113 protein-coding genes, 2 tRNA genes, 1 other RNA gene, 3 pseudogenes and 3 riboswitches (2 of these 122 cut by a window edge) are annotated in these 115,343 nt (G+C 31.4%); of the genes and pseudogenes, 103 read left to right on the forward strand and 16 right to left on the reverse strand.

What is annotated here, in order from left to right; all coding sequences use genetic code 11:
• Both ACWJJ7_RS17615 and ACWJJ7_RS17620 read right to left on the reverse strand, forming a co-directional pair.
• Nucleotides 1-287 carry the 5' portion of an SLAP domain-containing protein gene (locus ACWJJ7_RS17615; protein ID WP_462963244.1) on the reverse strand. Its footprint begins 88 nt before the window's first position, so only the first 287 of its 375 coding nucleotides appear in the window; its start codon is at nucleotides 285-287; its stop codon lies beyond the left edge, outside the window.
• A 283-nt stretch (nucleotides 288-570) separates the two neighbouring features.
• Complete coding sequence (locus tag ACWJJ7_RS17620; RefSeq protein WP_462963245.1) at nucleotides 571-975, reverse strand: lysozyme; 405 nt, start codon at nucleotides 973-975, stop codon at nucleotides 571-573.
• 125 nt (nucleotides 976-1,100) lie between these two features.
• On the opposite strand from ACWJJ7_RS17620, the gene ACWJJ7_RS17625 reads away from it, so the two are divergent.
• Entirely contained in the window at nucleotides 1,101-1,589 is a 489-nt protein-coding gene (locus ACWJJ7_RS17625; protein ID WP_462963246.1) for a spore coat protein, read from the forward strand.
• A 451-nt stretch (nucleotides 1,590-2,040) separates the two neighbouring features.
• Nucleotides 2,041-2,172, forward strand: a complete 132-nt coding sequence (locus ACWJJ7_RS17630; protein WP_462963247.1) for a hypothetical protein — start codon at nucleotides 2,041-2,043, stop codon at nucleotides 2,170-2,172.
• Nucleotides 2,173-2,364: 192 nt separating this feature from the next.
• Here the strand turns inward: ACWJJ7_RS17630 and adc are convergent, their stop codons facing one another.
• The 3 genes and pseudogenes from adc to ACWJJ7_RS17645 form a co-directional block, all read right to left on the reverse strand.
• A complete protein-coding gene (gene adc / locus ACWJJ7_RS17635) occupies nucleotides 2,365-3,108 on the reverse strand; it encodes an acetoacetate decarboxylase (RefSeq protein WP_462963248.1) in 744 nt (247 codons plus the stop codon).
• 218 nt (nucleotides 3,109-3,326) lie between these two features.
• Nucleotides 3,327-3,632, reverse strand: a pseudogene (locus ACWJJ7_RS17640) (aldehyde dehydrogenase EutE); the annotation flags it as partial.
• A complete protein-coding gene (locus ACWJJ7_RS17645) occupies nucleotides 3,623-3,967 on the reverse strand; it encodes a hypothetical protein (protein ID WP_462963249.1) in 345 nt (114 codons plus the stop codon). The gene ACWJJ7_RS17645 and the pseudogene ACWJJ7_RS17640, both read right to left, overlap by 10 nt.
• 563 nt (nucleotides 3,968-4,530) lie before the next feature.
• Here ACWJJ7_RS17645 and ACWJJ7_RS17650 point away from each other — a divergent pair.
• Both ACWJJ7_RS17650 and ACWJJ7_RS17655 read left to right on the forward strand, forming a co-directional pair.
• Complete coding sequence (locus ACWJJ7_RS17650) at nucleotides 4,531-4,677, forward strand: hypothetical protein (protein WP_462963250.1); 147 nt, start codon at nucleotides 4,531-4,533, stop codon at nucleotides 4,675-4,677.
• Between the two features lie 8 nt (nucleotides 4,678-4,685).
• Nucleotides 4,686-4,781, forward strand: coding sequence for a helix-turn-helix domain-containing protein (locus ACWJJ7_RS17655; RefSeq protein WP_462963251.1), 96 nt, complete (start codon nucleotides 4,686-4,688; stop codon nucleotides 4,779-4,781).
• A 320-nt stretch (nucleotides 4,782-5,101) separates the two neighbouring features.
• Here the strand turns inward: ACWJJ7_RS17655 and ACWJJ7_RS17660 are convergent, their stop codons facing one another.
• Nucleotides 5,102-5,302 (reverse strand): hypothetical protein, encoded by a 201-nt coding sequence (locus ACWJJ7_RS17660; protein ID WP_462963252.1) that lies wholly within the window; start codon nucleotides 5,300-5,302, stop codon nucleotides 5,102-5,104.
• A gap of 612 nt (nucleotides 5,303-5,914) precedes the next feature.
• Nucleotides 5,915-6,001: transfer RNA gene (locus ACWJJ7_RS17665), tRNA-Leu, on the reverse strand.
• Nucleotides 6,002-6,281: 280 nt separating this feature from the next.
• On the opposite strand from ACWJJ7_RS17665, the gene ACWJJ7_RS17670 reads away from it, so the two are divergent.
• From ACWJJ7_RS17670 to ACWJJ7_RS17855, 38 genes are all read left to right on the forward strand, one after another.
• Complete coding sequence (locus ACWJJ7_RS17670; RefSeq protein ID WP_462963253.1) at nucleotides 6,282-10,211, forward strand: 5'-nucleotidase C-terminal domain-containing protein; 3,930 nt, start codon at nucleotides 6,282-6,284, stop codon at nucleotides 10,209-10,211.
• A gap of 273 nt (nucleotides 10,212-10,484) precedes the next feature.
• Nucleotides 10,485-13,100 carry a DNA polymerase I gene (polA, locus tag ACWJJ7_RS17675; protein WP_462963254.1) on the forward strand — a complete coding sequence of 872 codons (2,616 nt, stop codon included), beginning with the start codon at nucleotides 10,485-10,487 and terminating at the stop codon, nucleotides 13,098-13,100.
• A gap of 6 nt (nucleotides 13,101-13,106) precedes the next feature.
• Entirely contained in the window at nucleotides 13,107-13,715 is a 609-nt protein-coding gene (gene coaE / locus ACWJJ7_RS17680) for a dephospho-CoA kinase (RefSeq protein WP_462965038.1), read from the forward strand.
• Nucleotides 13,712-14,272, forward strand: a complete 561-nt coding sequence (locus ACWJJ7_RS17685) for a lytic transglycosylase domain-containing protein (RefSeq protein WP_462963255.1) — start codon at nucleotides 13,712-13,714, stop codon at nucleotides 14,270-14,272. The genes coaE and ACWJJ7_RS17685 overlap by 4 nt, the downstream gene beginning before the upstream one ends.
• A gap of 120 nt (nucleotides 14,273-14,392) precedes the next feature.
• A tRNA-Leu gene (locus ACWJJ7_RS17690) sits at nucleotides 14,393-14,474 on the forward strand.
• 128 nt (nucleotides 14,475-14,602) lie between these two features.
• Nucleotides 14,603-14,725: a hypothetical protein gene (locus ACWJJ7_RS17695; protein WP_258280648.1), complete on the forward strand. Its 123-nt coding sequence runs from the start codon at nucleotides 14,603-14,605 to the stop codon at nucleotides 14,723-14,725.
• Between the two features lie 156 nt (nucleotides 14,726-14,881).
• Nucleotides 14,882-15,385: a hypothetical protein gene (locus ACWJJ7_RS17700; protein WP_462963256.1), complete on the forward strand. Its 504-nt coding sequence runs from the start codon at nucleotides 14,882-14,884 to the stop codon at nucleotides 15,383-15,385.
• A 213-nt stretch (nucleotides 15,386-15,598) separates the two neighbouring features.
• Nucleotides 15,599-16,114: a GNAT family N-acetyltransferase gene (locus tag ACWJJ7_RS17705; protein ID WP_462963257.1), complete on the forward strand. Its 516-nt coding sequence runs from the start codon at nucleotides 15,599-15,601 to the stop codon at nucleotides 16,112-16,114.
• A 256-nt stretch (nucleotides 16,115-16,370) separates the two neighbouring features.
• Complete coding sequence (locus ACWJJ7_RS17710; protein ID WP_462963258.1) at nucleotides 16,371-17,105, forward strand: SPOR domain-containing protein; 735 nt, start codon at nucleotides 16,371-16,373, stop codon at nucleotides 17,103-17,105.
• 196 nt (nucleotides 17,106-17,301) lie between these two features.
• Entirely contained in the window at nucleotides 17,302-17,562 is a 261-nt protein-coding gene (locus ACWJJ7_RS17715; protein ID WP_462963259.1) for a DUF4321 domain-containing protein, read from the forward strand.
• Nucleotides 17,563-17,572: 10 nt separating this feature from the next.
• Nucleotides 17,573-18,148, forward strand: coding sequence for a Maf-like protein (locus tag ACWJJ7_RS17720; RefSeq protein WP_462963260.1), 576 nt, complete (start codon nucleotides 17,573-17,575; stop codon nucleotides 18,146-18,148).
• Between the two features lie 11 nt (nucleotides 18,149-18,159).
• Nucleotides 18,160-18,846 carry a RadC family protein gene (gene radC / locus ACWJJ7_RS17725; RefSeq protein WP_462963261.1) on the forward strand — a complete coding sequence of 229 codons (687 nt, stop codon included), beginning with the start codon at nucleotides 18,160-18,162 and terminating at the stop codon, nucleotides 18,844-18,846.
• 20 nt (nucleotides 18,847-18,866) lie between these two features.
• Entirely contained in the window at nucleotides 18,867-19,874 is a 1,008-nt protein-coding gene (locus ACWJJ7_RS17730; protein WP_462963262.1) for a rod shape-determining protein, read from the forward strand.
• A gap of 2 nt (nucleotides 19,875-19,876) precedes the next feature.
• Nucleotides 19,877-20,725: a rod shape-determining protein MreC gene (gene mreC / locus ACWJJ7_RS17735; RefSeq protein WP_462963263.1), complete on the forward strand. Its 849-nt coding sequence runs from the start codon at nucleotides 19,877-19,879 to the stop codon at nucleotides 20,723-20,725.
• 10 nt (nucleotides 20,726-20,735) lie between these two features.
• On the forward strand, nucleotides 20,736-21,227 hold the full coding sequence (gene mreD, locus ACWJJ7_RS17740; RefSeq protein WP_462963264.1) for a rod shape-determining protein MreD: 492 nt from the start codon (nucleotides 20,736-20,738) through the stop codon (nucleotides 21,225-21,227).
• Between the two features lie 40 nt (nucleotides 21,228-21,267).
• Entirely contained in the window at nucleotides 21,268-24,126 is a 2,859-nt protein-coding gene (locus tag ACWJJ7_RS17745) for a penicillin-binding transpeptidase domain-containing protein (RefSeq protein ID WP_462963265.1), read from the forward strand.
• A gap of 236 nt (nucleotides 24,127-24,362) precedes the next feature.
• Nucleotides 24,363-24,995 (forward strand): septum site-determining protein MinC, encoded by a 633-nt coding sequence (gene minC, locus ACWJJ7_RS17750; RefSeq protein ID WP_462963266.1) that lies wholly within the window; start codon nucleotides 24,363-24,365, stop codon nucleotides 24,993-24,995.
• Nucleotides 24,996-25,009: 14 nt separating this feature from the next.
• Entirely contained in the window at nucleotides 25,010-25,816 is an 807-nt protein-coding gene (gene minD / locus ACWJJ7_RS17755; RefSeq protein ID WP_462963267.1) for a septum site-determining protein MinD, read from the forward strand.
• Nucleotides 25,817-25,830: 14 nt separating this feature from the next.
• Nucleotides 25,831-26,094 carry a cell division topological specificity factor MinE gene (minE, locus tag ACWJJ7_RS17760; protein ID WP_462963268.1) on the forward strand — a complete coding sequence of 88 codons (264 nt, stop codon included), beginning with the start codon at nucleotides 25,831-25,833 and terminating at the stop codon, nucleotides 26,092-26,094.
• 97 nt (nucleotides 26,095-26,191) lie between these two features.
• Entirely contained in the window at nucleotides 26,192-27,301 is a 1,110-nt protein-coding gene (gene rodA, locus ACWJJ7_RS17765) for a rod shape-determining protein RodA (protein ID WP_462965039.1), read from the forward strand.
• Between the two features lie 104 nt (nucleotides 27,302-27,405).
• Entirely contained in the window at nucleotides 27,406-27,777 is a 372-nt protein-coding gene (gene mgsA, locus ACWJJ7_RS17770; RefSeq protein ID WP_462963269.1) for a methylglyoxal synthase, read from the forward strand.
• 149 nt (nucleotides 27,778-27,926) lie between these two features.
• Nucleotides 27,927-28,313, forward strand: a complete 387-nt coding sequence (locus ACWJJ7_RS17775; protein ID WP_462963270.1) for an endopeptidase — start codon at nucleotides 27,927-27,929, stop codon at nucleotides 28,311-28,313.
• 188 nt (nucleotides 28,314-28,501) lie between these two features.
• A complete protein-coding gene (locus tag ACWJJ7_RS17780) occupies nucleotides 28,502-29,362 on the forward strand; it encodes a M50 family metallopeptidase (protein ID WP_462963271.1) in 861 nt (286 codons plus the stop codon).
• A gap of 225 nt (nucleotides 29,363-29,587) precedes the next feature.
• A protein-coding gene (locus ACWJJ7_RS17785) for an IS3 family transposase (protein WP_462962368.1) occupies nucleotides 29,588-30,924 on the forward strand; the annotation gives its coding sequence in 2 pieces (ribosomal slippage) (nucleotides 29,588-29,969 and nucleotides 29,969-30,924; 1,338 coding nt in all).
• A 243-nt stretch (nucleotides 30,925-31,167) separates the two neighbouring features.
• On the forward strand, nucleotides 31,168-33,015 hold the full coding sequence (locus tag ACWJJ7_RS17790; protein ID WP_462963272.1) for a TIGR03960 family B12-binding radical SAM protein: 1,848 nt from the start codon (nucleotides 31,168-31,170) through the stop codon (nucleotides 33,013-33,015).
• Nucleotides 32,966-33,706 carry a TIGR03936 family radical SAM-associated protein gene (locus tag ACWJJ7_RS17795; protein ID WP_462963273.1) on the forward strand — a complete coding sequence of 247 codons (741 nt, stop codon included), beginning with the start codon at nucleotides 32,966-32,968 and terminating at the stop codon, nucleotides 33,704-33,706. Before ACWJJ7_RS17790 ends, ACWJJ7_RS17795 begins: the two co-directional genes overlap by 50 nt.
• 17 nt (nucleotides 33,707-33,723) lie before the next feature.
• Nucleotides 33,724-35,166: a ribonuclease E/G gene (locus ACWJJ7_RS17800; RefSeq protein WP_462963274.1), complete on the forward strand. Its 1,443-nt coding sequence runs from the start codon at nucleotides 33,724-33,726 to the stop codon at nucleotides 35,164-35,166.
• 148 nt (nucleotides 35,167-35,314) lie between these two features.
• Nucleotides 35,315-35,626 (forward strand): 50S ribosomal protein L21, encoded by a 312-nt coding sequence (gene rplU / locus ACWJJ7_RS17805; RefSeq protein ID WP_462963275.1) that lies wholly within the window; start codon nucleotides 35,315-35,317, stop codon nucleotides 35,624-35,626.
• Between the two features lie 2 nt (nucleotides 35,627-35,628).
• A complete protein-coding gene (locus ACWJJ7_RS17810; RefSeq protein ID WP_462963276.1) occupies nucleotides 35,629-35,961 on the forward strand; it encodes a ribosomal-processing cysteine protease Prp in 333 nt (110 codons plus the stop codon).
• A gap of 4 nt (nucleotides 35,962-35,965) precedes the next feature.
• Nucleotides 35,966-36,268, forward strand: coding sequence for a 50S ribosomal protein L27 (rpmA, locus tag ACWJJ7_RS17815; RefSeq protein WP_462963277.1), 303 nt, complete (start codon nucleotides 35,966-35,968; stop codon nucleotides 36,266-36,268).
• A gap of 53 nt (nucleotides 36,269-36,321) precedes the next feature.
• Nucleotides 36,322-36,921 carry a Spo0B domain-containing protein gene (locus tag ACWJJ7_RS17820; protein ID WP_462963278.1) on the forward strand — a complete coding sequence of 200 codons (600 nt, stop codon included), beginning with the start codon at nucleotides 36,322-36,324 and terminating at the stop codon, nucleotides 36,919-36,921.
• A 42-nt stretch (nucleotides 36,922-36,963) separates the two neighbouring features.
• Nucleotides 36,964-38,247: a GTPase ObgE gene (gene obgE, locus ACWJJ7_RS17825; protein WP_462963279.1), complete on the forward strand. Its 1,284-nt coding sequence runs from the start codon at nucleotides 36,964-36,966 to the stop codon at nucleotides 38,245-38,247.
• Between the two features lie 51 nt (nucleotides 38,248-38,298).
• Nucleotides 38,299-38,589, forward strand: a complete 291-nt coding sequence (yhbY, locus tag ACWJJ7_RS17830) for a ribosome assembly RNA-binding protein YhbY (RefSeq protein WP_462963280.1) — start codon at nucleotides 38,299-38,301, stop codon at nucleotides 38,587-38,589.
• Nucleotides 38,590-38,687: 98 nt separating this feature from the next.
• Nucleotides 38,688-39,287, forward strand: coding sequence for a nicotinate-nucleotide adenylyltransferase (gene nadD, locus ACWJJ7_RS17835; RefSeq protein ID WP_462963281.1), 600 nt, complete (start codon nucleotides 38,688-38,690; stop codon nucleotides 39,285-39,287).
• 10 nt (nucleotides 39,288-39,297) lie between these two features.
• Nucleotides 39,298-39,870: a bis(5'-nucleosyl)-tetraphosphatase (symmetrical) YqeK gene (yqeK, locus tag ACWJJ7_RS17840; RefSeq protein ID WP_462963282.1), complete on the forward strand. Its 573-nt coding sequence runs from the start codon at nucleotides 39,298-39,300 to the stop codon at nucleotides 39,868-39,870.
• 4 nt (nucleotides 39,871-39,874) lie between these two features.
• Entirely contained in the window at nucleotides 39,875-41,149 is a 1,275-nt protein-coding gene (locus tag ACWJJ7_RS17845) for an LCP family protein (RefSeq protein WP_462963283.1), read from the forward strand.
• 214 nt (nucleotides 41,150-41,363) lie between these two features.
• Entirely contained in the window at nucleotides 41,364-42,317 is a 954-nt protein-coding gene (locus tag ACWJJ7_RS17850) for an RluA family pseudouridine synthase (RefSeq protein WP_462965040.1), read from the forward strand.
• 122 nt (nucleotides 42,318-42,439) lie between these two features.
• Nucleotides 42,440-43,762 (forward strand): IS3 family transposase, encoded by a 1,323-nt coding sequence (locus ACWJJ7_RS17855; protein ID WP_462961899.1) that lies wholly within the window; start codon nucleotides 42,440-42,442, stop codon nucleotides 43,760-43,762.
• Between the two features lie 66 nt (nucleotides 43,763-43,828).
• On the opposite strand, the gene ACWJJ7_RS17860 is transcribed toward ACWJJ7_RS17855, so the two are convergent.
• On the reverse strand, nucleotides 43,829-45,079 hold the full coding sequence (locus ACWJJ7_RS17860; protein WP_462963284.1) for a serine hydrolase: 1,251 nt from the start codon (nucleotides 45,077-45,079) through the stop codon (nucleotides 43,829-43,831).
• 150 nt (nucleotides 45,080-45,229) lie between these two features.
• On the opposite strand from ACWJJ7_RS17860, the gene ACWJJ7_RS17865 reads away from it, so the two are divergent.
• Nucleotides 45,230-45,970 carry a helix-hairpin-helix domain-containing protein gene (locus ACWJJ7_RS17865; RefSeq protein WP_462963285.1) on the forward strand — a complete coding sequence of 247 codons (741 nt, stop codon included), beginning with the start codon at nucleotides 45,230-45,232 and terminating at the stop codon, nucleotides 45,968-45,970.
• Nucleotides 45,971-46,336: 366 nt separating this feature from the next.
• On the opposite strand, the gene ACWJJ7_RS17870 is transcribed toward ACWJJ7_RS17865, so the two are convergent.
• Nucleotides 46,337-46,597, reverse strand: a complete 261-nt coding sequence (locus ACWJJ7_RS17870; protein WP_216301781.1) for a hypothetical protein — start codon at nucleotides 46,595-46,597, stop codon at nucleotides 46,337-46,339.
• Between the two features lie 262 nt (nucleotides 46,598-46,859).
• On the opposite strand from ACWJJ7_RS17870, the gene ACWJJ7_RS17875 reads away from it, so the two are divergent.
• The 15 genes from ACWJJ7_RS17875 (at nucleotide 46,860) to holA (ending at nucleotide 60,631) form a co-directional block, all read left to right on the forward strand.
• The gene (locus ACWJJ7_RS17875) at nucleotides 46,860-47,240 is read left to right on the forward strand and encodes a hypothetical protein (RefSeq protein WP_462963286.1); all 381 of its coding nucleotides are present in this window, start codon (nucleotides 46,860-46,862) and stop codon (nucleotides 47,238-47,240) included.
• On the forward strand, nucleotides 47,224-48,264 hold the full coding sequence (locus tag ACWJJ7_RS17880; RefSeq protein WP_462963287.1) for a V-type ATPase subunit: 1,041 nt from the start codon (nucleotides 47,224-47,226) through the stop codon (nucleotides 48,262-48,264). The genes ACWJJ7_RS17875 and ACWJJ7_RS17880 overlap by 17 nt, the downstream gene beginning before the upstream one ends.
• Before the next feature lie 38 nt (nucleotides 48,265-48,302).
• Entirely contained in the window at nucleotides 48,303-50,270 is a 1,968-nt protein-coding gene (locus ACWJJ7_RS17885) for a V-type ATP synthase subunit I (RefSeq protein ID WP_462963288.1), read from the forward strand.
• 92 nt (nucleotides 50,271-50,362) lie between these two features.
• On the forward strand, nucleotides 50,363-50,788 hold the full coding sequence (locus ACWJJ7_RS17890) for an ATP synthase subunit C (RefSeq protein ID WP_462963289.1): 426 nt from the start codon (nucleotides 50,363-50,365) through the stop codon (nucleotides 50,786-50,788).
• Between the two features lie 19 nt (nucleotides 50,789-50,807).
• On the forward strand, nucleotides 50,808-51,116 hold the full coding sequence (locus tag ACWJJ7_RS17895; RefSeq protein WP_462963290.1) for a V-type ATP synthase subunit F: 309 nt from the start codon (nucleotides 50,808-50,810) through the stop codon (nucleotides 51,114-51,116).
• A 58-nt stretch (nucleotides 51,117-51,174) separates the two neighbouring features.
• Nucleotides 51,175-51,786, forward strand: a complete 612-nt coding sequence (locus tag ACWJJ7_RS17900) for a V-type ATP synthase subunit E (protein WP_462963291.1) — start codon at nucleotides 51,175-51,177, stop codon at nucleotides 51,784-51,786.
• Between the two features lie 16 nt (nucleotides 51,787-51,802).
• On the forward strand, nucleotides 51,803-53,560 hold the full coding sequence (locus ACWJJ7_RS17905) for a V-type ATP synthase subunit A (RefSeq protein ID WP_462963292.1): 1,758 nt from the start codon (nucleotides 51,803-51,805) through the stop codon (nucleotides 53,558-53,560).
• 42 nt (nucleotides 53,561-53,602) lie between these two features.
• Nucleotides 53,603-54,985, forward strand: coding sequence for a V-type ATP synthase subunit B (locus ACWJJ7_RS17910; protein ID WP_462963293.1), 1,383 nt, complete (start codon nucleotides 53,603-53,605; stop codon nucleotides 54,983-54,985).
• A gap of 1 nt (nucleotide 54,986) precedes the next feature.
• Nucleotides 54,987-55,607 (forward strand): V-type ATP synthase subunit D, encoded by a 621-nt coding sequence (locus tag ACWJJ7_RS17915; protein ID WP_462963294.1) that lies wholly within the window; start codon nucleotides 54,987-54,989, stop codon nucleotides 55,605-55,607.
• A gap of 256 nt (nucleotides 55,608-55,863) precedes the next feature.
• Nucleotides 55,864-56,046, forward strand: a complete 183-nt coding sequence (locus ACWJJ7_RS17920) for a hypothetical protein (protein ID WP_165413720.1) — start codon at nucleotides 55,864-55,866, stop codon at nucleotides 56,044-56,046.
• 188 nt (nucleotides 56,047-56,234) lie between these two features.
• Nucleotides 56,235-56,399: a zinc-ribbon domain-containing protein gene (locus tag ACWJJ7_RS17925; RefSeq protein ID WP_165413721.1), complete on the forward strand. Its 165-nt coding sequence runs from the start codon at nucleotides 56,235-56,237 to the stop codon at nucleotides 56,397-56,399.
• A gap of 163 nt (nucleotides 56,400-56,562) precedes the next feature.
• Entirely contained in the window at nucleotides 56,563-57,108 is a 546-nt protein-coding gene (locus ACWJJ7_RS17930) for an MORN repeat-containing protein (protein ID WP_462963295.1), read from the forward strand.
• Between the two features lie 220 nt (nucleotides 57,109-57,328).
• Nucleotides 57,329-57,496, forward strand: coding sequence for a hypothetical protein (locus tag ACWJJ7_RS17935; protein WP_462963296.1), 168 nt, complete (start codon nucleotides 57,329-57,331; stop codon nucleotides 57,494-57,496).
• Nucleotides 57,497-57,812: 316 nt separating this feature from the next.
• Nucleotides 57,813-59,600, forward strand: a complete 1,788-nt coding sequence (locus ACWJJ7_RS17940) for a ComEC/Rec2 family competence protein (RefSeq protein ID WP_462963297.1) — start codon at nucleotides 57,813-57,815, stop codon at nucleotides 59,598-59,600.
• The gene (gene holA, locus ACWJJ7_RS17945) at nucleotides 59,597-60,631 is read left to right on the forward strand and encodes a DNA polymerase III subunit delta (RefSeq protein ID WP_462963298.1); all 1,035 of its coding nucleotides are present in this window, start codon (nucleotides 59,597-59,599) and stop codon (nucleotides 60,629-60,631) included. The genes ACWJJ7_RS17940 and holA overlap by 4 nt, the downstream gene beginning before the upstream one ends.
• A gap of 122 nt (nucleotides 60,632-60,753) precedes the next feature.
• On the opposite strand, the gene rpsT is transcribed toward holA, so the two are convergent.
• Nucleotides 60,754-61,026 (reverse strand): 30S ribosomal protein S20, encoded by a 273-nt coding sequence (gene rpsT, locus ACWJJ7_RS17950; RefSeq protein WP_462963299.1) that lies wholly within the window; start codon nucleotides 61,024-61,026, stop codon nucleotides 60,754-60,756.
• 261 nt (nucleotides 61,027-61,287) lie between these two features.
• Between rpsT and gpr the strand changes: the two genes are divergently transcribed.
• The 24 genes from gpr to ppdK all read left to right on the forward strand — a co-directional run bounded on the left by gpr (nucleotide 61,288) and on the right by ppdK (nucleotide 87,478).
• The gene (gene gpr, locus ACWJJ7_RS17955; protein WP_462963300.1) at nucleotides 61,288-62,262 is read left to right on the forward strand and encodes a GPR endopeptidase; all 975 of its coding nucleotides are present in this window, start codon (nucleotides 61,288-61,290) and stop codon (nucleotides 62,260-62,262) included.
• Nucleotides 62,263-62,314: 52 nt separating this feature from the next.
• Nucleotides 62,315-63,463 carry a stage II sporulation protein P gene (locus tag ACWJJ7_RS17960; RefSeq protein ID WP_462963301.1) on the forward strand — a complete coding sequence of 383 codons (1,149 nt, stop codon included), beginning with the start codon at nucleotides 62,315-62,317 and terminating at the stop codon, nucleotides 63,461-63,463.
• 92 nt (nucleotides 63,464-63,555) lie between these two features.
• Nucleotides 63,556-63,813: a hypothetical protein gene (locus ACWJJ7_RS17965; protein ID WP_462963302.1), complete on the forward strand. Its 258-nt coding sequence runs from the start codon at nucleotides 63,556-63,558 to the stop codon at nucleotides 63,811-63,813.
• Between the two features lie 179 nt (nucleotides 63,814-63,992).
• Nucleotides 63,993-65,798: a translation elongation factor 4 gene (gene lepA / locus ACWJJ7_RS17970; protein WP_462963303.1), complete on the forward strand. Its 1,806-nt coding sequence runs from the start codon at nucleotides 63,993-63,995 to the stop codon at nucleotides 65,796-65,798.
• Nucleotides 65,799-65,819: 21 nt separating this feature from the next.
• The gene (gene hemW / locus ACWJJ7_RS17975) at nucleotides 65,820-66,941 is read left to right on the forward strand and encodes a radical SAM family heme chaperone HemW (RefSeq protein ID WP_462963304.1); all 1,122 of its coding nucleotides are present in this window, start codon (nucleotides 65,820-65,822) and stop codon (nucleotides 66,939-66,941) included.
• Between the two features lie 216 nt (nucleotides 66,942-67,157).
• Nucleotides 67,158-68,204, forward strand: coding sequence for a heat-inducible transcriptional repressor HrcA (gene hrcA, locus ACWJJ7_RS17980; RefSeq protein ID WP_462963305.1), 1,047 nt, complete (start codon nucleotides 67,158-67,160; stop codon nucleotides 68,202-68,204).
• A gap of 107 nt (nucleotides 68,205-68,311) precedes the next feature.
• Nucleotides 68,312-68,944, forward strand: coding sequence for a nucleotide exchange factor GrpE (gene grpE / locus ACWJJ7_RS17985; protein WP_462965041.1), 633 nt, complete (start codon nucleotides 68,312-68,314; stop codon nucleotides 68,942-68,944).
• A 93-nt stretch (nucleotides 68,945-69,037) separates the two neighbouring features.
• On the forward strand, nucleotides 69,038-70,891 hold the full coding sequence (gene dnaK / locus ACWJJ7_RS17990; protein WP_462963306.1) for a molecular chaperone DnaK: 1,854 nt from the start codon (nucleotides 69,038-69,040) through the stop codon (nucleotides 70,889-70,891).
• Between the two features lie 130 nt (nucleotides 70,892-71,021).
• Nucleotides 71,022-72,146: a molecular chaperone DnaJ gene (gene dnaJ, locus ACWJJ7_RS17995; RefSeq protein ID WP_462963307.1), complete on the forward strand. Its 1,125-nt coding sequence runs from the start codon at nucleotides 71,022-71,024 to the stop codon at nucleotides 72,144-72,146.
• Nucleotides 72,147-72,204: 58 nt separating this feature from the next.
• Complete coding sequence (gene prmA / locus ACWJJ7_RS18000) at nucleotides 72,205-73,140, forward strand: 50S ribosomal protein L11 methyltransferase (protein ID WP_462963308.1); 936 nt, start codon at nucleotides 72,205-72,207, stop codon at nucleotides 73,138-73,140.
• A gap of 69 nt (nucleotides 73,141-73,209) precedes the next feature.
• On the forward strand, nucleotides 73,210-73,962 hold the full coding sequence (locus ACWJJ7_RS18005) for a 16S rRNA (uracil(1498)-N(3))-methyltransferase (RefSeq protein WP_462963309.1): 753 nt from the start codon (nucleotides 73,210-73,212) through the stop codon (nucleotides 73,960-73,962).
• Nucleotides 73,962-75,272: a tRNA (N(6)-L-threonylcarbamoyladenosine(37)-C(2))-methylthiotransferase MtaB gene (gene mtaB, locus ACWJJ7_RS18010; RefSeq protein WP_462963310.1), complete on the forward strand. Its 1,311-nt coding sequence runs from the start codon at nucleotides 73,962-73,964 to the stop codon at nucleotides 75,270-75,272. The genes ACWJJ7_RS18005 and mtaB overlap by 1 nt, the downstream gene beginning before the upstream one ends.
• Nucleotides 75,273-75,359: 87 nt before the next feature.
• Complete coding sequence (locus ACWJJ7_RS18015) at nucleotides 75,360-75,710, forward strand: histidine triad nucleotide-binding protein (RefSeq protein WP_462963311.1); 351 nt, start codon at nucleotides 75,360-75,362, stop codon at nucleotides 75,708-75,710.
• Nucleotides 75,711-75,881: 171 nt separating this feature from the next.
• Nucleotides 75,882-76,058 carry a 30S ribosomal protein S21 gene (gene rpsU, locus ACWJJ7_RS18020; RefSeq protein WP_165413737.1) on the forward strand — a complete coding sequence of 59 codons (177 nt, stop codon included), beginning with the start codon at nucleotides 75,882-75,884 and terminating at the stop codon, nucleotides 76,056-76,058.
• Nucleotides 76,059-76,419: 361 nt separating this feature from the next.
• Nucleotides 76,420-76,704 (forward strand): sporulation protein YqfC, encoded by a 285-nt coding sequence (yqfC, locus tag ACWJJ7_RS18025; RefSeq protein ID WP_462963312.1) that lies wholly within the window; start codon nucleotides 76,420-76,422, stop codon nucleotides 76,702-76,704.
• Nucleotides 76,697-77,854: a sporulation protein YqfD gene (yqfD, locus tag ACWJJ7_RS18030; RefSeq protein WP_462963313.1), complete on the forward strand. Its 1,158-nt coding sequence runs from the start codon at nucleotides 76,697-76,699 to the stop codon at nucleotides 77,852-77,854. The genes yqfC and yqfD overlap by 8 nt, the downstream gene beginning before the upstream one ends.
• Nucleotides 77,855-77,933: 79 nt before the next feature.
• The gene (locus tag ACWJJ7_RS18035; RefSeq protein WP_462963314.1) at nucleotides 77,934-80,063 is read left to right on the forward strand and encodes an HD family phosphohydrolase; all 2,130 of its coding nucleotides are present in this window, start codon (nucleotides 77,934-77,936) and stop codon (nucleotides 80,061-80,063) included.
• A 16-nt stretch (nucleotides 80,064-80,079) separates the two neighbouring features.
• Nucleotides 80,080-80,580, forward strand: coding sequence for an rRNA maturation RNase YbeY (gene ybeY, locus ACWJJ7_RS18040; RefSeq protein ID WP_462963315.1), 501 nt, complete (start codon nucleotides 80,080-80,082; stop codon nucleotides 80,578-80,580).
• A 63-nt stretch (nucleotides 80,581-80,643) separates the two neighbouring features.
• Nucleotides 80,644-81,342 (forward strand): diacylglycerol kinase, encoded by a 699-nt coding sequence (locus ACWJJ7_RS18045; RefSeq protein WP_462963316.1) that lies wholly within the window; start codon nucleotides 80,644-80,646, stop codon nucleotides 81,340-81,342.
• A 144-nt stretch (nucleotides 81,343-81,486) separates the two neighbouring features.
• Nucleotides 81,487-81,885 (forward strand): cytidine deaminase, encoded by a 399-nt coding sequence (locus ACWJJ7_RS18050; protein ID WP_462963317.1) that lies wholly within the window; start codon nucleotides 81,487-81,489, stop codon nucleotides 81,883-81,885.
• A 54-nt stretch (nucleotides 81,886-81,939) separates the two neighbouring features.
• Nucleotides 81,940-82,821, forward strand: a complete 882-nt coding sequence (gene era / locus ACWJJ7_RS18055) for a GTPase Era (protein WP_462963318.1) — start codon at nucleotides 81,940-81,942, stop codon at nucleotides 82,819-82,821.
• Nucleotides 82,818-83,600, forward strand: a complete 783-nt coding sequence (recO, locus tag ACWJJ7_RS18060; RefSeq protein WP_462965042.1) for a DNA repair protein RecO — start codon at nucleotides 82,818-82,820, stop codon at nucleotides 83,598-83,600. The genes era and recO overlap by 4 nt, the downstream gene beginning before the upstream one ends.
• Before the next feature lie 64 nt (nucleotides 83,601-83,664).
• Nucleotides 83,665-84,249, forward strand: coding sequence for a DUF4342 domain-containing protein (locus ACWJJ7_RS18065; RefSeq protein WP_462963319.1), 585 nt, complete (start codon nucleotides 83,665-83,667; stop codon nucleotides 84,247-84,249).
• A 592-nt stretch (nucleotides 84,250-84,841) separates the two neighbouring features.
• Nucleotides 84,842-87,478 carry a pyruvate, phosphate dikinase gene (gene ppdK / locus ACWJJ7_RS18070; RefSeq protein ID WP_462963320.1) on the forward strand — a complete coding sequence of 879 codons (2,637 nt, stop codon included), beginning with the start codon at nucleotides 84,842-84,844 and terminating at the stop codon, nucleotides 87,476-87,478.
• 95 nt (nucleotides 87,479-87,573) lie between these two features.
• On the opposite strand, the gene ACWJJ7_RS18075 is transcribed toward ppdK, so the two are convergent.
• Nucleotides 87,574-88,638 (reverse strand): CotS family spore coat protein, encoded by a 1,065-nt coding sequence (locus ACWJJ7_RS18075; RefSeq protein ID WP_462963321.1) that lies wholly within the window; start codon nucleotides 88,636-88,638, stop codon nucleotides 87,574-87,576.
• A 181-nt stretch (nucleotides 88,639-88,819) separates the two neighbouring features.
• Here ACWJJ7_RS18075 and ACWJJ7_RS18080 point away from each other — a divergent pair, with 181 nt between their 5' ends.
• From ACWJJ7_RS18080 to purD, 16 genes are all read left to right on the forward strand, one after another.
• The gene (locus ACWJJ7_RS18080; protein ID WP_462963322.1) at nucleotides 88,820-89,848 is read left to right on the forward strand and encodes a deoxyguanosinetriphosphate triphosphohydrolase; all 1,029 of its coding nucleotides are present in this window, start codon (nucleotides 88,820-88,822) and stop codon (nucleotides 89,846-89,848) included.
• A 221-nt stretch (nucleotides 89,849-90,069) separates the two neighbouring features.
• Nucleotides 90,070-91,839, forward strand: coding sequence for a DNA primase (gene dnaG / locus ACWJJ7_RS18085; protein WP_462963323.1), 1,770 nt, complete (start codon nucleotides 90,070-90,072; stop codon nucleotides 91,837-91,839).
• A gap of 22 nt (nucleotides 91,840-91,861) precedes the next feature.
• Nucleotides 91,862-92,959: an RNA polymerase sigma factor RpoD gene (rpoD, locus tag ACWJJ7_RS18090; RefSeq protein ID WP_462963324.1), complete on the forward strand. Its 1,098-nt coding sequence runs from the start codon at nucleotides 91,862-91,864 to the stop codon at nucleotides 92,957-92,959.
• A 119-nt stretch (nucleotides 92,960-93,078) separates the two neighbouring features.
• A complete protein-coding gene (locus tag ACWJJ7_RS18095) occupies nucleotides 93,079-93,966 on the forward strand; it encodes a PH domain-containing protein (protein WP_462963325.1) in 888 nt (295 codons plus the stop codon).
• A gap of 11 nt (nucleotides 93,967-93,977) precedes the next feature.
• Nucleotides 93,978-94,667: a tRNA (adenine(22)-N(1))-methyltransferase gene (locus tag ACWJJ7_RS18100; protein WP_462963326.1), complete on the forward strand. Its 690-nt coding sequence runs from the start codon at nucleotides 93,978-93,980 to the stop codon at nucleotides 94,665-94,667.
• Complete coding sequence (locus ACWJJ7_RS18105) at nucleotides 94,658-95,473, forward strand: Nif3-like dinuclear metal center hexameric protein (protein ID WP_462963327.1); 816 nt, start codon at nucleotides 94,658-94,660, stop codon at nucleotides 95,471-95,473. The genes ACWJJ7_RS18100 and ACWJJ7_RS18105 overlap by 10 nt, the downstream gene beginning before the upstream one ends.
• Nucleotides 95,474-95,524: 51 nt before the next feature.
• Nucleotides 95,525-95,895: RNase P RNA component class A (rnpB, locus tag ACWJJ7_RS18110), an RNA gene on the forward strand.
• 134 nt (nucleotides 95,896-96,029) lie between these two features.
• Nucleotides 96,030-96,118: riboswitch (glycine riboswitch) on the forward strand.
• Nucleotides 96,119-96,121: 3 nt separating this feature from the next.
• Nucleotides 96,122-96,235, forward strand: a riboswitch (glycine riboswitch).
• Nucleotides 96,236-96,387: 152 nt separating this feature from the next.
• Nucleotides 96,388-97,731, forward strand: a complete 1,344-nt coding sequence (locus tag ACWJJ7_RS18115) for an alanine/glycine:cation symporter family protein (protein ID WP_462963328.1) — start codon at nucleotides 96,388-96,390, stop codon at nucleotides 97,729-97,731.
• Nucleotides 97,732-97,971: 240 nt separating this feature from the next.
• Nucleotides 97,972-101,766, forward strand: a complete 3,795-nt coding sequence (locus ACWJJ7_RS18120) for a phosphoribosylformylglycinamidine synthase (protein WP_462963329.1) — start codon at nucleotides 97,972-97,974, stop codon at nucleotides 101,764-101,766.
• Nucleotides 101,767-101,975: 209 nt separating this feature from the next.
• A riboswitch (purine riboswitch) is annotated at nucleotides 101,976-102,075 on the forward strand.
• 170 nt (nucleotides 102,076-102,245) lie between these two features.
• Nucleotides 102,246-102,725, forward strand: a complete 480-nt coding sequence (gene purE / locus ACWJJ7_RS18125) for a 5-(carboxyamino)imidazole ribonucleotide mutase (RefSeq protein ID WP_462963330.1) — start codon at nucleotides 102,246-102,248, stop codon at nucleotides 102,723-102,725.
• Between the two features lie 54 nt (nucleotides 102,726-102,779).
• Entirely contained in the window at nucleotides 102,780-103,487 is a 708-nt protein-coding gene (purC, locus tag ACWJJ7_RS18130; protein ID WP_462963331.1) for a phosphoribosylaminoimidazolesuccinocarboxamide synthase, read from the forward strand.
• Nucleotides 103,488-103,529: 42 nt separating this feature from the next.
• Complete coding sequence (gene purF, locus ACWJJ7_RS18135) at nucleotides 103,530-104,972, forward strand: amidophosphoribosyltransferase (protein ID WP_462965043.1); 1,443 nt, start codon at nucleotides 103,530-103,532, stop codon at nucleotides 104,970-104,972.
• A 9-nt stretch (nucleotides 104,973-104,981) separates the two neighbouring features.
• On the forward strand, nucleotides 104,982-105,980 hold the full coding sequence (purM, locus tag ACWJJ7_RS18140; RefSeq protein WP_462963332.1) for a phosphoribosylformylglycinamidine cyclo-ligase: 999 nt from the start codon (nucleotides 104,982-104,984) through the stop codon (nucleotides 105,978-105,980).
• Complete coding sequence (purN, locus tag ACWJJ7_RS18145) at nucleotides 105,968-106,588, forward strand: phosphoribosylglycinamide formyltransferase (protein ID WP_462963333.1); 621 nt, start codon at nucleotides 105,968-105,970, stop codon at nucleotides 106,586-106,588. The genes purM and purN overlap by 13 nt, the downstream gene beginning before the upstream one ends.
• 2 nt (nucleotides 106,589-106,590) lie before the next feature.
• On the forward strand, nucleotides 106,591-108,093 hold the full coding sequence (purH, locus tag ACWJJ7_RS18150; RefSeq protein ID WP_462963334.1) for a bifunctional phosphoribosylaminoimidazolecarboxamide formyltransferase/IMP cyclohydrolase: 1,503 nt from the start codon (nucleotides 106,591-106,593) through the stop codon (nucleotides 108,091-108,093).
• A gap of 11 nt (nucleotides 108,094-108,104) precedes the next feature.
• Nucleotides 108,105-109,355: a phosphoribosylamine--glycine ligase gene (gene purD / locus ACWJJ7_RS18155; protein ID WP_462963335.1), complete on the forward strand. Its 1,251-nt coding sequence runs from the start codon at nucleotides 108,105-108,107 to the stop codon at nucleotides 109,353-109,355.
• A 52-nt stretch (nucleotides 109,356-109,407) separates the two neighbouring features.
• On the opposite strand, the gene ACWJJ7_RS18160 is transcribed toward purD, so the two are convergent.
• On the reverse strand, nucleotides 109,408-110,160 hold the full coding sequence (locus ACWJJ7_RS18160; RefSeq protein WP_462963336.1) for a TSUP family transporter: 753 nt from the start codon (nucleotides 110,158-110,160) through the stop codon (nucleotides 109,408-109,410).
• Between the two features lie 322 nt (nucleotides 110,161-110,482).
• Between ACWJJ7_RS18160 and ACWJJ7_RS18165 the strand changes: the two genes are divergently transcribed.
• Complete coding sequence (locus ACWJJ7_RS18165; RefSeq protein ID WP_462963337.1) at nucleotides 110,483-110,791, forward strand: RDD family protein; 309 nt, start codon at nucleotides 110,483-110,485, stop codon at nucleotides 110,789-110,791.
• A 17-nt stretch (nucleotides 110,792-110,808) separates the two neighbouring features.
• Nucleotides 110,809-112,164, forward strand: coding sequence for a 23S rRNA (uracil(1939)-C(5))-methyltransferase RlmD (rlmD, locus tag ACWJJ7_RS18170; protein WP_462963338.1), 1,356 nt, complete (start codon nucleotides 110,809-110,811; stop codon nucleotides 112,162-112,164).
• Between the two features lie 113 nt (nucleotides 112,165-112,277).
• On the opposite strand, the gene ACWJJ7_RS18175 is transcribed toward rlmD, so the two are convergent.
• The 3 genes and pseudogenes from ACWJJ7_RS18175 to ACWJJ7_RS18185 form a co-directional block, all read right to left on the reverse strand.
• Complete coding sequence (locus ACWJJ7_RS18175) at nucleotides 112,278-113,405, reverse strand: tyrosine-type recombinase/integrase (protein WP_462963339.1); 1,128 nt, start codon at nucleotides 113,403-113,405, stop codon at nucleotides 112,278-112,280.
• 21 nt (nucleotides 113,406-113,426) lie between these two features.
• On the reverse strand, nucleotides 113,427-113,615 hold the full coding sequence (locus tag ACWJJ7_RS18180) for a hypothetical protein (protein ID WP_462963340.1): 189 nt from the start codon (nucleotides 113,613-113,615) through the stop codon (nucleotides 113,427-113,429).
• A 261-nt stretch (nucleotides 113,616-113,876) separates the two neighbouring features.
• A pseudogene (locus ACWJJ7_RS18185) lies at nucleotides 113,877-113,933 on the reverse strand (hypothetical protein); the annotation flags it as partial.
• A gap of 6 nt (nucleotides 113,934-113,939) precedes the next feature.
• Between ACWJJ7_RS18185 and ACWJJ7_RS18190 the strand changes: the two are divergent.
• Nucleotides 113,940-114,191 (forward strand): annotated as a pseudogene (locus tag ACWJJ7_RS18190) (recombinase RecT); the annotation flags it as partial.
• Here ACWJJ7_RS18190 and ACWJJ7_RS18195 read toward each other — a convergent pair.
• Nucleotides 114,188-114,616, reverse strand: a complete 429-nt coding sequence (locus ACWJJ7_RS18195) for a hypothetical protein (RefSeq protein WP_462963341.1) — start codon at nucleotides 114,614-114,616, stop codon at nucleotides 114,188-114,190. The pseudogene ACWJJ7_RS18190 and the gene ACWJJ7_RS18195 sit on opposite strands and share 4 nt — an antisense overlap.
• A gap of 103 nt (nucleotides 114,617-114,719) precedes the next feature.
• On the opposite strand from ACWJJ7_RS18195, the gene ACWJJ7_RS18200 reads away from it, so the two are divergent.
• Both ACWJJ7_RS18200 and ACWJJ7_RS18205 read left to right on the forward strand, forming a co-directional pair.
• On the forward strand, nucleotides 114,720-115,064 hold the full coding sequence (locus ACWJJ7_RS18200) for a hypothetical protein (RefSeq protein WP_462963342.1): 345 nt from the start codon (nucleotides 114,720-114,722) through the stop codon (nucleotides 115,062-115,064).
• A gap of 86 nt (nucleotides 115,065-115,150) precedes the next feature.
• Nucleotides 115,151-115,343, forward strand: partial view of a hypothetical protein gene (locus tag ACWJJ7_RS18205; RefSeq protein ID WP_462963343.1) — the start only. 434 nt of this gene lie beyond the right edge of the window; 193 of the gene's 627 nt are visible here — the first part of the coding sequence; its start codon is at nucleotides 115,151-115,153; its stop codon lies off the right edge, out of view.

Consider the following 115,343-nt stretch of genomic DNA (forward strand, 5'->3'; position numbering starts at 1 on the left):
CCATTTACTTCTCTAGTTTCCCCAGCGTAATCTACTTTGACACCTTTTTTTAATGTTTTTACTTTATTTCCTTCACCTGGATTACTATAAACAGTTGCTCCTGAGTTATTTGTTATTTCTACTTTCCAAAATATTGATGGTACTACCCCAGCTATTGCTGGTTGTACTGTATCATAAGATGAATTTACATCTTCGTTTTGGGCAGCATTAACTGCAATATTGTTTGAACACAATGGAATTGAAGTACACATAAGTGTAATTGCCATTATTTTTTTTGATAATTTCATATTAAACCCTCCTATCTATTTCAAGACTCTATTACATATTATAGCATTAATTATAATTTATGTAAAATTATGTAATTTTATGAGTGATTAATATTAATTACTTAATGTTAGCAAGTGGGTTAGATTTAACTGCATCTCTAAGTTTTTCCTCGCTTTTTATCTAAAGTAATTAAAAAAAGAGCAACTTATTAAGCTGCTCTGAACATCTTTTGAATTATAGATTTCTCGAATAATCTCCATAAAGGAACATATCACATTCCTCATTTCTTCTATTTACAAGCCCCTACATTCTTTTACCTCCAGCATTGCACCAAACTGTAAAGTTCTCCCTTAAACTTTCATTTCTTACACCCTGACATACTCTATTATAAAGTGTAGAGCCGAATAACGCTCCTGTGCCACAATTATAAGCAAAGCTACATAGAGCATCAAATTGATTTTGTTTTAAAGAAACACCTATACTATCTAAATCAGCTTTAACTTTAGCAGTCATAGCATTTATTTCATCCATAAGGCAATCAGTAGATTGCCCTTTAGTACAACGACCTAAAGCAACTCTATCCTTTCTTATAGCTCCATATCCAATAGTGATAACACCAGTGCTATCATCATAAGAGTGATCGTAAAAGCCTTCATAAGATTTTACAAAGTCAACTAATTGGCTTGATACATAACCTGTTAATTCCAATTTGATGAAGTTGCAATATATATGACTAATTTAGAACATATTTGTATAATGTTATGGAATATTGGGTGGTGATTTTATGTATAAAACAACAAAATTGGCACAAAATAAGATTGGAGGTGTATATTATGGAAATACAGTTATCACAAAAAGAAAGAATGTTACTAGAGGATCAAAAAAGCCACGAACAAATTTGTATAGAAAAGTATACGAATTATGCAAATCAAACTAAAGATACCCAATTGAAACAAATATTTAATGCTAATGGGCAAGTAGAAAGAACACATCTTGATAGTATTAATCAATTATTAAACGGTAAAATTCCTCAAATGAACCAGCCGCAAAATCAAAGCTCAGGGCAAACTATGGGATATCAAGGTTCGACCACCAATATGAATAATACACAATCAGGTGGAGTAAATTTATCTGATGCTGATATGTGTACAGATTTATTAATGACAGAAAAATATGTTTCCGGAGCTTACGATACTACAATTTTTGAGTTTAGAGACACTAGAGTTCGTGATGTATTAAATCATATACAAAAGGAAGAACAAAAACACGGAGAAGCTATATTTCAATATATGGAAAGTAAAGGAATGTATAATGTTCAATAATCTTAATGAGTATACATACCATACGTCATCAGGGTTAAAGTAACTTGCATATGAAAATTATCATATGCAGCCAATAATAAAGAATGCGCATCAAACCTTATAAACTGATACCTATAGACTTAACATTTAAAAAATTGTCTAGTCTATAGGTACTTTTTGTATAATTAATATGAGGATAGAAGAGTCTACATTTAATAATATTAGCGAAATTTGCAAAATAGTTATCATTAATTAAAACATAATATTACAAGAAAATGCCAGGTTTCATGATATGATTTTATTATAAAAGTTAGATAAAGGCTCTATAAGGTACTCTTTTAAATTCATTCCACAAATAAATGATACTAATATCTCCTATAGAAATATAAAAAAGAGGAGCGAGGTGGTTTAGATATTAATAAATTATAAAATTAAGAATGGAACTCAAGCTAATATTAAAAATTTAGTCAAAATGGCACGAGCTAAAACTAGCTGGAGAAAAAGACTTGAGGCCGCTCCTGAACTAAAAAGATTGAATTATGAGCAACCAACAGGTATATTAACAAGATCAGTACTACGTGATTTACTGTTTAATAGCGGTTAGCTTAACTGTAAACGTTTTAAGAATTCGATTTAATTAATACTCCAAGATTGATTTATAGAACAAATGTTAATAAATATATTGCAAATAGTGTGCATTAACAACAATTAATATTTTGATCATCTATTATTTAAAAATACAAAAAAATACCGCCTGTCAGCTGGTGATATTTTTTTATGCAGTAATTTATCATAACTATTTTTTTAGATAATCATATATAACTTTAGGAGTAGGAAGGGTTAAGCTCGTAAGAAGATGAGAACAGGATACTATTTCTTTTACAGGTAGGTCATTAAATGGCGCCATAGCATGATCGAATAATTGTAATCTTGCAGTACCAGTCCATGCCTCATGTATAGTAATCTCCGTAATTTGTGTAGATATGAGCTCGCAAATTCTTTGAGTTCCATCATAATTAGGTACAATTTTTAGCATAAAATTAGGACGGCAAATTTCATTGCGTGCTTCATTTATATCTAAAGATTGGTGTTTATATCCCATCGTAGCAGTTAATACTCTTAATTTTCCATAATCTAATGTACCAACTAATGTATCTGAATCAACAAATAGTTTTGGATAACCAAGTTTTTTAGGGTAGGCACTAAGTTCTCTACCAACGGCAATAGCTGGATAATTATCTAAATACATCATATGCAAATAGTCACCTTTTATACCATTAAAACTTACAGGAATAACCTGGCCACATTCTGTATAAGCACCTAATCCACTTACATCCGGCATATACATCATTTCAAATCTAACTAAAGGTTCATCTAAATCTAAAGATAAAGGTTCCGGTACAACTTTTAGTAAGGCATCAGCACTTGTACGGTATACTATATTAAGATATTCACGGTTATGAAATCTATAGGGACCTCTAGGAAATGATGGAGCAGTAAGTGGTGTTGTAATTTGGTTAGATATTTCACTTTCTAACATAAAATGATCACTCTCTTTTCTTATTTATTATTATCAACACATTTTTTTACAAGTACTATATTTTGAAAGGTAAATTTTTATACATCCATAATCTATATTTCCTTTGGCACATAACTTGCAACCAAAGTTTGAAGTTATGTTCCGTGATTTACAATCTGCCCATCTTTAAAAATAGATTTTAAATCTTCCAGCTAAAATACACTGGCTCCATTAAAAAGTTAGTTTGCAAGCACACATCTCCTTTGTTTTGTAAAATTTCTTGCAGAGGTTATTCCTTCACCAGTAGGTCCAGCAATAGTGAAAGTTGTAAATCCTTCTGCACCAAAACCTACTCCAGCAAAGGATTTAGCATTCTTTACAAAAATAGTTGTATCTATTTCTTTTTCAAATCTATTTAAATTAGCGATATTTTTTGAATATATATATGCACTATGTCTTTTGTTTTGTTCCGCTATTTTTGCACACTCTATAGCTTCATCAATATCTTTAACTCTTACAATTGGAAGTATTGGCATCATAAGCTGATGGCTCTATTTATCATATCTACAGCAAACGCAACACATTTTTTTGCCCCTGGATGTCCATTAAACACGACAGAATTTCCGGCAGCTATCATACCTATACTATTGCATATAACAGTTTCCGTTGGATTACTTCTTATAAGCCGTTCTCTATCTTCTTTATTATAAGAAATAGTTAACGCCTTTTGTGCATATATTGCTTTGCAAATAGCAATTTTAACGTCTTCGAACACTCCTAAATATAAACCCTCATTGTTAGCTTGCTTAAATTTGATACCTTCATTTGTTATTACATTTAAATCTTTTGTTTGTGGTGATACTAATACATCTTTCATCATAGTTTTCCTCCTCGAATAATTAATTTTGTATTTAGTTTTTAATGAATTTCCAGTATTTCAACTAACTACAAAATGATAAAGATAACTGGAAATTATAATAATAGTATAGAATTGCTTCTAACCATCAATATTCATAATAAAAAATTGGCGTAGGGCTATTCGTTTTCTCCTTGTTGGCCACTTCGGTGGTACTTCTTATAAAATCGTTGTTCTGGTTACTAATCGATTAGCGTAGCAACTAATCCTAAAGAATACTAACTTAGTTCTTCATTTTATAACAAACATATTATAGTGAATAAGATATTTTATTTTTGTACAAATAGGATATTACCACTAATTAAACGAAAAATAAGATATAAATACAATAAATGTAATAGCGAGCATTTTAATCGTTACCAAACTACGCTGAGGTGAGATATATTTATCATATGATCTGTAAAGAATGATTCTATGGTTAATTTCCTGGAAATTCGAAGTTTTTAGGAAATCAGATTTCCAATGATTTAAAAAGTTTCGATTCACAAATTAATAAGAGACAAAAACTTGACTATACCATAAACAATATGCTAATTAACTTCTTATCTTATATAGCAGACAAGGAGAGGGAAAAAATACAGGGTAGAGTTATAGAAGGGCTAAAGAATGCTAAGGACAAGGGCATTAAGTTGGGTAGACCTAATAGAAGTTTACCTAAAGACTTCAAGAAGTAATATGGTAAGTGGAAAATAGAGAAGTAACAGGAGTTGAAGTTGCAAAGCTATTGAATATAAGCAGAGCCACATTATATCGACACATAAAAGAATATGAAATATAAGAGAGGGTTAACACCTTCTTTTTTTATGGAATGGATTAATTAACTCTTTATAATACATTGAACGTAACAAGTCAATACGATATGTTACATTCAAAACGAAATTTTTAAGCAATGGGCGATAGCCTCAAAGTGAAAGTAACACAATTACATTTGTGTTACTTTCACATTATTAATGTATACTTAATATAGTAAAACCCACATCTAATGATATGGGGTTACCTGCGACGACATATATGAATGTTGTGTATAAATTTTTTGCTTTTTTTGAATATGTATTGAATTAAACATATAAAAGCATAAAAATTATAATTTTTCCTTATCTATTTTTGAGTTATCTTAATTTCTTTTAAAATTAATGTTGTTGAAATTCCAACAACAGAAGAAAGATAGAGTATTGAAAAAATAATACTGTTTAAATAAGAGTGTTCTACGTCTCCACTTGCCCAAAAATCTCCGCATAATGCACTTATTATAAAACCTAAAATAAAAATTCCTGTACCTATTAATATAGATTTTTTCATAATATCGCTCTCCTTAACGTCTATATTTATTTTTTGCAATTTTATGATATTTATAAATTAATTATAGCATTGATTACAATAGATTTATATTCATTAATCTTGAAGAGTCAGTACTTTTGATTTCAATGATTGCGTTGGAGTAATCAAAAAAAATTATTATTTAATATAAAAGGGTGAAGGGTAAAGATATGCCTAATCCTTCACCCTTTTATATTAAATGCATTCACATTATTTTTAATTAGTACATAAATTTTTACTGATTAGAAATGTACATTATCTGCAATTTTAAAAATAATTTTAATAGAAAATTGCATTTTATCAGTTATATATTTAATGATTCATTTTCTTTATGTGAATGTGAATTCGCTAATAAGACATCAAGCGACAAGGATATTAACATTGTACACTGTACATTCAATGAGAATGTGTCTTAGATACTACAGAACAAGAGCAACTTCCATTGCTCTTGTTCTGTCTTTTGTTTTTTTTATAAAAATTTAATAAAGTATAAACTATTCGTTTGTATTACACCTGTACCATGCCTAAAATGTGTTAAAAGTAAGATGATAGTGGGCATAAAAAAAGACTTTCAAGAAATCCTTGAAAGTCTTATGGTGCCGAAGGCGGGAATCGAACCCGCACGGTATTGCTACCTCTGGATTTTGAGTCCAGCGCGTCTGCCAGTTCCACCACTTCGGCATGTCTGACAAGATGAATTTTAACATATATCTATAATTAATGCAATAGTTATAGTATATTTTTATTAATAAATTTTATATCTTAATGGATAGAGGTTTATGTTAAATATTAATATGTTGAAATAAATTACATAAATAAAACTATTTATAATAGAAGTAATATATTGTTTTAATAGACACTTAATGCTAAAATTAAAAGTAAGTTATATGTAATTAACATTATTTTTTAAATTTTGTTTAAAATTCTAGAGGCAAGAATAACAAAATAAGGAGGGATTTCATTGTTTAGAAAGAAACAGAAAAGAATACTTAGCTGGATACTGTCGTTAGCATTAATATTATTTAATTTCAACGGTGTTATTGGAACTCAAATTGTAGAGGCGGCTGGAATTGATACATCAGCAAATGTAAACGTTTCCGGGACAAGTTTAGATTCGAGTGTATTAAATCTAGGAATTGGAAAAGTAAATTCTCCATTAGTAAAAAAAATAGCTCCAGTTGATGCTACAAATAAAACATTTGATATAGTAGAAATTACAGATTTTCATGGACAACTTTTGGATTCAACTAATACAAAACCTGTAGGAGCAGCATTAGCAAAAGTAGTTAAAGATGTGAAAACTGCAAACCCTGGAAGAACACTTATCATTGGTGGAGGAGACCTATATCAAGGAACACCTACCTCTAATGTACTAAGAGGAGTTCCAGTTCAAAAGGTGTTATCAAATATAGGAATGGAAGTTACAGCTTTAGGCAATCATGAATTTGATTGGGGACTTGATATAATTAATACTGAAACTATGATTGGTGCAAATTACAATATTGTTTGTGCTAATATGTATAAAAAAGGGACAAGCAATAGACCATATCAGCCTTATAAGATAATTACTAAGGATGGTGTTAAAATAGCAGTAATAGGAGCAATACTTAAGGAAGCTCCAAGTATAATTATGCCAGCTTTAGTAGCCCCTTTTGATTTTAGGGATCCAGCTACAGAAATTAATACAGTTGCAAAGGAAATCAGAGATGGAAATCTAGCTGATATAGTATTAGCAGATGTACATGATGGTGGTTCATCACTTAATAATATGGTTAATAAATTACATGGCGTAGATGCGGTATTTGGTGGACATACACATAGTATTGGTGATGTTGTAAACAAAGATGCGGATGGTTTGGACGTACCTACATTAATTGCAGCGGCTACTGGTAAAGGTTTTATAAATTTAAAGATTACTGTAGATTCTACAAATAAAATAGTAGGTTTCTCACCTAAAGGTTCAAACTGGAAAGGAGTTACAGTGACAACTACATCAGCAACAGACCCAGATTGTAAGAAAATTGTTGATGATGCAAGTACGGCATTAATACCAATATTTAATGAAGTAATTGGAACTAATGACAATGCTTTAACTAAAAGCCAAGCTGACTCACCTTATGGAGAATCTCAACTTGGAAATTGGATGGCAGATGTTGTAAAGAATTTTTCAACATCACCAGCAGAGGTGGGAATGGTGAATAACGGAGGGATTAGATTAAGTCCAATTCCGGTAGGCGATATAACTGTTGGAACAATATTTAATATAATGCCATTTGATAATACGATTTGTACTACAACCATGACGGGTGCACAGCTGAAATTCATTTTTGAACAAGCGGTTCAAAATGATGGAAAAGGAATACAAATTTCGGGAGTTAAATTTGTATATGATTCTTCGAAACCATCGTATAAACCAGCTGTAGTAGATGCAAATGGGACAATCACAACACCAGAAATACCAGGTCAAAGAGTAGTTAGCATAATAAGAGAAAGCAACGGCACAGTTGTTAAGGATACAGACACACTAAAAGTAAATGCACCAGATTTTGTTGCTACTGGAGGGGACACCTTTACAGGGTTCTTAGTACCGGAGATAGTAGCTAGTTTAGTAGATTCGCATGAAAATGTAAGAGATGCTTTAAATGCTGACGTTAGAGCTAAGGGCAAGATGACAGTTGTAATGAAGAATAGAATAGTCAATCAAATAAAAGCTGTAGATCCTGAAGCAACTATTTCAGTAGTAGCAACTTCAGATGTACACGGAAATGTTCTAAACTTTGATTATGGAACAAATGCAGCGCCTTCAAAAGGGCAGGGACTTGCAAAGGTTTCAACTTATGTTAAGGGTTTAAGAGCAACTAATCCAAATGTTATGTTAATAGATAATGGAGATACTATTCAAGGAACTCCACTTGCTTATTACTATAATATGATAGATAAAACTACAACTTATCCAATGTCAGCAGTTATGGGAGCAATGGGATATGACAGCTGGACTCTAGGAAACCACGAATTTAATTATGGACTTGAAGTATTAAATAGAATTAAGGATGATGCGAAGGCTCAAGGTATCGACGTGTTATCTGCTAATACTTACAAAGCTGATAATATAAATTTTGTTAAACCATATACTATGAAGTCTTTTGTAGTTAATGGCAAAACAATTAGCGTAGCGGTACTTGGACTTACAACAAAAACTATATCTAGTTGGGAGGATCCAGATCATTATGATGGATTACATTTTAAGGATTTAGTAGACGAAGCTAAAAAATGGGTTCCAATAGTAAAGGCAGATGGAGCAGATGTAATAATAGTAGCTGCACATACTGGAGAAGAAGGAGTAGCAGATATTATTCCAGAAAATCAAGCTAAGGCATTGGCTACTCAAGTAAGTGGAATAGATGCTATAGTTGCAGGACATGCACATAGTACTTTAAATGACCTCAATTTAAAAAATTCAGAAGGAAAAGTAGTTCCAATATTGGAGCCTGGTAAATGGGCACAAAACGTTTCACAAATTGATATAGCGGTTAGTGCTGCAGGAATTGTTACAAGATTAACTACTAAAAACATAGCTATGGGCACTATCGCTGAAGATCCTGATATAGCAGCTTTAATTGCACCGTATCAAGCTAAAACTTTAGAATATACTTCAACAATACTTGGACAATCTACTGGAGAATATAAAGGAAAGAAGCAAATTACTGAACCAACTGAAATAATGGAGTTAATAAACAAAGTTCAAGCTGGTGCAGCTGGAACACAACTCTCAATAGCAGCTCCACTAAGTTTATCATCATATATTCCAAAAGGTGATATTACTATTAAGGATATTATGGGTGTATATGTATACGAGAATTTTCTTTATGGAGTTAAGATGAATGGAAAACAAATAAAAGATTGGATGGAATATACAGTAAGATACTACAAACGGACATCAGGTTCAACAGATCCAATAGTTAAGGACGCAGATCTTAATATTGCAGATTATAATTTGGATCAATTGTACGGAGCAAGTTATGACATCGACTTAACAGAGCCAGCAGGAGCAATTGATTCAGTTACTAAAAAAATGGTAGCTGGAAACAGAATTAAGAACTTAAAGGTCAATGGAAGATTGGTTAAGGATTCAGATGTATTTACAGTTGCAATAAACAACTATAGATACAACGGTGGCGGAGGATTCATGGCTGCTGCTGGAATAAGTAGCGTTGATACATCTTTAGTTACTTATGATTCAGCTAAAGCTCTCGGTGATGATGGTCAGGTTAGAAGTTTAATGATGAAATATGTTGAAGATAATAAGACTATAACACCATCTACAGCAAATAATTGGAAGATATCAGCATCATCAATACAGCAAGAGGTTCCTGTGACTGGAATATCACTTGAAAAAGCTTATTTTAGTATTAGTCCTAAGAGTAGTGAAACTTTAGAGGCAACCTTACTACCCGGTAATGCAACAAATAAAAAAGTAATATGGAAATCAAGTAATGCTTTAGTGGCGTCAGTTGATGATAATGGAAAGGTTACAGGACATAAAATTGGGTTAGCTAAAATAAGTGCTACAACCGATGATGGAAGTTATAAGGAAGAATGTACTGTTGCTGTTGCAAGTAAGTCTGTTAATAAAGTTAGAATAAATAAAAAGGATATAACTATAAAAGTAGGCAAAAATAAAAAATTAACAGCTTTAGTTGGACCGGGAAATGCAGATATTAAGGATGTAATTTGGACATGTGACAGTTCGATAATAAAAATTATTAAGAAGAATGGAAAGATTATTTCAGTAATTGGAATATCTACCGGAAAGGCTAAAGTAACGGTTACTTCACTAGATGGAGGATATAAGGCGACCTGCGACGTAACCGTTATCGATAAGAAAAAATAATTGTGGAGGCAGGTACATTTGTATCTGCCTTCATTTTATTTAAAGCGTTGATTTGTTATGAAATAATGTGAACATTTGATTTTTCTATAAAGATTGGGAATACTATGAATGTATAGTATTTTATGAGATGCAAAAGTAAGTTTCTGTTATCCTTTCTTTTTTTATTTATGAAACTACAGAGGAAGTTGATGTTTTTATTGATGAAGTATATTATAATGTAGAACATAACACAATATATAAAGTTATAAACACACTAGAAAGAAGGGATTTACAATGTCTAAGGAAAGACTATTAATTTTAGATGGCCATAGTCTTATGTATAGAGCTTTTTATGCATTACCAGCGCTAACAAATTCGGATGGCATATACACTAATGCAGTTTATGGTTTTACAACTATGCTTTTAAAGATGAAGGAAGAGTTTGAGCCAGATTATATTGTTACAACATTTGATAGGAAGGCGCCTACTTTTCGTCATGAAGAATATAAAGATTATAAGGCAGGTAGAAAAAAAATGCCTGATGAGCTCCTCGGTCAGTTTTCTCTAGTTAGGGAACTTTTAGAGAAAATGGCTATAGATATTTTTGAATTAGATGGCTTTGAAGCAGATGATTTAATAGGAACATTATCTGTATTTGCAGAAAAACAAGGACTCGAAGTTTTTATAATAACAGGAGACAGAGATGCACTCCAGCTTGCCACAGATAATGTTAAAGTTGTAATAAATAAAAAAGGAATGTCACAAAAGGAAATATATGATAGAAATCGAATAATAGAAGAGCTTGGAGTAACGCCTACAGAATTTATAGATGTAAAAGGGCTAATGGGAGACGCTTCTGATAATATTCCAGGTGTACCAGGAATTGGTGAAAAAACTGCTTATAAGCTTATTAAAGAGTATAAGAGTATAGAAAATCTTCTTATGAATATTGATAAGATTAGTGGCAAAAAACTTGTCGAAAATTTAACTACTTATAGTGAACAGGCTATTTTCAGTAAAAAATTAGCTACTATTATTACATGTGTGCCTATGGAAATGGAATTAAGTTCAATTAAATCAAAAGAAAAATACGATGTACGGGCTGTAAAAGATTTATTCTACAAATTACAATTTAAATCTTTAATAGGGAAAATACCAGATGATGAGGATTCAATCGAAGAAACATTTTCTGCGGATTTTACGGTAATAGATAAGTTATCGAAGCTTAAGGAAGTTATTAGTGAAATTAAAGATACAGTTTATATAATTTTTGATATTGCAAACGCTAATGTGTTTTCTAAAATTAGCGTAAATAACATATATCTTAATTATAAGGAAAAAAACTATTTGATTGTGGTTACTGATTTGTTTAATGAAGATGAAGAAAAAACTATAAGTTATTTGAAAACTATATTTGAGAGTAATGATATTAAAAAGGTAAGTCACGGCGTAAAGAATGCTTACACCGCGCTTAATAAAAAGGGCATTAAGTTACAAGGAGTAGAATTTGATACAGAACTTGGGGCTTATTTGCTTGATTCAGCTAAAAAGGAGTATAGCCTGGAAACTCTTATAGATAAAATTCTTAGAATCTGTATTATAGGCGAGGGTCATGAAAGAGAGATTAATAAAGTAGCACTACTAAAAGGGCTTTATGAAATATTAGAAAAGAAGATTGAAGAGTACAAAATGGAAGAACTTCTATATAAGGTGGAGCAACCATTAACAGAAGCTATATCATATATGGAGGCAGAAGGATTTACAATAGACAAGGATAGATTAGCGGAACTTGGCATAAAATTCGATCAAGATATAAAAGAAATGGAAAGCACTATTTTTGTTTTATCTGGAGAAGAATTTAATATTAAATCTCCAAAGCAACTAGGAAAGATATTATTTGAAAAACTAGATTTACCTGTTATAAAGAAAACAAAAACAGGATATTCGACTAATGCTGAGGTTTTAGAGGCACTAGCAGATAAGCATCCTATTATCACAGAAATTACAAGGTATAGACAGTTAACAAAGATTTTTTCTACTTATATAGAGGGGCTACAAGCAGTAATTGATACAGATTGTAGAATACATTCAAATTTTACACAAACAGTTACAACAACAGGAAGACTATCAAGTACTGAACCTAATTTGCAAAATATCCCTATAAGACATGAAATGGGTAGATCTATAAGAAAAGTATTCATACCGCACAATGATCAGTGTGTTATTTTATCTGCGGATTATTCACAGATAGAGCTTAGGGTATTAGCTCATATAGCGGAGGATGAAAATTTAATTGAGGCTTTCATTAAACATTGTGATATTCATACCAAAACTGCTTCAGAGGTATTTAATGTACCGATAGAAGAAGTTACATCGCTTATGAGAAGTAATGCAAAAGCTGTAAATTTCGGAATAGTATATGGTATTGGAGAATTTAGCTTAGCAAAAGACTTAAATATATCTAGAAAAGAAGCTAAAACATACATAGAAACATATTTTGAAAGATATCCAAATGTTAAAAAATACATGGAGAATATAGTGGTTGAAGCGGAGAAGAATAATAGCGTTACTACAATAATGAATAGAAGAAGGTTTATCTATGAAATAAATTCAACAAACAAAATTGTGAAGTCCTTTGGCAAAAGACTTGCTATGAATACGCCGATACAGGGAAGTGCAGCAGATATTATTAAACTTGCTATGGTAAATGTATTTGATAAATTAAAGCAGGAGGGGTTAAAGAGTACTTTAATTCTTCAAGTGCACGATGAATTAATATTAAATGTATATAAGGATGAGCTTAAGCAAGTTGAGAATTTGGTTAAGGAACAGATGGAAAATGTAGTTGAACTTTCAGTTCCGCTAGAAGTAGAAATAAGCATTGGAGAAACTTGGTATGAGGCAAAATAGTTGAAAATGATAAAGGTTGGAATAACAGGTGGAATCGGTAGTGGAAAGAGCACAGTGACTAATATGCTAAGAGATAAGGGTCTTCCCGTTATTGATGCAGACATTGTAGCTAGAGAGGTTTTTATAATATACCCTGAGATGATGAGTAGAATTAAAGGTGAATTCGGGTATGAGTTTTTTGACAAAGAAGGTAATCTTAATAGGAAAGAGTTTGGAAACTATATATTTAAGAGTGATACTCGAAGAAAAAAACTTGAAAGTATAATGATGCCGTTTATAACAAAAGAAATACAAGACAGAATAAAAATGTACGAAAAAGATAATTGGCAATTTTGCTTTTTAGATGCACCTACTTTAATAGAAAACAATTTTCATACTAGTATGGATGTAACTATTTTAGTGTGGGTTGGTAGAGATGTTCAAGTACAAAGGGTTATGATTCGAGATGATCTAAGTTTAGATGAAACAGGAGATAGAATAAGAGCTCAAATGCCAATAGATGAAAAGAAAAAATTTGCGGATTTTGTTATTGATAATAGTGGAAGCGTTGAAAATACAAAGTTACAACTAGAATTGATTATTACGCAGTTAGAAAGGTTAGAAGTGAAGTTATGAAATTTAAAAAAATTGTAAAAATCTTAATCTTAATTTTTTTGGTTATTATAGTGATTAATATTAAAAGCATTTTTAAAAGTTTTTACCCAATAAAATATGGAAATCAAATAATTAAGTATTCGCAAAGGTACAATGTGGATCCTTGTTTGGTTGCAGCTGTAATTAGGGCAGAAAGTAATTTTGATGGAAACGCTGTTTCTCCAAAAGGTGCCTATGGGCTTATGCAGATAATGCCTGATACTGCATTGTGGGTTGCAGAAAATATGAAATTAAAAGATTTTGATGTGGAAAAGTTATATGAAAGCGAAATTAATATTGCTATGGGATGTTGGTATATTAATAATTTAAACACTGAATTTAATGGAAATATAGACTTGGTGTTGGCAGCTTACAATGGTGGACGTGGAAATGTACAAAAATGGCTTAAGGATAAAGAATACTCTAGCGATGGAAAAACATTAAATGCGATACCTTTCGGGGAAACAGATAAATATGTAAAAAAGGTAAAGACAAATTATAATATTTATTTAAAATTATATGGTGATGAAATCCAGTAAAAACAGGAAAAAACTATTGACAATTTATAATAAACTAATATATAATCAATATTGTAGTTAAAAGTTTTAAAATACATATGACTATAAGATTTGATCCTTTATATTAAATAAACAATATTTGCGATAGTGGCGGAATGGCAGACGCGCACGTTTAAGGGACGTGTGGGAGACCATACGGGTTCAAGTCCCGTCTGTCGCACCAAAAATTTATATTACTTTAAAAGAGAGGTAGAAATACCTCTCTTTTTTTTATTGCAAAGATCAAAATATATGAAAAGTGAATTTTTAAAAGAAATATGGAAAAACTAACATCTGAAAGAGGTGTTATTTATGAAAAACAAAAACAATAATTCTAATGAAAAACAGGAGAAGCCACTTAAAAATAAAGAAAATAATCCAGTTACTATAAATGGTGATAGTAACATGAGAAAGCCTGTAAGAGGATTAAAGTAGAGGCGCTGTAAAATCGGGCACTATAAAAAGCAGGTGTTTTAAAGAGGGTGTAATTACATCCTCTTTATTTTTTTTGCATATTGTCATAAAATTAGTATCAAAACACGGCCTCTAGCATAAATTGTTAATGTGTTAAGTTATAAAGGGAGGGCAATTATGAAACTAGAGGACGGAAATATTGAAGATATAGATATGAAGGAAGATTATGAAATGGTTCCACTAGAACCCATGATGTACGGATATGGACAAATGAATATGATGCCGAATATGGGTATGAACCCAAACATGGGAATGCCAATGGGTGATATGCAGGATGTAAATCCTAATATGGGGATAAATTCGCTTATGGGAATGAACCAATTTAATGAAGACATGTTCATGAATGGCGTTAATCCAAAGGGTATGATGTATGGAGATATATCTATGAACGATTATGAGCAGGGGAATGAATCTTTAAGGCAACTGGATAATTATCAAGATAGAGCCCACTTTGACAAACCTAATCCCAAATACAATGATGTTGAGTCTATTGTAAGAAGAATTGAGCGGTATAACCCTGCTATATTTAGGAGGTTAAATAGGTGTGGGATACCATATTTAGAAGCCAAAGAAATAGTTAGAAGAATTGTTAAAGTAACACTTATGTACAGAGATGAATAAAAAATAGTAATCATTTAACATAAAGAAAAACAAAATTCATTTATAACCCTATAAAAACTTATAGGGTTATTTTATTTGCAATGATTTTCCAAGAAAATGAAAATATAGCTGTATTAATATAATTTTTTTTGAAGGGTATTTAAAAGTAACGTAGAATTTAATTATTAAAGAGGCATTAAATGTTAAAGAAGAGTAAATTGAAGAGGTGTAACTATGTTTAATATAGATATTAAATTTGATGATGTTAGCATTATGAATGTAGAAAAAGAGGATATTTTGAAAATTAAAAATTGGATTAATAAACAGCAAGCTTTTAATAGAAAGGCAAGATTAAATTATGATATTAAGGAATTTTACGAAAGGTATTTAGAGTGTTATGTGAGCGAGGGGGAGTACTTTCTTAAAGTGTTAAGTGGTAGTGAACTTATAGGTATTATAAAAGGTAGAATAGAATTTAAAAATCCAAATGAAGTATGGATTATGTGTTATTTAATAGAAATTAGACTATATGATGTTGATATATCAAACACAATTATTAATAAGTTTTCTAAACATTTACATGAAAATTATGGGATGTATAATTTCTATACTTTTGTTTCAGCTAATAATAATGCAATGGTGGAATTTTGGGAACGCAATAACTTTGAGCAAAGTAGGGTAACGAGTAATTTTTTAGAGATAGATAGAGAAGACAAGGATATAATAATTCTTAAAAAAATAATTCAATAATAATAAAATAGCATATATATTATTATTATTATTATTATTGAATTATAGAAATCTAGTATAGGACTATTTAAAACAAGTGCATAACATATATATTTCTTTTTTCATTCTAAAATCAGTTTTAAAATAATAGTATTTTAAATAAGGTATCTAAAAAAAATAGACTACAACTTAATGACATTTCAGCTCCGCAGGAGATGATTTAAGTAGTTATTTTAAAAAAGATGCTTAAAGATTTATTAAGTTAGGGGATGATAAAGTGAGATATACTAGATATAATTATAAGACACCTAGGAAAAATAATAATTTCATGATGGTAATTACATTAACTTTAATAGTAGCCATTGCTTTGGGCACGATTTTGTCCAAGTTAATACCTAATAATAACGTAAAAACGGGTACAGGTGATAAAACTACTAAAACGGATATAGTAAAAGAGAGTAAAGTAAATAAAGACAGCGTAGATGTTTCTAAGGTGATTCCTCAAACGAATATTAAAGATTATGTAGCAATACAATGTGGCGTTTTTAGCGCGAAGGAAAATGCTTTGATTTTGAAAAAAAGTTTAATGGAGTTTAGTACACCTTTTATTATTGAAGAAGATAAATTATATAAAGTTTTGTTTGGTGTTTATCCTAAAGATGGGATTGGCAATATTATTAAACAACTTGATGCAAAAAAAATAAGTTATACTAAAATTAATTTTCAACTGAGTGGAAAGGATTCAACAAGTGCACAAACCAATGAAATGATAAGTGCCGACCTTAAAATATTAAATAAACTTTCAGAAAAAGATACTAAATCAATTAAAACTGTAGAATTAAAAAAATGGATAAGTTCTTTAAAGGGTGCAGATGAAAAAAGTGTGAATTATGGTGCCATGACTGAAATGAAATCATATTTAACTGCAATGCCAGCGGAATTAAAAAAGGAAAAAACAGAGGAAGGGTATATCTACATCTATAAATTTATAAAGAAAATATTAAAGAAGTAAAATTAAATAAAAATTTTAAAATACAAATAGATTATTTGAATCTAATTGTATTTTTTTTATCTAAATACTAGTAGATATCTTTGCAAATTAATAAATTATAATTATAAACTTTTTTTGAATATTAAATTTTTACACTTGTGTATGAATTTATTAAATGTTAAAATGTATAGGATATAAGTAAAGTGGGGGGTACAATTTGAAAAGTGCAGAAAGAAGAAATCCGTATTTTATTTTTTTTATACTGATTGGAGCTATTTCTGGAAGTGTTATAGGTGAGCTATTAGGAGATAACGTAAGCGCACTCAAATTTTTAAAGAGTACATACACCATAGGAATGAATACTCCAATGCTTATAGATTTTAAAGTATTAGCAGTAACTTTCGGTATAAATTTTAATATTAATATAATGTCTATTATAGGCATTGTTTTGGCAATAATATTATATAGAAAATATTAGGAGTGATGTAGTGGATATTATTCTAGCTTCTGCATCTTTGCGTAGGGTGGAACTTTTAAAAAAAATAACTAGTAATTTCAAGGTAATAGTAAGTGACTTTGAAGAGAGTGACATATTATTTTCTGGGAATTGTGGGGACTACGTTATGACCTTAGCAAAAGGAAAGGCTATGGCTATTTGTAGTAGCGTTAAAAAACCAGCTGCTATAATAGGGTGTGATACTATTGTTTATTTCAAAGGCAAAGTGCTTGGTAAACCTAAAAATAACAAGCAAGCTTTTCAAATGATTAGTGATTTAAGTGATAATACACATGAGGTATATACAGGAATTGCAGTAATAAACACCGAAACTCAAGAGATTAGTACTGAGTATGTTTGTACGGAAGTGAAATTTTCAAAATTATCTTTGATAGAAATAAACAATTACATAGAAAAGGGAGAGTCACTTGATAAAGCTGGAGCTTATGGAATACAAGGATCAGCATCTCTATTTGTTGAAGAAATAAAGGGATGTTACTATAGTGTGGTGGGGCTACCAGTAAATAAATTATATTTTATGTTAAGGGAGATGGGGGTCAATCTATAAAGGAGTTGTTTATGGGTATGACGTGCAAAATCATGGATTTGCCTCAAAATGAAAGACCGAGGGAAAAATTGCTAAGATACGGTGCTGAAACTTTATCCAACGATGAGTTATTAGCTATAATACTTAGAATAGGATCAAAAAATGAAAATATTATAAGTCTTTGTGGTAGAATAATTTCTGAGTGTGGCGGACTAAATGGACTTCTAAGTTCAAGTGCAGAGGAATTTATGAATTTAAAGGGTGTTGGAAATGCTAAAGCAACACAACTTTTAGCACTTACAGAAATTTCAAAAAGATTTAGAAGCTTTAAATCAGGAGAAGATTACAAAATTACTTCCCCAAAAGATGTTGCAGAATATCTTATGGAAGAAATGAGATATTTAAAAAAAGAATATCTTAAATTAGTTATGCTAAATACAAAGAACGTCATTATAAGCATAAAAGATATCTCAATTGGTAATTTAAACACTTCAATAGTTCATCCAAGAGAAGTTTTTTACGAAGCTATTAAAAAATGTAGTGCTTCCGTGGTTATTTGTCACAATCATCCGTCTGGAGATCCAACTCCTAGCAAGGAAGATATAAACATTACTATAAGACTTAAAGAATGTGGTAAATTACTAGGAATTGAAGTGCTTGATCATATAATTATTGGTAATGGAACTTATACGAGCTTAAAAGAAAAAGGAATACTTTAGATACGAAGGGAGAAATTATAATGGGAATATTTGGAACATCTCGAGATATGGGAATAGATTTAGGAACAGCGAATACATTAGTTTACTTGAAGGGGAAAGGAATTGTACTAAGAGAACCTTCTGTTGTAGCTATAAATATAAATACTAATAAGGTATTAGCAGTTGGTGAAGAAGCTAAACAGATGATAGGTAGAACACCAGGTAACATTGTTGCCATTAGACCTATGCAGGATGGAGTAATTGCAGATTTTGAGATTACTGAAAAAATGCTTAGACACTTTATAAATAAAATTAGTTCAAAAGGTCTTACAAGTCCAAGAATTGTAGTTGGATTTCCGTCTGGTGTAACTGAGGTTGAAAAGAGAGCGATAGAGGAAGCAACTAAAAGAGCAGGTGCAAGAGAAGCTTATTTAATGGAAGAACCAATGGCAGCAGCAATTGGAGCTGGACTTCCTGTAAATGAACCAACTGGAAGTATGATAGTGGATATTGGAGGCGGAACTACAGAAGTGGCAATAATTTCATTAGGTGGAATTGTAACAAGCAAGTCTCTAAGAGTGGCAGGGGATAAGTTAGATCAATCAATAATAGCCTTTGTTAAGAAACAGTACAGCCTTATGATAGGTGAGAGAACTGCGGAAAATATTAAAACGGAGCTTGGATCAGTATATGAGCTAGAAGATGATGAAATGAGTATGGAAATAACAGGAAGAGATTTAATAACAGGGTTACCAAAAGTGATAGAAGTAACGCAAAAGGAAGTAAGAGAAGCACTTAGTGAGCCAGTTCAAGCAATAATTGAGGCAATAATAACAACCCTTGAAAAAACCCCACCAGAGCTTGCGTCAGATATAATGGAAAAAGGAATTATGTTAACTGGAGGCGGCGCGTTATTAAAAGGAATAGATACACTTATAAATCACGAAACGCATATGCCTGTACACATAGCTGAAAATCCACTTGATTGTGTTGCTATAGGAGCAGGAAAAGCTCTCGTTAATATAGACGTCATGAGTAAAAGAAGATAAATATGGGATTTTTAAAAAATAAACTGGCAGTAGTTATTATAATACTGTCAGTTACATTTTTATCTTTAATAGGATATAGTGCGAATCGAGAAAAAATATCTTTCGTGGAGAATGGTGTGGGTGTAACGATAAATTCAGTGCAGGGTATATTTTATGGTGGGTTTCATAAAATAAAGGGTTCTTTTAAATTTATAACAAACTACTCAAAGGTTAAAGCGCAAAATGAAGAACTTCTAAAAACTAATAGCGAGTTACAAGTTAAATCATTAGAATATGATACTTCAATAAAAGAGAATGAAAGATTAAGAAAAATGCTTAATTTTTCAAAACAAAGAGATGAATACAACTATGTAGGTGCTGACATTAGAGGATTAAGTGGAAATAGTTTTTCAGATGGATTTATAATAAATAAAGGCACAAATAAAGGCATAAAAAGAAACATGATAGCTATGACTGGAGACGGTCTCGTAGGTCAGGTTACATCTGTTGGTGATGATTGGGCCACCGTTCAATGTTTATCTAATGAAAATATTGCAGTGGCAGGTCTTGTTCAAAGTACAAGAGATAATAATGGTATGGTTAAAGGCTATAAAGACGAAAACAATAAATTACTAGCCGAAATACAGCATCTATCTGTGGATTCGGGTATAAAAAAAGACGATATAATAGTAACATCTGGTCTCGCTGGCAAATATCCAGCTGAAATTAGAATTGGAAAGGTACTAAGTGTTCATGAGGATAAAGGTGAAGTAATGAAAAGTGCTATAATAGAGCCATATGTTGACTTTTCAAAAATTGAAGAAGTTTTTATTGTGGTACCAAAAAATGATACAGGAGAAATAAAATATTAGGAGTTGTAGTATGAAGAGAATATTAACAGTAGTATTTTTATGTATTCTATTTCTAATATTAGATAATACTTTGATGCCTTTACTTAAAATAAACGGTGCATACCCAAGTTTAATATTTACTTTTGCACTGTGTTATTCGATTGCTAGTTCTCCAAAAGACGCAGTAATAATTGGAGTTTTTACTGGCGCACTACAGGACATCTATTTCTTAAATGGATTCGGAATAAATATGTTAAGCAATATGCTTATGTGCGCTATAGCTGCAAACATAGGTAAAAATATATTTGTTGAAAAATCATTTTTGCCAATAGTTTCAACTTTTGTGTTAAGTTTAGTAAAAGGTATAATAGTATTTTCTATATTGTTTTTGATAAAGCAATATACACATATGGGAGTAGTATTATATCATGGAATATATAATCTAATAGTATCTATTTTTATGTATAAATTCACATATAAACTTTCTCAAAAGGAATATATGAAGAAAGAGTGGAAATTTTGATGCAGTACATTTATATGATTTTTAAAAGGTTGGTGCAATAGTGAGAAGGAAAAATAAAAACAACAATAAATTTTCTAGATTTAATGCTTTAATTGTAATTATGATATTGATTTTTTCAGCTATTACTTTAAGATTAGTGAATATACAGGTAATCAATGGCCGGGTGTATATGGAAACTGCAAATCAACAAAATCATAAGATAATATCTAAAGTAGCACCAAGAGGTGAGATAATTGATAGAAATGGTGCGAAACTTGCTACAAGTAAGCAAAGTTATATAGTGACATTTACTAAAACAAAAGAGAGTGAAGAAAATTTCTTGCCAACTATTGATAAGGTATTTAAAATTATTGATGATAACAAGCAAACTCAGGTAGATGAGTTTGCACTTAAAGTAAAGACTGGTGAGGATAAAAAAGATGCAGAGTATAGCTTTGACTTTAAAACCTCAGATAAAACATCTCAAGAGTGGATGGAACTTAGATTTAAAAAAGATAGAGGTTTTGATGAGGCAGCTATTAAAAAACTCTATAAGGGTAAAAAGAAAGATGACTTAACTGATGATCAACTCAAAAAAGTTGATGAAGAGCTTTTAAAGATTACGCCAGAAGAAGTATATAATCAACTGATAGTGGATTATAAGCTGGAAAAAATCAAGGATTCTAAAAGCAAAGAAGAGCTCAGACGGTATATGGTAGTTAAGGACAATATAAAAATTCAGAGCCTTTCTGGATATAAGCCGGTAGTTATCGCCAACAATTTATCTAAGGAGGTTGCATTTATTTTTGAACAAATGCAACCTGAGATTCCTGGTATTAGTGTTATGACTCAGCCCATTAGAGTCTATCCTAATAAGGATCTAGGTTCAGCTTTCCTAGGTTATATTTCTAAGATAAATCCTTGGGATTCATCTAAGTATGAAGAAAAAGGTTATGATATAAGTACAGATTCTATAGGTACTTCAGGAATTGAATCAGCTTTTGAAGATGTTTTAAAGGGAACTAAAGGACAAGAAAGTATCACAGTTAATAAACAAGGACGTAAAGTTAATACTTTAGGTGAGATTGCAACTTATCCTGGGCAAACAGTACAACTTAATATAGATAAAAATATGCAATACGCTGCAGAGAAGTCTTTAGATGCAGTTATGACTAAATTACAAAATGAAGGTCTTAACCCAGGCCAAAGTGTAAATACAACAAATGCAACCAGAGGTGCTGCGGTGGTAATTGACGTTAAGACGGGAAAGATATTAGCACTGGCAAGTAGACCTGGGTATGATCCTAATATGTTTGCAGAGGGGTTATCTAGTGCTCAGTATGATGAGTTGTTAGGCCCGGTCACAGAGGAAATGGGACTAGATTATATTAGAAGACGAGGGCTTGTAAATATTCAAGGTGTGCTAAAGGATACGGACATGGCAAAATCTAAAGAAGAAAGAGAGAAAATACTGCTTAATTATATGTTTCCACTAGATAAAGGTATAGAAGGAAATACTACTATAAGGAAGGATAATAGTGATATTTTCCCAAAATCAACTTTCAATTATGCAACTAAATCGTTAATACCACCTGGCTCTGTTTTCAAGCCACTTACAGCTATTGCAGGGCTAGAGGAAGGTGTTATAGACGAGAATTATTCAGTGAAAGATGGTGGCGAAAATACTAAGGGCAATGGGGCATACAATCATCGGTACCCATCTGTTAATGCAGCCTGCTGGTTATTTAATGAGCAAGGTTATGGACATGGAATGGTAGATTTAAGAAAGGCTATGAGAGAGTCTTGTAATTATTACTTTTATGATGTAGCCGATAGACTTTATGCAAATGCTGGGGAAAATAAAACTGGGTTAGACTTACTAGCAAAATATGCATGGAAATTTGGTCTTGGCATAGATCCAAAGAGTGATAAAACACCTGCTACAGGTATAGAGATACCAGAAAACTTTGGTCAGGTATACAATTATGAATCCAGTAAAGAAATAGTAGCTAATATGCATAGAAGTACTATGGTAGAATCTCTACAAAGCGGAGCAAAGCCTCTCGATTTAGTTTCGCAAAATGAAAGTGGCAGTGCTAAGGAAATAGATGAAATTAAAAAATTAAATGAAAACAAAGTTAAGTTTCTTGCTTTAATCAAGACAGAAATGAAAAAAGAGGAAGGTTCCATTGATATAAGTATGGTAAAGAAGTTCATTGAAAATTCTCCAGCATTAAAAAGTAATAATTACACAGATAAAGATATTAGTTATTTGGCTCGTATTATAAATCAAGAAATACGTGATTCTAATACTCAAATTAAGACTGCTTCTAATGCATACAATGCAGCCATCGGGCAAGGGTTTAATGCGTTTACACCGCTGCAATTAGCTAATTATGTCTCTACCATGGTAAATGGTGGGAATAGATATGAATTGCATTTAGTTGATAAATTTTTAGATCCAGAAGGAAATGTAATTAAAAAAGTTGAACCTGTGGTATTGGAAAAAACTGGTACAAGTGATGATACAATTAAACTAATTAAAGAAGGTATGTTAGAAGTTACTACTGATCCTCAAGGTACAGCATATAATGTATTTAAAGGTTTCTCTATACCTAATGGAGGAAAAACGGGTTCGGCTACTTTTAATGATGTTACACAATCAGCTCTCGGAAGGACTTCCTATGGATATTATATAGGATTTGCTCCCTATGACAAACCTGAAATAGCTGTTTGCGCAGTGGTTTTTGATGGAGGTCATGGTGGCTGGGTTGCGCCAGTTGCAAAAGCAGTTTATGAGCAGTATTTTAAAGCTGAATTACTTAAAAAAGATCCTAAATATAAATTTATGGTTGATCCAGATGAGAAAACTAGTAATATAGATTTAAATCATACTACTACTGGAAATGGTCACGATTAGTAAAAAAACTAAATTATAAGGAAATTACAACTTTAAATAAACTCTGACAAATTTGTTTGTTAGGGTTTATTTAATTGTAAAAGCATGGAGCAAAAATAAAAAAATATATTTATATTGAAATTAAGCAGGAATTTACTGTTAATATGTTGAAATAATAACTTAAGTTCAATTATGGAGCAAAACAATTATTTATTTAAATGTTACGTACACCAGAGGGGAACTAGGAGGTTAAAATTATGGTTACAGATAAAATAATCATTAAGGGAAATAAAGAGGGATTAAATGTAGTTATAAATATGAATCATTTCAGTGATTTTGATGACATGCTAGAGTCTTTAATTGATAAGCTTTCACAAGGAAAAAAATTTTACAAAGGCAGTACTTTGAAAATTACTACTGAACTTAAATACATAAATGAAAGGGAAAGTATAAAATTAAAGGAAATACTATTTGATGAATTTTTAATTAGTGATTGTATTTTTCAGGATCAAGAAGATTCTGTAGGAAAAGTGTTTACTGGCATTTATGAGGGGAAAACTAAGTTTTTGAGAAAAACTATAAGAAGTGGCCAAAGTATAAATTATCCTGGTAATGTAGTGATAGTTGGTGATGTTAACCCAGGAGCTGAAATATATGCGGCGGGAAATATAATTGTGATTGGTACTTTAAGAGGAGTTGTGCATGCAGGTACAAATGGTAATGAAAAAGCTATAATTGCAGCAGTTAAGTTGCAACCTCAAATACTCCAGATAGGAAACATAGTAACGAGGTCTCCTGAGGATGAAGTTAAGCCTCTATATCCGGAGGTGGCAAAAATTAAAAATGGCAATATTATTGTAGAGCCGTATTTAGCGAATAAATATATATAATGGAGGTAATGCACATGGGAGAATCTATAGTTATAACTTCGGGTAAGGGTGGTGTAGGTAAAACAACTACCACAGCAAATATTGGAACAGCTATTGCATCTATGGACAAAAAAGTAGTAGTTATTGATGGAGATACAGGACTTCGCAACCTTGATGTTTTAATGGGACTTGAGAATAGAGTAGTATTTACATTAGTAGATGTTATTGAAAAAAGATGCAGGTTAAAGCAAGCCTTAATAAAAGACAAAAGATTTAATAATTTATATTTGTTACCAACAGCTCAAACAAGAGACAAGAATGACATTGATATAAAAGATATGCTTTTAATAGTAAAGGAGTTAAAAGAGAATTTTGATTACGTTATTATAGACTGTCCTGCAGGTATTGAACAAGGATTTGAAAATGCTATAGTAGGAGCTGATAGAGCTATTATAGTGGTTAATCCTGAACTTACTTCAGTTAGGGATGCAGATAGGGTAATAGGAAAATTAGATTCTAAGGGTATAGATAGACATGAGGTTATAATAAACAGAATGAACTATGAAATGACAAAAAATGGAGACATGTTATCTGTAGATGATATTATAGAGTGTTTGGCCATTAAATTAATAGGAGTTGTTCCAGATGATAGGAAGGTTACTATTTCAACAAATAAAGGGGAACCAATCGTTCTTGATGAAAAGTCTTTGGCGGGCCTAGCTTTTAAAAACATAGCAAGGCGAATAATGGGAGAGGAAGTATCATACGCTTCACTGGATGGCTCATCATGTAGTGAGAGAGGATTCTTTGCTTCTCTAAAAAGGATATTTAAAGGGATATAGGGGGTAGGGGATTAATGAATTTATTTAAAATGTTTTCTAATAAAATTTTTTCAAAGGATATTGCAAGTGATAGATTAAAGCTGATTTTAATACATGATAGAGCGGACTTTTCACCTGATTTTCTAGAAATGATTAAGGCCGACATACTAAAGGTAATTTCAAAATACGCCGAAATAGAAACTGGGGAAATTGAAGTTAGACTAACAACAACGGAAGAATATGAAGGGAATTCACCAGCACTAATTGCTAATATACCTATTAAAAAAATAAATAGATAAGGTAACAAAGTTATGTATAATTAACAACTTATGCATAGCTTTTTTTTATTAATATGATATAATCATATTTGAGATGGAGGTAGGTTAAACCATGAAGATTTTACAGAACCTAAGACTTAATAAAAAACTTTTAAGAGAATTGGATTATAGTGTAATTATAGTAGCAATTTGTATTGTGATTTTTGGATGTATAAATATTTATAGCGCTACTAATAAGGGTGTTGGGGACTTTTTCGTCAAAAAGCAAATTGTGTCGACGATATTAAGTCTTATTGTAGTGTATTTTATTTTAGTATTTGATTATATGTTAATAGAAAATTACGCTGTGATAATATATTGGGCAGTCGTTATATTGCTAATAATTGGTGATCTTTTTGGGACCGTTACAAATGGTGCAAGGTCTTGGATAAATATAGGCAGTATCTCGATACAACCTTCAGAATTTGCTACACTCGGTATGATAATAATGCTAGCTAAGAAATTAGAAGAAATGGGTGGGGAAATTAACGATCCTAGGAATTTGTTTCAGTTAATATTTTATGCAGCAGTGCCAACAATCTTAATAGTTATTCAACCGGATATGGGAATGGTTATGGTTACTTTTTTTATAGTACTAGGGATATTTTATTGTATAGGATTAGATAAGAAAGTGATAATTGGAGGAATAACTTCAATTGTGCTGTTGATAGTAGGTTTATGGAATTCGCCAATTATGGCAGAGTATTGGAAGGGAAGACTCACAACTTTCTTGCATCCTGAGAAATTTGCACAAGGGTATGGACATCAGCTTATTCAATCAAAACTTGCAATAGGCTCAGGAGGAATTCTAGGACGTGGCTTCGGAAAAGGAGTGCAATTTAATTCGGTTCCAGAAAATCATACAGATTTTATTTTTGCAGTTTTAGCTGAAGAATGGGGACTTATTGGTGCATTAATATTACTATTATTATATGGTATTCTTATATATAGATTAATAAAAATTGCAAAAGAGTCTAAAGATGTTTTTGGAGCTGTAATATGTGTGGGAGTTATTTCGAATTTATTATTTTCAATAATGCAAAACATTGGGATGACCCTGGGGCTTATGCCTACTACGGGAATAACTCTCCTATTTGTGAGTTATGGGGGAAGCTCGCTTTTAACAAGTTTTATTTCACTAGGACTTGTGCTTAATATAGGCATGAGGAGAAAGAAAATAAACTTTTAACGACATTTCAGCTTTGAAAAAGATGATTACAGCTTTGAAAAAGATGATTACAGCTTTGAAAAAGATGATTAACCACATTTAAGTGGATTATATAGGGGGGAAATATGAGAATAGCACTAGTAGCACATGATAAGAAAAAGGATGACATCATTGACTTTGCAAAACGTTATAAAGATATTTTAGATAAACATGATTTATATGGAACAGGAACAACGGGAAAATTAATAAATGAACAAGTGGGACTGGCTGTTACTAGATTTTTATCAGGACCACTTGGAGGAGATCAGCAAATAGGTGCAAAACTTGCACAAGGTGAAATGGATATGATAATTTTCTTAAGAGATCCACTAACGCCTCAACCTCATGAGCCAGATATTTCGGCACTTCTTAGATTATGTGATGTCCATTGTGTTCCACTTGCCACAAATTTAGGTACAGCGGAAGTTTTAATGAGAAGTTTAAAGAATCGTGAATAGAAACAACATGCTCGAGTAAGCACTGCATATTTTGCAGTGCTTATTTTGTTTAAGATGATATAATATATACTTTTTTTCTTATAATATGTAATATAAATGGTAGAAATTAAATATATATAAATAGTAAAAGATTGTTAGAGGGGGATAAAATGGGTAATTATAGTATGCAGTATCAAAGCTATTATAATAATTTGGCAAAAAAGCATAGAAGTGCAAATAGTTTTCATAGTGAAACTAACAAACAAAGTGGAATGTCTAATTTTTATATAAAAAGATTAACCAGAGAATTAATTGGTGTACTAGTATTGTTTATTTTTGTATTATGCTTAAAAGTAGTAGTTACACCTAAAACTCAATATGTTTATAATTATTCTAAGCAAGCAATAAATAAAGAGTATGATTATAGTACATTAATAGATAAAGCGAAGGGCGTTAAGTTTAAAGATGTAGAAGCCGTTACAGTGAATTTCATAGAGAAAGTTAAAAGCAAAATTTCAAGTGGGGATGGAATAAATAGTAAAGATATTACTTTTTGATGATTTAACGACATTTCAGAAGGAAAGTCGCCCTACTTCTATAAGTAGGAGTTCCATACTATAACAAAAAAGAAACTTACGTGGGAGTATAGATTTCCTTCTGAAGTCGTTAATGTATCTTCAAGGAAGATGAGCAGCTCCGCAGGAGATGATTTAATGACAGTTCAGCAATTGCTTTGGGGGATTAATTGATAAGAATAAGTAAGTTATTTATGCCATATATTATTTTGTTAATAATATTAGGATTTAAAGGAGAATTAGTAATAGCTTTTGCTTTTGTATTCATCCATGAGTTGATGCATTATTTAACTGCTAGAATTTTAGGGTTTTCAGGCTTTGATATAGAAATTCTTCCTATAGGAGCCGTACTTAAGGTGAAAGATTTAGATGAAGCGAGTGCTAAAGAGGATTTAATAATTTCTTTATCAGGTCCCTTATTAAACTTATTATTAGCAGTTATTTTTTATGTTTTATTTATATTATTCAATAGACCTTATTTGCATTTAATTTATAGTAGTAATTTAGCTTTAGGTATTTTTAATCTTATACCAGCCTTTCCACTAGATGGAGGAAGAGTGCTTAGAGATATACTTAGTATTAAAACTATATATAGAAGGGCAAATGAAATTTCTATTAGGGTTAGTATGATCCTTGGAAGTACTTTCATGTTTATATATTTTGTAAGTGTGGCAGCTAATAAAAGCAATTTTAATTTAGGTTTAATTTCTATATTTATTTTAATATCTTCGATTAAAGAGAAGGAAAGGATAGTATATTTGATTATGGGTTATATTATTAGGAAGAAATATAGATTTATAAAGAGAGGATATGTAGAGAATAAAAGTATATCTGTTTTTTGCGAAAAAAATTTATTATCGGTGCTAGGAATAATTGATAAAAATAAGTACAATTTGTTTACAATACTAGATGAAAATATGACATTGCTAGGAACTTTGTATGAAGAAGAAATAATTGAGGCAATAAAATCCTATGGTAATATAAGCCTAAGTGAGTACATTGACATTAAAAAATTGAAAGGTACTTCTTAGATTCATCTTAGTGTATGATTTTTATGCGCAAAAAAAGTATATATTACGTATAATGTATTGAAGCGAGATTTAGAACTTCTTATTTTATTTTTAATTAAGATGCGTTAAGAAAAACATATGTTTGAGCGACACAGTAAAATGTACCCTATAGAGTAGACGATTTAAAAAAAACTACCCTATGGGGTTTTTCTATGTATAATGGAATAAAGGATTAGGGGTGAATAAATGAGCATTAAGAATTTTACAGAAAAAGAAGTGAAAGTGTTATCCAAAAATAAATATGTAACAAATGTTAGTATTAAAGGTATAACTTACACTGATGAATATAAACGCATTTTTGTAACAGAGAATGAAAAGGGCAAATCTATAAAAGAAATATTTAAAGAATATGGTTTTGATATAGACGTTCTTGGAAATGATCGAATTAGATCAGCAGCTTACAGATGGCGGACTGCATATAGAAAAAAAGGTGTAATAGGACTGAATGATACAAGGAAATCAATGTGCGGAAGATCAAGAGGGAAAGATCTTCCCATAGAAGAAAGATATAAACGTCTTAAGGTCCAAGTTAATTTACTTAAAGCTGAGAATGAATTACTAAAAAAAATCGACATCCTAGAAAGAAGGCTGGTAAAGAAAAAATAATATTAGTAGCAGAAGAAAAATATATTCTTATCAATTCACAAATTAAAAAATATAAACTCAGAAATATGCTTAGCCATTTATGCAGTGTGTCGGGGGTATCCCGTTCAGGCTACTACAACTATTTCTCAGTTAGTTCACAAGGAGTTAGGAATCAACGTGACGATCATGATCAAATAGTGCGAGATACTATCTTAAAAGCATATAACTTTAAAGGCCGCAAAAAAGGAGCTAGACAAATTAAAATGACGTTAGAAGGCGAATTTGGTATCGTTTACAATTTGAAACGTATCCGTAGGATAATGAAGAAATACCAAATTGTATGTCCTATTAGAAAAGCAAATCCTTATAAAAGGATGATGAAAGCCACCCTCGAACATGCTGTTTTACCAAATCTATTAAATAGAAACTTCAAGCAAAATATACCTGGCAAGGTATTGCTTACAGATATAACTTATTTGTTTTATGGAAAGGGTCATAGGGCGTATTTATCAACGATTAAGGATTCCTCTACAAATGAAATACTGGCATATAATGTGTCAGCTAATATTAAGATGGATATAGTCACTGATACTATACTAAAGCTAAAAAAGAATAGAAATATTAAAATATCTAAAGATGCATTTATTCACTCAGATCAAGGTTGTCATTATACAAGTCCAATCCTTCAAAATCTCGTTAAAAGTTGTGGACTAGGACAATCTATGTCAAGACGTGGAAACTGTTGGGATAACGCTCCACAGGAATCATTCTTCGGTCATTTCAAAGATGAGGCAAACATAAAAGAGTGTCAAACATTAGTAGAGTTAAAGAAAGAAATTAAAAAATATATGATCTATTATAATAGATATAGATATCAATGGGATTTGAAAAAGATGACTCCTGTTCAATACAGAAATCATCTTTATAATTCAATATAGTTTTTTCTAATTGTCCTTGACAAAGGGTACAGATTATAGCGAGTTTATGTTTTTTAGCAAATTAACTAAAAATAAAATTAGTAGTTCTTAGCGAAGTGAATGCATTAATAGTAATATATACTTTTTTCTTTTTCATTTTGAGATTTAACGCTCATGTGTTAAAATAAAATAATGTAATGTGTCTATGGCAGGTACAAAGGATAACTATTATCTAGCCTAGAGAAAAAACGAGGAGTGATTTCTATGAATAAAATTTCAGATGATATCTTATTTAAGGTCGAAAAGCCTGCTAGATACATAGGTGGAGAACTTAATTGTTGTTATAAAGATTTAGAAAAAATTGATATAAGATTTGCTTTTTGCTTTCCTGACGTGTATGAAGTGGGAATGTCACATTTAGGTAGTAGAATACTTTATCATGTATTAAACGAAAGAAGCGACACTTATTGCGAAAGAGCGTTTGCTCCTTGGCCAGATATGGAAAAACAAATGAGAGAAAATAATATTGCTTTGTATGCTCTTGAGAGCAAAGATTCTTTAAATGAATTTGATATTTTAGGATTTACTCTGCAATATGAGATGAGCTACACTAATATACTCAACATGCTAGATATGTCGGGTATTACTATAAGAGCTTCTCAGAGAGGTGAAGATGAACCTATAGTTATGGCTGGGGGACCATGTGCTTATAATCCTGAACCACTGCACGATATAGTGGATTTTTTTGAGATCGGCGAAGGCGAAGAAATAATGAATGATGTGTTAGATATTTACAAAAAGTACAAGGGGCGTAAAAAAGAATTCCTAAGAGAAATATCTAAGATAAGAGGAATATATGTGCCTTCATTATATGAGGTGTCCTATAATGAAGATAACACTATCAAGGAATTTAAGCCTAAATATGATGATGTTCCTAAAATCGTTAAGAAAAGATTCGTAACAGATCTTAATGAAGTTGCTTTTCCAGATAAAATCGTAGTTCCGTATACTGAAATAGTACATGATAGGGTAATACTCGAGACATTTAGGGGATGCACTAATGGATGTAGATTTTGCCAAGCAGGCATGATATATAGACCAGTTAGAGAAAAGAGTACAGCTAACCTTATCGATGCTGCAGATAAATTATTAAAGAGCACAGGGTATAGAGAAATATCTTTAAGTTCTTTAAGTATATGTGATTATTCAGATATACGAAACCTTATAACGACGCTAATTGAAAAACATAAGGAAGACCACGTGAGTGTATCTCTGCCTTCAATTAGAATAAATTCTTTCTCTGTAGATTTAATTAAGGAAATACAAAAGGTTAAAAAAACTGGTGTAACTTTTGCACCAGAAGCTGGAACACAAAGAATGCGCGACATTATAAATAAGGGAGTTACAGAGGAACAAATATTAGAAGCTGCCAGCAGTGTTTTCGCTTCAGGGTGGTCAACTATAAAGCTTTATTTCATGGTTGGGCTTCCTTATGAAACTATGGATGATGTACGAGGCATTGCAGAGCTTTCGGATAAAGTTGTAGCAGAATACTTTAAAATCCCTAAGGAAACACGAAAAAGAGGATTAAGGGTTACTTCAAGTTCCGCTATATTTGTACCAAAACCATTTACTCCATTCCAATGGGCGCCGCAAGCAACAATGGATTCGGTAGCTTTAAAAATAAAAGAAGTTAAGTATGCTATAACAAGTAAGGCGGTTATTTATAATTATCATGAATCTGTAGTTTCGTTTCTAGAAGCGGTAATTGCTAGAGGAGACAGAAGAATTTGTGATGTTATAATTAAGGCATTTGAAAAGGGTGCAAAATTTGATGGTTGGTCTGAGTATTTTAACTTTGAAATATGGAAAGAAGCAATGGATGAATGTGGCGTTTTAGGAGAATTTTATGCTTATCGCGAAAGAAGTTATGATGAAATACTTCCTTGGGATTTCATAGATATTGGTGTTAATAAAGAGTATCTAATACTCGAAAATGAAAAAGCAAAAAAAGTAGAATTAACTCAAAATTGCATGTTAGGCTGCACGGAATGCGGCGTTAATGTTAATTTTAAAGAAGGGACGTGTTTCAACGGTGCGTTATTTAATTAAGTATACTAAAGGCAGTGAAATTAAATTTGTTGCTCATTTAGATTTAATGAGAACCCTCCAAAAAATTATTAAAAGGTCAGTTCTTCCAATAGAATATTCAAAAGGCTTTAATCCTCACATGGCAGTATCTATTGCACAACCATTGTCTGTAGGGGTACATTCCAAGGGTGAATACATGGATGTAGTGTTAGATAGCGAGTTAGAAGAGAAATATATTATGAATAAAATGAATGAAAATACGCCACGTGGAATTGAAATTTTAGATGTGGTAAAAGTTATTCCAGTTGAGGGAAAAAAGAAAGCGCAAGCTATGGCAATTATTGATGCTGCGAAATATACAATTAAATTAAAATGCACAGGTGAAGAGGATGCACTAAAAACATTGCAGAGTATTTGTAGTGTAGGCGAATGGAACATCATTAAGAAGAGTAAAAGTGGAGAAAAAATGATCAATATAAAACCATTAGTGCATAAATTTGAATATGTAGTAGATAGCTCAGTAATTTGTATTTCAGCACTTATTTCTTGTGGAAGTCGAGCTAATTTATCAGCGAAGTTATTAGCAGACTATATGAAGGAAAATATAGAGTCTATTAATAAAGAAGCTTTTGTTGATATAGAGCGGGAAGAAATGTATGCATATAAAGATGATAAATTAGTCACTCTTAGCGAGCTTTTCAAAAATCAGTAAAATAGGAGTGGATTAAAGTGAAAGAAATATATATTGAAAGGCAAGAAGAATTTTTAAGAATAGCTATAAAGGAAAATAACAAATTAAAGGAATGTTTTATAGAAGAAGAGGACAATGGTCCTGTTCCAGGAGAAATATATCAGGGAGTCGTAAAAAATATTGTTCCAGCAATTAAATGTGCTTTTATAGATATAGGGAAGGGCAAAGACTGCTATATGTATCTTGATGAAAAGTTTAAGAATACCAAGGTAAAAAAAGGTGACGAGATTATAGTTGAAGTCTTAAAAGAAGAAATCGATAAAAAGGGAGCTAAAGTTACTAGTGCTTTCGGCATTGCAGGGATTTACTGCGTGGTTGTAAATATGAATAAAGACATAAGTTTTTCTAAAAAAATAAATAATAGAACTTTTGAAACTATGGTGGCAAGTCAACTTGATAAACCAGAGGATGTAGGGATAATGATTAGGACTAATGCCTTTGATGTAGACATTGATACCCTAAATGATGAAGTTCGTGAATTGTATGAAATATATAAAGTCGTTATAAACCGAGCGAAGTATTCAAGAAACCCTATTTTGCTATTTAGTGATGCTGGAGCTTTAAACAGAACTCTACGTGATATTTTAGATAAAAATACTTTTAAAATAGTATTGAATAATGAAAGTGATTTTCGGTATACGAAGAAATTTACAGAAAAACGATCTGATATCAATGTAGAAGTTGAATTACATAATGAAAGCAGAATGTTACTGGATTATTACGGAATAGAAAAAGAAATACTCAGTCTTCGCAATCATAGAATTCCACTAAAATGCGGAGGAAATATTGTAATTGATAAAACTGAGGCAATGTATGTAATTGATATTAATTCTGGGAAGAATACAAAGAGTCGATCACTTCGAAAAACTGCACAAAGCACTAATATTGAGGCGGCGACAGAAATTGCAAGACAAATTAGACTCCGAAATCTAAGCGGAATCATTATAATAGATTTTATTGATATTGAGGATTTAGAAGTGAGAAAAAGTATACTAGACGTTTTAGAAGCAGGATTTGCGGATGATAAAAACAAGACTGTAATTTATCCATTTACTGAGCTAAACTTGGTTCAAATTGCAAGAAGAAGACGTGGAAAGTCTATATATGAGTTTATTGAGGAACCTTGCACGCATTGCGGTGGAAAGAGTAGCAGGGTTAAGCTATCCTATATTCAGTTTTTAATTAAAAATGAAATTTTTAAGATACATAAGGAACAGGGCATAAAAGATATATATATTGAAATTGATGAAAATTACAAAAAGGATATTATGGAGGATGTTTTAGAATTTGCACGTCAAATAGGGGCGTTAGATAATAAAATCTATGTGAATTTTATACCTCATTTAGAAAAATTCAAAGTAGAATCGCTAATTTTCGCAAACCAAATAAGAAATTTGCAAACACATAAGATATATGGGTAAATATACTTTACAAACATATGGATATATGTTAAAATGGCTTTTGTAGACCGCACACATAAGGTTATAAAACATACTTGCTTATAGAAAAATATTTTTACATAAAGGTATGTACCTGAGATGGCGAGACTGGATTGAGGAGGTGTATTTTATGTACGCAGTTTTAGTTACTGGTGGAAAACAATATAGAGTTCAAGAAGGAGACGTTTTATTCGTTGAAAAATTGGATGCTGAAGTTGACACTACCATTGAATTAAACGAAATTCTTGCAGTAGGCAAGGAAGAGGGTTTAGTAGTTGGAAAACCTGTAGTTGAAGGAGCTAAAGTTGTTGCTAAGGTATTAGCACAAGGAAAAGCTAAAAAGATTATAGTTTTCAAATTTAAGAGAAAGTTAGACTATAGAAAGAAACAAGGACACAGACAAGCATATACGAAGATTCAAATCGAGAAGATTGAAGCTTAATTATGGTTAAAGCTGAATTTGTTCGAATTTCAGGTGAAATAGTTTCTTTTAAAATAAAAGGTCATGCAGTGCCTAAAGAAGCACAGTTAGATGTAGATTTAATTTGTGCTGCTATTTCAGCAATTTCTCAAACTACAATCATTGGGATTGAGAAAGTTCTGAAAATTAAGGTAAAGTATAATATAGAGGATGGATTTTTGAATTTAGATTTAAAAGATCAAACTTTAAAAGATATCGAAAGATGTCAAGTTTTACTTGAAACAATGATACTTGGACTTAAAAGTATAGAAATTACTTATGGTAAATATATAAAAGTAGAAACAGAGGAGGTGTAGTACAATGCTAGTTATGAACCTTCAGTTATTTGCTCACAAAAAAGGAGTAGGTAGCTCAAGAAACGGTAGAGATAGTGAATCTAAGAGACTTGGGGCTAAACGTGCAGATGGACAATTCGTTCTTGCAGGTAATATTTTAGTAAGACAAAGAGGAACAAAAATCCATCCAGGAAACAATGTTGGAATAGGTGGAGATGACACTCTTTTTGCTAAAATTGATGGAGTTGTGAAATTCGAGCGAATGGGAAAAATGAAGAAAAAAGCAAGCGTTTATCCTGTTGATGTAGAAATTTCTATAGCTGAATAGTTTGAGGCACCCTTTAAGGGTGCTTTTTTAAAATTCTCTTTTGGAGGATAGTAATGAGTGATTTAGAAAGTTATATAAACTTAATTAGAAAACAAAGACATGATTTTATGAATGACCTGCAAGTTATATCTGGATATTTGCAAATGAGGCGACCGGAAGATGCTTTGGAATACATAGATAGGTTATCCAAGGAAAATGAAATTATCAGTGAGATTTATAGATTACAAGATAATGGATTTTCACTATGCCTTGAGAATAATATTAAGAAACTATGGCAAAATGAAGTAAAAGTAGAAATAAACATCGAAATTAGCAATTTTAAAAATAAAATTTTTGAAATTGGATATAATAAAAAAAGTGATTTGGTTAACACTATATTTATGGAACTAGAAGTTACTAATCAGAAATTCGTATATATTTATATATTTGAAGATGAATTAGGTGAAAGTTTGCTGATTACTAATAATGAAGCTATGTCTGACGAAATGAGTTGGATGGATGAGTGGCAACAAATAGAAACAGAAACAAATGATTTAAGAATTTATAAATGTGTTTTTGATAATAACATAGCCTATAGATTAATATTCAACACCACAGGTGATATAAGCACTTGCGGTGATGTAAGCAGTTGTGGTGCTGGACTAATAAATTAAAATTAAACAAAATAGAAAATGAACTAAGGTAAGGTGAAATATATGTTTATTGATACAGCCAGGATTTTTGTTAAATCAGGAAACGGTGGCAGTGGAGCCGTTTCGTTTAGAACAGAGAAATATATACCTCTGGGAGGACCAGATGGTGGAGACGGTGGAAATGGTGGAGACGTAATATTAGTAGTTGATGCTAGTATGACTACCCTATTAGATTTTTCATATGCAAGAAAATTCGTAGCAAAAAATGGAGTAGGCGGTTCTGGCTCTAAGTGTTATGGAAAAGCTGGAGAGGATCTGTATGTTAAAGTTCCAATGGGGACTATTGTGCGTGACATGGAAACAGAAAAAATAATGTATGATTTAGCTCATGATGGTGATAGTTATAGAGTTTGCAAAGCTGGACAAGGCGGAAAAGGTAATGTTAAATTTTGTACACCTACAAGGCAAGCCCCAAACTTTGCTGAACCAGGAATGCCAGGAGAAGAAAGATGGATTAAGCTTGAACTTAAGATCTTAGCTGATGTTGGGTTATTAGGTTTTCCAAATGTAGGCAAGTCAACATTGCTTTCAGTAGTATCAAAAGCAAGACCCAAAATTGCTAATTATCACTTTACAACTTTAAAACCAAATTTAGGAGTAGTAAGTGTTAAGGGTGCACAGAACTTTGTTATGGCTGATATACCAGGAATAATTGAAGGTGCAGCCGAAGGAGTAGGTCTTGGAATAGGTTTTTTAAGACATATTGAAAGAACTAGAATTCTTATTCATGTGGTTGACATTTCAGGAATTGAAGGTAGAGATGCTGTAGGAGACTTTATAAAAATAAATGAAGAACTTAGAAAATATAGCATTAAGTTATGGGATAGACCTCAAATAATAGCCGCTAATAAGAGTGATTTGTTATTTGATGATGAAGTATTTGAAAACTTTAAGAAGAAATTAAATGAACTGGGATATGATGATAGTAAGATATTTAAAATATCTGCAGCTACAAATCAAGGTGTGGATGAACTTATGAAAGAAGCAGCTAGAATGTTAACTACTATTCCAGTTACGGAACTAATAATAAATGATGAAGATAAATTCATCATAGAAGAAAAGAGATTCACCTACACTATTGAGGTTGATGAAGAAGGAACTTTTGTTGTTGAAGGAAGTTTTGTTGAAAGATTGTTAAGTGCTGTTAATATAAATGAACCGGATTCTCTTAAATACTTCCACAAAGTGTTAAAGAATAAGGGAGTATTTGACGCATTAGTTGCAAAAGGAATTCAAGACGGTGATTTAGTAAGACTACAAAAGTTTGAATTTGAATTCTTATTATAAAAGATAATGAGCGATATTCTTATATTTTAAGAATGTAACTAGGAGGATATTATGATTACAAGTAAACAAAGAAGTTATTTAAGAACTCTTGCAAATCCATTACAACCTGTATTTCAGGTTGGAAAAGCTGGAATAGAAGAAAATTTTTTAAAACAGATAGAGGACATATTAGAATCTAGAGAGCTTATTAAAATTAAAATTTTAAATAATAGTGGAATAACTGCTAGAGAAGCTTCAGATATAATTTGCACGGCTATAAATGCTGAAGGAATACAAAGTATTGGTAGTAAATGTGTATTGTACAAAAGGTCATTAAAAAAGCCTAAAATTGAATTACCATAAAAGCATGTAATTTTACATGCTTTTTCCTTTATATAAATTAGAAAATGTGTTATTATTTTACAGAAGGTGCCTTATTATAATATAAAGAAGGTGTTGCAGTGAAAAAGGCTATTTTTGGAGGAACCTTTGATCCAATTCATATAGGACATGTTCATATTGCCTATGAAGCATTATACAATTTACATTTAGACAAGATTTTATTTATGCCAGCAGGGAATCCACCGAATAAAGTTAATAAAAAAATTACAGATGCTCAAATTAGATATGATTTAGTTAAAAAGGCAATAGAGCACGAAAGCCACTTTGAAATAAGCGATTATGAAATTAATAAAAAAGATAATAGCTATACTTATGAAACACTTGAACTTTTTAGTAAATTGCAAACTAATATAGAGTGGTATTTTTTAATTGGTGGAGACAGCCTAATGGATTTAGATAATTGGAAAAATGTAGATAGGATACTCAATAGTTGTAAGTTGGTGGTTTATGGTAGAGCAGGATTTACAGTGGAAGAACTGTTAAAGCAGAAAAATCATGTAGAACAAAAGTTCAATGGTAAAGTGATTTTTCTTAATATGCCAATTATAGACATATCTTCAACGAACATTAGAGGTGGTATAAAAAAGGGTAGAAATGTTGACTATCTTCTTCCTAAGGGTGTAGAGGTAATTATTGATAAGCTTCAGTTATATAGATAGGGGGATTTAAATGTGGAATGAGAAAGAAATTCTCCATTATTTGAAATTAAGTTTAAAAGAAAATAGATTAAGACATAGTTTAAACGTTAGTGAAACTGCAGTAACGCTAGCAGTTATTTATGGAGAAAATATAGAAAAAGCACGAATTGCAGGCTTAATACATGATTGTGTTAAGAATAAGACTAATGAGGATCTTATAAAACTGGCTATAGAACATGAAATACAATTAGATGAAATATACCTAAAAAACCCACCAATTTTGCACGGATTAGTTGGAAGTATACTAGCTAGAGAAGTAATGGGGATTTGCGACGAGGATATTTTAAATGCTATTCGTTACCACACTACTGGTAGAAAAAATATGAGCCTTTTAGAGAAAATAGTTTATATTGCAGATTATATAGAGCCATTAAGAAAATTTGATGGAGTAGAAGAATTAAGAATTTTAAGTAACATTGATTTAGATGCAGCAGTAATAAAGTCTTTTGACAATACAATAAAATATGTTATAAGTCAAAAGGGATTATTGCATATGGATACAATAGAAGCAAGAAATTATTTATTAAGTAAATATAGTAGGTGAGAGTATGAATGGTAATAAAAAAAAGAAAAAAATAGTGAATTATAAAAGATTTGCAATTGTTATCAGTACTTTAGTAGTGACAGTGCTTGTATTAATTTTCGGGTATCTTTACTTCTACTTAAATAGCTTTAATAATAGTGCATTAGATTTATCCAAAAAAGGATTAGCATCGGAATTAAACAAGGATGATATAGAAAAGATTAAGAGTGATGGAAAAACTTGCAATATACTGGTTATGGGTGTAGATGTGGGTACTCCGGGTGCTACAAATGCTGACGACCCAAAGAGGACAGACACAATGATATTAGCACATTATAATGCAAACGATAAAAAAGTTAATTTGGTTTCTATCCCCAGAGATACTTTAATTACGATAAATGGTAAAAATCAAAAAATTAATGCTGCCCATGCTATTGGTGGTGTGGATTATGCAGTTGCTGCTGTACAAAAGTTATTAGGTGTTCAAATTGACTACTATGGCAAAATTGACTATAAAGGATTTGATAAACTAATTGATGCTATTGGTGGAGTAAATATTGACATAACAAGGAAAATGGATTATGACGATCCTGAACAAGATTTAAGCATTCATTTTGAAAAGGGCACAGATGTCCATTTGGATGGTAAAAAAGCTGAGGAATTCTTTAGGTGGAGAAAAAATACTGATGGTAGTGGCTTTGAAAATGGTGACCTAGGAAGAATAGAAAATCAACATATATTTATTTCTAAAGTTATGAAGAAAATAAAAAGTCCTATTATAGTATTTAAAATTCCAAGTATTTTATCAGCAATAAAAAGTTCTGTAGAAACTAATATGGATGCTAGTGATATACTTAAATATGGACGCATATTTGCAACCATTGGTAATGATAAGCTCTCCATGGATACCATTAAGGGCGATTTAAAGACTATAAAGGGTGTATCATATGTAGTATATAATGAAGCTCAAAATGAAAAGATTATTTCAAAATTAAAGGGTAGCCAGGTACAGAATATTGATAAGTCAAAGCTTAAAATAAAAGTAATTAATGGGACCAAAACACCAGGACTCGCTAGTGACTTTTCAACATATCTTGTAGAAAACGGCTATAATAAAGCGGTAACAGGAAATGGTAAGGCTACTAGTAAAACTAAAATTTTAGTATACAATGGTAATAAAGACATAAAAAATGATTTAGAAAAAGATTTTAAAATAGACAATATTGAATTTTTATCGTCCAGTGATGAAAAATTTGATATAATAGTTTTATTAGGCGAAGATCATAAATTAATGCATTAATCATCTTTTTCAAAGATGTACTCATCTTCTTCGAAGCTGCAAGCATCTTTTTCAGCGACCCAGGAGATGATTTAACTAATCAATACTATGTAATTATGAGGGGAAGAAAAAATGGAAAAATATATTATTAGCACAAAGTTAACGGCTAGAGATTGCGTTCAGGTAGGAAAACTTCCTAATGATGCAATAGTTGAAATAGAAGTAATTGCTATTGATTAATGATAAATTAACATATGTAGTTGGAGCAAACATAGTCGACGTAAAGATAAGAGATTATTTAAAGTATACAGAAAATTTATCAGGCAGATTTATAAAAAGCTCAGGGCTTAGTGGGAAAATAAGGGTAAACAATAAAGTAGCTAAGTTGAATCTTAGAATAAGTTCAGAGGATAAAATAGAAATTGATATGAAAAAAGACGAACATCAAAATATTGAACCGGAGAAGATGGATATAGATGTGGTATATGATGATATAGACCTTATTGTTGTAAATAAGAGGCCAGGAATAGTAGTTCACCCAACTCGTGGTTATCCCAGTGGTACTCTTGCCAATGGAGTTTTATATTACTTTAAGGAAAGAGATGAAAAATGCATTGTTAGACTAGTAAGTAGATTAGACAGGGATACTTCAGGTCTCATAATAATTGCAAAAAATCAATTTTCACATATGGCGTTAGCTAGAGATATGCATAGTAGTGATTTGCAGGTAAGAGACATGCAGGAAAGCGACATGCATAGCAAAACTTTCGAGAAGAGTTATATGGCTGTTGTACATGGCAATATGGAAAATAAGACAGGTACTATTGATTTGCCTATTGGAAACCCTGATGAAGAAAGTGCAAGGAGAGAAGTTTGGGAAGATGGACAAAGAAGTATAACTCATTATGAAGTTATTGATTCTTTTAAAAATGGTGATTTGTTAAAAGTTACTTTGGAAACTGGTAGAACACATCAAATTCGTGTTCATTTAAGTCATATTGGTCATCCACTTTATGGAGATAGCCTTTATGGAGCTTGCGAAAGTCACTATATTGATAGGCAGGCACTTCACGCTTATAAATTAATTATTCCACATCCAAGAACTGGGGAGAAGCTTATACTTAAGTCAAAACTTCCAGATGATATAGCGAATTTGGTAAGTAAACTTAAAGCTGAAAGTGACATATAAAAAAGCACCAAGTATAGACTAAATTAATAGTTTTAAAATGGATCCTATATGATAGACACTAAAAAAGTCTATTCATATGGGATTTTTTTTTGTACAATTAAATTAGAAAGGTTGTGAGCATTATGAGTAAAAAAGTATTTACTAATGAACAAATTTTAGCGCTCTCAAAAAACAGATATATTAAACGAGTTAGTGAAAAAGGAATTACATATACAGATGAGTTCAAATCCTTATTTGTAGCTGAGCATATAATGGGGAAATTATCGTCTCAGATTTTTCAAGATGCAGGGTTCGATATAGAAACACTTGGTAATACTAGAATCAAGTCTTCTAGTAAGAGGTGGCGCAAGGCTTATAAGGAATCTGGCGAATTAGGCCTTAGAGATACTAGAAAATTCAGCAGTGGACGCCCACTTAAACGTGAATTAACCCTAGAAGAAATAATCACAAGAAAAGATGCTGAGATTGAATACTGGAAGGCAGAAGCAGAACTATTAAAAAAAATCGAGCTGCAAGAAAGGCAGGTGAAAAACGGTAGTTTAAGGATCTCTTCAATTTTTGCACTTATTCAGAACATTCTCTCTAAATCTAAATATAAAAATATGATTAGACATCTATGTGGTGTAATTGGAGTATCAAGATCAGGTTATTATAATTACCTAAAATCAGAATCTACACGTAATATTCGAGAACAAAGAGATTTACAATTAAGGAAAATAGTTCTTAAGGCATTTGAACATAGGGGTTACAAGAAGGGTTCACGTTCTATTAAGATGGTACTCGAGCAAGAGTTCAATTTAATTATTAATAGAAAATGTATTCAAAGAATTATGCGTAAATATAATATCAAATGTCCAATTAGGAAAGCAAATCCTTATCGTAGGATGATGAAAGCAACTCGAGAACATACTGTTGTACCAAATCTTTTAAATAGAAAATTCAAACAGGACATAGCTGGAAAGGTTTTGTTAACGGATATCACTTATATGCCATATGGAGCTTCTTGTATGGCTTATTTATCAACAATTAAAGATGCTTCTACAAACGAAATACTTTCATACCACCTGTCTAAGCGCATTACATTAGATATTGCAACGGAAACGATTGAAAGATTAATTAGACGTCATAAGAAATTATTGACTTCAGAATCGTTTATACATTCTGATCAAGGGGCTCATTATACCAGTCCCAAATTTCAAAAACTACTTAAAAAATATAAACTTGGACAGTCAATGTCTAGAAGAGGAAACTGTTGGGACAATGCCCCACAAGAATCATTTTTTGGTCATATGAAGGATGAGATTGACTATAAAAGTTGTGATACATTTACTGATTTACAGAATCTAATTGATAATTATATGGATTATTATAACAACTATAGATATCAATGGGGATTAAAAAAGTTGACTCCTGTACAATACAGAAATCAACTTTTAGTTGCATAGTCTTTTTTAAATGTCCTTGACATAGGATCCATTTTATTTATACTTGGTGCTTTTTTATATTATGTTTTATTGTTTAAAGTGTCTAGGAATATTTCCTATTCTTTTTCCTCTTTTTCTGTTCTTTTTTTTTGTTATTATAACAAAGAACAATAGTGCTAAGGCAAGTGCAAGATATTTTAGTGCATTTATTGTGTTTATTGAGAGGAAAGGGGGTAGAACGCTCTTTTTAGCATAATCTATTCCGCTATTCAAATCTAAAGCATAAGAATCTTTACCATAAGTAATTGTAGCGTTGCTTATTAGATCACCTTTTTTAATTGGCGAAAGGCCTATTTTCTCTTCCTCAGTTTTAATAGTTGGAGTTAAAGTTGGATTTTTAGATTTAACAATATAAAGATCCTTTGAAGAAAGTAGCGGAATCTTCGTACCATCATCTAAAGTTAAATTTGATACTTCATCATTCTTATTAAATTGTTTAGAGAGTTCAAAATTATTAAATCCATAATCCAATAGTTTTTTACTGTCTGGAAAAAATGTCTTCTTAGAGTCATGTACAAGAGATACTATAAGTTTTTGGTCATTTCTGCTGGCTACGGCAATAAAGGAATGCTGTGATTGGATAGTATATCCTGTTTTTCCACCTTCACAACCCTTATAATAGTTTTCGTCACCAGTATGTATTAGTCTATTACCATTCCAAAGAGGGCGTACTTCTTTGGATTTATTTGTTCTTGCCATTTTATATGAAGGAGTTGTTGATATTTTTGTATATTCATCATGCTTAGTTAGTTCCCGCATAATTAAAGCTAAATCGTAGGATGAAGTTTTATGATTAACATCATATAGCCCATTGGGATTGACAAAATTAGTACTTTTACAACCTAAAGAATCGGCCTTTTCATTCATAAGCTTTGCAAATTTATTTGTGGAACCACTTACATGTTCTGCTAAGGCCACTGCACAGTCATTAGCGGAGGCTAATATTAATCCGTATAACAATTCTTTTACAGAAATTTTTTCGTCTTTAATGAGATATATTTTTGAACCATCAGCCATCTCTGCATTTTTACTTACGGTTACCACATCGTTTAAATTGGAGTTTTCTAAGACAAGAAGTATAGTCATTATCTTAGTGGTGGAAGCTGGGGGGTAAGCGGAATCTTTATTTTTCTCATAAAGTATTTTACCCGTAGTGGCATCCATTAAAACCACACTATCAGCAGACGTCACTGGTGGTTTTGATAGTGCTTTAACTGTTGGGGCTGTATTAAAAAATAAAAAAAGTGATGTAAGTGCTATCGTAATTAATTTTTTCATAAAGTACCTCCAAATTTTTCAACATTTATAGTATATCAAAAAAAATCTTTCTTAGCGATAGTATTTACATAAACTTGTCAATAATTTTATATAGGATGGCAAAAAAATGAGTACCTGTTCTGTGCCTGCGTAGGTTGACAAGGAGGAATTATGAAAAATAAAGAAAAAATAATTGGTTCTATAGTTATTTTGTGCATAAGTATTGTATTTATAATTGCTGGCTACAAATTGTCAAGTCCAAAAGAAAATGTTAATGCTGCGAATTATAAGGATATATTTGTAGAAGCTGATAAAACTTCAGAAAAAAAAGGTGTAGAGGGAGTTATTGCAGCTGGATCAAATAAAGTAGAAGATAGTAATACAAAAGTAGGAGGTAGTAATATTAAAGTGGAAGGTAGTAATATAAAAGTAGAAGATAGTAATATTAAAGTAGATATAAAGGGTGCCGTAAAAGATCCTGGTGTTTATGAAATAAAAAAAGGAAGTAGAGTTACTGATCTTATAAAACTAGCAGGCGGTGGAACTAGCGACGCAGACCTTGATGCTACAAATCTTTCTGCAAAACTAAATGATGAAGATTGTATTGTGATTTGTAAAAAGGGTGAGGTAAACAAAACACAAACTCCTCTGAATACTACTCTAAAGGGTAATTCTAACGATTCTGCGATTTCAAGCTCGAGTAACACTGAAAAGGGCGCTATTATTAACATAAACACTGCTAGCAAAGAAGAACTAAAGACCCTTACAGGAATAGGTGATGCTAAAGCTGATGTTATAATTGAATATAGGCAGCAAAATGGAGGATTTAAGGCTGTAGAAGAGCTAACAAAAGTGGGCGGTATTGGAGAAAAAACCTTAAGCAAATTTATAGATAAGATAGACATAAAGTAATTAAATCATCTTCTGAGGAGCTGAAATGTCGTTAAATATATATGGAATATTTGTATATTTATATGATTTTAGGATACAATATACAAATGAACAAGAAAAATTTAAAGTATGGAGTGTAGGATTAAACAATTCGACAAAATTATGCATATTGTTATTGAATATATCAGTGAAATATGCTAAAATTAATAACATACATGGGGGTAGGTGATAGTGTGCCTGCCAAGCTAAAATTATGTTGTAGTTCTAATACAACGAATGAATTCAATTTACACATATTTCATAATTAAATAGACATATTGCGGCTTAGATACATAGTTTTATGCTATCTGAGCCGCTTTTTATATTGTATTTCATAAAAAAAAGAGTTTATAACTCTTTTTTTAAATTCTCTTCAATAAATTCTATTCCGGTAAGTTCAATTTTATAATTTCCTCTAACCGCTTGTTTAGTTATAAGCCTTTTTTTCATTAAAGATTCAAGAGAAGATTTCAAAACTCTAATATCACCTTTACCATTACCTAGATTAAGTGCAAGTTTTATTTTTGCAATGCTTTGTGGGGATGCGGTTCTATTTTCATACAGATAGTTTAATATGCTATCTTCAATTTCTTTTATGTTATCTTTCATAAGTATCCTCCTTCATTAGCGTATTTAGCCATAATATATAAGTATACTACATACATTAGGTAATATAAAGAAAAATTATTTAAGAGACTGTCATGGTTTTTATATAGGAGGCAAGAGATAAACACAGGTAGCGTTAGCTTTGTATGGTATATATTGTAATAACGCTCAAATCCATTATTAAATGCTTAGATTATGCCCAAAATCACTTTCGACATTATGTATTAAGGGTAATATAATAAGAATATAATCAACATTCAAAATTATGAGAAAATATAAAAAAGTATTATTTATAAATATTGGGGGTGATGCTTTGGAATTTATAACTAACAAAATAATGAGTATAGACAAAGATGCTGAAAGCTATAGGAAGGGCATTGATGAAATGTTAAAAGAAAAACAAGTTGAATTTGAAAATATAATAAAGGATATGAAGGTTAGCTTTCAAGAAGAATCTAAAAACATTAAGAATACTATAAGTAATGAAAAAATGATGGAGGCAGAGTTTAGAGCTGAAAACATAAGAAAAGAAAAAGAAGAAGTAATAAAAAATATTAATAGAAAATATCAAAATAATAAATTAGAAATAGTAGATGAAGTATTTAACGCTATTATAGGAGTGGAAATCCATGGGAAGTGTTGTTAAGTTTAGTGCTATTAATTCTAAAGTAAAGGCAATGATGGGAAAGATGATAAGAGGAGATCAATATTTGAAATTACTAAAGTGTAAAGACTTTAAAAGTACTGTTAAAGTGTTAAAAGAGGAGACGAGCTATGGAGAACCTTTAGGAGCGTACAACTTAGAGAAGATGCATAGGGGTAATTTAGAGATTATTTTAAATAGGCACTATACGAGTATTTATAGCAAATTTATAAAATATTTTGATGGTGAATATAGGAAGCTTATAAAAGTTTTTTTTGTAAGATGGGAAATAGAAGATTTGAAAATAATTATTAGAGGAAAATATTTAGGCCTACGTCGCGACGAAATAGAAAACAAGCTAATTGCAAGAAGTTCCTTAAATACAATAAATTATGATTATTTATTAGCTTTAAAAAATGCAGAAGAGGTAATAGACGGACTAAAAGGGAGCATATATTATAAAAGTCTAAAAAACTTAGCTAAAGGCATAAGTGAAAAAGGTTTGTTTAGGATTGAAACAGAACTTGATTTTGTTTATTTTACGTCAATTAGGCGAGAACTCAAGCATTTAGACAATGAGAATAAAGAAGTGGTGCTCAGTATATTAGGCTTGGAAGCAGACCTTTTAAATTTAGGATGGATATATAGAGGAAAGACTTTTTACAATATACCTCCTGAGGAGCTGTTTAACTATACCATATATAATGGGTATAAACTTTCAAAGGAAAATATTAGAAAGCTTTGTTATATAAATAATATGGAAGAATTTTATAATCTAATAGAAAAAACACCGTATGCACATATATATGAAAAAGATGATTTTAATTCTATTGAAAAACGACAACGTGAATTTCAAAAAAAATATTTCAAAAAAAATCTTAAAGAAAATAAAACCAATATTAGCATGGTTATGAGTTATCTTGCGTTTTATAGGATTGAAGTAAAAGATGTTATATCTATAGTAGAACAAAAAAGATATGATATGGATATGAATGAAGGTATAAATTATGTTTCTGTCACATCATAAATGCTTATATACCCCAGAAAAAAGCAGGAGGTGATTTTGTGTCTATAGAAAAAATGCATATGGTTAATTTAGTAGGTGAAATGTCTGATTTTGATAAATTAACTAAATTGTTAGCACTAGAGGGCTGCATGCAGCCAGTAAGTGCTTTGCAAGAAATAAATTCGTCAGATTTTGTATTAAAAACTTCTGAGGGTAATATAGAGGCTTTAATGGATGTAAACTATATAAGACCTTACTTATATGATAAAGAATATAATATAAGTTTAAAACATGTTGAAAAACTTGCAAAGGCTCAAAATACTGTTGGTATAAGTTGCGAATACATTAAAGAGATGATTTTTGACTTTGATGCCATAGAGAATCAGCTAGCGCAAGTATATGAGAAATATACGATTTTAAACAAAGAATTTGAGGATTTAAAGAAAAAGGAACAATATCTTAAAAACACCTATGAGGCCTTAGGATTTTTAAATGATGTATCTATTCCTATGGAAGAGATTACTGCTATGAAAAATTTCCAAATGGATTTATATAAAGTGCCAGAGCAAAACATGGTTAAACTAAAAGCCAATTATGAAAATATTCCCTCGGTAATAGAAACTGTCTATAAGGAAAAAGATTTTGTTACATTTATAGCATTTACTCCAATGCTTTTGCTAACAGAAACGGAAAGAATTTTTAAATCTGCAAATTGCGAAAGAATTCTAGTGCCTAATCATTACATAGGCATTCCAAGAGACGTGGCAGTGGTTGTTCGTGCGGAAATATATCAAGTACAACAATCTACAACGAAAATTAAAATGGAACTTAGTGATTTCCTAAAGGAAAATTATAAAAATATAAAAAATATAGAAAATAGTTATGAATTGGAGCAAAAGTCTGGAGAAATTAAAAAGAGTGCGGCGTGCACAAATGAATTTTTTTATCTTTCTGGTTGGATACCTAAAAGTTTTATGGAGAGCCTTGATAAGTTACTTTTGAGTTTTGATGATAGGATATTGATTATTAAAAAAGACCCTAATAAGAGAACTAATAAAGCTATAACTCCACCAACAATGCTTATAAACAACAAATTGTTTAAACCATTTGAGAGTTTGCTTTTCATGTATGGTGTTCCTAGCTATGATGAAATCGATCCTACTAGGTTTTTGGCAATAACTTATACGCTAATGTTTGGTGCTATGTTTGGAGATGCAGGACAAGGATTAGTATTGCTTTTAGCAGGATTTATTCTGAAAAGTAAGGCAGGTAGGAGTAATATAGGCGGGATTTTTGAAACCCTGGGGGTAAGTTCTATAATATTTGGATTTCTATACGGGAGTGTATTTGGTTCTGAAAAAGTGATTAACGCATTGCTAATTAGACCTATGGAAGATATTAACGATATGTTAATTGGAGCTATAATATTTGGATGTGGTTTCTTAATTTTAGGTTTTATATTAGGAATTACTAATAGTTTAAGAAGAAAAGATATAGAACGTGGATTTTTTGGAAAAGAAGGACTAGCAGGTTTTATGTTCTACATTGGAGCTTTAATACTAATAGTATCTATAATCTATAAAAAGCCATTATTACCAACAACTATTTGGATAATATATTTTATTTTCTTTTTATTATTGATATTACTAAAGGAGCCGCTAGCGAATATTATTAAAGGTAAAAAAATATTATTTGAATCTGGAGCTGAGGATTACTTTATAGAATCAGGCTTTGAGGTAATAGAAACATTGTTATCTATGTTTTCTAATACACTTTCATTCATAAGAGTAGGTGCATTTGCATTAAATCATGTGGGCTTGTTTGTTGCATTTTCTGCTATGGCCTCTATGACTAAAAGTGGATTTGCTTCAGTACTAATACTGATAATTGGAAATATAATAATTATATGCCTTGAAGGGTTAATTGTATTTATACAAGGGTTAAGACTTGAGTATTATGAATTATTCAGTAAGTATTATGAAGGTGCAGGGGTTGCTTTTAAACCTGTGCAGATTGAACTTAAGTAACATATATATAAATATGTATTCTATGTAATTAATAATGAAATTTATGAACGTGAAAGTTAGTGCACTAGATATTAGAAGGAGGAATAACAATTATGACTATTTTATTAATGTTAACATTTTGTGTTGTTATAGTTACTATTACGTATGGAGTCGTTTCTCAAAGTAAAGTAGATGTTTTGGGGAGAAAAAAAGTTAAAAAAGCACTGAAAATAAATTTAGGTGTATTTATACCAGTTATGATGGGCGCTTTGATCGTAAATATTCCAAGCGTAGCACGCGCAGCGGGAACAGTTACAGTGAACCCGGCTGCAGGACTTGGGTATTTAGCAGCTGGGCTTTCAACAGGACTTGCAACTATTGGCGCAGGCTATGCTGTAGGTGCAGTTGGTTCTTCAGCCTTAGGTGCGGTATCAGAAGATCCTAAGATACTAGGAAAAACCCTTATCTTTGTTGGGCTTGGGGAAGGTATTGCTATATACGGACTTATTATATCAATAATGATACTTTCAAAATTATGATTTTTTAGGAGAGTGGATTATGAGAAGTTATTTAATAAGTGATAATGTGGATACTTTTGTAGGGATGAAAATGGCAGGAATAGAAGGTGTTGTTCTTCATGAAAAAGAAAAAATATTGGAAAAAATCAAAGAATTAAAAAAAGATCAGGAAATAGGAATAATAATAATAACAGAGAAAATTGCTCTTTTAATACCAGATGAGGTAAGTATCATAAAATTGTCAAAAGAAAGACCTCTTTTGGTAGAAATCCCAGATAGGCACGGCTGGAACCGCGGTAGCGACTCTATATTAAGATACGTTAAAGAGGCTATAGGGATTAAGATATAATGAGTATACTCATTATACAAGTATTATAGGAGCATAAGAATTCGCAGGAGGGTTAGTTATGACCACAATTGAAGATAAGATAAATTTATTTTCTAAGATAATATATGATAAGGTAAATAAAGAAAAAGAAGAAAAATTAGAAACATTCAGTTTCGAGGCAGAAAAAAAAATCAATATAGAAAAAGAAAAGATAGAAGAGCTTAGACGGAGCATCCAAAGGGAAGTTACAAAAAAAACTAATATTAAAGCAAATGGAATAGTAGCGAAAGAAAGGCTTAATAAGCAAAGGGAAGTGCTGTTTCTTAAGGATAAGTTGATTATTGATGCTCTAGAAAATGTTCGAGTAAAGCTTATACAATTTGTTAGTTGTGAGGAATATAAATCGTATTTTATAAGTAACATTAAAAAGAATTTGAAGGCAATAGATAAAGGGAACTACTATATTATAGTACTAAAAAGGGATTACGAAAAATTTAAAAGTGAAATTGGACTTATACTAAGGGAGTACTGTGATTATAATTTTGAAATGAAAATTTCAGAACAAGACCTTATAGGCGGCCATATACTAAAAGATTTTGAAGGAACATTTATTATAAATAATAGTATATATGTTGCATTACAAGAGAGTAAAGAAATAATTGGTGTTAGAGTTATGGAAATGCTGGCCTAAAAAGGGGAGGAAGAACATGGAAGGAAACATAATCGGAGTAAATGGCCCAGTTATAAAAGCTGAACATATGAAGGGCTTCAAAATGAGAGAAATGGTTATGGTAGGCGCGAGGAAGCTCATCGGTGAAATAATAATACTAGAAGAAGACTTTGCAACGATTCAGGTTTATGAAGAAACTAGCGGGCTTAAGATAGGTGAACCTGTAATTTCTACTGGGAGCCCTCTTTCTCTTAAATTAGGGCCAGGAATACTCGGAAATATATTCGATGGAATTGAGAGGCCACTCGAAAAGATAAATGAAATGTCTTATGGATTTTTACCAGAGGGTATAGGACTCATTTCTCTTGATGAAGAAAAACTTTGGGATGTAGACATTATCGCAAAACTTGGAGATGAATTAAAAGAAGGACAAATATATGCAAACGTTCAAGAAACTGCATCTATTATGCATAAGATAATGGTTCCACCAGGGGTTTTTGGAACTGTAACCTGGGCATGCGAAAATGGAAAATACAATATAGAAACCATAGTAGTTAAATTAAAGCAAGGCGAAAAAGATTATGAACTTAAACTTTATCAATCTTGGCCTTGCAGAACGCCAAGACCAGTAAAAGATAAAAAAACTATTTTTAAACCTCTTATCACGGGCCAAAGAATAATAGATATATTCTTTCCTTTGGCTAAAGGAGGAACTTGCGCTATCCCTGGTGGGTTTGGTACTGGAAAGACTATAACCCAACATCAGCTTGCAAAGTGGTCTGATGCAGATATTATAGTGTACATTGGTTGCGGAGAAAGAGGAAATGAAATGACAGAAGTTCTAGAGGAGTTCCCGAAACTTATAGATCCTAGAACGGATTTACCACTTATGAATAGGACTGTACTTATAGCTAACACATCAAATATGCCCGTAGCTGCAAGAGAAGCAAGTATTTATACAGGAATAACTATAGCAGAATATTTTAGAGATATGGGGTATCATGTTGCTATAATGGCAGACTCTACTTCAAGATGGGCAGAGGCTTTACGTGAAATTTCTGGGCGACTTGAAGAGATGCCTGCTGAAGAAGGATATCCAGCCTATCTTCCATCAAGAATTGCAGAGTTTTATGAAAGAGCGGGCTATGTAGAAAACTTAAACGGTACGGAAGGTTCTGTTACTGTAATTGGAGCAGTGTCGCCTGCTGGAGGAGACTTCTCAGAACCAGTTACTCAAAATACTAAAAGATTCGTTTCTGTTTTTTTAGGTCTTGATAAAAAATTAGCTTATGCAAGACACTATCCAGCAATAAATTGGTTATCTAGTTATAGTGGGTACTTATCACTTTTAAAGGAATGGTATGAGGAGAATGTGGCGGAAGATGTAATGGACTTAAGAGCAAAGATGCTTAAACTTTTATATGAAGAAAATAAGCTGCTCGAGATAGTTAAATTGGTAGGTGAAGATGTGCTTCCAGACGCGCAAAGGTTGATTATAGAGGTTTCCAAATGCCTTAAAATCGCATTCCTCCAACAAAACGCCTATAATATTGTAGATACTTACGCACCTTTAGATAAACAATATAAGATGCTTAAAGTTATAGAATCATTTTATGATAAGGGAAGCACGGCTGTGAAATTTGGAATACCAATTTCTGTTATAATAAACAAAGAATTAATGGAAAAGCTTTATAAAATGAAATACAATGTGCCCAATGATGAACTTTCGATAATAGATGATTTAGAAAGTGAATTAGTGAATTATTTTGATGGACTTATAGAAAAATATAGATAATGATTATTATCTACATTATAGAGACTAGCAGGGAGGTCCAATATGAAAAAAGAATATTTAATGTTAAATAAAATTCAAGGGCCTTTAATTATACTTTCGAGTGTTGAAGATGTAGCATATGATGAAATCGTTGATATAGTGGTGGATGGAAAGTATAACAAAAAAGGAAAGGTTGTTCAAATTTATAAAGACAAGGCTATAATACAAGTTTTTGAAACAACAACTGGTATGTCTGTCAACAATACATCAGTTCATTTTAGAGGGGAATCCTTTAAAATAGCGCTTACAAAGGATATATTAGGAAGGGAATTTAACGGAATAGGTGATCCAAGAGATGATGGTGGCGAAGTTTATTCTTCAAAAAAATATGATATAAATGGAAGGCCTATGAATCCTGTAGCTAGAAAATACCCTAGAAACTATATACAAACAGGAATATCATCTATAGACTGTCTTGCTACCTTAATAAGAGGGCAAAAGCTTCCTATATTTTCTGGGAATGGTATGGCGCATAATGAACTGGCAGCACAAATTGTAAGGCAAGCAAAAATTTCTGATGAGGTGGATGAAAAATTTTGTATAGTGTTTGGAGCTATGGGCATAAAGTATGATGATTCTAACTTCTTTAAGAAAAGTTTTGAAGAAGCGGGAGTGCTTGAAAAGGTGGTTATGTTTACAAATTTGGCAGACGATCCTATAGTTGAGAGAATAATAACTCCAAGATGTGCTTTAACTGCTGCAGAATACTTAGCATTTGAAGAGGACATGCATGTACTTGTAATACTTACAGATATGACTAATTATTGTGAAGCATTAAGAGAACTTTCTTCATTAAAAGAAGAAGTTCCAAGTAGAAAAGGTTATCCAGGATATTTATATTCGGATCTAGCATCACTGTACGAGAGGGCTGGGATGATGAAAGGGAAAAAGGGTAGTATAACACAAATCCCTATATTAACTATGCCTAATGATGACATAACGCATCCAGTACCAGATCTTACAGGTTTCATAACCGAAGGACAAATTGTTTTAAGTAGAGGGATAGAGCAAAGAGGCTATTATCCGCCAGTAAATATCCTTCCTTCCCTGTCAAGACTTATGAAAGATGGCATTGGTGAAGGCTTTACAAGGGAAGATCATGGAGATGTATCAAATCAAATATTTGCAGCTTACTCTAGGGTACAGGATGTAATAGCACTAGCTCAAGTTATAGGAGAAGATGAGCTTTCGGAAATAGATAAGATATATATGGATTTTGGTAGAGCATTTGAAGAAAGGTTTTTAAAGCAGGAGTATGATGAAAATAGAGATATGACAGAAACTTTAGATTTAGCTTGGGAAATTCTTAGCATATTGCCTAAAAATGAGTTGGACAGGGTTTCACCTAAGATTTTAGAAAAATATTATAAAATAGTGGTGCAATAATATGGAAACACTTGCACCAACTAAATCTACATTAATGGCTGCTAAAAATTCCTTGGACTTTTCTGAAAAAGGCTTTGAACTATTAGATAAAAAGAGAAATGTACTTATTAGAGAAATGATGTCTTATGTATCTAAAGCTCGCGTTCTTCAAAATGAGGTAAATATAACTTTTTCAAAGGCATATAAAGCGCTAGAATCTGCAAATATAAATTCGGGAATAACAGATATAGAGGACAAAGCTATGACTATAGGCGAAGCTAAAGACTATAAAATTTTATTTAAAAGTGTTATGGGGGTAGAGGTCCCTAAAATTATTTTTGAAAGAAAAGAAATAGAACCGAAGTATGGATTTTATAGAAGCAGTGCGGCTATTGATGAGGCTATGAAAGAGTTTAATAATGTGAAATATTTAACCTATGGGCTGGCAGAAGTGGAAAATGCTGTCTACAGATTAGCCATGGAAATAAAAAAAACCCAAAAGAGAGCAAATGCACTTCAAAATATACAAATTCCTAAATTTGAGGAAATAGTGAAATTTGTTACAGAAGTATTAGAAGAAAAAGAAAGAGAAGACTTTTTTAGACTTAAAGTAGTAAAAAAGAAACATAGACAAGAGGATTAAATCATCTTCTGCGAAGCTGAAATGACGTTAAAAGTTGAATAATAATATTAATAAAAGAATATTCAAATTATTCGAAATGTGTTATAATGATATTAGAATAGGAGGATAAAAAAGAAAAATTATAACTAGATTTAAATTTTACGAACAAATGTTAAAGTTAAGGAAAGTTTTAAAAAAATTACTGTTTAGTTTCAAATAATATATGTCAAATATATAATTATGAACAAAATTTTAAATAAATAATAAGAGGTGGAGTATGGAAGAATATAGGGGTTACGTAATAGAAGTTGTAGAAAACAATGAGAAAGAATATCCATATAAAGCAATAGCAATAAAAGAAGAACAGGAAATAAAACATAAGGGGCATAGTAAACTGCAAGCCATCGATTTTGTTAAGGGAACAATTAATTTAACAATAGCTCGAAATGCTAGTCAATAAATATTTAGTATTTTAAAAAGTATAAAAAAAACATTGCATATTAACAAAATATATGTTATTCTTAACGAGTTGGGATTGCAAAATCAACAACAACAAGATATTTGATATGATTAAAACATTACCTTTTTAGGCATATAAAGTAAATCAAATCTTAAATCTTAATATAATTAAAAAGGAGAAATGTTTAAATGGCTGATAAGACTATAGTATGTAAAGATTGTTCACAAGAATTCGTATTCACTGAGGGTGAACAGGAATTTTATAAAGAAAAAGGATTCGAAAATGAACCACAAAGATGTCCTGATTGTAGAAGAGCTAAAAAACAACAAAACAATAGAGGATTTCAAAGATAGTATTATCTAAGAAAAATTACCTATAGGAATTAATTCCTATAGGTTTTGTTTTGTAGAAAATTATTGCATAATTTTAGAAGAAATATGGTATAGTATATAAAAGAAAATGCAAATGATTGTAAATAACAAGTTAATGGTACTCAAGTAAGGGAGTGATTTGAATATGAAAAATATAAAATTAAGCAATGATAATTTAAATGAAATTAACAAGGATAATGTTAAAATTGGTAAAACAGAACATATTCACGGAGGAACCTATGAAGGAGAAAGAGTTGACGGTAAGAAGCATGGTGAAGGGACTTTTATTTATAACGATGGAAGTAAATATGTAGGCCTTTGGAAAAATGATCAAATGCATGGACAAGGTACACTTGTTTTTTCAGGCGGAGAAAAATATATAGGTGAGTGGAGTAATGATGAAAAACATGGATATGGAATATATACATGGCCCGATGGAGAAAAATACATAGGAGTTTGGGAAAATGGTGAAAAATGTGGTCAAGGTATTTGTACGTGGCCGGATGGAGACACATATGTAGGTGAATTAAAGAATGGACTTAGACATGGAACAGGAATTCATACTTGGGTCCTGGGCGAAAAATATATAGGTCAGTGGCAAAATGATGAAAGAGAAGGACAAGGAATGTATATATATTCTGATGGGAAAATTGAAATAGGAAAGTCTAAAAATAACCAATTGATAAGGTAAAGTAAATTATTTAAATAACAGATAAAAAAGTCTGTTATTTTTTTACTGTTAATAATACCGTACTTGAAGCGATGAACAGCTTTGAAAAAGATAATTTAATTGGAACATTTTTGTAATGAGTATAATATTATATATCAACAAAAGAAGCATTAATGCTAGAAACTTAGGAAAAATGACTTTAAACAAAAATATTTGCCTTCGGAGAGGGGGGGGAATATATATGTGTTGTTGGTGGATAATATTATTATTACTAGCTGATGGTAATGATTGTGACAGAAATGATTGTGACAGAAATGATTGTTGTTGCAATACTGTTTTTATAAATTGCAATAAGAGACATCATAGAAGAAACCATAATAGAAGAAACCATAATAGATGCGATTTCTAAAATTATCATAATTGGGTTTTGAATGATAGTATATAAAAAACTAGATTAGGCATTTAAAATTACGGAGACTTTAGTTGTTTATGCTAAAGCCTCCTATTTTTTATTAAAAAGCTATTCATTTATACTTATCACATTTAATTAAATGTGAACAAGCTGATTAATTTAAATATTTATTGGATAAAATAAAAGTTATGGAGGTGAGAAAATGCTTGAAAATATATTTAAAGGATATTGAAATCATAATAGAAGCAAAAAAATATTGAACAAATTTATATGTTCTTTTTAGTAGATAAATTTTCAAGTAAAATAGGTTATTATGACTAGACCTTTAGTGTATTATGCAATAACGATATTGATGGGATGCTTTACTTGTTTAACTTTAATAAATAGTCCTATTTTAGGTGCAGTTATAGCTGCATCCTTTTTAGCTATAATGTATTTTACTATAGATAAGAAGTTTTTTTATATAGTATTCTGCTTTTTTATTATCGGAACTATAAATTATTATTCTTATTTTAATACTAATTTACCAAGTAAGCAAAAGTTAAAAGTGAGAATTTCGGAAAAAAGTACATATTATTGCATCGGGAAATATGATAATAAGAAAATTGTTTTGGAGGGCGATATATTTGAATTGACGCAGGGAAGAAGTGTTTGGATAAATGGTAATTTTAAAAAAGTAGCGGTGTATGAAAGAGGCATAGTTGGAACATATACAGTTAAAGATTACAAAATTTGTGACGAAGATTTAATATCAAAGATTGAAAGCTTTAGAAGAGGCTTATATGAAAAATTTTCGGAAATATTAGGAAAAGAAAAATCTGCTATAGTCATGGCTGTATGTTTTGGGGACAGTGGGTACATAGAAAAAACGCAAAAAGAAGATTTTAAAAAATTAGGTATCAGTCATGTTATAAGTGTATCGGGACTACACATGTCAATAATATATAAAGCTTTAGAAATTATTATGGGGTATAAAATAGCTTTATTATTTTCTTTTGTGTATATGATATTTACGGGAGGTCAAGCCTCTACAATAAGAGCATTTATAATGATCTTTATATTGAAAGTATCAAGTATGGTTTATAAAAAATATGATAGTTTATCTTCTCTTAGCCTAGCGGCAGTTATACTATTAATAATTAGACCCTTTTATATTCTTGATATAGGATTTATGCTCTCATTTCTTTGCGTTCTGGGAATTATAGCATATAATAAAAAAATGAAAAAGGTGCTATATAAATTACCAGCTGCTTTAAACGAATCTTTTAGTTTAAGCCTAAGTTCCCAAATATTTTCTATGCCCTATGCAATTGGAGCCCTTAAAACTTTTAGTTTAGGATTCCTTTTTAGTAACTTAGTGTTATTGCCATTCTATACAATAGTTGTGGTACTGGGGAATATGGGTCTAGTACTTAGCCACATTTATCAGTTGTTCAATTTAATAAACTACGGATTATATACTGTTTTAATGATTATAGAATTTATTCAAAAAATGTTAGGTATATTATTACCAGAAATAATTTACTTCTCTTATATAGAGAGTTTAGTTGTATTTGGACTATATCTGTGCTATGTTGGTATTAAAAAAGGATATGGGCAATTTAAATATGTTCCAATTTGCATTGTTTTTGTTTTTGCTTTTCAAAATTATAAGGTTTTTCCGGAGATTAGCTATATAAATATAAATAAGAATGATATAGTTTTATTACAATATAAAAAAACTACAATTGCGGTGACCACAGGCAATATTAATGTGAAGGATTTAAAAGTGCCTGTGAAGGTAGATAAAGTCTTTCAAGGTTACACGGGAGATTCAAGTATCAGACTTTCACAGAGATATGCAATTAGGCTAATTAGTAATGGTAATAAATTAGAAGCGCAAGTGTGTTTTGTGCAAAACACAAATATAGAACCCGATATGGAGGTGTTTAATGATAAGGCATCATCAAATAATATCGGTGAAAAAATTATACCATTTAAATATATTGTAAAACTAAAAAAGGATGAAACATACACATTACCAGGTACAATAATAAATAAATATGTAATTATAGGAAATAAAACATTAAAATTTTCACAGGGGTTGGAGGAAATATTTTGATTAACTTTACAGAGCTTGAGAAAAAAATTAAGAAACATGAACTAGATAATTGTTATATATTTTGCGGACCGGATGAAAAACTAATAAAAAACCATGTTGAATTTATAACTGATAAGGTATTAAGCAGGGATTTCATGGATTTGAATTATTCGAAATTTGATGGTAGCAAAATTGATTTTGAGACAATTATTGATGCTTGTGAAACCATGCCATTTATGAGTGATAAAAAGGTTGTGGTTGTATACAGGGCTTCATTTTTAGATGATAGTGGTGGAGGTAAAAATTCGGGAGATATAAAGAGCAAAAATTTCGCTATGCTAAGCGAATATTTAAAAAACCCTTCACCTCATTGTATTTTAGTCATATATTATGTGTTTTTAAGTGACAGAGAAAAACCAAGCAATAAAATAAAAAAATTAGATAAAAAGGCATGTGTTATAAAAGTTGATAAATTAAGAGGGGAATCGCTTCAAAAAAAGTGCAAGGATTTATTTGAAAATGCCGGAACGAAAATTGGGAAATCAGAACTTACTTTATTCTGTGGCCAGGTAGACAATAACATGGATATAATATTAAATGAAATAGAAAAATTAGTTTCATTTACACAGGGAAGAGAAATTACTAAAGAAGATATTTTGGAGATGATGCCTCAAAAGAGTGAAAATGATATTTTTAATTTGGTTGATTATTTGTCTCAGAAAAATATTAAGAAAGCCATAGATGTTTTAAATGAACTTATATATAAAGGAGAGAAGATACCACTTATCTTATTTATGCTAGGACGACAATTCAATCTTTTATTTAATCTTAAATTAGGCATTGATAGTGGGAAATCAAAAGAAATTTTGGCAAGTGAATTAAAGCTTCATCCGTATATTTGTGAAAAAATGATCTCGCAGAGCATGAAGTTTAAAATGAAGGCGCTAAAGAGAAATATTGAACTATGTGTCGATACAGAAAAAATCTTAAAAAGTGCATCTACTGACGACAAGCTAAATATTGAAGTTTTTATGATAAAAACTGTTATGTAACATTACATCTCTGCAGGTGATGATTTAATATCATTTCTAAGAATGTCTACTTTTGACTTATTATTCCTTTAAATGTCTTATACAAAAAAAATAAAAAACCGGTGTAAATCACCGGTTTTTTATTATGCAGTTAAACTTAAAGCGTTTAACTTAGATGCTAGTCTAGATTTTCTTCTTGCTGCCTTGTTTATGTGAAGTATTCCTTTTGTTACAGCCATATCTAAAGCTTTAACCACGCTTGCATATGTAACCTTAGCTTCTTCAACATTGCCAGTAACGACAGCTGTCTCAAATTTCTTTACCTTAGTTTTTAAAGCAGATTTAATCATTGTGTTTCTTTGTGTTTTAACTTCAGTAACTCTAATTCTTTTTTTTGCTGATTTAATATTTGCCATTTAATTTCACCACCCTTGTATTTAATAACATGTCAGCAGTCTTGGGTAAAACTGCATACGAATCTTTTTAATTATTCAACTGATATTATAGCATTAAAATTTAATCACTTCAAGTGAAATTTATTTTATATATATAATTTTTAACATTGCAACTCCGCAGGAGATGATTAAGTAAGTGGAAAGCCTAAAAAAACATTTTTGAAGGGATAGTAAAGGGCTATTAGGAAAAGCTAATATTAAAAATATAGTTGAGGTGAAATTATGATAAGTGTAAGAACAGATTTAGCTGTTGAAGCTAAAGAAATATACAAAGCAGAAAACAATGGTGAGATGCCCGGTGTTGATGTAGAAGAGTATAGTGAGGGTGATATTAAAATTACTAATGTAAAAATAGTAAGTGATATTGGGGAAGAAATGATGGGAAAACCAAAAGGTACATATATAACTATTGATATTCCAGAATTTGTTCACTATGATGGTGATGCTATGGATAGAGTAAGCATTGTAATGGGAGAGGTGCTCGCTCCGCTAATAAAATTAGAGGATAGTATGACAGCACTCGTGGTTGGACTCGGTAATTGGAACGTTACACCTGACGCTGTAGGACCAAAAGTTGTTTCAAAAATAATGGTGACTAGGCATTTAAAACAATTAGTACCTGACTCTATAGATGAAGGCATAAGACCAGTATGTGCCATATCTCCTGGGGTACTAGGAATAACTGGTATGGAAACTGGTGAAATAATCCGCGGCATAGTGGAGAAAATCAAACCTAATTTAGTTATTTGCATTGATGCATTGGCTTCTAGAAAAATGGATAGGGTGAACAGAACTATACAGATAGGGACTACTGGGATTTCCCCAGGAGCTGGAATTGGGAATCGGAGGATGGAAATAAGTGAGAAAACCTTAGGAGTGCCAGTTATTGCTATTGGGATTCCAACAGTAGTTGATGCGGCAACACTAGCGAATGATACCATTGATTTAGTACTTGATGAAATGATTAAATCGTCAAATGAAGGCAAAGAATTTTACAATATGCTTAAGTCAATTGATAAAGTAGAAAAACAGAAAATGATTGCTGAAATATTAAATCCATACGTTGGTAACCTTGTAGTTACACCAAAAGAAATTGATATGGTTATAAATTCAGTTTCTAAAATTATTGCAAATGGCATTAACATAGCCTTGCAACCAGCATTGGGCTTAGAGGACATAAATAAGTATTTGAACTAGTAATAACTTGATATATTCCCTCATATATATTGTATAAGCAGGGGGGATAAAGATGAGTTACAAAGGTGTAGAAATTAAAGCTAAATATAAGAATATGATAAGTGAAAAAATGAATTTTTCAAGATATGCTGTTAAAAAAAATAGTAATGTGAGAATATTTTTTTCTGTTTTCATATTACTCATTATTTTTTTTATGGGTCTCATTTTACCTAAAAGTGCTAAGGCAGACAATGAAGGAAAATATAGAAATTACTTTTATGTTAATGTTATTAATAATGCATTATCAGTAATTAAGTCCTCAAACACAGAGCAGCAGTATGCTAACAGTGAAAATAGCATGAAAATTTCAGCATTATCATTTTTAGGAGTAGATATTTTAAATCCTATATCTATAATAATGAAAGAAGTTGCATATTTGGATAATAATGATGATAGCACTGATGTAAGCAATTTAAATTTTAGTCTTAATCCCTTTAAATTAGAAGATAAACAGGTAAGTAAGTCGGAAGCGGAAACTAAAGATTCTAATTTGGTAGCTCCCCTCGATAATCCTGCTTTGAAAAAAACTCTAAATAATGCAAAGCCTAGAGTGCTTATATACCATACTCATACTTGTGAGGCTTATCGCACATCGGATAAGGATACAGTTAAAATTGATAGTAGTTTAGATCAAACAAGAAATGTTTGTGCTGCAGGAGATGTAATAAAAGATGAACTAGAAAAAAAATATGGAATTGCAGTTATACATGATAAGACTGTGCATGATAAAGGAGATTATAATAGTGCCTACAAAAAATCTGGAGTTACTTTAGACAGGTATTTAAAGGAATATGAAAAATTCGATTTAATTATAGATTTACATAGAGATAGTGTGCCGAATAAGAATTCAGTAACCACTAAAATAAACGGGCAAAATGTTGCTAAATTTATGTTTGTAGTAACAGATAAAAACCCTAGATACGCAAAACAGAAGAAATTAATAAGTTCCTTGATAGGAATATCAAATAAATTATACCCAAATCTTATAAGAGGTAATGAAATCCATACTTATCATTATGGGATTAGGTTTTATAGTCAAAATAAAAGTGATAATGCATTGCTAATTGAAGTAGGATCAGAGAACAACACTATCCAAGAGGTAAAAAATACTGGTAAGTATTTATCAAGAATCATTGCAGAGCAATTAAATGGAAAAAAGTGAATAATTTATTTTAAAAAGTGCATCCTTACTAAGGGGAAGATAATAATTAGTAATTGTTATCTATTTAGGTCAACTGTAAGGAGGCATTTTTTATGCTTAAAAAAGGCAGAATTAAATATTTTATTGTAATTTTTATTTCTTTTTCTGTTTTAATTTATGGATTTATCAAAGTTAATATTAATAAGACAGAACTTGTGAGAAATAAGTCGAAATTTATAATAAATTTAAAATTAAAACCTGTCGATTTTAGAATTGAGACCAAGGACTATGTTTTTTATTTGAATAATAAAACATTTGATAACATGAAAGAAAAATGCATTAACGTATATAATGGTATTTTTTCAAAATAATATAAAAATACATATATTAAGCGAAATAAAGTATAATGTAGTATCATAATACGCTTACAAAACTAGAGATATTTATGATATAATTTAATTTATAATAAATATGCTTTAGGATAAAGTATGTTTATGTTAAACTAAAGCTAAATGATTTGATTCATATAGAATATCGGGGGTACAAATTAATGCAGAGTAATAGACAAAAATACATAAGAAACTTTTCGATAGTTGCACATATTGATCACGGCAAGTCTACTCTTGCAGATCGATTATTAGAAAAGACAGGCACTTTAACTAAAAGGGAAATGGAAGAACAAGTACTTGATAATATGGACCTCGAAAGAGAAAGAGGTATTACTATTAAATCTCAACCAGCAAGGCTCGTTTACAAAAGCGAGAATGGAGAAGAATACATATTCAATCTTATAGATACTCCAGGACATGTAGATTTTAACTATGAGGTTTCAAGGAGCTTAGCTGCTTGTGAAGGTGCAGTGCTTGTAGTAGATGCATCACAAGGGATTCAAGCTCAGACTTTAGCAAACTGCTACCTTGCTTTGGACAACAACCTTGACATTGCACCAGTTATAAACAAGATAGATCTTCCTAGTGCAAGACCAAGCGAGGTAATTCAGGAAATTGAGGACGTAATAGGTATTGAAGCTCAGGATGCTCCTCTAATCTCGGCGAAAACTGGGCTTAATATAGAAGATGTTCTAGAAGCTGTAGTAAAAAAGATTTCACCTCCTAGTGGAGATGAAGAAGCACCACTCAAAGCTTTAATTTTTGATTCTTCATATGATAGTTATAAAGGTGTTGTATGTTATGTAAGAATCAAAGATGGAATTATTAAAACAGGAACAAAGATTAAACTAATGAATACTAATAAGATATATGATGTAGTAGAAGTTGGAGTATTTGTTCCGAACTATCTTCCAGTATCGCAGCTAAGTGCTGGGGATGTTGGATACATAACAGCATCTATAAAAAATGTTAGGGATGCACGAGTTGGAGATACAATAACAGAAGCAGCAAGGCCGGCGTCTAAGCCACTTAAGGGATATAAACCAGCAGTACCTATGGTGTTTAGTGGTATTTATCCGGTAGATGGTGCTAGATATGGAGAATTAAAAGAGGCACTAGAAAGGCTTCAGTTAAATGATGCAGCGTTAGGGTTTGAACCAGAGACATCTATTGCTTTAGGTTTTGGATTTAGATGTGGATTCTTAGGTCTTCTTCATATGGAGATAATACAAGAAAGAATAGAAAGAGAATTTAATTTAGAAATCATTACGACAGCTCCATCAGTTATATATAAAGTAATGAAAACTAATGGAGAATTAATAGAAATAACAAATCCTACAAATCTTCCAGAACCAACAGAAATTAGTTATATGGAAGAGCCAGTAGTTAAAGCGTCTATCATAACACCATCAGAATATTTAGGATCAGTTATGGAGTTATGTCAAGAAAAAAGAGGCGTATATATTGATATGAAATATATAGAAACCACTAGAGTAGTGCTCAATTATGACATGCCTCTTAATGAAATAGTATACGACTTTTTCGATGCCTTAAAATCAAGAACAAAAGGATATGCATCTTTTGATTATGAATTTAAGGATTATACCACGACTCAGCTCGTAAAACTAGATATTTTACTTAAGGGGGATAAAGTAGATGCTCTATCTATGATTGTTCCGGAGGAAAGAGCTTACCATAGAGGAAGAATTATGGCTGAAAAACTGAAAGAGCTTATACCAAGACAAATGTTTGAAATACCAATACAAGCATCTATAAACTCAAAGGTAATCGCAAGAGAAACTGTAAAGGCACTTAGAAAAGATGTTTTAGCCAAATGCTATGGTGGAGATATTTCAAGAAAGAAAAAATTATTATCGAAACAAAAAGAAGGTAAAAAGAGAATGAGACAAGTGGGAAGCGTAGAGGTTCCACAAGAAGCATTTATGGCTATACTTAAAGTAGATTAGGAATAAAGTGAGGCTTAAACTATGAAGAATGTTGCGTTGTACATACATATTCCTTTTTGCAAGCAGAAGTGTTTATATTGTGATTTTCCGTCATTTGCTAGTAAAGAGGATTGTATGCTTGATTATGCCGCAGCTCTAGCAAAAGAAATAAATAGTATAAGAGATAAAAAAATAAAAACTATATTTATAGGTGGGGGAACTCCCACCTATTTATCTTTAGCAGGCTGGGAAATGATAGGGAAAAGTATTGGTAGGTTGGATATGTGTGATGATTTAGAGTTTACCGTGGAAGGAAATCCCGGGACTTTTACGAGTGAAATATTAAACTTTTTAAAAAAAATGGGAGTAAATAGGATCAGCATTGGACTTCAAGCCTTTCAAGACTCCTTGCTTAAACAGCTGGGTAGAATCCATACTATTGAAGATTTTAAACAAAGTTTTCAAATGGCTAGAAATCTAGGGTTTGATAATATCAATGTAGATTTAATGTTTGGACTTCCGTCTCAAACGCTTAAGCAGTGGATAGAGACCTTAGAGAATGTAACTAACCTTAATCCAGAGCATTTATCTTGCTATAGTCTAATAGTGGAAGAGGGAACAGCTTTTTATAAAAGATTTGAAGAAGGCACATTAAATCTTCCGGATGAGGAAATAGAGCGAACTATGTATGCACAGACAATAGAATATTTGGGAGAGAAAGGGTATATACAATATGAAATTTCAAATTTCGCAAAAAACGATAAGTCATGTAGACACAATTTAGCATATTGGGAAATGAGCGAATATATTGGATGTGGAGCTGCCTCTCATTCATATAGTGATGGGGTTAGGTATAGAAATGAAGAAAATATAGAAAAATATATTAAGAAAATAAATGTTGATTGTTGTGCAATAGTGGAAAAAACAAAAAATTCATTTAAAGATGATATGGAAGAGTTTATGTTTATGGGTCTTAGAAAGAATGTAGGCATAAGCAAAAGTGAATTTAGGAAAAGATTTGACAAAGATATAGATAGTGTTTATAGGGAAGTAATAAATAAATATGTAAGCAATGGGTTCATGGAGGAAAATGAAAACAATGTTTTTTTAACTTATGAAGGTATTGAAATATCTAATGTGATTATGGCAGAATTTCTTCTATAAATACATTACTATAAATTTCGTTCTTAAGTTGTTAATATTACAGTACATCAGGAAATCGAAGGAAAACGTAGCATACTCAATTTGAATCAATATAATCAATATATAATGGCTAAATTAAAAAATTAAGGTTATTGACAAATACATTAGCAAATGATACTTTTAATACATACTCGTTAGCACTCAACGGTAGTGAGTGCTAATAAAAGAGGTGGTATTATGGAAATGGATGAAAGAAAAATTAAAATACTTCAGGCTATAATTACAGATTATATAAATAATGGTGAGCCTGTTGGATCCAGAACCATAGCTAAAAAGTATGATTTAGGTATTAGTCCAGCTACTATAAGAAATGAAATGTCAGACCTCGAAGAGATGGGATATATAGAACAGTTGCATACATCATCTGGTAGAAAACCATCAGATAAGGGCTATAGATTATATGTTGATAGACTTATGGAGTTAACAAAATTATCCAATGAGGAAGAATATATGATCAAAAATCACCTTATTAATGTTGCTTTATATGAGGTTGATAAAATTGTTAAGCAAGCAACACAAGTGCTTTCTCTTCTTACAAATCTTACATCTATAGTTAAGGCACCATCTGTTCAAAAGAGCTGTATAAAATATATTCAGCTAATGAATCTAGATGCTGGGAGTATTTTGTTTGTAATTATTACAGACAGTGGTATCATCAAAAATAATGTTATTAAGATTAAGAAACCTATTGGTAGCGATAGCATTGAAAAACTTAACAATTTACTTAATTTTAGATTAAGAAAGCTTACAATTGAACAAATAAATTTAGAAGTTATTAATAATTTAAAAAGAGATTTAGCATTTTATCAAGAAATTTTTGATGGAATTATTCCAGCTTTATATGATAGTTTGTCTGGTATTGAAGCTTCGGAAGTATATATTCAGGGTGCTGCAAATATATTTAACTACCCAGAATATAATAATATTACCAAAGCTCGTGAGTTCTTAGTTTTAGTAGACAATAAAGAGAGTATAAATAGTTTGCTAGGAGTAGGGGACATTACAGGTAATATTACAATTAAAATTGGTGGAGAAAATTTTGTTGAATGTGCTCGTGAATGCAGCATTATAACAGCTGTTTATAGCGCGTCCGGAATACCACTCGGATCTATTGGCGTTATAGGCCCAACAAGAATACCTTATGGAAAAGTTATATCTGTATTAACTGAAATAGTTAAAGAATTAAATGATAATATAGCTCAAATTTATGATGATCATATATAAAGTTTTAAATTTAAAGATTTACTTTGAGCCAGAAATGGAGGAATGATTTAGTGAATACAAATAATCAGGAAATTTTAAAAGAAGATTTAAAAGAGGAAAACACATCAATACCTAATAATGGGGCTTCAAGCTCAGTTGATGAAACTGGCGAAAGTCAAAGTACTATGAAAGAGACAAAGGGTTCTATAGAGGAAACTGCAGAAGAAGTTGAAATAGTAGAAGAAGCTGAAATAGTAGAAGAAGCTGAAGAACTTTTAGAAAGTGAAAAAGAAAAAGATATGAAAAAAAATAAGAAAAAATTAGAAGAAGAAAACAAGAAATTACAGAGTGAGCTAGATGAGTTTAAAGATAAATATTTAAGGACATCTGCTGAATATGAGAACTTTAGAAAAAGAACAGTAAAAGAGAAACGTGGTATATACACAGATGCTTGCGCCGATGTTTTAAAAGAAGTTTTACCAGTACTTGATAACTTAGAAAGAGCACTTTCTGTTGAAGGAGCTGGGGAAGATCTAAGAGTCGGTGTGGAGATGACGGTAAGACAATTTAATGATGCCTTTACTAAATTAGGAGTAGAAGAATTAGTCTCAGAAGGTGAATTTGACCCAAATCTTCATAATGCGGTAATGCATATTGAAGATGAACAGTATGGAACTAATGAAATAGTAGAAGTATTCCAAAAAGGTTATAAGAAAGAAAACAAGGTATTAAGGCATAGTATGGTTAAAGTTGCAAATTAAAGATTCATATTATAAAAAAATATAATAGAAAATATAAGAATTATAACAATTATAATTGTTATGGTCTAAAAGGAATATGAGGAGGAAATAATAATGGGAAAAATAATAGGAATAGATTTAGGTACAACAAATTCATGTATAGCAGTTATGGAGGGTGGAGAACCCGTAGTAATTTCTAATTCAGAAGGTGCAAGAACTACACCATCTGTAGTTTCATTCCAAGCTGATGGAGAAAGATTAGTAGGTCAAGTAGCAAAGAGACAAGCAATTACGAACCCAGATAAAACAATAATGTCAATTAAAAGAGAAATGGGTTCTAATCATAAAGTAGATATTGATGGAAAATCACACACACCACAAGAAATTTCAGCGTATATTCTACAAAAAATAAAAGCTGATGCTGAAGCTTATTTAGGAGAAACAGTTACAGAAGCTGTAATAACTGTACCTGCTTATTTCAATGATAGCCAAAGACAAGCAACAAAAGACGCAGGAAAAATAGCTGGACTTGAAGTTAAGAGAATAATAAATGAACCAACAGCTGCAGCTCTAGCTTATGGTTTAGATAAAATGGATGTTAACCAAAAAATATTAGTATATGATTTAGGTGGCGGTACATTTGATGTATCTATATTAGAACTTGGTGATGGTTTATTCGAAGTTAAATCAACTAATGGTAACACTAAACTTGGTGGAGATGACTTTGACGAAAAGGTTATGAATCACATAGCTGACACTTTTAAAGCGGATAATGGAATAGATTTAAGAAATGATAAAATGGCACTTCAAAGATTAAAAGAAGCTGCTGAAAAAGCTAAAATTGAATTATCATCTTCAATGCAAACAAATGTTAACCTACCATTTATTACTGCAGATGCAACAGGTCCAAAGCATATAGATATAAATTTAACAAGAGCTAAATTTAATGAGTTAACTCATGATTTAGTTAATGCTACAATAGAACCAATGAAAAAAGCACTTGCAGATGCAGGGTTATCACTTAATGAAATAGATAAAATTGTACTTGTAGGTGGTTCAACAAGAACACCAGCAGTTCAAGAAGCAGTTAAAAACTTTACTGGAAAAGATCCTTCAAAGGGAGTAAATCCAGATGAATGTGTAGCACTCGGAGCAGCAGTTCAAGCGGGAGTATTAAGTGGGGAAGTTAAAGATGTTTTACTTCTTGACGTAACTCCATTAACACTAGGAATTGAAACTTTAGGTGGAATAGCTACTCCTTTAATTGAAAGAAATACTACGATTCCTGCTAAAAAGAGTCAAGTATTCTCAACAGCTGCAGATGGTCAAACATCAGTTGAAATTAACATTGTTCAAGGTGAGAGACAAATGGCTGCAGGTAACAAGACTTTAGGAAGAGTTACTCTTTCAGGAATTGCTGCAGCACCAAGAGGAATCCCACAAATAGAGGTTACTTTTGATATAGATGCTAACGGTATAGTTAATGTATCAGCTAAGGATAAAGGAACAGGAAAAGAAGCTAAGATAACAATCACAGCATCAACTAATTTAAGCGATGATGAAATTGATAAAGCAGTAAAAGAAGCAGAAAAATTTGCAGAAGAAGACAAAACTAGAAAAGAAGAAATTGAAGTTAAGAACAATGCAGAACAGTTAGTATACCAAACTGAAAAAAGCTTAACTGAACTTGGAGAAAAAGTAACAGAAGATGATAAAAAAGATATTGATGCTAAATTAGAAGCTCTTAAAAAAGTTAAAGATGGAGAAGATATAGCAGCTATAAAGAAATCTACTGAAGAATTAACTGAGGCTTTCTATGCAGTAACTACAAAAATATATCAAGCAGAAGCAGAAGTAGCAAAAGAGCAAGGAGCAAACCCAGGCGAAACTAACGCAGATGGAAATGCTCATCAAGATGATAATGTAGTAGATGCTGACTTTAAAGTAGAAGAAGATGAAAAAAAATAAGATAAATAATTAGTAAAATCAATTAAAATAAGGGATGGGTAATTACCCTTCCCTTATTTTAAGGATTACTTTGTATTAGAGATTAGGTTATAATATAGAAGTATATATATTTTAGGTGGTGAAAAGCTAGATGTCAAAAAAAGATTATTATGAAACTCTTGGCATAGAAAGAGGTGCCAGTGAAGAAGAAGTTAAGAAAGCTTTTAAAAAGGGTGCATTAAAGTATCATCCAGATAGAAACCCAGATAATAAAGCGGCGGAAGAAAAATTCAAAGAAATGAATGAAGCATACCAAGTTTTATCTGATTCAGAGAAAAGATCAAGATATGATCAATATGGTACAGCTGATGCAAATGGAGCAGGATTTGGAGGCAGCTCTGATTTTTCTGGATTTGGTGGGTTTGGAGATATATTTGGCGACATATTTGGAGGTGGAGGATTCTCTTCAAGAAATCAGAATGGACCTAAAAAAGGTGCAGATTTAGAGTATAATCTAAACCTGCGTTTTGAAGAGGCTGTTTTTGGGATAGAAAAAGAGATATCCATTACAAGAAATGAGAAATGTGGGGATTGCAGTGGTAGTGGTGCTAAAGCCGGTACTTCGCCTAAAACATGTGATAAATGTGGGGGAGCTGGGCAGATAAAAGTACAGAGAAACACTGCCTTTGGAAGCTTTGCTAGCATGAGCACTTGTGATAAGTGTGGTGGCAAGGGTCAAATAATTTCTGAGCCATGTAAAACTTGTCATGGTTCTGGAAAACAGAGAAAAAATAAGAAAATTAAAATTGATGTTCCAGGTGGAGTTGATACTGGAAATGTTATGCCTCTAAGAGGTCAAGGGGAACAGGGTGAAAAGGGTGGCCCATCAGGAGATTTGTATATAAATATTAGAGTAGCTCCTCATAAAAGTTTTAAGAGGAATGGAAATGATATTCATATAGAATCTCATATAAGCTTTGGGTATGCATCTATTGGCACTGAAATTAAAGTGCCAACCGTTGATGGAGACGTTAAATACAAAGTTCCAGGAGGAACACAATCTGGGACTGTATTTAGACTTAAGGGTAAGGGAATACCTAGAGTAAACGGACATGGAAGAGGAGATCAATACGTAAAGGTTATTGTTGATATTCCAAAAGCTATGAATGATAAGCAAAAGGAAGCTTTAAAACTATTTATGGAAGCTAGTGGCGAGAATGTAGATTTTTTTGAAGAAAATAAAAAGTCTATTGTAGATAAAATATTTGGCAAATAACAATAAAAAACTCCGTTTTGTAAAACGGAGTTTTTTATTATAAATAAGGAGATTAATAATGAATAAAGATTGGATTGAAGTAACTATAATAACAAGTAGTGAGGCTGTTGAAGCTGTATCTGAAATGCTATACAATACGGGAGTTGAAGGGGTATCTATTTTAGATCCTTTAGATTTGATTTTTAGACGGGATCATACTACAGATTGGGACTATTTTGATGAAACTATTATAGATACAAAGAGTGGAGTTGTAATTAAGGGATACTATAAAAAAGATGAAAAATTTGAAAAGCACTTAGAAGAAATTAAAATAGGGGTAAATAATTTACCAAAGTGTGGATTAGACAAAGGCGCTGGATCTGTAACGGCAGAAAAGGTAAATGAAGAGGATTGGGAAAATAACTGGAAAAAGTATTATAAACCAATAAAGGTAGGAGAAAAGATAGTTATTAAGCCTATATGGGAAGAATACAATAAAAATACTGATGAAATAATTGTAGAACTAGACCCAGGTATGGCTTTTGGAACTGGATCTCATGAGACTACTAGAATGTGTATAAAGGCACTTGAGAGGCACGTGGACGCTAACTCAACAGTTTTTGATATAGGAACAGGTTCTGGGATATTAGCTATTGCTGCGGCTAAGCTTGGAGCTAAAAAGACTATAGGCGTTGATTTGGATCCAGTAGCAGTAGACTCTGCAAAACAAAATGTTAGCTACAATGATATAGATAACATTGAAATATTATACGGAGACTTAATGGAAGTTGTTAAAGGAAAAGCGAATATAGTTATAGCTAATATAATGGCGGATATAATTATATTTTTGACGCAGCAAGTTAAGGCATTTATAGTAGAAGGTGGATATTTTATATCTTCAGGGATAATTTTAAGTAAAAAAGATGAGGTAATAAATAAGTTAACTGAGTGTGGATTTAAAATTGAAGAGGTAAATATAGAGGGTGAATGGGTTTGCATAGTTGCAAAGTTATAGCAAAATAAGGTGCATGAAAATAGACCAGTATATTTATTTGAATGTACCGAGGCTTAAGGAGAATAAATAATGCATAAATTTTTTGTACCAAAAAATAGTATAGATGGAAGCAATGCTGTTATAGATGGTGAAGATGTAAAACATATATATAAGGTATTAAGGCTTCAAATCGGTGAAAAGGTAAGTGTTAATAACTGTGAAGGTAAAGAGTATGTAGGTGAAATAACTTTTATAGATAAAAAGGTAGTAAATATAAATCTATTAGAAGAAAATCCTATAAATAATGAAAGTCCTATTGAAGTATACTTATTTCAAGGTATGCCTAAATCAACAAAAATGGATTTAATAGTTCAAAAAAATACGGAACTCGGGGTTAAAGCAATAACACCTATAATTACAGATAGAGTAGTAGTTAAAACTGACCTTAAGGAGTTTAAAAAGGTAGATAGATGGAATAGGATAGCACTTGAAGCCTGCAAGCAGTGCAAGAGAAGTCTGGTGCCTCAAATTAATATTCCTATAGAATTTGATAACTTATTACAAGAATTAAAGCATATGGATTTAGTAGTGGTTCCCTATGAAAATGAAGAGGGCTATGGTATAAAAAAAATAGTATCAAACATAGAAAAAATACATATTAATAAAGTTGCTATTGTCATAGGGCCAGAGGGTGGATTTGAAGAAAGTGAAATATTAAAACTTAAAGAAATAGGAGCAAGGATTGTTACATTGGGACCGAGAATACTTAGAACTGAAACTGCAGGTTTTACATGTTTAAGCCTTATAATGTATGAACTGGGAGATTTGGGAGGAATTATGTAATGAAAGTTGCAATCGCTACCTTAGGATGTAGGGTAAATCAGTATGAATCAGAAGCAATGATAGAGAAATTCATTAGAGAAGGATATGAAGTAGCGGAATTTTATGAGGTTTCAGACGTGTATGTTATTAATACTTGTACTGTTACTAATATGGGTGACAAAAAATCGAGAAAAATGATAAGAAAAGCTAGAAGAAAGAATTCTGAAGCTATTATTGCAGTGGTGGGATGTTATGCACAGATAGCCTCGGCTGAAGTAGCGAGCATTGAAGGTGTTGATGTAGTTCTAGGTAGCCGAAATAAAGGTGATATTGTTTATTGGGTTAATAGATCAAGAGAAGAGGCAAAACAGGTTGTGGAAGTTAGCGATGTTTTAAAAAACAAGGTGTTTGAGGAATTAAATATTAAAGAGTATAAACATAGGACTAGAGCATTTATAAAAATTCAAGATGGGTGCAATAGATTTTGTTCTTATTGCTTAATACCTTACGCTAGAGGAGCAGTGTGTAGTAAATCACCTGATAAAATCATATCAGAAGTCTATGAATTAGCTGCAAATGGCTTCAAAGAAATTCTTTTGTCGGGTATTCATATAGCCTCTTTTGGGTTAGATTTAGAAGGCAACTGGAATTTAGTGAGGATTTTAGAGGAAGTAGATAAGATTCCTGGTATTAAGAGGATAAGAATAGGTTCAATAGATCCAGAATTTTTTACAGAGGAAGTTATTAAAAAAATAAAGTCGCTTACGAAACTATGCCATCATTTTCATCTTTCACTGCAAAGTGGATGTGACGAAACCCTTAAAAGAATGAATAGAAAGTATTCAGCACAGGAGTATAAAACGGTAGTAGAAAGCCTAAGGCGAAACATTGAGGGAATAGCTATAACTACTGATGTAATTGTAGGCTTCCCTGGGGAAACGCGAGAAGAATTTAATGAAACCTATGCATTTTTAAAGGACTTAGAATTAACAAAAATGCATATTTTCAAGTATAGTCCAAGAAAAGGAACTAAAGCTGCGCAAATAAAAGATCAGATTGATGGGAATATAAAAGAAGATAGAAGCCGCGCGCTTATTACACTTAACAATGCGCTAGAAAAGAAATATATAGAAAAATTTGATGGCAAATGTATGAGTGTTTTATACGAACAAAAATCTGACAAAAATCCAGATGAATTTGAAGGTTACACTGATAACTACATAAAGGTTATTGTGAAGAATGCGCATAGTATGGAGGGCGAATTTCATATGACTAAACTCATGGAATGTAGGGGTGATCGTATAATTGGAGAAGTGCAAGAATTACAATAATTTGAAAGTAATAAATATATGTAGCAGGATAATAAAGTTTTATGTTGAATAGTATATTATAACTAGGTTATGCAAGGAGGTGATTATGTGGAAAAGGAAGATTGTATTTTTTGTAAAATAGTAAAAAAGCAAATCCCTTGTGAAATGGTTTATGAAGATGAAAAGGTTATAGGATTTAAGGACATAAGCCCTGAGGCACCAGTACATGTTATAATTATTCCTAAGCAGCATTTTGCTGACTTAAATTGCTTAAAAGAGGACGAATCAGAAATAATAGGGCATATATTTATAGTTGCTAAGGAAATTGCACGGACATTAGGGATTGCTGAAAGTGGATATAGAATTGTTACCAATTGTGGGAAGCAAGGTGGTCAAACCGTTCAGCACATACATTTCCATTTATTGGGTGGGAGAATTCTTCAGTGGCCACCTGGCTAACATATAACTAATTTTTCAATAATATGTTATATATAATCTATTATATATAACAAAACAGCAATGAAAATGTTGACATAATGTAAAAGTGTGTTGTATAATAAAAAAAGTGCTATTTAGGCCCCGCATTAGCTGCTTTTAAATTGAATTGAGCTAGCGGAGGGAGGGATAATGATGTCAGAAATTAAAGTTGGAGCAGACGAGACAATTGAGAATGCTTTAAGAAGGTTTAAGAAAAAGTGCGCAAGAAGTGGAGTGCTTGGAGAAGTAAGAAAAAGAGAACACTATGAGAAACCAAGCGTTAAGAAAAAGTTGAAATCAGAAGCTGCAAGAAAGAGAAAATTTAAATAGAATTTTTAAATGGAAACAGGCAAGATATAGTTTATAAAGTAAAAAATGAAATCTTGTTAGAATGCCTTCCTCAGCAGTTAACTAAAATAGAAATTATAGAGCTATTCAAAAAGGCAGTTGTGTAATTGGTGGATAATGGCATGAAATACATTAAAAAAATTATGTAAGCCTTATTGCTTAAAGTTATAAGCAATGCAAATGGTAAGCTTATTAGTGAAATAGTAAAATAGTATTTGAATAAATAAAAGACTCAGCAAACGCTGAGTCTTTTTTTGTTGGAAAAATTATAAAATTTAAAAACTGTAATTTGTTAGACTTTTTTTTCATAAATTTAATATGAAGTATTTTATGAGGTGAGGATATGGATAATAAGTTTTATAAAGCGAAAGGAATTATAGCAAGCAAGTTAGAATTGCCAAGAGATATCCTGTTAGATTTACCCAAAATAACTATTTTAGCTAACAGCGAAATAAATATAGAAAACCATAAGGGTGTAGTAATCTTTGAAGAAGAAGAAATAAAAATAAATTCCAATGTGGGTCCAATTTCGATATACGGTAAAAATTTTAAAATATTATTTATAGGGGGAAACACAATAACTTTAAGTGGCAACTTTAAGTCAGTTGTGTATGAAAGTCATGAATAATTTTAAAAAATACAAAAAAGGTAATATCACAATGGAAATACAATCATTAATGCCAGAAAAATTTATAAACTTACTGTGGAAAAATGGTGTTCCAGTTAAAAACATAAAAAAAGTAAATATAACAACTGTAGTTTTAGAAGTGAGATTAAGCGACTATGGCGAAATTAGTAAAGTGGCAAAACGGACAGACACTAGAGTTAAAATTATAGTAAGGAGCGGAGCGTCATTTTTTTTAATGAAATTAAGAAGTCGATCTGCACTTCTACTCGGAGTAATTTTGTTTGGAAGCATAATATATTATTTATCTACATTTGTATGGAATATAGAAATTAATACGGAAAATTATATAAGTCCATATGAATTGCGCCAACAAATTAAAGGTTTTGGAATAAGACCAGGACTCAAAAAGGAAAATATAAATGTTTATGACATTGAAAATAAAATCACAAGAAGTAATGATGAAATAATGTGGGTAAAAGCAAGGATTGACGGTGTTAAGCTAAAAGTTGATGTAATAGAAAGACAATCACCGCCTATTATAATTAGTAAACAAACACCCTGTAATTTAATAGCAAGCAAGGATGGCATGGTAGTTAGAGTATACACTACCGAAGGTACAGCTATTGTAGAAGCCGGAAAAATGATACAGAAGGGCGATCTGTTAGTTAAAGGAGAACAAGGCAAAGAGGAAAGTGTTTATCCTGTACATGCGCAGGGCGAAGTTATAGCAAAAACTTTTTACGAGGAAATTAAAGAAGTCCCATTAAACAATATATCAAAGGTTAAAACAGGAAATAGTATAAGCAATTTATATATTAAATTTGCAAATAAAAAAATTTATCTAAAAAATAGCATAATTCCATATAGTAATTATGATAAAATAGAAAGTACCAGTAAGTTTATAAATAAAGAAATCTACTATGAAATTGAAGAAAAAAATATATCTGTGGATGAGGAAAAGATAGTAGAGGGGATGTATTCTAATATTTTGAAAAATTTAGACAAAAGTGTAAAGATAATAGACAAAATTAAAGATGTAAAAAAGGAGAAAGATAAGTATTTAATAAGAGTGGTGGTAGTTGCTGAAGAAAACATTGCTTCAGAAGGAGAAATAACACCCGAAAAAGTGAGTATACCCGAAAAAAAATAATGCATCCGAAAAAACATTGAATATGAAGAAAAAAATATATTTTTATAGTTTACTCGAGAAGAAAAGGTGGGGATGAGATATGAGAAATATTAGGGAACTTATGAAGCTTAGTAAAGCAAAACCATATTTGATTTTTATAGTTACGGCAATTATAATGTATTCAATTTTAGTAACAGCTTTAGTTCCAAAAAAGTATACACTAAATGCGGGGGATATTGCAAAAGTAGATATAAAAGCTCCTAGGGAAGTTGAAAATGAAGGAGCCACAGAAATCAATAGAACAAAAGCTGTAGAGAGCGTAGGAAAAAAAACAATTAAAGTTTCGGTAAATGAGAAGGCTATAGAAAATATCGGTAAATTATTTTCTGCAGTGGCCCAGTTAAACACTAGTAAATCATCCACAAACAATAGTGTAGATGCCTCTAAAAAAACATTAACGGAAAAGGAAAAAATAGATTCACTCAAAAAGAGCAACCCAATTCCTAATTTTACCGATGAAAATTACCATACTTTAGTAAATTTAGAAATTAAAAAAGCTAAGGAATTAGAAATATTTCTTAAAGATACTATAACAACCCTTTATGATATAACCACAATAAATGAAAATAAACCTGAAGAAATTATATTGGCAAAGGGGATTATTGCTACACTTATTAATAACTCAAATTTTCCTAAGGAAATAAGAACAATAGGGATGTCTATCGCAAATGTAGAAGTTCGTCCTAATTCAATTTATGATAAAAAAAGTACAGATGTGTTAATAGAAGAAGCAAGAAAAAGTGTTAAACCTGTTATGATTAAGAAGGATCAGATCATTGTAAAAGAGGGGGAACCAATAACCTCTGATCAAAAGGCACTTTTAGAATCGTTAGGACTTCTAGATAATACTAATAATTTTGAATGGTCATTATATACAAGTTTAGCAGCGCTTGTATGTCTAGTAATATTACTTCAATGGTTTTATTTATATAAGTATCATACGGGAATTTTTAATGATACAAAAAAATTAATTATGATTAATCTTCTTAGCATCATAGCTATACTACTGGCTAGAACACTAGGCATAATTTCTTTGTTTGTAATTCCATTAGCTTGCGTGCCAATGCTTATGACCATTTTAATAGATGAGGAAGTATCAATAGCTCTAAATATTCTTAATTGCATTCTAATTAGTGTTGCAGTTAATTTTAATTTTGAAATAACAATATTAGCTGTGCTAAATTCTATTGTTGGGGTTATGATATTAAAGAAAATGCAACAAAGAAACGACATATTATATTCAGCTATATATATTGCAATAATAAACCTTATGGTGTATCTATCTATGGGATTTTTGCTAAGCAATAGTATAATTGATGTTTTAAAAAAGGCGGGACTGGTGTATCTTGCAAGTCTTATATCTGGAGTACTTACTATAGGATTTTTGCCGTTTTTTGAAAGCTTTTTTGATATAGTGACTACAGTGAAACTTTTGGAACTATCAAACCCTAACCACCCACTACTAAAGCGACTACTTTTGGAGGCGCCAGGAAGTTATCATCATTCTGTGCTTGTAGCTAACTTGTCAGAGGTTGCAGCAGAAGCCGTTGGCGCGAATCCTGTTCTTGCAAGGGCTGCTGCATATTATCATGATATTGGGAAGATAAAGAGACCATATTTTTTCAAAGAAAATCAATTAGGGAATGATAATCCGCATGATAGAATAACTGCAAATTTAAGTACACTTATAATTATTTCTCATGTAAAGGATGGGTTAGAGCTTGCAAAAGAATTTAAAATACCTAAAGTAATTCAAGATATCATTAGGCAGCATCATGGGACGACGTTAGTTAATTATTTTTATATAACTATGAAAAATTCTAGTGACAATCCAGATGAAATTAAAGAAGAAGATTTTAGATACCAGGGACCGAGTCCTGAAAGCAAGGAAGCGGCAATTATAATGTTGTCAGACATAGTGGAAGCAGCTGTAAGATCAATTCCAAATCCTACAAAAGGTAAAGTTGAGGAAATGGTTAATAAGCTAATAAAAAGCAGACTTAATGATGGACAACTAAATAATTGCGATTTAACTTTAAAAGATTTAGAAAAGATAAGAAAGGCATTTTTAAAAGCGCTTTCCGGAATATACCATGAGAGAATAGAGTATCCAATGGACAAATGGCAAAAAGATAAGGAACATGAAAATAAAAAGATGAGGCTAGAATAAAGGAGTAAAAACAAGTATGATTTTTATTGATAATAGGCAAAATAAGATTGAAGTTTCACGTGAACTTGAAACTGTTATAAAAGATGTCATTGAGTATACGCTTAAAGAAGAAAAACTTTTTATAGATAATGAAGTAAGTGTTATCTTTATTGACAACGAAGAAATCAGAAAAATAAATTTAGAGCATAGGTGGATAGATAAAATTACAGATGTGCTATCTTTTCCTATGTTACAGTATCCAGAAAATAAGGTATTTAAAGATGTGTATGTAAATTATGAATTTGACCAAAGTGATTTATATGATGAAAGGCTAGTAATTGGGGATGTTGCATTATCCCTGGAAAAAGCGAAGCAGCAAAGTGAAGAATTCGGTCATTCATTTACTCGCGAATGTGCTTATCTTACAGTGCATTCGATTTTACATCTGTTAGGGTATGACCACATGGAGGAAGAACCAAAAGGCATTATGAGAAAAAGAGAAGAAGAAATATTGAATAATTTTAAAATATCTAGGTAGGATACATTTATGGTTAGTTTCATGTGTCTTACTGCAAGCGAATATTTTTAAAGGTGGTTAAGGATGAAGGTTAAGAAATTAGTTGATAGTTTTAATTATGCTATTGAAGGAATCATATATTCCATTCGCACGCAAAGAAATATGAAGATACATATGTTAACTACAATAGTAGTGCTTACTGCCACTTTTTTTTATGATTTGTCAAAGATAGAGCTTTTAATTATTACCATGACTATAACCATGGTAATAGTGGCTGAAATGATAAATACGGCAGTAGAATGTGCCATAGATGCTACAACAAATTTTTATCACCCACTAGCCAAAATTGCTAAAAATGTCGCTGCTGGTGCAGTACTAGTAACTGCTATAAATTCAGTCCTAGTTGGTTATGTGATATTTTGGGGTAGAATAACTCCCTTTAATATGACAGTGATGTTAAAGCTTAAAAAATCTGACCCTGACATGATTTTTTTTATGCTGGTTATAATTTGCATTGCTACAGTAGTAGTTAAGGCAATTTATGGCGAAGGAACTCCACTTAGAGGAGGAATGCCCAGCGGTCACAGTACCATAGCTTTTTCAGTAGCTACAGCCATAACATTATTAACTAATGAACCTTTAATTATGGTGTTATCCTATTTGCTAGCCGTAATTGTTGCACAAAGTAGGGTTGATTCAGAAATTCATTCTATCTTAGAAGTGGTTTTTGGTGGTGTTTTTGGGACTTTATTAACATTGCTACTATTTAAAATTTTAGGATAATTAATTTTTTATTTCTAATCAATAATATCCTAAATATAATTATAATATTATTGAAATACTAATATTTAGTGATATAATTGGTATACGTGATTTTTCGTGTATATGTGAAGAGTAACTGCAAATTATTTGGATAGGAGTGTACTAATGGATTATAAAAAGTTAGCTAGAATAGCAATAGATGCTAGAGAAAATGCATATGTGCCATATTCGAAATTCAAGGTAGGCGCAGCGGTTGTTACTGAAGATGGGTCAATATATACTGGATGCAATATAGAGAATGCTTCATATGGAGCTACTAATTGTGCTGAAAGAACTGCAATTTTCAAAGCTGTATCGGAGGGACACAAAAAAATCAAGGCTATTGCTATAGTTGGAGATATGTCAACTAATACCTATCCATGTGGTATTTGCAGACAAGTTATAGTAGAATTTGCAACAAAAGATATTGATATTATATTAGTAAAAAGTGAAGAAAATTATATAATCAAAAATATGGATGAAATATTACCAGGTGCTTTTACTAAAGAAGATTTATTAAAGTAAGATAACAAATAATTAATAAATACTATTTACTAAAGATAATCAAAAGGAGGATATATGTTTAAATCGGGATACGTAACTATTATAGGACGCCCTAATGTAGGGAAATCTACATTAATAAATTATATTATGGGGGAGAAATTATCAATTGTGTCTAATAGGCCCCAAACTACAAGAAATAACATACAAACCATTTTAACTACTAAAGAATCTCAAATAATATTTGTAGATACTCCAGGGATGCATAAACCTAGACATAAACTAGGAGAATATATGGTTAAAGTAGCAAAGCAATCTGCCAGTGAAGTAGATGTTATATTATTTATAACTACGCCAGGAGATGAAATTGATAAAGGTGATATGCATATTCTTGAACAGTTTAAAGATACTAAGATACCCGTGTTTTTATTAGTTAATAAGATTGATGAGAATACTCAAGAGAGGGTAGCTAAAACTGTCCAAGGTTATTCAGAGTATTTTGATTTTGAAGAAATAATACCAATTGCAGCTATAAAAGGTAAGAATATTGATATAGTTACTAAACTTGTAGAAGAACACATTCCAGAGGGACCTTTATATTACCCAGAAGATATGATAACAGATCAGCAAGAAAGATTCATTATTACTGAAATTATAAGAGAAAAAGCTTTGAAATTATTATCACAAGAAGTGCCTCATGGAATAGCAGTAGAAATTATTTCTATGAAAAGAGATAAAAAAGAAATCTACAATATTGAAGTTAACTTGCTTTGTGAAAAAGATTCTCATAAGGGTATAATAATCGGAAAAGGTGGAAAAACCCTAAAACAAATTTCTACTTATGCAAGGCAAGATATAATGAAATTATTAGGAGAAAACATACATCTGAGATTATGGGTAAAGGTAAAGAAAGAATGGAGAGATACTTCAAGTATTTTGAAAGAGTTAGGATATAAATAGGGGATGATTTTCTGTCAATTTTGAAAACTAGGGCCATTGTTATAAAAACACAAGAGTTTAAAGAGAATGACAAGCTAGTTTGGCTTTTTACTGAAGAATTCGGAAAAATAACAGCCATAGCAAAGGGAGCCAGAAAGAATAAAAGCAGATATGTATCATCGACTTTACCTTGCTGCTATGGAGAATTTGTGCTTTTTAAAGGGAAAAATTTATATACAATAAATGAAATTACAATTATAGATTCTTTTCAGCAATTATTAAGGGACCTAGATACAATTACTTATGCCTCGTATTTTAATGAATTAATTGATATAACAATGGAGAATGAAGAGGTTAATAAAGAACTTTTTGAAAATTTAGTTACTGCCTTTTATTTCATAAAAAATGACGTTATGGATATAGAAGTCCTAGCCAGAACTTTTGAAATAAGAATTCTAAAGGCAACAGGTTATGCATTAAATTTTGACCATTGTGTTAAATGTAGAAAAAAAATAACCATGTCAAATAACATTGATTTGATATCTTATGGCCCAATTTGTAAAGAGTGTGAAAAATTAAATAGTATATATATTTCAAATCCTACATATAATACATTAAAATTCTTAAACAATTTTGGTATGGATAAAATTAATAGAATTATAGTTTCGAAAACATCCAAACTTGAGTTGTATAAAATTTTATCCTTTATTATTTCCCAAAATTATACACGGAAACCAAAGAGCTTAGAAATGTTTAAGTACTTAATGACATTTCAGAAGGAAAGTCACCCACTTTTATAAGTGGGTGAATAACAATGAATAATTGTTATTTACAACTGGACAAATTAAAAGGAGGAATATTTTAATGGCAGAAATTACACTAGAGAAGATTGATATTGTTAAAGAACGAACAGGAGTTTCATACACGGATGCTAAGGAAGCATTAGAAGAATGTGATAGTGATGTAGTTAATGCTTTGATTTATATCGAAGCAAAACAAAAAAAAGATGAGAAATTTAATATGAAAGAAATATACACAACTAAGGATGAATTTGTAACATGGATAAAGAATACAGCACGAAAAGGAAACGTAACAAGAATAAAAATAAAAAAAGATGAAACTGTGATTATAGATATACCTGTTAATGCTGGTATTGCAGCAGGTCTTGTTGGATTATATATGCCTGCTTTAATTGGCATAGGATTATTAACAGCGGTGATTACAAAGGTTAATGTTGAGATAACTAAAGAGGATGGTTCTGTGGAGCTTATTAATACTATTATAAAAAACACAGTTGAAGATGTTAAAGGCAAAATGAGCGATATAAGTGAAGATGTAATAGAAAAATTTAATGATACAAAAGACAGTCTTAACAAAGGTAACAAAGATACCAGTAATGAAAATGTATATCAATATACTGTAAAATTTGATCAGCAAAAAGAAGAATAAAAAGAATAACAGATTTATTCTTTTTTCTCTATTTTAGAACTTTGATCGATATTATTTTCACTTATATAAAGCCAGCAACTTTTAGTTGCTGGCTTTATATAAGTGAAAATCTAACTATATCTTAAACAAAAAGTGATTAAATCATCTCCTGGGTCGCTGCAATATTAACGACTTCAGAAGGAGATTTACCCCTTTGTAGCCCTCTGGAGTAGATAACAATTCTCAATTGTTATCCTCCCACTGAAGTTTTCTATTTGTTAGGGTATGTAACTCCCACTTATAGAAGTAGGAGACTTTCCTTCTGAAATGTCATTAAGTAATTAAACATTTGATTGCGAAAACGTGGTATAATGTTAGGAAAGGTATGTAAAATTTTAGTGCAATATCATTTCATGGAAACGTTTTATTTCAAATATATACCATTTTAAAAACTACAGTAAGGTTAAATAATCTCCTACGAAGCTGTAACATTAACGATCTCAGAAGGAGACTTTCCTTTGGAAATGTAGTTAATATGGTATTGATTGTTGCTAATGGTATATTTTTATACTAATTATCATATATAATTTAGAGTAGAAGGAGTTGGGTTAAAATGGAAAATAAAAAATATGTATACCTATTTAGCGAAGGTAATATGTCAATGAAAAATCTTCTAGGCGGAAAAGGTGCAAACCTTGCAGATATGACAAGTCTTGGGATTCCAGTTCCGCAGGGATTCACAGTTACTACAGAAGCTTGTAATAAATACTATGAAGATGGTCAATTAATCGCATCCGAGATTACTCATGAAATTCATGCTAAAATGGCTGAACTTGAAAACATTACAGGAAAGAAGTTTGGAAGTTTAGAAAATCCATTACTTGTATCAGTTAGATCTGGAGCAAGAGCATCAATGCCTGGTATGATGGATACAATTTTAAATCTTGGATTAAATGATGATACAGTAAAAGTTATGGCAAAATTAACGAATAATCCAAGATTTGCTTATGACTCTTACAGAAGATTTATCCAAATGTTTGCTGACGTTGTTATGAATATTGAAAAAAGAAACTTTGAAAACATGATGGATAAAATGAAAGAAGAAAAAGGCGTAAAATTCGATACAGAATTAGATGCTAATGACTTAAAAGAATTAGTTAAACAATTTAAAGAATTCTATAAAGAAAATAAACGTGAAGAATTTCCAAGTGATCCAAAAAGTCAGTTGATAGAGGCTATTTCGGCAGTATTTAGGTCATGGGATAATCCTCGCGCTAATATATATAGAAGATTAAATGATATTCCAGGAAATTGGGGAACTGCAGTAAGTGTTCAAGAAATGGTATTTGGTAACAAAGGAGAAACATCAGGAACGGGTGTTGCTTTCTCAAGAAACCCATCTACAGGGGAAAAAAGAATATATGCTGAGTATTTAATGAATGCCCAAGGTGAAGACGTTGTTGCAGGTATAAGAACACCACAAGATATATCACAACTTGAAAAAGATATGCCAAAAGTATATGAAGAATTCATGGGAATTGTTAAGACTCTCGAAACTCACCACAAAGATATGCAAGACATGGAGTTTACAATTGAAGATGGGAAATTATACTTTTTACAAACAAGAAACGGTAAGAGAACGGTGCAAGCTGCATTAAAAATTGCGGTAGAACTCGTTGAAGAAGGAATGTTATCAAAGAAAGAAGCTATAATGAAGGTTGAGCCAAAACAATTAGATACATTACTCCACCCTAACTTTGATGCAAAAGAATTAAAGAAATCTATAGTAATAGCTAAAGGATTACCGGCATCTCCTGGAGCTGCCTGTGGAAAAGTTTACTTTACAGCTGAAGATGCAAAAATTAAACATGAAGCTGGAAATAAAGTTATCCTTGTAAGGCTTGAGACCTCACCAGAAGACATAGAAGGTATGGTTGCTGCAGAAGGTATCTTAACAGTGAGAGGTGGAATGACATCACATGCTGCGGTTGTTGCAAGAGGAATGGGGACTTGTTGTGTTGCTGGATGCTCAGATTTAAAAGTTAATGAACAAGCTAAGAGTTTTCAAATTGGACAAACGGTATATCATGAAGGCGACTTTATTTCAATGGATGGAAGTACAGGAAATGTATACGCTGGAACAATTAAAACGGTTGAGCCTGAAATAAATGGTTATTTTGAAATATTTATGGGCTGGGCTGATGAAATAAGAAGATTAAAAGTTAGAACTAATGCTGACACTCCAAGGGATGCTGCTCAAGCAGTTAAATATGGAGCTGAAGGTATAGGGTTGTGTAGAACAGAGCATATGTTCTTTGATACTGATAGAATAATGGTTATAAGAGAAATGATTGTTGCTAAAGATGAAGCTTCAAGAAGATTTGCATTACAAAAACTATTACCAATGCAAAGAGATGACTTTATAGGAATCTATGAAGAAGTTGAAGAAAGACCAACTACAATCAGATTTTTAGATCCGCCGCTACATGAATTTTTACCGCATGCTGATGAAGATATAAGAGAATTAGCAAGAGACATGGAAATAACTTTTGCAGAGTTAAAAGCTACTGTTGAATCATTGCATGAAGTTAACCCAATGATGGGACATAGAGGATGCAGACTTGCAGTATCATATCCTGAGATAGCTGAGATGCAAACTAGAGCGGTTATTGAAGCTGCTATAGATGTTAAGACTAGAAAAGGATATAATATTGTTCCAGAAATAATGATTCCTTTAGTTGGGGAAGTTAAAGAATTAAAATATGTTAAAGATATAGTGGTAAGAATAGCTGATCAAATCATAGCTGAGTCAGGCATTGATTTAAAATACATGGTTGGTACAATGATTGAAATACCAAGAGCAGCACTTACAGCTGATTTAATAGCAAAAGAAGCGGATTTCTTCTCATTTGGAACAAATGACTTAACACAAATGACTTTTGGATTTTCAAGAGATGATGCTGGAAACTTCTTAAAACATTACTATGAAAAGAAAGTTTACGAATTTGATCCATTCCAAAAATTAGATCAAACAGGAGTAGGCAAACTTGTTAAAATGGCGGCTGTTCTTGGACGCGAGGTTAAGCCGGGTCTAAAACTTGGGATATGTGGAGAACATGGTGGAGATCCATCTTCTGTTGAATTCTGTCACAATATAGGACTTGATTATGTATCATGTTCACCATTTAGAGTTCCGGTTGCAAGACTTGCAGCGGCTCAAGCTGAAATAAGTAATCCGAGAAAAAAATAATATTTAATACTTAAATATTATTAATCAATTAAAAGTAAAAAGCCACTGCAAAGCAGTGGCTTTTTATTTTTAACAAAATTTGGATATCGAATTAATTATGTTATTTTAAATTTATTTTTAATATACGTTTTTAACTTTTCAACAAAATCTAATTGATATTCATTATTGTTAGTTGCGTTAGCCAGTAGCCGTAAGAAGGCTTTTTTATTGCATTTATTAATATTACCATAATAATCTCTTGATATTTTCCAATACCTTTGGGGGAAAGCCAAATAAACAAAAATATATTTGTAATCATCCAAGGTTAAAGGTAGGATTTTATCATATAATTCTAAAAAATTTATTGCTAGCTCTAAATCCCATTTTGTAGTATCTCTTTTTAGTAAGCGCCTTAAACAATAGGAAATATCATGGGCACAAAAGTCATTTCTACATTTATCAAAATCAATTACCCATATTTCATTATTAGTATCAAAGATAATATTTTTATTAACATAGTCAAGATGACATAATGATTTTGTGAGATTATTAAGATTGATATCATAAGCAGTGTTTGCAGAATATTTAGCTAGCTTACTGCTTGTTTCAAAATGCTTAAGATACAGATTTGAAAAGGCATCATTATATTTATAAGCCAAATTAGAGGAATTAAGAAGGCTTTCATAGTGCTTATATATGGTAGGGCTCAAAGGGCTATAGTCCTCTTTTATAGAACTGCCATATATAGGCATAAAGTTAATGCTGGCTTTATGCATATTTGCAAGATTGGTACCGCATAATAATATATGATTAATATTATCGTAATCACATTTTATGCCATTAATCCAGGGGGTGAGTATAAATAACATATTATTATAGTTTACAAATCTGTTATTAGTGTTTGTAGGAAGGATGCGAGGTACATGGATATTATTTCTGTATAACCATTCTATAGCTGAGTATACAAATAATAAATCGTTTATAGAGTAATAAACTTTTTTCAAACAATAGCATTTATCAGAGTCTTGCACTTTATATACAGCCCTTTGTTTATCAGTATCTTTAAATTTGATTTGCGTGATATCAGCATTGGTTAAGTTATATTGAGGCAGAATGTGTCTTTTTACATTTTCTTCAGATAATAAATTTATGTTATTAAAGTTTTTAGCCATAGATGGCATCTTAACACTCCTAAAAAATTATTACATTATTAGGATATTAATAAAACTTTAATATTATACATTTAACATTAAAAAAGGGAAATTAATTTAATTTGTAGAATACTAACTAAGGTGTCTTTAAAAAATAATAAGCATACTTATCAGCTGTTTTTTGAAGATACCTAAATTTAGGAGGAAAACCATGGATATTCGCAAAAAAATAGAAATTAATGAAGGTAATAGCATTATACGATATGGGGCGTTATCTCTAAACTCAAAAGGACGGAAAGAATTAGAAGATAAGGATGAGGTAAGAACCTGTTATATGGTGGATAGAGATAGGATAATACATAGTAAATCATTTAGAAGATTGAAGCATAAAACTCAAGTATACATAAAGACTAGTAGTGATCACTATAGAACAAGATTAACACATACCTTAGAAGTTGCACAGATAGCTAAAACTATAGGGAGAGGCATAGGCTTAAATGAAGATTTAATAGAAGCCATAGCGATGGGTCACGATATAGGACACGTACCTTTTGCTCATAATGGTGAAGAGGTGCTTAATGATATTCTGCCACAAGGATTTAGACACAACGAAAATAGCATTAGAGTTTTAACAAAAATTGAAAAATTAGGTGCTGGGCTTAATTTGAGCGCGGAAGTACTAGATGGAATTATTAATCATAGTGGGTTTTCTTCTAAAACTGGAAAGGCTGCAACACTTGAAGGTCAGGTTGTTAGGTATAGCGACAAGATTGCATACGTAAATCATGATATAGACGATTCTATAAGAGCGGGATTGTTAACTGAAGTAATGCTACCTCAAGGTGCTATTGAAGTATTAGGGGCAAATCATGGCAAGCGAATAGATACTTTAGTTAAAGACTGTATTTATAACACCATAAATAACTTAGATATAGGGGATATAGGCGTATCACTTAGTGAAAGTGTTGGAAGTGCATTGGGTGATTTAAGAAATTTTATGTTTGAAAATATATACAAAGGTGAAATATTAAAAGAAGAAAGACAAAAAGCACAATTTGTGGTAACGCATGTATTTAAATATTACTATAATAATCCACTGACTATGCCAGACTTTTATAAGAGCATAGTTAAGTATGAAGATCTATATACAGGGGTAGCAGATTATATTTCTGGTATGAGTGATGATTATTGTTTAATGCTTTTTAATAATTTATATGTACCTAAGGTTGTTATTTATTAAAATACGGAAGAAACAAATATTGGGTTTGGCAAACATATTAATATGAAATTTATAAATAAAAAATAAAAAATACAAATATTGAAGGAAATTTGTATTTTATAAAGAATATAGTATAAGCGAAGATAATTTTTTAAAAAAAATGAATTTAAAGAAGGATAATACACTTTTTTGTCGAATAAAATTATATTGTGAACTTATATAAGTAAGGTGGTAATAATCTATTGATTGCTGAAGATGTTATCCAAAAAATTAAGGAACAAAATGATATTGTGGATGTAATATCTGAAAGAGTTAAACTTAAGAAAGCGGGGCGAAATTATATTGGTCTTTGTCCTTTTCATAATGAGAAGAGTCCTTCTTTCACAGTGTCTGAGGAAAAGCAAATTTATAAATGCTTTGGATGTGGTGAAGCTGGGAATGTAATCAGTTATATTATGAAGGATAGGAATGTGAATTTTCCTGAAGCAGCAAGGGTACTCGCCGAGAGAGCTAACATTAGTATAGAAATGGACAGTGAAGAAAACAATGTACAAAAAGACATGTATAAAAAAATGTACAATATTAATGTAGCAGCGGCTAGGTATTTTTATGACAATTTAAGAAAGGATAAGAAGGCTGAAACATATTTCTTAAACCGAGGCATCACGGAAGTTACTATGAAAAAATTTGGTTTAGGATTTTCCTTTGATAAGTGGGATGGCTTGTTATTATACCTGAAAAGGAAAGGCTACTCAGAATTAGATTTACTTAGTATAGGATTAATTATTAAAAGTCCTAAAAATTCCTATTATGATAGGTTTAGAAATAGAATAATATTTCCTGTGTTTGATTATAAAGGCAGCGTCATCGGATTTGGAGGAAGGGTTTTAGATGATTCGAAACCTAAATATTTAAATTCACCTGAGACACCATTATTTCATAAGGGTCTACACCTTTATGGATTGAATTTTGTGATAAAAAATAATAGATCTCGAACAATAATAATTGTAGAGGGATATATGGATTGTATTTCACTTCATCAATATGGGTTTTCAAATACTGTTGCGTCGCTGGGTACTGCACTTACTATTAATCAAGCAAAATTATTGAAAAAATATGTAGACAAAGTTATTATTTCATATGATGCTGATATCGCAGGCCAAGCAGCAACTTTAAGAGGCCTTGAGATATTAAGGACTGAAGGTTTTGATTTAAGAGTGCTGATAGTTCCAAAGGATAAGGATCCAGACGAATATATAAAAAACAATGGAAAGCAGGCTTTTCAGAAATTAGTGGATGATGCTCTTCCTTTAATATATTATAGGATTAAAAGAGCAGGTGACGGAATAGATTTTTCGAATAGTGAAATGATAATACGGTATGTGAAAAAGGTTACTGAAATTATTGCAGATTTAGATCCTGTTGAAAAAGATGTCTATATAAAAAAGGTTTCTGAGGAAACAGGTATCAAAGAACAAGCAATATATGACCTATTAAGTGACGAAATCAACAAAAATGTAAAAAAAACCAAAAAATTGAATATGCAACAAGATTTTGGACAAAAATTATACTTAGAGCCAGCTTATATTAAGGCTGAAAGAAATTTGTTGAAATTTATGTTTATAAATGAAGAAAATTGTAATTATGTTACAGAAAACATGGACCTAGAACAGTTGGTACTTCAAAGTCATAAAAGTATATATACATTAATTGTTAAACATAAAAACTTAACAAAAGATGATAAAGTTAAAAAAATTGAATTTATATGTAATGATATAGAATGTACAAAAGAATGGATAAATACTATGGAAATTGAATTTTCTGGAGATGAAGAGGAACATAAAAAACTTATAAATGACTGCATAAAGGAACTTAAAAAATTCAAGTTAGAGGAGTCGAAAAAAGAAATTATGAATAAAATCAAACAATATGAATCAAAAGGTTTGCTAGAAGAGTCTATACAATTAGCTCAAAAACTTATAGAACTACAAAAAGATCTAAAACAATTATAGTATTTAGAAAGGAGGTAATATGATGAAGGATAAAAGTTCGAAAATGACTATAGTCAAAAAACTTATTGAAAAAGGAAAGAAAAAAGGATCCTTAACCTATAAAGAAATAATGGAAGAACTTTATGAGATAGATTTAAGTCCAGAACAAATAGAGAAGGTTTATGAAGTTTTAGAATCAATGGAGATAGAGGTTATTGGGGATATGCAGCAAGCTGCTGCACCTGAGACTGGAGCTCAAGCTGAAACTGAACCAGAAACTGAAGAACTTGATGTTAGTATACCAGAAGGCGTATCTATAGACGACCCTGTTAGGATGTATTTAAAAGAAATTGGAAAAGTTGCTTTATTATCATCAAGTGAGGAAATTGATCTTGCTAAAAGAAATGAAGAAGGAGATCTCGCTGCTAAGAAAAAACTAGCAGAGGCTAATTTAAGACTCGTGGTAAGTATTGCTAAAAGATATGTTGGTCGCGGAATGCTATTTTTAGATCTTATTCAAGAAGGTAATTTAGGACTAATAAAAGCCGTAGAAAAATATGATTATAGAAAAGGCTTTAAATTTAGTACTTATGCTACCTGGTGGATTAGACAGGCAATAACTAGGGCAATAGCCGACCAAGCAAGAACCATAAGGATACCTGTACATATGGTTGAAACTATAAATAAGCTTATTAGAGTTTCAAGGCAATTGCTACAAGAACTTGGACGTGAACCTCAACCAGATGAAGTTGCTGAAAAAATGGAAATGCCTGTAGCAAAAGTTAGAGAAATTATGAAAATTGCACAAGAACCAGTATCTCTAGAGACACCTATAGGTGAAGAAGAAGATAGTCATTTAGGCGATTTTATTCCTGATGATGATGCTCTTGCACCAGCAGAAGCTGCTGCATTTACAATGTTAAAAGAGCAATTAATCAACGTTTTAGATACTTTGACTCCTAGAGAAGAAAAGGTTTTAAGATTAAGATTTGGACTAGATGATGGAAGAGCAAGGACCCTCGAGGAAGTTGGAAAAGAGTTTAATGTAACTCGCGAAAGAATTAGACAAATCGAAGCAAAAGCTTTACGTAAATTAAGGCACCCAAGTAGAAGTAAAAAACTAAAAGATTATTTAGATTAGAACAGTATACTTAAAAAAACACCTTATTTAAGGTGTTTTTTCTACTCAGTGTAGAATCATGTATGAATATTTACAAGGTCGGTTTAAATATGTTATAATATGCTTTAGAAGGTGATTAAATGAAGAATTATATATCAAAGCGAGGACGCGGTTTAGGGTTTATTTTGCTCATGACTGCATTATATAATATATTAATCTTAATAGTGCTCAGGTTTACTAATTCATACATTGTAGTTAGTTTATTAAAGGTCTTATTAGTGTCTTGTAATATATATCAAGTATATTATATCTTGCTATATGCATCACTTAAATGCACTATTGATGACGAAAATCTTAAAATTTATGCTATTGGGTTATTAAAAAAAATAATTATACCATTAAATGAAATTGAAGGATACGCTATCTCAACTGGTGCAATTGAAGGTGTTAAGATTAATGGCATAGCTACGAGTAATTTTGCAATGGGTAGATTTGTAATTGATAAAATAGGAATGTGTAGAATGTTTGTTACAAATAATAAAAATATTTTTTACATAAAAACTAAAAACATGAATTATGCAGTTTCGCCTATAGGTTATAAAAAATTTGAAGAAACTTTAATTCATCATGATATACATGTAGTAGAGTGGAAATATAAAGTGAATAATAGCTATAATCTTCATAAAGACAAGCACTTCATTTTACCTTTAATGGGTGTAAGTATAATAATAATAATATTAACCTTAAATCCATTTATATTATATTTAAAACATAAGATACCTAATATTATGCCCTTAAACTTTGATGCGAATTTTAACCCAATAGAAATGGGAACAGGCAAACAATTTGCATTTACTCAGATGATTTACGGGGTATTAAATATGGCGTTGCTTTTTTGCATGTATTATGCAAGTTATTTTTGCGCAAAACATGATAGAAAATCAGCATATAAATATATTTATATGGCATTAATTGTGGCAATGATATTTTTAATTATGCAGTTTAAAATACTAATAAATTTTAGATAAGGATGAAAGATATGGAGCTTAGTATAAGATTAAAATGGATTGCAAGTATGATAGAAGAATGTGATAGTATTATCGACGTAGGCACGGATCATGGGTATGTTCCTATTAATTTAGTGAAAAATGGTGTAATAAAAAAAGCTATTGCCTCTGATATAAATAAGGGACCTGTTGAGAAGGCCAAAAATAATATTATTCATAATAATATGGTTGGGCAAATTAGTTGTAGGCTCGGAAGTGGGTTATCTACAGTTGAAAAGGGAGAAGTTCAGGTAGCTATTATTGCAGGAATGGGCGGTAATTTAATAAGAGATATCTTAGAAGCCCAATTAGATGTTGTTAAACAATTTAAATATATGATACTTCAACCAGTTCAAAATGCTGAGGTTTTGAGGGAATATTTATATATCACTGGATATGATATCCTTGATGAAGAAATTTGCAATGATGATGGTAGATTTTATGAAATTATCAAGGCAAGATATAATACTAAACCAGTAGAATTAGACAGAATATATTACGAGATAAGTAAAATATTATTAGAAAAAAAACAATTAGTAATGCAAAAATTTATAGAATATAAGTTGCAAAAATACTCGAAAATATATGATACTTTAAATGAAGAGACGATTTTATCGAAAAATAGGAAAGAGCAACTTTATCTTGTTATAATACGGCTTAAGGAGTTTTTAAAATGCTTTTAAAAGTAAGTACTATTGAGCAGATTATGCAGCAGGTTGCCCCACATATACTAAAAGAGGACTATGATAATGTAGGATTAATGGTTGGGGACAAAGATGCGCAGGTCACAAAAATTTTAATTGCATTAGATTGCACAATGGACGTAATTCGCGAGGCAAAGAATAAGGGGTGTAATTTTATATTGACTCATCATCCCCTTCTTTTTGTTAAACCCAAAACTATTACCACAGACACTTTAGTAGGGAAAAAAATTATTGAGCTAATTGTGAATAGTATAAGTGTATACGCTAGTCATACAAATTTAGATTCAGTTAAAGGTGGCCTTAATGATATTGTCACAGAAATTTTAGGGTTTACTAATTATAAGGTAATAGAGAATTCAACTATTCCAGGGTATAATAATGGTGATAATGGTATTGGAAGGCTAGTGATTCTGGATACCCCAATTTTATTAATGTCCTTATGTGAAAAGGTTAAAAAACTTTTAAATGCTGAGTATATTAGGTATGTGGGCGACAATAATAAATTAGTAAAAACTATTGCAATTATAAATGGAAGTGGAGAAGACTTTTTTGATGAGAGCATAAAATTGGGTGCAGATTGCATTATCACAGGAGATACTAAATACCATCATGTTAGTGATTTATTAGAAGAAAACATAGCGCTAATTGATGCTGGGCATTTTGCAACTGAATGGACACCGCTCATAATGTTTGCAGAAAAATTCAAAAAACAATTGATAGAAAATGGATATGACAATGAGGTTATAATTTCTAAAAATACACATGATCCATATAAAATTAAGTAATAATAAAATACTATTTGCTTTTATTTTAATAGTATGATATCATTGATTTTGCGAGTAAGCCAGACAATCGCTGCTAAGTATCGCGTGCGATAATTAGGAGAGGAAAGTCCGAGCTCCATAGGGCAGGGTGCTGGATAACACCCAGTGAAGGTGACTTTAAGGAAAGTGCAACAGAGATATACCGCTAAAGGCATTCTAAACTTTTAGAATGTACTAGCAAGGATGGAAAGGCGAGGTAAGAGCTCACCAGCGCAATGGCGACTTTGCGGCTATGTAAACCCCACCTGGAGCAAGATCGAATAGGAGAACATTATGAGGCTGCCCGTCTCGTTCTCGGGTGTATCGCTTGAGCCTATTGGTAACAATAGGCCTAGATAGATGATTGTCTAATACAGGACTCGGCTTATAGGCTTAGTCGTACCAAAAAACACTCACTTTATAGTGAGTGTTTTTTTTGTGTAGAAAAGTATAAATATGATAGTAATTAAAAAAATAATTGATTAAAAATGAAAAATATGGTATAGTCATGCGAAGTATTACAAATTAATAATTTCGGATGAAGATATTTGGAGAGAGATGTATAACATCCACCGAAGAAGTTAAACTTTCAGGTATCCATTTTTGGAGAAGTACTGATATTGGACGAACCTCTGGAGAGACTTATACAAGCACCGAAGGAGAAAGCTAAACATTATTTAATTACATATTATTTGTATGCAATTAAATAGTGCATTAGTGAAACTCTCAGGTAAAAGGACAGGGTTATTTTCAAGAGGTCATTTCATTTTGATCTCTATTTTTTGCGTGCTTTAAAAAATAATCGTCTTACAGAGTATTAATTGGTATAAATATATTCTTTACACAAGAAATTTTTTATCTAAAAAAATTTTAATAACTAGAAGGAGTGTGTATTTATGAATTTTTTATCAATTATTAAAGGTATTAACGGCGTTTTGTGGGGGTATGTATTAATATTTTTGTTATGTGGTACTGGAATTTATTTTACAATAACTTTAAAATTTGTTCAAGTTAGAAGATTTAAAGATGCATTTAAAAAAACTTTTGGAGGAGTTAAATTCGGAAATAAAGCAGGAAAAGATGGGATGTCATCTTTTCAAGCCATGACAACTTCAATAGCTGCTCAAGTAGGAACGGGAAATTTAGCAGGAGCCGCAACTGCTATAGCATCAGGAGGACCGGGTGCCATATTCTGGATGTGGCTAAGTGCTTTCTTTGGCATGGCAACTATTTTTGCAGAAGCAGTGCTTGGCCAAAAGTATAAACAGACAGTTGATGGTGAGGTGACAGGAGGACCTGCTTATTATATTAGTAAAGGCCTTGGGAGCAAAAAGTTGGCAGCATTTTTTTCAGTAACTATAATAATTGCCTTAGGATTTATAGGAAATATGGTACAATCTAACTCAATAAGTGCAGCAATAAGTTCAAACACCAATATTCGTATAATCATTGGCGTTATAGTTGCAGCATTAGCTGGTATGATTTTTATTGGAGGAGTAGGTAGAATTGCAGCATTTACTGAAAAAGTAGTTCCAGTTATGGCTGTATTTTATATATTAGGTAGTGTAATAATCATTCTAATAAATTTTGCTAATATAGGAGAAGCATTAAAAATGATATTTTTAGGAGCATTTAACCCTAAAGCTGCTACTGGTGGTTTAATAGGTGTTGGGGTAAAAGAAGCGATGAGATACGGCATTGCAAGAGGGTTATTCTCTAATGAAGCTGGAATGGGTTCGACACCACATGCACACGCAGTTGCAAAAGTTAATCATCCAGCTGAGCAAGGATTAGTTGCAATAGTATGTGTATTTATTGATACCTTTATAATTTTAACATTAACTGCACTTGTTATATTAACTACAGGAGCATTAGATGGAAAAACTACTGGTATAGCTTTAACTCAAAAAGCTTTTTCAAATGGTATGGGAAGTCTTGGAGGTCCATTTATAGCTATAGCACTATTCTTCTTTGCTTTTTCTACCATAGTAGCGTGGTATTTTTTTGGAGAGGCCAATGTTAAATACTTATTTGGCAAAAAAGCATTAACCCTATATAGATGCTTAGTTCTTGTATTTATAGTATTGGGTGCCGCTCTAAAGGTTGACCTAGTTTGGGAACTTGCAGATACTTTTAATGGATTAATGGTTATCCCAAATTTAATTGCATTATTAGGACTAGGAGCGTTAGTTAAAAAGACTTTGAAAAATTACGAAGATGATTTTGAAAATAAAAACTAAATTTTATAATTTACTTTTTAGAATAAAACAGGATGGCATAGTTATGCCATCCTGTTTTTGTATTAGTATTAAATCATCACCTGCGGTGCTTCAATAATATTATAGAAAAATTAAAAACCGCTTTATTCTAAAATATGCTTTTATAATTGGATGAAGTATATTATAATATGATTATAACGAATTATAATATAAAATGATTGCTTAATATTCGTATAAATCTAAATTTTGGAGGTATTAATCATGAAAAATAAGATATATAGGTTATATGTAGAGAAAAAAGCGAACTATAATGTTGAAGGTGAAAAAATATTAAGAGATATAAAAATAAATTTAGGTATATCGAACTTGGATGGGATTAGATTAGTTAATAGATATGATGTTATGGGAATAACCAAGGAGCAGTACCTCATGTCAAGGAATACAATATTTTCTGAACCTACAGTAGATCAGGTTTATGATGAAGAGTTAGAGATTCAAAAGTACGATACTGTATTTGCTATTGAATTTTTACCAGGGCAATATGATCAGAGGGCAGATTCAGCTGCTCAATGTATACAAATTTTAACACAAGAGGATAAACATATAGTTAAAACTGCAAGAATTATTGTATTAAAGGGAAATATTACTAAAATAGAATTAGATAAGATTAAGAGATATTGCATAAATACTGTAGACTCTAGAGAAACAGAGTTTGATAAACAAAAGGATTTACAGCAAAGATTTAATGAGCCAGAGCAGGTAAAAATAGTAGAAACTTTTATTAATATGAATGACATGGAGTTAACTGAGTTCTTAAAAAGTAATGGGCTTGCTATGAGTTTTGAAGATTTAAAATATTGTAGAGATTATTTTAGTGAAACTGAAAAGAGAGACCCTTCTATAACGGAGATAAAAGTTATAGATACATATTGGTCTGATCACTGCAGACATACAACTTTTAATACAGTTATTGAGGACGTCTACATAGAAGAAGGCAAATATTCTAAACCAATCAAGATGGCTTACGCCGAATATTTAGATGCTAGAGAATTTGTTTATGATAAATCAAATAGGGACGTAACACTTATGGATATGGCTGTTATTTCCATGAAATATTTAAGGAAGAAAGGGAAATTAAAGGACCTTGATGTTTCAGATGAAATAAACGCCTGCAGTATAATTGTGGAAGCAGACATTGAAGGAGAGAAGGAAAAGTGGCTAGTAATGTTTAAAAATGAAACACACAACCACCCTACTGAGATAGAACCTTTTGGTGGTGCAGCTACTTGCCTTGGTGGATCAATAAGAGATCCATTATCAGGTAGAAGTTATGTGTATCAGGCAATGCGTGTTACTGGCTGCGGTGATCCAAGGGCGAAAATTTCAGATACCATAAAAGGTAAACTTCCTCAAAGAAAAATAACCCTTGAAGCTGCTCATGGATTTAGTTCTTATGGAAATCAGATAGGACTTGCTACAGGACTCGTTTCTGAAGTTTATGATGAAGGCTTTGTGGCTAAAAGAATGGAAGTAGGGGCAGTTATTGGAGCGGTGCCTTATAAGAACGTAGCACGGGAAAAACCAATGGCGTCTGATGTTGTTATACTTCTTGGTGGGAAAACAGGACGTGATGGATGTGGAGGAGCTACGGGGGCATCCAAGCAACATAGCGAGAGCTCACTATTAACTTCAGGCGCAGAAGTTCAAAAAGGTAATGCACCTACAGAAAGAAAGATTCAAAGACTATTTAGAAATCCAAAGGTTACATCGCTTATAAAAAGATGTAATGATTTTGGTGCAGGCGGAGTATCCGTAGCTATAGGGGAACTCGCAGATGCACTTATAATAAATTTAGACAAAGTCACTAAAAAATACGAGGGCTTAGATGGTACGGAGCTTGCTATATCAGAATCCCAAGAACGTATGGCTGTTGTTGTTAGGTGCGATGATGCTAGCGTATTTATAAAACTAGCAGAAGAGGAAAATTTAGAAGCTGTAGTAGTAGCGCAAATAACTGATGATAATAGGCTTAAAATGGTATGGAAGGGAAAAACTATTGTTGATGTAAGTAGAAGTTTCTTAGATACCAATGGAGTTAAACAACGTATTAATGTAAAAGTAGCAGCTCCTAAAGAGAATGAATACTACTTTTCAAAAGATTCAAGATGGAGTGAAGGTAATTTAAAATCAATAAAAGATTTATGGAATTCTAATCTATCAGACTTAAATATTTGTAGTCAAAAGGGATTAGTTGGGAGGTTTGATAGCACAATAGGGGCAGGGACGGTACTAATGCCTTTTGGTGGAAAATTCCAGAAAACACCAATTCAGTCCATGGTAGCAAAATTGCCTGTACTTCGCGGAGATACAAACACTGGTACAATAATGTCATATGGGTACAATCCTAAATTGTCAATTTGGAGTCCCTTCCATGGAGCTGCTTATGCAGTAATAGATTCTGTAACAAAGGTAGTAGCTAGTGGTGGCAATTATGAAAATATTAAACTAACATTTCAAGAGTATTTTGAAAAATTGTCAAAAGAACCTTATAAGTGGGGTAAAACATTTTCATCACTTTTAGGAGCGCTACATGTACAAAAACAATTTAGCATAGCGGCTATTGGCGGAAAAGATAGCATGTCGGGTACATTTAATGATATGAATGTACCACCAACACTTATATCCTTTGCCCTAGATGTTATAAATACAGATAAGGTTATATCTCCAGAGTTTAAAAATGGAGATAGTCAGGTTGTTTTAATTTACGCAAATACTTGCGAAGATGGATTACCTGATTTTGAAAAGCTTCGTCAAAACTATAAATTAGTTTCGAGGTTAATAGATAGTGGCAAAGCGTTATCAACCTATGCAGTAGGGATGGGAGGCTTGTCAGAAGCTATATCAAAAATGTGTTTTGGTAATAAAATAGGATTTGAATTTAAAGAAGATATTAAGGTGGAGGGCATATTTAAAGATGATTATGGTAGCATTGTAATGGAAATAGATAAATGCACGCTTTCAGAGCTAATTAAGGAGAATTTAAATATTAAGATACTTGGACATACTCAGGTAGAACCATTTATCAAAGTCTTAGGGGAAACTATTAGTTTAGAAGAAGCGCTAAGTAATTGGGAAGGACCTTTAGAAAGTGTATTTAGCACGAAAGTAAATACTACTAAAGTAAATAGTAGAAATGACAAAATTTATGTGAATGTTGAAAATTCAAAATTGAAATCGACTCCTACAATTAAAATAGCAAAGCCTAGGGTTATAATTCCTGTGTTTCCAGGTACTAATTGTGAATATGATTCTATGAGAGCCTTCGAAAGGGCTGGAGCTGAAGTGGAAATTATGGTAATAAAGAATCTATCATCAAGGCATATTGAAGAATCTATAAAAGCTATAGAAGAAAAAATAAAAAGTTCTCAAATTGTTATGCTTCCAGGTGGATTCAGTGCTGGTGATGAACCAGATGGGTCTGGTAAATTTATTGCTACATTCTTTAGAAATCCTATAATACGCGAAAGCATACATCAGTTATTAAAGAATAGAGATGGATTAATGCTCGGAATATGCAATGGCTTTCAAGCCTTAATAAAACTTGGGTTACTTCCCTTTGGTGAAATAACGGATATAACACAAAACAGCCCAACCTTAACGTATAATGAAATTGGTAGACATGTATCTTGCACAGTGCAAACTAAAGTGGTTTCAACCCTGTCTCCTTGGCTTAGTAATTTAAAAGTTGGAGATGTGCATTCCGTGCCAGTATCACATGGAGAAGGTAGGTTTGTAGCAAATGAAGAAGTAATTAAAAAATTATTCGCAAGTGGTCAAGTAGCCACTCAATATGTAGACTTTGACGGAATGCCAAGTTATGATATAAACTTTAATCCTAATGGTTCAATGCATGCTATTGAAGGAATAACTAGTTTGGATGGAAGAGTTTTCGGTAAAATGGGTCACTCTGAAAGAGTAGGCGTTAACACATTAAAAAATATTATCGGTGAGAAGGATCAAAAGATATTTGAGGCAGGGGTAAATTATTTTAAATAAAATATAAGAAACAGTAAGTATACTAGTTGTATCCTTGCTGTTTTTTTTGAAAATTCAAATAAAAAAAACTAGTTAAAACATTAAAAACACGAACGACTTATTAGTAAAACAACGAATTACATATATATGTAGATGTAAACACGAACAATAATATTAAAAACGACATTAATGCATTGACTTAACGAAGAAAAACTGTTAAGATGAAATTATAAATTAATAAGTAATTCATCAATATATTTCTTAGAATATGGCTTAGAAGTTTCTACGAGAGGCCGTCAACTTCTCACTATTGGTGGATCTTGAATTGACACGTTGCAAAGGGTTATGAATTATACCTTTAATTCAAGATTACACCATTAAAATAATTTTTTTGATGGTGTAATCTTTTTTTATTGGCAATTATAAAGTCGTTAATGCATCTCCTACGGAGATGTTGCAGCTCCGCAGGAGATGATTAATTACATTGGGGAGGTAATAAGATGAGGGTAGGAATTATTTTTGGGAGTAAATCAGATAAGGATATAATGAAAAATGCAGGGATAGCACTTAAGGAATTTGATGTGGATTACGAAATACATATTCTCTCAGCCCATAGAGTACCAGAAAAATTAATTGAAGTAATAAAAGAAATGGAAGATAATGGTATAGAATGTATCATAGCAGGGGCAGGCCTTGCAGCACATCTTCCAGGGGTAATTGCATCACATACAGTAATGCCGGTGATTGGAGTGCCCATTAAGGCAGCTCTTGGTGGTATAGACTCACTACTTTCAATTGTTCAAATGCCAAAAGCAATTCCGGTTGCTACGGTGGGCATCAATAACAGCTATAATGCTGGGATGCTTGCAGTTCAAATTTTATCCCTTAAATATTTAGAACTTAAAAATAAATTAATTAAATATAGACAAGAAATGAAAGAAAAATTTATAGTAGAGAATGAAGAAGAGATAGAATTTTAAAATGAAATTTAAGGAATGTGATTTACAAATTTAAAATTTGAGGAGTGGTTGTTAATGGAAAATTCAGTATTGTTATATGAGGGAAAAGCAAAAAAAATGTTTAGCACAGATAATAAGGATGAGATCAGAGTATATTTTAAAGATGATGCAACAGCATTTAATGGAGTTAAAAAAGCTCAAATTGAGAAAAAAGGAATTTTAAATAATAGCATAACTACTATGTTATTTGAGTTATTAGAAAAAAAAGGTATAAAAACTCACTTTATTAAAAAAATAAGTGATAGAGAACAACTTTGCAAAAAGGTTGAAATAGTACCTCTAGAAGTAATCGTAAGAAATGTTGCAGCTGGCAGCATGGCAAAACGATATGGAATAGAAGAAGGAACTAAGCTAAAAACAACAGTCTTTGAGTTAAGCTATAAAAATGATGAATTAGGTGATCCACTTATAAACGATTATCATGCAGTAGCAATGGGGCTTACAACTTTTGAAGAATTATTAGAAATATATAAAATGGCTTCAAAAATAAATGATATTCTAAAGGAAGTTTTCTTTAAAAAAGATATTGATTTAATAGATTTCAAAATAGAGTTTGGGAGATTTAATGGAGAAATAATTTTAGCAGATGAGATATCACCAGATACTTGTAGATTTTGGGATGTTAAAACTGGAGAGAAATTGGATAAAGATAGATTTAGAAGAGATTTGGGCAATGTTACAGAAGCTTACGAGGAAATATTGAGTAGAATAAATAATAAATAGGATATATGCAAGAAATAGTGAGGAGGGATTTCTTTGAATAAAATTGTAGAATTAAACGAAATATCCATAAATGATAAAAATAAGCTAAAAGATGAAGATAAGTTTAAAGAGGAATGTGGCGTGTTTGGGATATTTTCACCGGATAAAGACTTAGATGTTGCATCTTTAACTTATTATGGACTTTATGCGTTGCAGCATAGGGGAGAAGAAAGTGCTGGGATAGTATATTCGAATGGAACTACCCTCACTTGCGAAAAGGCTATGGGTCTTGTGTGTGATGTTTTTAATGATGAAAAAATTAAACTAATGAAGGGTCATGCTGCTATAGGGCATGTTAGATATTCCACAACAGGAGGCAGCGAAGTAAAAAATGCACAGCCACTTTTAAGTAAATTTAGTCTAGGAGACATAGCAATAGCACATAATGGTAATTTAGTGAATGAAGATGTCGTAAGAGAATTACTAGAGGACTGTGGATATATGTTTCAAACATCCATAGATTCAGAAGTTATATTAAACCTAATTGCTAGAGGCGCAAAAAAAGGCATTGAAAAGGCTGTAGTTGATGCAATACAGGCTATTAAAGGGTCTTATGCAATAGTAATGCTTACAAAGGAAAAGTTAATAGGAGTTAGAGATCAAAATGGTATTAGACCTCTTTGCATCGGTACAATAGGCAATAGTTATATTCTTGCATCTGAAAGTTGTGCACTAGATGCAGTTGGTGCAGACTTTTTAAGAGATGTAAAGCCTGGTGAGATAGTAATAATAGATAAAAATGGACTTACATCCATTAATTTTGCAGAAAAAACTAAAAATGCAACTTGTTCATTTGAATATATATATTTTGCAAGACCAGACAGTACCATTGATGGGATTAATGTGTACGCCTCAAGAGTGGCAGCTGGAGAACAGTTATTTAAAGAATCACCAGTGGTTGCGGATATGGTTATAGGGGTTCCAGATTCAGGTATGGCTGCAGCAATAGGATATTCTAAGATATCTGGAATACCTTTTGGAATGGGTCTTATAAAAAACAGATATGTGGGTAGAACCTTTATAAGTCCAACTCAAGAAATTCGGGAAAGAGCAGTGTCTGTAAAACTAAATGCATTAAAAATAAATGTAGAAGGTAAAAGAGTTATTCTAATAGATGATTCAATAGTTCGAGGAACCACAAGCAAAAGATTAGTTGAAATATTAAAAAAAGCTGGAGCAAAAGAAGTTCATTTTAGGGTTTGCTCACCAGTAGTAAAATATCCATGTTATTTTGGAATAGATACACCTTACAGAAAAGATTTAATTGGGGCGAATACTTCCGTAGACGAAATTAGACAAGAAATAGGTGCAGATAGTTTAGGATATCTAAGCATAGAAGGATTATTAAAATCCCTTGGTCATACTGAGTTTTGCTTAGGGTGTTTTAATGGTACATATCCAGTATCAGCTCCATATGAAAATGAAAAAGAAAGATTAGAAAGGTAGGGGAGATCCATGATAACTTATAAAGATGCAGGAGTTAATATTGAAGAAGGATACAAGTCAGTAAAGCTTATAAAAGAATATGCGGCAAGCACATTTACAAAAGGTGTTTTAAATCATTTAGGAAGTTTTGCTGGTATGTTCGAAATAGGCGAGGGTTATAAAAATCCTATTTTAGTTTCGGGTACTGATGGAGTAGGTACAAAACTTGATATTGCATTTAGAATGAAAAAATATGACACTGTAGGAATTGATTGCGTTGCTATGTGTGTAAATGATGTCCTTTGCCATGGTGCAAAACCACTTTTCTTTTTAGACTATATAGCTTGTGGTAAATTGGATTCGAAAGTATCATCACAACTGGTAAAAGGTGTATCTGACGGATGTATTAAGTCGGGCTGTGCACTTATAGGTGGTGAAACTGCGGAAATGCCAGGGTTCTATAGAGACGGGGAATATGATATGGCAGGGTTTACTGTTGGTATAGTGGATAAGCACAAGATTATTGATGGTTCTGCTATCCAAGATGGTTATTCACTTATAGGAATTGAGTCAACAGGTCTTCATAGCAATGGATATTCCTTAGTTAGGAAATTAATAGCAGATTTGGATGAAGATTTTAATGGTGAAAAGATTGGGAAGACACTTTTGACCCCAACAAAAATATATGTAAAAACTATATTAAGTCTTCTGGAGAAATTTGATATAAAGGGCATGGCACATATAACAGGTGGCGGTTTTTATGAAAATATACCTAGAATGTTTAATGAAAAATTCACAGCAGTGATAGATAAAAATAGTTTTAACACTCCAGATATTTTTAAACATCTTATTTCGCTCGGTGTAACGCAGGAACATATGTTTAATACATATAATATGGGAATAGGATACGTATTATGTGTTGAAGATAAGGATACTTTAAAAGTTATAAAGACCATTAATGATTTAGGGGATAGAGCATATAAAATTGGTCATGTTGAGGCTGGAGGTGCAGGGGTTTGCTTAAAATAGCCGTACTGATATCAGGAAGCGGAAGCAATCTTCAAGCTATAATAGATAATATAGAAAGTGGATACTTAAACTGCTTAATAGAAGCAGTAATTAGTGATAAGAAAGATGCATATGGCATAGATAGAGCAAAATCTAAAAATATAAAAACATACATATTAGATAGAAAACAATTAGGCACCGGGATTTCAGGTGAGATATTAAGAATTGTCGACGGAAAAGTAGATTTAATAGTGCTAGCTGGATTTTTATCTATACTTCAAGGGGAACTTCTTTGTGTATTCAAAAATAAAATCATTAATATTCATCCAGCCCTTATTCCATCTTTTTGCGGAGATGGAATGTACGGTATGAAAGTTCATGAGAAAGCTATAGAATACGGTGTTAAAGTTTCAGGATGTACTGTCCACTTCGTAGATGAAGGTACAGACTCAGGACCAATTATAATTCAAAAGGTTGTCGATGTTTACAGTCAAGATACAGCAAAAGATTTGCAACTAAGGGTTTTAAATGAGGAACATAAAGCACTACCCGAAGCTATTAAATTAATAAGTGAGAAAGAAATAAAAATTAAAGGAAGAAAAGTATTAGCTATTGGAAAGGTGGAGTAATAATGATTAAAACAGCACTAATAAGTGTGTTTGATAAAGAAAATATTTTATGCCTTGCAACATCCCTTCAAAACAATGGAGTAGAGATTGTATCTACAGGTGGAACTTTTAAGTATTTAAAAGAAAATGGTATAAAAGTTTCCGAAATTTCTGATGTTACCGGATTTGAAGAGATATTAGATGGAAGAGTTAAAACATTACATCCAGTTATTCATAGTGGAATACTAGCAGTGAGAGATAATAAGGAACACATGGCAACTATCAAAGCTAAAGGAATAAAACCTATTGATATGGTAGTAGTTAATCTTTATCCTTTCTTTGATAAAGTATGCGAAGATATAAATTTCCAGGAGAAAGTTGAGTTTATTGATATCGGTGGACCAACTATGCTAAGGGCAGCAGCTAAAAACTTTAAGGATGTTATTGTACTCAGTGACACAACAGATTATGAAAACATTATAAAGAAAATGGATGCTAAAGAAGAAGTGGATTTCAAAACTAGAAAATATCTAGCAGGTAAAGTGTTCAATTTAATATCAGCTTACGATGCAGCAATAAGTAATTTCTTACTGGGGGAGGATTCATACCCAGATTATTTGTCTGTTTCTTATAAAAAACAAATGGATTTAAGATATGGTGAAAATCCTCATCAAAGCGCAGCTTATTATGTAACGTCTGCCGGAAATGGAGCAATGAAGGATTTTCAGCAATTTAATGGCAAGGAATTATCTTATAATAATATAAAGGACATGGACATTGCATGGAAGGTAGTATGCGAATTTGATGAAATTGCTTGTTGCGCGTTAAAGCATAATACACCTTGTGGAGTAGCAGTAGGGGATAGTGTACTCGATACATATAAAAAGGCATATGAATGCGATCCAATGTCTATTTTTGGAGGCATTGTTGCTTTTAACAAAAAGGTAGACAAAGAAACTGCAGAGGAACTTATAAAGATATTTTTAGAGGTGGTTATTGCACCAGAGTTTGACGACGATGCGTTACTAGTCTTAAAAGGCAAGAAGAATTTAAGAATTATAAAATGTTTAAGTAAAGCAGAAGGCAAAATTAATATAGTTAATGTTGATGGTGGAATATTAGTACAAAGTTCAGATGATAAATTATGTGGCGATATAAAAGTGGTTACGAAAAAAATACCAACTGAGGCAGAAATGAAAGATTTGATATTTGGCATGAAAGTAGTTAAATATGTTAAATCAAATGCTATTGTAGTAGTTAAAGACGGAAAGACTAAGGGAATTGGTGCAGGTCAGGTAAATAGAATATGGGCAGCAGAGCAATCATTAGAAAGAGCAGTAGATGCTACTATACTCGCATCAGATGCATTTTTCCCATTTGGGGATGTTGTGGAGCTAGCTGCAAAATATAACATAAAAGCCATTATTCAACCAGGTGGTTCTATTAAAGATGCTCAATCAATAGATGCATGTAATGAAAATGGAATTTCTATGGTGTTTACTGGAACTCGACATTTCAAACATTAGGAGATGAATATATGAAGGTATTAGTTATTGGTTCTGGAGGACGCGAGCATGCTTTAGTGTCAAAGGTTGCAGAAAATTCTAAGGTCGAAAAGGTGTACTGTGCTCCTGGTAATGGGGGCACCTGTAGAGAAAATAAGTGCGAGAATATTAATATTAGGCAAATGGATGAACTTTTAGCATTTGCTATAAAAAATAAGATAGATATCACAATAGTTGGATCAGAGGAATGGCTTGTACAAGGCATAGTAGATAAGTTTAAAGAAAATGGACTTAAGATATTGGGACCTAGTGAAAAAGCGGCAAAGCTTGAAGGAAGTAAAGCTTATTCTAAAGAATTTATGAAGAAATATGGCATAAAAACAGCTGCATATGAAGTTTTTGAAAATGAAAATGAAGCTACCGAGTATTTGAAAAATTGTAAGTATCCTATAGTAATTAAAGCAGATGGCTTGGCAGCAGGTAAAGGAGTTATTATATGTAATGATTTTACTGAGGCTGAGAAAAGCATAAATGATTTTATGGTATTAGATATATTTAAAGGTAGCGGAAAGAAAATTATAATTGAAGAGTTTTTAGAAGGCGTAGAATCATCTATACTCTCTATAACAGATGGAAAAGTTATAATTCCTTTTGTATCTTCAAAAGATCATAAACAAATATTTGACGCGGGTAATGGACCTAATACAGGAGGTATGGGAGCTATAGCACCAAATCCATATTGTAATAAAGAGGTATTAGATGAATTTTATGAAAATATATTAAGGCCTACTCTTAAAGGAATTCAAGAGGAAGAAATGGATTATACGGGCATAATATTTTTTGGAATAATGATAACGAAAAAGGGTGTATATTTACTTGAATATAATGTAAGATTTGGAGACCCTGAAACGCAAGCGGTTCTTCCACTTATGAAAAGTGATTTTACAGAGCTTATAATTAGCGCTATAAATGGATCACTTGGGAACTTTAATTTGGAATGGAATGAAGGATATTCTTGCTGCCTAATTGCTGCATCAAAAGGTTATCCAGGTATTTATAATACAGGATTTGAAATAAGTGAGGCAGGTAAATTAGAAGGTAAGTTATTCCTAGCAGGTGCAACGCATGAAGATGGTATTATGAAGACAAATGGTGGAAGAGTTTTAGGAATAACAGGGTTTGGTGAAACATTAGTAAAAGCAAGGGCAATAGCTTATGCCGATATGAAAAAAATTCAGTTTGATGGAATGTACTATAGAACAGATATTGGAAAATTGAACTAATATAAAAAGCAGATGAAATAAATCATCTGCTTTTTTTCATAATTTAAGACTATTAAAAAATGCTTATAAGCATTTTCACGGCAACAGCTAAAGACATGGTTACAAATATAGGTTTTATAAGTTTTGAACCCTTATTTAATGCAACGGTTGTACCCACTTTAGCCCCTAAAATCATAGATACCGCAACAGGTACTCCTATCATGTAATTTATTTTGCCACTTAGAGCAAATAAAACTAGCGCTGTAATATTGCTTATAAAGTTTAAAATGCGGGCATTAGCAGAAGATACTACAAAGTTAAACCCGAAGATACTTATAAATCCAAATACTAAAAAAGAACCAGTTCCAGGACCGAAAAAACCATCATAAAAACCTAGAGAGAGAGCAAGGATTATACCGTATGTAACATTTTTTTTAGTAAGTCCTTGAAATTTATCTTCAAGTCCTAAAGACTTAGAAAAAAGAGTATAAATTCCGATAAATAAGATAAGAATTAATACCAACGCATTTAGAAATTTTTGGTCTATATTTAGTACTGTTCTAACACCTAACATTGCACCTATGAATGTAAAGGGAATAAGATATTTTAAAAGTTTAAAATCAGCCTTACCTGATTTTATAAATCCGAGAGAACTAGTAAAAGAACCAGCAGTGGCACTGAATTTGTTAGTACCAAGCACCATGTGAGGTGGCAGACCTGCAAGCATAAAGGCTGGGACGCTTATTAAACCACCACCACCTGCTATGGAATCTACAAAGGATGCTAAAAAACCAGCCATACATAGAAGAATAATTTTAGTAATCATACATCACCTACCTAATTTTATTATTAAAAGCAAATATATACTATTACTATAAATATATACGATTTCAAATATATTGTAAAGGGATACAGCGGAAATTGTCTATATTGCAGCATCAAAGGAGATGATTTAATTTAAGCAATAATCAAAATAGGCGTACATATTAATTTGTTATTTATTTGAATATGCCTTAATAGCCTATTGATTTATATGGAATATATACGTATTATGTATAGATGGGATTAAAAAATTATAAATATTTCTCCCAATGCGAAATTAACAAAATAAACGTTATGAAAATAATATAATATGGGGAGGATTTAAAATGTTAGAAAAAAACGGTATAAAGGAAAATGTAAATTCAAATGAGGTTAAAGCTAAAAAACCGACTTTTGTAGATGCTTTTACAGCTAGCCTTATAGATTTGATAGTTATAGGAGCGATATCAACAGTAGGAGTATTTGTGATAGATGGTGTGATTAAATTAGCAGGATATGCTGTAGCTCAAAAGTTCCAAATGTCATTTATAATCTTTATGGTTGTTATGGTATTATACATGAGCATTATGGAAAGTGGAAAAACGTCTGCCACATTTGGTAAGAAAGTATCTGGACTAATTATTACAAAAAGATAGGAGTTTGAGAAAACAATATGCAAAAAAGAAAAGAGTATGAATTTTATATAGAAAACTTAGAATTTCCAGCACAGGGCATAGCATTTTACGAAGGTGAAAAAGTTTTGATAAAAAATACATTGCCAGGGCAAAAGGTAATTGCTAAAGTAGCAAAAAAGAAACAAGATGTAGTAGAAGCAAAGCTTGTAAAAATACTTGAGGATGTAGACTATAAAATTGAGCCTCTTTGCAAGATTACAGATTTATGTGGAGGATGTAGCCATCAATTTCTTTCTTATGAAAAACAATTAGAATTTAAAAAACAACAGGTGTTAAAGTTATTTGAACAAGCAGAAATAAAAGATTTTGAGTTTCTAGGTATAGTAAAGAGTCCTGAACAGTTCGAATATAGAAATAAGATGGAATTTACATTTGGTGACTTTCGAAAGGGTGAAGAATTAACTCTAGGTATGCATACCAAAGGAAGAAGCTTTAGTATAGTTACTGTTGATGACTGTAGAATAGTAGATGTGGATTTTAGAGAAATTCTGAAACTAGTATTAAACTATTTTAAAGGGTTAAAATTGACACACTATAATGTAATGGAGCGTGAGGGATATTTAAGAAACTTAGTTATTCGAAAGGCCCAAAATACTGGTGAAATATTAGTAAATATAGTAACTACATCTCAAGTAGATTTTGATTTTAGTGAAATAACTAATATGCTTAAGGAATTAAAATGTGATGGAATCATTACAGGAATAATACATACATTTAATGACTCATTATCAGATATAGTTCAAGCTGATAAAACTGAAACATTGTATGGAAGAGAATACATTATGGAAGAATTATTAGATCTTAAGTTCAAAATTAATCCTTTTGCTTTTTTTCAAACAAATACAAAAGGAGCAGAAAAGCTTTATAGCTTAGTTAGAGATTTTTTAGGTGAAGCAGAATCAAAGGTAGTATTTGATTTATATTGTGGAACGGGAACTATAGGACAAATTGTTGCGGCTAAAGCAAAAAAAGTTTTGGGAATTGAATTAATAGAAGAAGCAGTTGCTGCTGCAAATGAAAATGCAAGAATTAATAAATTAGACAATTGTGAGTTTATAGCAGGGGATATAGCAAAGGTTATTAAAGAGGTAAAAGATAAACCAGATAGCATTATTCTAGACCCTCCAAGAGCTGGAGTCCATCCTACAGCATTAGATTATGTAATAAAATTTGATGCGAAGCACATAGTTTATGTTTCTTGTAACCCTAAAAGTCTAGTAGTTGATCTTAAGGAAATGATCAATAGAGGATATAAGGTGCAAAAGGTAATATTAATGGATATGTTTCCTCACACTCCTCATATAGAAACTATTGTAGATATAGTGAAGGCATAACTAGGTTTTCCAAACGATATCATTCTATTAATTGAAAGGTTTCCGACATTTTTCCGACGGCTATTCAAGTATGTCGGAAAGATGCTTTTCAAATTTAGTAATAGACGATTGTTTCATTTTTTTGTAACGTGAGAATAGGTGTCCATAGTTGTTGCTAATTTACTATGACCTAGCCTAGCTTGGATAACTTTATAGTCGGAATCAGACTCTAAAAACATAGTTGCATGAGTGTGACGAAATGAATGAAAACTAAATTTAATCCCTAGTTCATAATTAACTATTCGACTTAAATATTTTAGGCTTTCAGTTGAAATAAGTTCACCATTTTCTCTGGTGGATAAAAGGTCAACATTTGTATAGGTTCTGTTACGCTCTTTGTAAACGTAAGTTTCGTTAGCGTAATGGATGCCATACTTCAATTTGTTTTTTTCTTGGGTTTCTTTATGCCTTTTTAAAATATCAGTTAAAGTTTTTCCCATTTCAATAGTTCGTTCTGAGCTTTCAGTCTTTGGAGTACCAAAGCACCAAACACCCTCTTTAAGTATAATTTTATCTACTGTAATTTTCATATTTTCTGAATCTACACAATCCCATGTCATACCACATGTTTCAGCTGCTCTTAACCCGGTGTAAAAAGATATTTGTATTGGTATATAAAAGTTGCTACCCTCAGGGAACCTTTTAATTATTCTCTTATAATCTTCTATAGAGATAACTTTAAGTTCTTCTTTATTTTTTTTAGTATTTTGCATTTTAGGCATATGGACATAGGTCATAGGATTTTCTTTAATAAATTTATAAGGATACACAGCAGATCTAAAAGCCCCCGAAAGGACCCCATAAAATCCAGAAAGTGTATTTTTACTAAAACCATTGATATATTTTTTATTCAAAAATTCTTGCAATACTCCTGGTGTAATGGCTTTTAATTTATATACCCCTAGAATGGGTTTGATATAATTATTAATTATGCTTTTGTAGCCAATTTGCGTATTGTATTTGCAATTGATTAATGCATATTCTTTATACCAGTAATCAAAATAATCACTAACACTTAAATTGCTTTCCTCAACTACAGATCCACATTTTTCAAAATCTATAATAGCTTTTCTTAGAGCCGCGACGGCTTCTTTTTTTGTTTTGCCACCTTTTCTTTCAATCCTTTTTCTTTTCCCATCCACTTTTCCTACATCAAAACAATAAAACCAATTGTCACCTATTTTTCTTACTGAACCTTCCATAATAATTACAGCTCCTTAAAGCTATTTTTCGTCATCAAATAGTTTTATCATTTTAAGAACTTTTGCTTTTTTACTTGGTGAGGCATTTTTTAATGCTTCAATGATAGCTTTCATATCTTCGTCAATATTATATACGCCTTCTGGCTCTTTAACCACAACCGTGTTCTGGTTTGTAAAATTTGTATAGGTTTTAGGAGCTAAAGTTTTCAAATGATTTAAAAGTATAGATTGAGTTTCTAGTGGCAGATCGGTTGATTTATTATTATAAACTTCAAATAATTCATCACTTTCTATGTTTAATTCCTTAGAAAGAAAATCTAATAAAAGTATATTACTTGTTGAATAGTTATCTTTTTCAGAGTAAGCATTTTGTATAGCTGTAAGTAATTCTATAGAATACGAATTTTCTGGGCTTGCAAGAACATCTGAAACACTGACTTTTAGGGCAGTAGTTATTTTTTCTAAAACAACGATAGACGGATTGGTTTTTTTATTTCTTTCAATTGCTGAAATATAACTTGATGGAATAACAAACCCAGTACAATGATTAGAAAAGTTGCATTAGTCCAAGCCTTAAGAGAGGCATTCCCTACAGAAGTAGGAGCCCTATATGCTAAAGAAGAGCTTGGAATTGATGAAGATAAAATAATCAATATAAAACAGGATGTTGAAGAAGAGATAAAAAATGAAGCTAATGAGGAATTTGTAGATATTCCAGCAGATAAAGCGCCAGTAGTTGATGCTGAAATAGTTACTGAAAAAGGTGAAGATGATGCCCCTTATTAAACTTCTAAGTTAATCTTTTTTATCTCTTCATTAGTTGCTATACCTTCAGCAACATTTCTTTCTGTTCTTTTGGCTTTTTCTACATTGAAATTGTCTTCTAACTCTATCCTCTTAATCTCTATACCATCAGTTTCGAATTTTCTCATGCAGGTTGGACACTTGCAACTATACTCATCAAGTTCAAATTTTGATTCTTTTATATCTTTATATTTTTGTAACAAGCTGGACCTTTTATATTGAAGCTCACTATCTACTCTGCTTTTCTTCCTATGGATAGATTCCTTAAACTCCTCTATAACAACATTCAAATGTCTTATGTTAGATTCTTTTGTTCTTATATCACTTTCTAATGTTTCCCTTGGCTTATTTTTAGTAGAATTAATCTTATGTTCAAGTTCCATTAATTCAGATTGTTTTTCCATCAATTCAGCTTTTAACTTATATAGGCCCTCATTTTCTTTGCTCTTATCCTGCAGCTGCTCTTCAATACTTTGCTCTACAATTTCTACAATATTTTTTCAAGTCGAGGTGAGAGCAATAATAGATATAAAATTAATCCCAACAATAGAAAAGGCTTTAGGGTTTGCATTGAATGAGATGCAACTTAGATATTTAACTACCAAGGAGCTTTGTAGCTGGCATGGGAGAAAAGTAGGATATACCACAGCATATATAGTTGACCTTGCGCTTAATATAAAAATAGAAATTGAATTAAGTGATTTAAAAAGAGGAGGATATAACGATGAATTTCATGGCAGTATGTATGACTCATGGTTTGAACATGAATTCTTAAAAATTAGAGATGACCTTGCTATGACAGGTCTTCCAGTAGTAAAGATTATAAAAGATAGGCGATTTAATTGGACGAGATAGTAGCAGACGAGCATAAAGTTAACAGACAATTATTATATAAGTATTTAAAAAAGTTATATCCTAGCGGCACTCAGGCATAAGATATAATGCACCGAAATATTAATAATTTATTTGGGTATCATGGCCTTGCATGGTCCGTAGGAAAGAAATCGCTTGAATTTTTCTGCCTATATTTTTTACAAGATGTATTTTTAGTTAAAGAAGATAATGCTGCAGCTCCTATAGCAAATATACATAGAGAAATATGGAAAGACATTCAGGAATCTATTATCGGTACTG

The organism is Clostridium sp. CM042, assembly GCF_055080995.1.

What these genes read in the sequence shown, in the direction of transcription:
- ACWJJ7_RS17625 (WP_462963246.1), top strand. Translation starts at nt 1,101, where the DNA reads ATGGAAATACAGTTATCACAAAAAGAAAGAATGTTACTAGAGGATCAA.
- ACWJJ7_RS17630 (WP_462963247.1), top strand. Translation starts at nt 2,041, where the DNA reads ATGGCACGAGCTAAAACTAGCTGGAGAAAAAGACTTGAGGCCGCTCCT.
- adc (WP_462963248.1), bottom strand. Translation starts at nt 3,108, where the DNA reads ATGTTAGAAAGTGAAATATCTAACCAAATTACAACACCACTTACTGCT.
- ACWJJ7_RS17645 (WP_462963249.1), bottom strand. Translation starts at nt 3,967, where the DNA reads ATGATGAAAGATGTATTAGTATCACCACAAACAAAAGATTTAAATGTA.
- ACWJJ7_RS17650 (WP_462963250.1), top strand. Translation starts at nt 4,531, where the DNA reads ATGCTAATTAACTTCTTATCTTATATAGCAGACAAGGAGAGGGAAAAA.
- ACWJJ7_RS17660 (WP_462963252.1), bottom strand. Translation starts at nt 5,302, where the DNA reads ATGAAAAAATCTATATTAATAGGTACAGGAATTTTTATTTTAGGTTTT.
- polA (WP_462963254.1), top strand. Translation starts at nt 10,485, where the DNA reads ATGTCTAAGGAAAGACTATTAATTTTAGATGGCCATAGTCTTATGTAT.
- coaE (WP_462965038.1), top strand. Translation starts at nt 13,107, where the DNA reads ATGATAAAGGTTGGAATAACAGGTGGAATCGGTAGTGGAAAGAGCACA.
- ACWJJ7_RS17685 (WP_462963255.1), top strand. Translation starts at nt 13,712, where the DNA reads ATGAAATTTAAAAAAATTGTAAAAATCTTAATCTTAATTTTTTTGGTT.
- ACWJJ7_RS17695 (WP_258280648.1), top strand. Translation starts at nt 14,603, where the DNA reads ATGAAAAACAAAAACAATAATTCTAATGAAAAACAGGAGAAGCCACTT.
- ACWJJ7_RS17700 (WP_462963256.1), top strand. Translation starts at nt 14,882, where the DNA reads ATGAAACTAGAGGACGGAAATATTGAAGATATAGATATGAAGGAAGAT.
- ACWJJ7_RS17705 (WP_462963257.1), top strand. Translation starts at nt 15,599, where the DNA reads ATGTTTAATATAGATATTAAATTTGATGATGTTAGCATTATGAATGTA.
- radC (WP_462963261.1), top strand. Translation starts at nt 18,160, where the DNA reads ATGGGTATGACGTGCAAAATCATGGATTTGCCTCAAAATGAAAGACCG.
- ACWJJ7_RS17730 (WP_462963262.1), top strand. Translation starts at nt 18,867, where the DNA reads ATGGGAATATTTGGAACATCTCGAGATATGGGAATAGATTTAGGAACA.
- mreC (WP_462963263.1), top strand. Translation starts at nt 19,877, where the DNA reads ATGGGATTTTTAAAAAATAAACTGGCAGTAGTTATTATAATACTGTCA.
- mreD (WP_462963264.1), top strand. Translation starts at nt 20,736, where the DNA reads ATGAAGAGAATATTAACAGTAGTATTTTTATGTATTCTATTTCTAATA.
- minC (WP_462963266.1), top strand. Translation starts at nt 24,363, where the DNA reads ATGGTTACAGATAAAATAATCATTAAGGGAAATAAAGAGGGATTAAAT.
- minD (WP_462963267.1), top strand. Translation starts at nt 25,010, where the DNA reads ATGGGAGAATCTATAGTTATAACTTCGGGTAAGGGTGGTGTAGGTAAA.
- minE (WP_462963268.1), top strand. Translation starts at nt 25,831, where the DNA reads ATGAATTTATTTAAAATGTTTTCTAATAAAATTTTTTCAAAGGATATT.
- mgsA (WP_462963269.1), top strand. Translation starts at nt 27,406, where the DNA reads ATGAGAATAGCACTAGTAGCACATGATAAGAAAAAGGATGACATCATT.
- ACWJJ7_RS17775 (WP_462963270.1), top strand. Translation starts at nt 27,927, where the DNA reads ATGGGTAATTATAGTATGCAGTATCAAAGCTATTATAATAATTTGGCA.
- ACWJJ7_RS17790 (WP_462963272.1), top strand. Translation starts at nt 31,168, where the DNA reads ATGAATAAAATTTCAGATGATATCTTATTTAAGGTCGAAAAGCCTGCT.
- ACWJJ7_RS17795 (WP_462963273.1), top strand. Translation starts at nt 32,966, where the DNA reads ATGTTAATTTTAAAGAAGGGACGTGTTTCAACGGTGCGTTATTTAATT.
- rplU (WP_462963275.1), top strand. Translation starts at nt 35,315, where the DNA reads ATGTACGCAGTTTTAGTTACTGGTGGAAAACAATATAGAGTTCAAGAA.
- ACWJJ7_RS17810 (WP_462963276.1), top strand. Translation starts at nt 35,629, where the DNA reads ATGGTTAAAGCTGAATTTGTTCGAATTTCAGGTGAAATAGTTTCTTTT.
- rpmA (WP_462963277.1), top strand. Translation starts at nt 35,966, where the DNA reads ATGCTAGTTATGAACCTTCAGTTATTTGCTCACAAAAAAGGAGTAGGT.
- ACWJJ7_RS17820 (WP_462963278.1), top strand. Translation starts at nt 36,322, where the DNA reads ATGAGTGATTTAGAAAGTTATATAAACTTAATTAGAAAACAAAGACAT.
- obgE (WP_462963279.1), top strand. Translation starts at nt 36,964, where the DNA reads ATGTTTATTGATACAGCCAGGATTTTTGTTAAATCAGGAAACGGTGGC.
- yhbY (WP_462963280.1), top strand. Translation starts at nt 38,299, where the DNA reads ATGATTACAAGTAAACAAAGAAGTTATTTAAGAACTCTTGCAAATCCA.
- yqeK (WP_462963282.1), top strand. Translation starts at nt 39,298, where the DNA reads ATGTGGAATGAGAAAGAAATTCTCCATTATTTGAAATTAAGTTTAAAA.
- ACWJJ7_RS17845 (WP_462963283.1), top strand. Translation starts at nt 39,875, where the DNA reads ATGAATGGTAATAAAAAAAAGAAAAAAATAGTGAATTATAAAAGATTT.
- ACWJJ7_RS17855 (WP_462961899.1), top strand. Translation starts at nt 42,440, where the DNA reads ATGAGTAAAAAAGTATTTACTAATGAACAAATTTTAGCGCTCTCAAAA.
- ACWJJ7_RS17860 (WP_462963284.1), bottom strand. Translation starts at nt 45,079, where the DNA reads ATGAAAAAATTAATTACGATAGCACTTACATCACTTTTTTTATTTTTT.
- ACWJJ7_RS17865 (WP_462963285.1), top strand. Translation starts at nt 45,230, where the DNA reads ATGAAAAATAAAGAAAAAATAATTGGTTCTATAGTTATTTTGTGCATA.
- ACWJJ7_RS17870 (WP_216301781.1), bottom strand. Translation starts at nt 46,597, where the DNA reads ATGAAAGATAACATAAAAGAAATTGAAGATAGCATATTAAACTATCTG.
- ACWJJ7_RS17875 (WP_462963286.1), top strand. Translation starts at nt 46,860, where the DNA reads ATGAGAAAATATAAAAAAGTATTATTTATAAATATTGGGGGTGATGCT.
- ACWJJ7_RS17880 (WP_462963287.1), top strand. Translation starts at nt 47,224, where the DNA reads ATGGGAAGTGTTGTTAAGTTTAGTGCTATTAATTCTAAAGTAAAGGCA.
- ACWJJ7_RS17890 (WP_462963289.1), top strand. Translation starts at nt 50,363, where the DNA reads ATGACTATTTTATTAATGTTAACATTTTGTGTTGTTATAGTTACTATT.
- ACWJJ7_RS17895 (WP_462963290.1), top strand. Translation starts at nt 50,808, where the DNA reads ATGAGAAGTTATTTAATAAGTGATAATGTGGATACTTTTGTAGGGATG.
- ACWJJ7_RS17900 (WP_462963291.1), top strand. Translation starts at nt 51,175, where the DNA reads ATGACCACAATTGAAGATAAGATAAATTTATTTTCTAAGATAATATAT.
- ACWJJ7_RS17905 (WP_462963292.1), top strand. Translation starts at nt 51,803, where the DNA reads ATGGAAGGAAACATAATCGGAGTAAATGGCCCAGTTATAAAAGCTGAA.
- ACWJJ7_RS17910 (WP_462963293.1), top strand. Translation starts at nt 53,603, where the DNA reads ATGAAAAAAGAATATTTAATGTTAAATAAAATTCAAGGGCCTTTAATT.
- ACWJJ7_RS17915 (WP_462963294.1), top strand. Translation starts at nt 54,987, where the DNA reads ATGGAAACACTTGCACCAACTAAATCTACATTAATGGCTGCTAAAAAT.
- ACWJJ7_RS17920 (WP_165413720.1), top strand. Translation starts at nt 55,864, where the DNA reads ATGGAAGAATATAGGGGTTACGTAATAGAAGTTGTAGAAAACAATGAG.
- ACWJJ7_RS17925 (WP_165413721.1), top strand. Translation starts at nt 56,235, where the DNA reads ATGGCTGATAAGACTATAGTATGTAAAGATTGTTCACAAGAATTCGTA.
- ACWJJ7_RS17930 (WP_462963295.1), top strand. Translation starts at nt 56,563, where the DNA reads ATGAAAAATATAAAATTAAGCAATGATAATTTAAATGAAATTAACAAG.
- ACWJJ7_RS17935 (WP_462963296.1), top strand. Translation starts at nt 57,329, where the DNA reads ATGTGTTGTTGGTGGATAATATTATTATTACTAGCTGATGGTAATGAT.
- ACWJJ7_RS17940 (WP_462963297.1), top strand. Translation starts at nt 57,813, where the DNA reads ATGACTAGACCTTTAGTGTATTATGCAATAACGATATTGATGGGATGC.
- rpsT (WP_462963299.1), bottom strand. Translation starts at nt 61,026, where the DNA reads ATGGCAAATATTAAATCAGCAAAAAAAAGAATTAGAGTTACTGAAGTT.
- gpr (WP_462963300.1), top strand. Translation starts at nt 61,288, where the DNA reads ATGATAAGTGTAAGAACAGATTTAGCTGTTGAAGCTAAAGAAATATAC.
- ACWJJ7_RS17960 (WP_462963301.1), top strand. Translation starts at nt 62,315, where the DNA reads ATGAGTTACAAAGGTGTAGAAATTAAAGCTAAATATAAGAATATGATA.
- ACWJJ7_RS17965 (WP_462963302.1), top strand. Translation starts at nt 63,556, where the DNA reads ATGCTTAAAAAAGGCAGAATTAAATATTTTATTGTAATTTTTATTTCT.
- lepA (WP_462963303.1), top strand. Translation starts at nt 63,993, where the DNA reads ATGCAGAGTAATAGACAAAAATACATAAGAAACTTTTCGATAGTTGCA.
- hemW (WP_462963304.1), top strand. Translation starts at nt 65,820, where the DNA reads ATGAAGAATGTTGCGTTGTACATACATATTCCTTTTTGCAAGCAGAAG.
- hrcA (WP_462963305.1), top strand. Translation starts at nt 67,158, where the DNA reads ATGGAAATGGATGAAAGAAAAATTAAAATACTTCAGGCTATAATTACA.
- dnaK (WP_462963306.1), top strand. Translation starts at nt 69,038, where the DNA reads ATGGGAAAAATAATAGGAATAGATTTAGGTACAACAAATTCATGTATA.
- dnaJ (WP_462963307.1), top strand. Translation starts at nt 71,022, where the DNA reads ATGTCAAAAAAAGATTATTATGAAACTCTTGGCATAGAAAGAGGTGCC.
- prmA (WP_462963308.1), top strand. Translation starts at nt 72,205, where the DNA reads ATGAATAAAGATTGGATTGAAGTAACTATAATAACAAGTAGTGAGGCT.
- ACWJJ7_RS18005 (WP_462963309.1), top strand. Translation starts at nt 73,210, where the DNA reads ATGCATAAATTTTTTGTACCAAAAAATAGTATAGATGGAAGCAATGCT.
- mtaB (WP_462963310.1), top strand. Translation starts at nt 73,962, where the DNA reads ATGAAAGTTGCAATCGCTACCTTAGGATGTAGGGTAAATCAGTATGAA.
- rpsU (WP_165413737.1), top strand. Translation starts at nt 75,882, where the DNA reads ATGTCAGAAATTAAAGTTGGAGCAGACGAGACAATTGAGAATGCTTTA.
- yqfC (WP_462963312.1), top strand. Translation starts at nt 76,420, where the DNA reads ATGGATAATAAGTTTTATAAAGCGAAAGGAATTATAGCAAGCAAGTTA.
- yqfD (WP_462963313.1), top strand. Translation starts at nt 76,697, where the DNA reads ATGAATAATTTTAAAAAATACAAAAAAGGTAATATCACAATGGAAATA.
- ACWJJ7_RS18035 (WP_462963314.1), top strand. Translation starts at nt 77,934, where the DNA reads ATGAGAAATATTAGGGAACTTATGAAGCTTAGTAAAGCAAAACCATAT.
- ybeY (WP_462963315.1), top strand. Translation starts at nt 80,080, where the DNA reads ATGATTTTTATTGATAATAGGCAAAATAAGATTGAAGTTTCACGTGAA.
- ACWJJ7_RS18045 (WP_462963316.1), top strand. Translation starts at nt 80,644, where the DNA reads ATGAAGGTTAAGAAATTAGTTGATAGTTTTAATTATGCTATTGAAGGA.
- ACWJJ7_RS18050 (WP_462963317.1), top strand. Translation starts at nt 81,487, where the DNA reads ATGGATTATAAAAAGTTAGCTAGAATAGCAATAGATGCTAGAGAAAAT.
- era (WP_462963318.1), top strand. Translation starts at nt 81,940, where the DNA reads ATGTTTAAATCGGGATACGTAACTATTATAGGACGCCCTAATGTAGGG.
- ACWJJ7_RS18065 (WP_462963319.1), top strand. Translation starts at nt 83,665, where the DNA reads ATGGCAGAAATTACACTAGAGAAGATTGATATTGTTAAAGAACGAACA.
- ppdK (WP_462963320.1), top strand. Translation starts at nt 84,842, where the DNA reads ATGGAAAATAAAAAATATGTATACCTATTTAGCGAAGGTAATATGTCA.
- ACWJJ7_RS18075 (WP_462963321.1), bottom strand. Translation starts at nt 88,638, where the DNA reads ATGCCATCTATGGCTAAAAACTTTAATAACATAAATTTATTATCTGAA.
- ACWJJ7_RS18080 (WP_462963322.1), top strand. Translation starts at nt 88,820, where the DNA reads ATGGATATTCGCAAAAAAATAGAAATTAATGAAGGTAATAGCATTATA.
- rpoD (WP_462963324.1), top strand. Translation starts at nt 91,862, where the DNA reads ATGAAGGATAAAAGTTCGAAAATGACTATAGTCAAAAAACTTATTGAA.
- ACWJJ7_RS18095 (WP_462963325.1), top strand. Translation starts at nt 93,079, where the DNA reads ATGAAGAATTATATATCAAAGCGAGGACGCGGTTTAGGGTTTATTTTG.
- ACWJJ7_RS18100 (WP_462963326.1), top strand. Translation starts at nt 93,978, where the DNA reads ATGGAGCTTAGTATAAGATTAAAATGGATTGCAAGTATGATAGAAGAA.
- ACWJJ7_RS18105 (WP_462963327.1), top strand. Translation starts at nt 94,658, where the DNA reads ATGCTTTTAAAAGTAAGTACTATTGAGCAGATTATGCAGCAGGTTGCC.
- ACWJJ7_RS18115 (WP_462963328.1), top strand. Translation starts at nt 96,388, where the DNA reads ATGAATTTTTTATCAATTATTAAAGGTATTAACGGCGTTTTGTGGGGG.
- ACWJJ7_RS18120 (WP_462963329.1), top strand. Translation starts at nt 97,972, where the DNA reads ATGAAAAATAAGATATATAGGTTATATGTAGAGAAAAAAGCGAACTAT.
- purE (WP_462963330.1), top strand. Translation starts at nt 102,246, where the DNA reads ATGAGGGTAGGAATTATTTTTGGGAGTAAATCAGATAAGGATATAATG.
- purC (WP_462963331.1), top strand. Translation starts at nt 102,780, where the DNA reads ATGGAAAATTCAGTATTGTTATATGAGGGAAAAGCAAAAAAAATGTTT.
- purM (WP_462963332.1), top strand. Translation starts at nt 104,982, where the DNA reads ATGATAACTTATAAAGATGCAGGAGTTAATATTGAAGAAGGATACAAG.
- purH (WP_462963334.1), top strand. Translation starts at nt 106,591, where the DNA reads ATGATTAAAACAGCACTAATAAGTGTGTTTGATAAAGAAAATATTTTA.
- purD (WP_462963335.1), top strand. Translation starts at nt 108,105, where the DNA reads ATGAAGGTATTAGTTATTGGTTCTGGAGGACGCGAGCATGCTTTAGTG.
- ACWJJ7_RS18160 (WP_462963336.1), bottom strand. Translation starts at nt 110,160, where the DNA reads ATGATTACTAAAATTATTCTTCTATGTATGGCTGGTTTTTTAGCATCC.
- ACWJJ7_RS18165 (WP_462963337.1), top strand. Translation starts at nt 110,483, where the DNA reads ATGTTAGAAAAAAACGGTATAAAGGAAAATGTAAATTCAAATGAGGTT.
- rlmD (WP_462963338.1), top strand. Translation starts at nt 110,809, where the DNA reads ATGCAAAAAAGAAAAGAGTATGAATTTTATATAGAAAACTTAGAATTT.
- ACWJJ7_RS18175 (WP_462963339.1), bottom strand. Translation starts at nt 113,405, where the DNA reads ATGGAAGGTTCAGTAAGAAAAATAGGTGACAATTGGTTTTATTGTTTT.